We start from the raw sequence: 113,960 nt of genomic DNA, 5'->3' as shown, positions 1-113,960 counted from the left end.
GAGGCGTTCTTGCGCAGGAAGGGCTTGTAGAGATCTTCCGTGATGGCGCTGGAACAGACCAGCAGCTGGCAACTGAGGGTACTCATCACGGCCGCCAGTATGGCGGAGAGCAGCACGCCGGCAATCCAGGGATTGAACAGTATCTTGGACAGCTCGATGAAGACCCGCTCCGGGTTGCCGGTGACGCCGGCGGCCTGCTCGGTGAAGGTGGAGAAGTAGGCCAGACCGAAGAAGCCGATGGCCACGGCGCCGCCGAGGCAGAGCACCATCCAGGTCATGCTGATGCGGCGGGCATTGGCCATGGAGTGGTGGGAATCCGCCGCCATGAAGCGCGCCAGTATGTGGGGCTGACCGAAGTAGCCCAGGCCCCAGGCCATCAGCGAGATGATGGCGATGAAGTCCAGGTTCTTGAACATGTCGAGGTTGCTGGCGTTCTGCGCCGCCACCTGCACCATGGCGGTGTCGATGCCGCCCACCGCTATGATGACGAACACAGGGGTGAGGATCAGGGCGAAGATCATCAGGGTGGCCTGCACCGTATCGGTCCAGCTCACCGCGAGGAAGCCGCCGAAGAAGGTGTAGGTGATGGTGGCCGCGGCACCGACCCAGAGGGCGGTGTCATAGCTCATGCCGAAGGTGCTCTCGAACAGGCGGGCACCGGCCACCACGCCGGAGGCGCAGTAGATGGTGAAGAACAGCAGGATCACCAGGGCGGAGAGGATGCGCAGCACCCGGCTCTTGTCCTCGAAGCGGTAGGTGAAGTAGTCCGGCAGGGTCAGGGCGTTGCGGTTCTTCTCGGTGTGAACCCGCAGCCGACCGGCGACCCAGCGCCAGTTGAGATAGGCCCCCAGGGTGAGGCCGATGGCGATCCAGCTCTCCGAGATGCCGCCGATGAAGACGGCGCCCGGCAGGCCCATCAAGAGCCAGCCGCTCATGTCGGAGGCCCCGGCGGAGAGGGCGGTCACCCAGCTCCCCATGCGGCGGCCGCCGAGTATGTAGTCATCAAAGTTGCGGGTGGCGCGATAGGCGATAAAGCCGATCAGCACCATCCCGAGGATATACACCAGAAAGGTGATAAGCATGGGTGTACTGGCTGTCATTCAAAACTCCGTTATGTGACGTGTGTACCCGTTCTGACGACGGGCTCTTCCTTAAAAAACCGCCCTAGCTTAATCAGCAGATCCCATGACCTCAACCACTTTTAACAAATAAAAAACACAATATAAACGTTTCATCTTTAACTAACGAACCACTCAAGGAGCAATCAGCCGGATTTTATCCTGACGCAGCAACCGCTTATCGGGTCGCCTTCCCCCCTGACCCGGCCCGGCATGGCGGTAAAAAAAAGCCCCGGCCAGTGGCCGGGGCTAGAGACGATTGGCGCCAGGATCAGCGATTGATCGCGATCGGCATGCCGCTGCGCTGTTCCAGCGCCTGCTTGACCAGCTGGGAATCGCTGTCGGCATGGGCGATGAAACGGGTCACGGCCGGGGTCATCGGCAGCGGCGCCGGCAGGCTGGAGTTGAACTCCTCCTGGCTGCGGGACAGCGGCTGATGCACTTCCAGATAACGGCGACCATCCGGCTCGACCGAGGCCTTGATCGGCTGGTTCACGAACTGCACTCGGGTGCCGACCGGTATCTTCTTGAACAGGTATTCGATGTCTTCGTTGCGCAGACGCACGCAACCGTGGCTCACCCGCAGACCTATGCCGAACTGGGCATTGGTGCCGTGGATGGCGTACATCTTGCCGATGTAGAGCGCAAACAGCCCCATGGGGTTGTCCGGGCCGGCCGGCCAGACTGCCGGCAGGCTCTCGCCACGGGCGGCATATTCGGCATGCATCTTGGCGGTCGGGGTCCAGGTCGGGCCCGCCTTCTTGCGCTGCACGCTGGTCACCCAGTTTTCCGGGGTGTCGGTGCCGAGCTGGCCGATGCCGATGGGCAGCACTTCCACCACCTTCTTGCCTTTCGGGTAGTAGTAGAGGCGCATCTCGGCCACGTTCAGCACTAGCCCCTCGCGCGGGGCATCCGGCAGGATCAGCTGATGCGGCACGATCAGCTTCTCGCCAGCCTGCAGCAGCAGGGGATCCGCCTTGGGGTTGGCCTCGAGCATGTTGGTCAGACCCAGCTGGAATTTGGCGGCCGCGGCTTCCAGCGGCTGGCCATTTTCCTCTGCCGGCACCACGTATTCCAGATTTTCACCAACCAGACGGCTGTTGGCCGCAGGCAGGGCATATTCAACAGCAAGCACTGGCGCGGCGGCCAAGACGAGGCTGCAGCACAGAGCGGCCGCAGTATTGTGAAGGAGCTTCATAACTTTCCTGTAATGGATGACGTGGTTCAAGACTCTGGGCTGACCCGGGATCGGCTGGGCGGTCCGGGGGCGGAGAGAAGGCCGCCATTTTTCTCCTCTCTTGGCCAAAATTCAACAAGCAAATGGGGCGGCGACGCAGGATTTTATGCCCCCGCGCGCCGCCGGGTGGTTTTAGCCGTTGCTGGCGGATCCCCGTTGCCAGGTGCGCATATCGTAACCTGTGGGAGATTGGTGCAACCGCAGATGAAATTGCTCAATGATGGCAAAGATATGGTCGAAAATATCGGCCTGGATCCCTTCGTAATCGGCCCAGGCAGTGGTCGCGGTGAAGCAGTAAATCTCCAGCGGCAAACCGTCAGTAGTCGGCGCCAGCTGGCGCACCATCAGCGTCATGTCCTTGCGAATGCCGGGATGGGCCCGCAGGTAGGCGTCCAGATAGGCGCGCAGAGTACCCAGATTGGTGAGGTGACGGCCGTTGATAGGGCAGCTCAAGGCATCGCTGAGCTGCTGGTTGTAGACGCTCAGCTCCTGCTCCTTGCGGCTCAGATAGGGCGCCAGCAGCTGGGCCTGCTTGAGCTGCAACTGCTCCTCCGCGCTCAGGAAGCGCACGCTGGTCATGTCGATGCTGACGCTGCGCTTGATGCGGCGACCGCCGGATTCCGTCATCCCCTGCCAGTTCTTGAAGGAGTCGGAGATGAGGGCATAGGTGGGGATGGTGGTGATGGTCTTGTCCCAGTTCGACACCTTGACGGTGGTGAGGCCTATGTCGGTCACCTCGCCGTCGGCGCCGTACTTGTCCATCTGCAGCCAGTCGCCGACGCTCAGCATGCGGTTGGCGGAGAGCTGGATCCCCGCCACCAGGCCGAGGATGGGATCCTTGAACACCAACATCAGCACGGCTGTCATGGCCCCCAGGCCGCTGAACAGGAACAGCGGCGACTTGCCGAGCAGCAGGGAGATCATCAGGATGCCGACCAGTATGCTGCCCACCAGCTTCACCCCCTGGAAGATGCCGCGCAGGGGCAGATCCCGCCCGAGCCGGGTGTAGCGGCTCACCGACAGCATGCAGTCGAGCAGGGCGAACAGCGCCAGCAGCAGGAACAGCAGGATCCAGAACTGGGCCAGCATCTCGATCCACTGCAGGCTCTCGGATTTGCGCGGCAGCCAGATCTCGGCCTGGCCGAGCAGCACGGCCCCCTGCAACACGAAGGCGAGCCGGTAGAACAGGCGCTGTTGCAGCTGGGGCGGCAGCCACACCTGCTTGGTCTTGCCGAGGATGCCAACCAGCCGCACCAGCAGCACCCGGTGCAACAGCATGTGCAGCACCAGCGAAGTAAGGACGATAAAGCCCAGGGCGATCACCAGTGCCATCAGGCCGCTGACTTCGATCCCCATGCCGGTCAGCCAGTGAAAAAACATCTCCTTCATCCCTACCTCCAATGCGTGAAACAGTCGTCAGGGTACGTATCTGCCACCCCATGTCAAATGACAAGCCGCTCAACCAGGGGCCGGAAACGACAACGCCCGGCACAGGCCGGGCGTTGATTCAGGGCGAGGTGGTGTTAGCCGACCAGGCTCAGGGCATCGCGGGCGATGACCAGCTCTTCGTTGGTGGGCATCACCAGCGCCAGGCGGCTGCCTTCGGCCGTGATGGGACCCTCGCCACCGAGCACGGCGGCATTGTTCGCTTCTTTATCTACCTTGAAGCCGAACAGGGCCAGACGATCCAGCACCATCTCGCGCACCATGGCGGCGTTTTCACCGATACCGCCGGTGAACACCAGAGCGTCCAGACGACCCTCCATGGCGGCGGCATAGGCACCGACATACTTGGCCACCCGGTAGGTGAACACATCCAGCGCACGCTTGGCGCCGGCGTCGGTCGCATAGTTGGTGGTGACATAGCGGCAGTCACTGCTCACCTCGGTCAGGCCCAGCAGACCGGACTCACGGGTGAGGGTGTGGTTGATCTCGTCCACGCTGTAACCGAGCTGGTCGTGCATGAAGAAGACCACCGCAGGGTCTATGTCGCCGCAACGGGTGCCCATCGCCAGCCCTTCCAGCGGGGTCAGGCCCATGGAGGTGTCGACGGACTCGCCGTTCTTGATGGCGCAGACGGAGGCACCGTTGCCCAAGTGGCAGTTGATGATGTTGAGCTCGGCCAGCGGTTTGCCCAGCGCCTTGGCGGCTTCTTCCGCGATGAAGCGGTGGGAGGTGCCGTGGGCGCCGTAACGACGGATGCCGTTCTCTTTGTAGAGCTTGTAGGGCAGCGCGTAGAGATAGGCTTCCTGCGGCAGGGTCTGGTGGAAGGCGGTGTCGAACACGGCCACGTTCTTCTCGACCAGGGCCGGGAAGACCTTGAGCGCGGCACGAATGCCGATGAGGTGCGCCGGGTTGTGCAGGGGAGCGAACGGAATGGCGGCTTCGATGCCGGCGATCACGCCATCATCGATGCGAACGGAGCGGGAGAACTGCTCGCCACCGTGCACGATGCGATGGCCGATGGCCACCAGCTGCTCGGCCAGAGAGGGATCCTGAGGCAGGATGTGACCCACTATATGGTCGAGGGCAGCCTGGTGTGCGGCGCCCGCTCCCAGCATGGCTTCGCCCTTGACCCCGTGGAGTTTCCATTTGATACGTGCATCATCCAGATTGAAGCATTCGGCCAGGCCGGACAGCATGTCCTCACCTGTTTCGGCGTCCATTACGGCAAATTTCAGGGAAGAGCTACCGCAGTTAAGGATCAATACCAACTTGCTCATGTTCTACATCTTCCTGTGCTTCGGCTTTATGCCGACAGTGTCGTGTCATCCAGAAGTGGATGGGATTCCCCTGCCGGGGGCTTATGGTCGCAGGAAAGTGCGCCCAATTTTTCAATACGTTAAGTGCAAATCCGGATGATTCCGTGCACTCATCTTGGCCACACGTCGAGTGCAAATCCAGATGATTCCGTGCACTCATCTTGGCCAGGCTGCACCGGCGGTTACAGGCCGGCCAGCAGATCCCTGTGCACCTTGACCACCAGCTTCTTCACCTGAGCCGGCTGGTTGGGGGTACAGAGAGGGCGATGCAGTTCTCCCGGCCAGAAGATGGCGAAGTCGCCGGGCTGCAACGCCAGATAACTGGTCTGTTCGTCGTCGACGAACCAGAGATCGGGATGGGGATGATCGGCACCCTCATTGCCATAAGCATGAGGCCCGACCCCTATCCACTCTTCACCACGCAACAGCAGCTGGATATCCAGATACTGCTGATGGAACTCGCCACGGCGATCCGCGGCCGGCTCGGTCAGCTCTTCGCTCACCAGACAGAACAGCGTGAGGCCGTCGATCTCGCGCTTGCCGAGCGGCGCATTCAGCCACGGTTCCACGCTCTTCACCACCTCGGCCATGATGCTATCCAGCGGGGCGGGCAGCGGCGTGCGCTGCAGGGTATTCAGACTGCCGGTGATCATGGCGAGCGGATCCTTAGGTGTATTCAGGCGACATCTTTGCCGCAAAATGAAAAAGGACCCTGTTCAGGTCCTTGTGTCACACCGTCTGCAATCCGTGCAGACAGGAGTAGAGCATGTGCTCGTGCCGAGCGTGATGAGGCCACTGTTACACACTCATCCGCAGCTTGCCAAGAGGCGCAAGCGTATTCGCCCAGTGATCGTACCAGCTGAAACAATATTATTCACTACTCCATCGCCACCGACTTTGACCAGACGCAAAAACGGGAGCATCTGCTCCCGTTTTTTTCACACAACCGGTGTCATTCAAGCCTTGCGGGCGTTTTCCACCGGCTTGGCATACATGGCGCGCCAGATGGCCTTGTGCTCTTGTGGCACCTCTGACTGACGAGTCAGGAAGGCCGCCTGCTCTATGGTATTGGCCTTGCCGGACACATCTGCGGCCAGGTAGTTGCCCGGGAAGAGGCGATAGTTGCCCCAGATCGCCTTGTCGATCAGCGCCGCCAGTTCGTCCGGATCGCTGAACCCCTCGGTGATGGGGGCGCCGAAGGAGACGTGTACCCGCCCCTTCTGGCCGACGATGCCGGCGACTATGCTCTCGATGTCCTCGAACTCGCCCTTCTCGTAGCTGCCGTTGACCGACTTCTCGTACAGCTCGCGCGCCTTGGCCTTGTCGGTGGGATCCAGCTCGTAGCTGATGCTGACCGGCACTATGTTGAGGCTGCGCATGTAGTCGACGAAGTCGATTTTCTGCTTCTTGCCGTCCACGTAGAACATCTTGAGGATGGCCGGATCCGTCTTGTCATCGCCATTCTTGGCGCGCCCTTCCTTCTGGGCGATCCAGATGGAGTGCCCCTCGTGCACCGACTGGCCTATGTAGGCCGACAGCTCGCCGAGCATTTTCATCATCTCCCGCGGCCCCTTGGCGGAGCGCTTGACGATGAAGCTCTTGTTGAGCTTCATCAGCTCGGTGGCGCAGGGTTTGCGCAGCAGGTTGTCACCGATGGCGATGCGTACCGTGTCGAAGCCGTGGGTATGCAGTCCCCAGTTGACGAACGCCGGATCCATGGCGATGTCCCTGTGGTTGGAGACAAACAGGTAGCCCTGCTCCTTCTTCAGATGCTCGATCCCCGAGAAGGTCACCCCCTTGGTGGAGGTGGCGATCATGCGGGACATGTAACGGGTCACGCCCATCTGCACCTGATGGATGGTGGTCACCTTGGACCACTTGTAGCGCAGGAACTGGCGGATCAGCGGGCGTATGGCCCAGCCCAGCCAGCTCATCAGGGAGCCGAAACGATACTTGGCGATGGCGCCGACGAATTCATCATCCCGGATCAGCCGTTCTATGGCTGCCGGCACTTCTTCATCGCGGTAGGGGCGAATGTCCGCGAATCTATCTACTTCTGTCACAGTGTCTGCCTTGCATGTAAGGAGTCGCGGCCAGCGCGCGCTGGCCGGGAAATTCAGGGCGCAATTTTACACGCTTTTATGCCAAGGGGTATGCGATGTGCGTAGATAGTGAGATCTGACCAGTGAAATGAACAAATGGCCCCGTTCGGGCCATCTTTTTACTCTTCCACCGTGAACAATATCATCATGCCGGTGTCCTTGTGCTCCAGCAGGTGGCAGTGGGCCATGTAGGCCCGCTCCTTCGGCGCCGAGTGATCGAAACGCACCAGCACCTCGCTGCGCCCGCCCTCCACTTTCACTATGTCCTTCCAGCCGGCACGGTGCTGTGCCACCGGCTGGCCGTTGATCCGCAGGCCTGAGGGCGCCATGCCATCAGGCCAACGCCAGGGTGACCGCCGCCTCGGCATGGATGGCGGTGGTGTCGTAGAGCGGCACTGCGGCCTCGGCATCCCCCACCAGCAGCGCAATCTCGGTGCAGCCCAGGATCACCGCCTGGGCGCCCGCCTCGGCCAGCCCGGCTATGATGGCCAGATACTCGGCCCGCGATGCGTCGCGAATGTCGCCAAGGCAGAGCTCGTCATAGATGATGCGGTGCACCCGCTCCCGCTGCGCCTCACCGGGCACCAGCACCTCCAGCCCGAACTTGTCCTGCAGCCGCCCCTTGTAGAAATCCTGCTCCATGGTGAAGCGGGTACCGAGCAGCCCGACCCTTTGTATCCCGTCAACTTGCAGGCGACGGGCGGTAGCATCGGCGATATGGAGCAGCGGAATATCGATGGCGGCCTCAATCTCGGGCGCCACCTTGTGCATGGTGTTGGTGCCGATCAGCAAGAAATCGGCGCCGCCGGCCTGGATGGCCCGCGCTTCTGCCGCCAGCAGGCGGGCGGTGGCGGGCCAGTCGCCGACGTGCTGCAACCGCTCTATCTCGGCAAAGTCGACGCTGCTCAGCAGCACCCGCGCCGAGTGCAGGCCGCCGAGCCGCGCCCGCACGCCCCGGTTGAGCGCCTGATAGTAGCTGACGGTGGACTCCCAGCTCATGCCACCCAGCAGACCGATACATTTCATGGGACCTCCTTGTACAAACCAAACAGAGGGCGGCGCGCGTCACGTCGCACCGCCAAAGGAATAAAAAAGGCCCCGCAGGGCCAACAAGACAGCCGGTAAAGGCCCGGGCTCAAGGTCTGGCCCGGACTAAATCCAGATCATCAGCACGCAGGCCGCCGTGGCGATCCCCATGCCCAGATTGAAACGACGCCAGCCACGGGCGGTGCGGATGATGCGGCGCACCTGGGCACCGAACAGCACCCAGAAGGCACCGGTATAGAGGCCGGTCACGAAGAAGATGCCGAGCACCCAGATGGCGGAGGGCCAGTAGGCCTCTCCCGCCAGGGTGAAACCGCTGATGGCGGAGAGCGCCATCATCCAGGCCTTGGGGTTGAGCAGTTGCAGCATGGCGCCCTGATGGGCCGGGATGAGCGGCCGGTTGCCCTCGGCCGGACCGCTGGCGGTCGCCACCTTCCAGGCCAGCCAGAGCAGGTAGGCAGAGCCAATCAGCTTGAGGCCATCGTGCAGCAGCGGCACCTTTTCAAACATGACGCCAAGTCCCAGCGCCGTGGCCAGGATCATCAGATTGATCCCCCCGACTACCCCCACCAGCAGGGGAAGGGTGCGGCGAAAGCCCTGCGCCGCCCCGGCACTGGTGAGCAGCATGTTGTTGGGGCCCGGCGTGCCGCAGGTGATGAGGGCAAAGCCCGCCAGGGGAAACAACCAGTTCAGATCCATCTCAACCTCTTGGTGATACAAACGCCGGCTCGGCGGCAAGCCTTCTAATATGCAGAGCCAGCCCCGCGGCGACAAGTCAGAAATGGCTCTTTCTTGCTTGCCCGCCAGCGCGACGCGGCTCAATACCAGAGCATGACCACACAGAGCGCCGTCAGCACACCGAGGGAGCCGTTGAGGCGCCGCCAGCCCCGATCCGTGCTGATCCAGTTGCTCAGCTGATGGCCGAACAAGACCCAGACAAAGCAGACCGGCAGGGCCACCAGCACAAACATGGTCATCACGGCGAGCTGGCTCGGCCAGTAGCTGGCCCCGGTCAGGCTGAACAGACTGATGGCGGAGATGCCCATCATCCAGGCCTTGGGATTGAGAAACTGGAAGCCCAGCCCTTCCAGCAGGGTCAGCGGACGGGCGCGTCTGGCCGGATCACCGGGGGCACCGGCCACGGCGATGCGCCATGCCAGCAGCAACAGATAGAGGCTGCCGAAGATCTGCAGCCCCAGCCGCAGCAGGGGCCAGCGCTCGAACAGAGGATAGAGCCCCAGCGCCAGCACAAGTTGCAGCACGGGTTGACCCACAGCCACGCCCATCAGGTGCGGCAGGGTACGGCGCACCCCGAAGTTGGCGCCGGAGGCGGTCAGCATGAGGTTGTTGGGGCCCGGCGTGCCACAGGTGAGCACGGCGAAGCCAAACAGGGTGGCATACCATTCTATCGTCATCATTGACTCCTGAACTGCACACATTGTATCGATACAATGTGCCATTCTTGATTGTTATTGGGTGTAAATTCACGCTATATTGCGAACAAATTTGGATCAATGGATTTATTGTCACCATGACAATCTGGACCCCAGACCTGACCCCCTTCGACGGCCCCCTCTATCTCAAGCTGGTGAAGGCCATAGAGCAGGCCATTCACGATGGCTCCCTGCCACCTCAGACCCGGCTGCCTACCCACAGGGCGCTGGCGGATCGGCTGGGGGTCACGGTCGGCACAGTCACCCGCGCCTATGGGGAGGCGGAGCGACGCGGCCTGCTGGCCGCCAAGGTGGGGCACGGTACCTGGGTCAAGGGCGCGGGCATGGATCCGGCCAACGAGTGGGTGATCCGCAAGGAGGAGGGGCACCGCATCGAGTTGTGGCAGAACCTGCCGGTGCAGCTGGACAGGGCCGCCATCATACGTCCCATGCTGGGGGAGCTGGCCGACGGGGATCTCAATGCCCTGCTCGGCTACGACAAGGAGGCGGGCCAGCCCGGCCAGCGTCAGCTCTTCGTCGACTGGCTGGCCGAGCAGGGGGTGCACGGCAGCGAGGAGCGCCTGCTGTTCAGCCACGGCGCCCAGCACGGCATCATGCTCTCCCTGCTGGCTACCGGTTGCGTGGGAGAGACCATTTTGTGCGAAGGGCTCAGCTACCCCGGCATGCTGGGCAATGCCCGCCAGCTGAAGAATCAGGTGGTGGGACTGGCGATGGATGAGGAGGGGTTGCTGCCCGCCGCGCTGGAGGCCGCCTGCCGCACGCGGCGAGCCAAGCTGCTCTACCTCACCCCCACGCTGCAAAATCCCACCACCGCCATCATGAGCCAGGCGCGGCGCGAGGCCGTCGTCGCCATCGCCCGCCGCCACGATCTGCTGATCATCGAGGATGACGTCAACGGTCTGCTGCCCAGTATCCCGGTGGCGCCCCTGATCAACCTAGCGCCGGAGCGGGTCATCTATCTCGGCAGCCTGGCCAAGATCGCCTGCGGCGGCCTGCGGGTCGGCTTCGTGCTGGCGCCGCCCGCCCTGCGCAACGCCTTCGCCCAGGCGATGCGACTGTCGAGCTGGATGGTGAGCCCGCTTTTGATCGAGCTGGCCTGCAAGCTGGTGAGCCAACGCCAGATCATGCCATTGGTCGAGCAGCAGCGGCAGATCCTGGCACGTCGCGGCGAGCTGCTGCGCCACCTGCTGCCGGGAGCCCGCTGGCAGGCGGGATCCATGCACGCCTGGCTGCCGCTGCCGGAGCCCTGGCGCAGCCAGGCGTTCGCCGAGGCGGCCAACGCCCTTGACGTCGGGGTGGCGAGCGGGGAACACTTCGCCGCCGGCCAGTTCGCCGCGCCGCAAGGGGTACGACTGAGCCTGAGCCAACCGGCCACGGATGCCCGCGTCGCCGAGGGGCTGGAGCGGCTGGCGCAGCTGCTGCGGGGCTCACCGCCCCCCAATCCCCTGCTATAGTCAGCCACTGTTTGGCCCAATACGCCCAGATCCGCGCGCTCGAAGGAGAGCCCATGCACCCGACCCGCGTCTCACTCCTGCTCCTCACCCTGATGCTGGGGGGCTGTGCCTCGCCCGGTCATCAACAGCTGGGGGCCGCGCTGACCGGGCTGGAAGGGGAGCTGCAGCGGCTGGAGGAGGAGCTGGCGGCCATGAACGGCCTCCATTACCAGAAGGCGATAGACGCACCGCTCAGCCTGCGCCGCGCGCTGGCCACCCCAGCCCAGACGCAAGAGGGCCTGCAGCCTGTGCAGCGCCAGCTGCAGGATGGGCCGCTGCTCAATTACCACTACCGGCTGCCGGATGGCATGACGACCCTGCCCATCGACAACCCCTGCCTGCGTTACGAATTCGAGCTGCGCCACCTGGGTCGCCTCGGCCAGCTTGCCCTCAGCTGGCAGGGCCGCGACGGCCAGGGTTCCCGCCTGATCCGCCAGAACGACTGCCCCTTCTCCGCCAAAGGCCCGGGTCTGCAGTAGGCCAGGCACCTGCCCCTATGGTCAGTTGAAAGGCCTGGCCACATCTTGTAGCTTGCCCCCATCCCGTTCCCCCTGCCCCTGGCCGGAGATCTCCCCCATGAAACTGACCCCCCTGTGGCTGGCGCTGTGCAGCCTGCCCGTGCTGGCCTGCGGCCCGGATGGCTGCGAAACGCCGCTCACCCTGCAACTGACCGCCGCCCAGTGCCATCTGAACGGGCTGCCGTTTCTCTCCCCCGATAACGACACCCGCACCAATCTGGCCCTGCTGCTGGCCGATGAGCAGGCCTTCTCACTGCCCGACGGGGCCCTGCCCCTGCCCTTCACGGTCGATGCGCTGATAAGCCCGGCCGTCGGCGACACTGGGCCCGCCGGGCCGGACCCCCTGCTGGCACTGGCCGCCGGTCTCGGCATCGAGGAGAGCACCACCCAGGCAGCTCTGGAGCGTGCCGCCGGCTGGAGCGAGGGGCGCTGCATCAGCAACAATCCCGTCTCGGCCGAAGCCTTCCTGCTGGCACTGGCGCAGACGCAGGCACTCACCGCCAGCGATCGCAGCCAGCTGGCAAGTCAGCGGCTGGCCATGCTGGGTCAGTGCGGTCAGCCGCAGGATGCGGATCAGGGCACGGCTCAAGACCAAAGCAAGCCAGCGTCGCTGTCGCCCGCCGCCCAGGGTTTCGCCGACTACCTGACCGCCAGCCGGCACTTCTATCAGGGGGAGTTTGCTCAGGCCGACGCCCTGTTTGCCGCCCTCGCCGGGCAGGACCAGCCCTGGCTGAAGGAGACGGCCGATTACATGCGGATCCGGGTCGCCCTCAACCTGTCCCAGCAAAGCGCCTTCGACGACTGGGGCACTCTGGATCGCAACCAGATTGACAAGGCCGCCGTGCAGCGCAGCGAGCAGCTCATCGGCGACTACCGCGCCCGCTATCCAAAGGGGCGCTATCTGGATTCCGCCACCGGGCTGCTGCGTCGGCTGGCCTGGTTCAAGGGAGACAAGGAGCTGCTGGCGAGTCACTATCTGCAGGCGAGCCAACGGCAAAGCGCGCCGGATCTGGTCAACGAGATCGATCTCAAGCTGCTGATGCAGCCCGGCTTCACCGGCTCGGTGGCCATGCCCATGCTGACCCTGGTGCAGGATCTGCGCCGGCTGCGGATCCATGACAGCTGGGATGAGTGGCAGCCGCTGCAAGCCGCCGAGCTGACGCAGCAGACCTCCCAGTTTGCCAGCAACCCGGCCTGGCTTGCCTATCTGCAGCAGGCCGAGCGTTACTACCTCGCCAAGGACTATGACGCCGTGGTGGCGGCCGCCCCCGAGCTCGGCGCAGGCCATCTGGATAACCTGGCCTTCAGTCAGCAGGTGTTGAAGGGGATGGCGCTGGCAGCCCGGCAAGCGTGGCCCGCCGCCGAACAACAGTGGCGCGCCCTGCTCGCCAACCAGCCGACCCCCTTGCAGGATCAGCTGTTGCAGCTGGCCCTGGCCATGACACTGGAACGGGCCGGTCAGCTGGAGCAGATCTTCGCCAAGGAGAGCCCCATCAGGAGCGATCACTACCGCATTCCGCTGCTGGAATATGTGGCACCGGCGCCTCTGCTGCGCCGTATGGCCCGGGATGAACAGGCCTCCGACACCCTGCGCCAGCGCGCCAGCCATACCCTGAGCTACAAGCAGCTGACCCATGGCGACTACCGGGGCTTCCTGCAGGATCTGGCGGGCAGCCCCGCCACGGCGCCGTTCGACTGGCAAGGCAGCCAGGGTTACCAGTGCCCGGCACTGACCTCGGTGGTCACCACCCTGGCCGACAATCCCAGGTCGCCCAAGGCGCTCAACTGCCTGGGCGAGTTCTTCCTGGCACAGGGGCTGGACTGGGATCCCCTGCTGTCACGCCCCGGGGCCGATACCCTGGCGGGCAGTCCGGATCTGTTTGCCGGCAAGCAGAGCAGCCGCCTCGACTGGTATCAGAGGGTCATTGCCAATCCCAAGGCCGCCAGGGAAGAGAAGGCCTACGCCCTCTATCGCGCCATCAACTGCTACGCCCCGAGCGGCAGCAACGGCTGTGGCAGTCAGCAGGTGTCAGTCAACCAGCGCAAGGCCTGGTTCAACACCCTCAAGCAGCAACACGGGACCAGCCAGTGGGCAAAGCAGCTCAAATATTACTGGTGATGCTGGCCCTGCTCGGCACGGATGCCGGGGCCGCCGTCGAGGCGAGTCAGTATCGGCAGTTCTGGCTGTGGGCCGGGGTCAGACCCCAGCCAGTGCTGCAACAGGCCGAGCGGCTCTATCTGCATCAGGGCGAGATAGGCCCCCTGGACTCGGCCCTGCCCCTGCATTTTCAGGGGCAGGGCATAGCGCCGAGCAAGCTGCCCGTCGGCGAGCTGTGGCTCGCCTATCGGGTGGAGCGGCTCGACTGGGATGCCAGGCTGCTGCAGAACCTCGAAAACCAGCTGGCAGCCTGGCAGCGAAAGGGCAATGAGGTACGCGGCATCCAGATAGATTTCGATGCCCGCACCCATCGGCTGGCCGACTATGGCCAGTTCCTGCGCCAGCTGCGACGCCAACTGCCCGCCCGCTACGCCATCAGCATCACTGGCCTGCTGGACTGGACCCGTACCGGCGACATAGGGGAGCTGAACGCGCTGGCCGGGGTGATCGACGAGATGGTGGTACAGACTTATCGGGGTCGCAGGACGGAACCCGGCTACGCCCGCTATCTGCAGGCACTGCACCGGCTGACCCTGCCGTTCAAGCTGGGACTGGCCCAGGGTGGAGAGTGGGATCCCGCCTGGGAAACGAGATTGGCGCAGACCCCCGCCTATGGGGGGGTTGTGGTCTTTCTCATCAATCCTCCACTATCTTGACCGGAGGAGGGATTGACCCGGGCTCGTGGCTGGGCGATAACATTAGCTCTTTTTGAATCCGGTTGCGTGCCATACTTCCTCGTACTGTGATCCCGCAAAGGAGTGCCAAGGATGCAGATCCTGTTGATCGAAGACGATGCCATGCTCAGCTCGGCCCTCTCCAAGGGGTTGAATGAGCACGGTATTGCGCCATCCCAACTGATCCACTGCAAAGAGCTCACCACCCTGCCCACCCTGCTGCGTCAGCAGTCGTTCGATGCCGTCATCTGCCGCCAGTATCGCCATCAGGCTCGCGAAGGGATCCGCCTGCTGCAGGAGGCGCACTATCTGGGCTTGCTCGAACCGGGCTGCGTGCTGTTGTTGCTGGATGAGGATCATGATCTGCTCCAGTATCCCCCCTCGGATCTCTACTTCCCGCTGCACCTGCCCATGCCGTTCACCGCAGAGCAGCTGACGCTCTGCCTGCGCGATCTGGTGCTGCTGACCGGGCTGACCCGCCCCCTGCCCGCCCCGATGAAGCTGAGGGAGTGGCATATCGGCTGCGCCCTGTGTGAAGACCTGCTCTATCAGCAACAGAAACACAGGGAGCTGGGCCCGCTGCTGGACAGGGTCAAGGGCTACATGTTGCTGCAGCAGCAGGATCACTTCCACGCCACCCAGCACTATGCCATGTGCACCACGGAACACGACGCCTGGTGGCCGCGCAAGGGCCTGATCCACTCACTGCTGGGATTGAACAAGCTGGACAGCGCGCGCAAGGATCTGGCCCGCAATCAGGAACGGCTGCCACCCAGCATACAGCTGGAGCTGATGCTGGCCTGCCTGCTGCACGAGTCACAGTGGGAATCTGCCTGGGAGGTGCTCAACCAGTTGCTGCACAAGCAACCCTGGCAGCCCGAGTGGCGCCAGGCCGCCATCCTCTTGGCCCTGCTGCTCAAAGACGAAGGGAAGGCGCTCGAACAGGCCAACGCCCTCAGCCTGCGCTTCTTTTCCGAACACAAGTTCCGGATATCCATCGAGAATTTCATTCTGAACGCCAGTCTGGCGGTGATCTGGCACTACCCCACGGCAGCCCGGATCAGCGCGTTGCAGCAGGAGTATCAGTACCTCAGTCAGGCCGTGACCCTGCGCGCCCATGAGGATGCCTTGCTGCAGGCCCTGATGCTGAGCCTGGATTACCGCTTCGACGAGGCCCTGGTGCTGCTGGCAAGACACCCGCCGGAGGCGGCGCGGGACACACACCTCAACCAGCTGCTCGGTTTTGCCGTCAGCCAGTTCTGCGGCCTGCCCCACCATGCCCAGCGCTACCTGACGCAGCTCAGCCAGTATCAGGCCAGGGTGGCACCGTCCCCCCTGCTCCAGCAGCTGTTCAAGCAGGTGGTCACAGATCAGATGCAACAGCTGGAGCGCCGTGAACAGCGGCTGACCTATCTGCGCCAGGAGCGGCAGAGAGCGACAGTGGCCGCCCAGCATCAGCTCGCCGTACAGTACGCCCTGACCCTGCAGGAGGAGTTTCCTGCGCTGCCCGGCGATGCCTGGCAACTGCTGGAGTTGCTGCAACTGTGCTGGCCCGCCGGCATGCCGGCCCCCAAGGTGGCGCTGCTGGTTGACCGGCTGGAGCGGCGTCTGACCCACAGCGCCTCCTTCATGGAACACCATGCCGCGGCGTACCAGAAGACGCTGCTGCACATCAGGTCACACCTGAACCCCAGATTGCCCACCACGCCGCCCAACTGAGCCCGGCACGGGTCGGGCTTTGCTATCAGATACCCAGGCAGAGCCCGGCACGGCCGGCCCCTGCTAGCAGGCACCCATGCAGAGCCCGGCTTACAGCAGGCCCCGCACCAGGATACCGGCGATCAGCAGCGGCGCCACCAGACGCCAGCACCAGAGCAGGCCGAAGCGCAGCAGCGGAGAGAGGCCGGCGGGCAATATGCTGTCTCCCAGTCGCCAGCCCAGCAGCAGGGTCAGCACCAGGCCGAACAGCGGCATCATCAGGTTGGAGGTGAGGTAGTCGAGCAGATCGAAAATGGTCTTGCCAAACAGGGTCAGCTCGCTCCAGGGACCGAACGACAGGCTGACCGGGATGCCGGAGGCCATGATCAGCAGGGTCAGCACCCGGCAGGCGCCACGGCGGGACCAGCCCCACTCCTCCGTGGTGAAGCGCACCAGATGCTCCAGCATGGAGATGGAGGAGGAGAGCGCCGCCACCAGCAGCAACAGGAAGAACACCACTCCCAGCCCCTGACCAAACGGCAGATGGCTGAACACGGCGGGCATGGTCATGAAGGTGAGCCCTGGCCCGGCAGTCGGGTCAATACCCGTGGAGGCCAGCGCCGGGAAGATCATCAGCCCCGCCAGCACAGAGATGAGGCTCGCCAGCGTCACCACCCAGACCCCGGAGCGCAGCACACCCTCGCTGCTCGGCAGGTAGGCGCCATAGGTGGTGTGCACCCCAAGGCCGATGGAGAGGGAGAAGAAGGCCAGCCCCAGTGCATCCAGCACGCTCTGGCCGGTCAGCATGGAGAAGTCCGGCAGCAGCAATTGACGCACCCCGGCCATGGAGCCGGGCATGGAGAGCCCCACCGCCACCAGCAGCAACATCATGATGAACAGGGCCGGCATCATCCAGCGCAGCGCCCGCTCCACTCCCTTCTGAATGCCGCCCTGCACGAACCACCAGGTCAGTCCGGCGAACACCAGATGGGTCAGCACGGGCCACCAGGGGTCACTGACATAGCCGTTGAACAGGGCGGTCAGCGCCGAACCCTCGCTCAGGTTGAGCTTGCCCGCCACAGCCAGCGCCGCATAGCCCACGGTCCAGCCGCCGACCACGCTGTAGAAGCTGTAGATGAAGAAGCCGCACAGTATTCCCATGTAGCCCATCCAGCGCCAGTTAGGCCCCACCAGCTTGTTGAAGGCGCCGAGTACCCCGCGCTGGCTGCGGCTGCCGAGCAGGGTCTCCCCCACCAGCACGGCCACCCCCAGGGTGAAGCTGAACAGCAGGAACACCAGCAGGAAGGCGCCGCCGCCATTGGTGGCCGTCACATAGGGAAACTTCCAGATGGCGCCGAGGCCGATGGCCGTGCCGGCCGCCGCCAACACATGACCGAGACGGGAAGACCACTGAACCTGGCTCATACAACCTCCGGGGAAGACAACATCGAATCGATACTCCATGGCTGACAACACAATACGTAACAACAAAAAAGGCCGCCTGGTGGCGACCTTTGCAATGAACATTCAGACAAACTGCGCGTGCAAGGTCACCTCTCTTGCGAGCTAAAAAATCGGCCGGACAGCGCGAAAATCGGTGACATGGATAGGGTGACCTGAACGCCAAAAAGGAGCCACAGCCTAAACCATGGAAAGAAAAATTGACACATAGTTGATAAAAATTTTTCAATCTGGCTGAAAAATCGGCGCAGCCCGCTCTCCATGCAGGAAAAATGCGCACCGCGCCTCGCTCGGCCAATCCGTTGAACGATAATAGTCTTAGCCTTTGTGGGCACATTAGCCGCCGAAACAGGGGGCAACACGCCCCTCCCCCGCGTTGCGGGCAGGCCAGTGTCCCTGATCAGCATGGATGCACAGACGTGACGCACCGGACCGGATACCGCATGAAATGGACGCTTCTCCCCTGGCTACTGCTGGGCAGCCTGACCCTGTCGGCGCAACCCGCCCTGACCCTGCTCAGCCATGAGCTGCCCCCCTTCACCCAGTCCCGTGATGGCCAGCTCGGCGGGCTGGCCGTTCGGCTGGTGCGGGAAGCCCAGCAGGAGATGGGGGTCAACTACCCCATCAAGCTCTATCCCTTGAAGCGGGCGCTGGCCCTGACCCGGGTCGAGCCGGGTTTTGCCATGTTCGTGGTGCTGCGCACGCCCCAGCGGGAAGCCCAGTTCAAGTGGGTGGGGCCGCTGTTTCTGAACCGGGTGCTGATCTACCAGGCCAGGGGCAGCCAGCCGCTGACCGACCTGGCCCAGCTGCGCCAGCTGGAGCGGGTCGGCGTCCTGCTCGGCAGTGCCGATGACGAGCGACTGACCCATGAGGGCTATGCCAATCTGGTGCGCTACAAGACGGTCGAGGAGGCCGTCGAGCGGCTGGTGCTCGGCAAGATAGATGCCTTTCCGATGGGCGATCTGATCATGAGCGCCACCCTGGACCAGATGGGCTTCTCCCCGCGCAGCGTGGTGAGCTCAGAAGTGCTGCTGCACGAGTCCTGGCTCTACATCGCCTTCTCCAAAAGCGAGGATGACGCCGTGATCGCCCGCTGGCAGGCCGCCATCGACAAGGTCAGAGCCAGACATGGACAGGCGCAGCCGTCCGCCCAACCCTGAATCCTTTACACCAGCCTCCGCACCAGGCCCCCACGGATCTGCCGTGGTGCCAGCGATCGCCAACCCTAGTTACACCAATCCCCGCACCAGGCTCCCACTGATCCGCAGCGGTGCCAGCCAGCGATCGCCAACCCTAGTTACACCAATCCCCGCACCAGGATGCCGCCGATCAGCAAGGGGGCCAGCCAGCGCCAGCAGCCCATCACCAGGGTGCGCCAGTGTTGTGCCAATCCACGGGGCAGCGCCTGCTGACCCAGTTTCCAGCCCAGCAACAGGGTGAGCGCCAGCCCGAACATGGGCATCATCAGGTTGGAGGTGACAAAGTCGAGCAGCTCGAAGATGTTCTTGCCAAACAGGGTCACCTCCGCCCAGGGGCCGAACGACAGGCTGACCGGAATGCCGTTCACCATCACCAGCAGAGTAATGAGGCCGCAGGCCGCGCGACGCGACCAGCCAAAGCTCTCGCAGATAAAGCACTGAAGGTGCTCCAGCAGCGAGATGGCCGAGGAGAGCGCAGCCACCACCAGCAGGGAGAAGAAGATCACCGCCAGCCCCTGGCCGAACGGCAACAGCTGGAACACGGCCGGCATGGTCATGAAGGTGAGCCCCGGTCCAGCGGCGGGATCTATGCCGGTCGCCGCCAGCACGGGGAATATCATCAAGCCCGCCAGCACGGCGATCAGGCTTGCCAGCAGCACCACCCAGAGGCTGGAGCGGCCGACCCCTTCACTGGAGGGCAGGTAGGCGCCATAGGTGGTGTGAATGCCGAGGCCAATGGAGAGGGAGAAGAAGGCCAGCCCCATGGCATCGAGCACCCCGGACATGCCGAGCTTGCTGAAGTCCGGCATCAGGAAGTGGCGCACCCCGGCCATGGCGTTGGGCAGGGTAAGGCCGAAGGCCACCAGCAGCACTATCATGATGAACAGGGCCGGCATCATCCAGCGCAGGGTGCGCTCCACCCCCTGCTGCACGCCGCCCTGCACGAACCACCAGGTGAGAGCGGCAAACAGCAGGTGGGTCAGCACGGGCCAGAGCGGATCGCCGACATAGTCATTGAAACGGGCGGTCAGCGCGGCGCCATCCCCATGTTGCAGGCTACCCGCCAGCGCCATGCCGGTGTAACCCAGGGTCCAGCCCCCCACCACGCTGTAGAAGCTGAAGATGAGCAGGCTGCAGAGCAGCCCCATGGCCCCGACCCAGCGCCAGCGTTTGCCCATCAGGGCGCTAAACGCCCCCACCACACCACGGCGGCTCAGGCTGCCGAGCAGCGTCTCCCCCATCAGCACGGCCACCCCCAGGGTGAAGCTGAACAGCAAGAACACCAGCAGGAAGGCACCGCCACCGTTGGCGGCCGTCACATAGGGAAACTTCCAGATAGCGCCGAGACCGACGGCGGAGCCTGCGGCGGCCAGGATATAACCGAGCCGGGATGACCATTGGGACTGCTTCATAAGAACTCCAATACAGGTGCCCACCACCTGGGCCCGAAATGACGCTCAGAGTACGGTCAGGGCCACGCAATCACAACGCCACTTATCTGGCTAAAAAACGATTTATTGGCATCATTGCCTAATTAAATTCAATTTAACGCGCTATCGTGCCAACAAATAAAAACCGGAGCATTTTTGCTCCGGTTCTGGCAGTCATGAGTGTGCGTTTTGGGACTAGATGACCCCCAGCTCCCGCAGCCGCTCCATCAGGTAGCTGTGGGCGGTGTGACGCTCGGAGAGCACCACGTCCGGCCGCGGGTGAAGGAACAGCGGCAAGGAGATGCGCGACTTGCTGGCGCTGCCGCCGGTCGGGTTGATGACGCGGTGGGTGGTGGAGGGGTAGTAGCCGCGAGAGGCCTCCTGCAGCATGTCACCTATGTTGATGATCAGGGTGCCAAAATCGCACGGCACGTCCATCCACTCCCCGTCGGATCCCTTCACCTGCAGGCCCGGCTCGTTGGCGGCGGGCAGTATGGTCAGCAGGTTGATGTCTTCATGGGCGGCGGCGCGGATGGCACCCGGCGCCTCTGTGCCGTCGAACGGCGGATAGTGCAGCACCCGCAGCAGGGTCTTCTGGCTCTCTTCGATCATGGAGGAGAGCGGGCAGCTGTAGTGGGCGGCGATGTCGGCCGGGGTGTATTGCTCCACCCAGCCCAGCAGCTCGGCGGCGAGATCGTTGGCGAGGCGATAGTACTCCATCGCCTGTGCCTTCAACTCTTCCGGCATCTGGCCCCAGGGGTAAATATGGAAGTACTCCTTGATGTCCTTCTGGCTGTGACCCTTGGCCACCTCGGACACGGAGGGCGGGAAGTAGCCATCCTGGGTCTCGCGGTTGAACAGGAAATCCTGCTTCTGTTCGCTCATGAAGAAGCGATACCAGTTGTCATATATGGACTGCACCAGCTCTTTCGGGATGGGGTGGTGGGTCAGCACGCCAAAGCCGGTGGTACGCAGGGATTCGGTGAAGCGCTGCGCCGCATCGGGCGAGCGGTAATCGACGGTCAGGACTTTCATTATTTTTGTTACGCGCCAGTTAAAAGATGGCGCAGTTTACCTCGCCCATGACCACAAGGAAAGTGAGCCGCCCCTCCCGCCCCGGCCCGTCACCAATAGTGACAAAAACGTCAGAAAACGGCGCCAGCCAAGACCCGCGCTCATCCCTTGTCCTGACCCGGCATCCTCACTAGAATGCCCCCATCATCCATGCCGGAGCCCGTTTATGTCCCCCAAGATCCTGTTGCTGACCCTGCCCTTCCTGCTCGCCGGTTGCAGCTCGCTGTCGGAAGAGGAGTGCCGCGCCATGAGCTGGTACAACCTGGGCTATCAGGATGGAGAACAGGGCAAGACCCGTCAGGCGACCCGTGACTATGTGTCGACCTGTGGCGAATACGGCCTCAAGGTGGATGAAGCCGAGTGGAAGCGGGGCTATGCCAAGGGGCTGGAGCTCTACTGCATTCCCGAACTCGCCTACAGCAAGGGCAAGTCAGGCGCCGAGTATCTGGGGGTCTGCCCCAACGATGCCAGCTTCCTCACCCAGTACGATCGCGGCCGCCAGGAATATCTGGTGGAGAAACAGCTCAGCGACCTCAAGAGCGACATGGAGCGGACAGAGCGCGACATCGAGACACTGGAGCGGCAGATCCGCAATGAGAACGACAGCAAGCAGCGCGACTACTACCGGGCCCAGCGCGAGCGCGCCATCCGCCATTACGAGGGGCTGCGCCGCGACTATAACCGGATCCGTTTCCCGGACCGGGTGATCCAGTTCTCCTTCGGCAATTAAGACTCAGGGCGGCCTCTTCCACCGAATACAACCGGAACTGCCTCCCGGGCCGGCTGACCCTCTTGTCTTCCTGACATTGATGCAAAGGGGCCACCCTGGCTATTTTACAGCCAGGGTGGCCCCTTTCCTCTGGTCGCGGATCCTTACGACGGCAGCACCCAGCGCTGCAACGCCAGCGCTATGCCGTCTTCGTTGTGATCGGCGGTCACCAGGTCGGCATGAGCCTGGACATGGGTGGCGGCATTGCCCATGGCGACCGCCAGCCCTACCTGTTCGAACATGCTGATATCGTTGTTGTTGTCACCAAACGCCACCACGTTTTCCATCGCTATCCCCTCGCTCTGGGCCCAGCGGGCCAGCCGGTTGCCCTTGCTGCAACCGGGTTGCACCAGCTCCACCGCATAGGGCGCCGCCCAGTCACGGGTAAAGGGCATGGCCTCGACCACCTCCCCCATGAACTGATGCAGGCGGGCGGGATCCTGGTTGAACAGCTCCAGCTTCCAGATCGGATTCTTCAGCCAGCTCGCCAGATCGTCCGCAGGCAGCAGGGAGATCTTGAGATGATCCGGCTGATTGGCCGACCAGTGGCGCATCCGGGTGATGTGATCCTCACAGCCGATATAGCCGATCCCTTCGCTCAGGTGGAACAGGGCGCCCATCTGCTGCGCCTCGACCTGGGCCAACAGCTCGGTGAGCGGGGCCACCGCCAGCGGATCTCCCGCCAGGATCTTCTCCTGCACCGGATCATAGAGGTAGGCACCGTTGCTGCAGATGATGGGGGTGTCGAGGGCCAGCTCGTGATGGAAGGGACGGGCCGTCATGAAGTGGCGCCCCGTCACCAGCAATACCTTGATGCCGTGGGCCCGCGCCTGGGCCAGCGCGGCCCGGGTGGCGGACGAGATCTTGTGATCCCGGGTCAGCAGGGTACCGTCCATATCTAACGCAATAGCCTGGTAACTACTCATATCACCTCCAACATCGGACACGAATACAAAGAGCCATACCGTCCCAAACCCGCCGGCAGGATGCAAGCCCTGCGACAGGAGATGCGGCCAATCTGTGATCTGTCCACGGCCCAGGGCAAGCCTTTTCCCTGCTCTGGTCGCCACTCAAGCAGGCTCGGCACAACTCGCCAGGCGCCGATCGGCCCGCTTGCGCAGACCGTAGAAACCGAGGGTACAGAGCAGGCCAGAGATCGCGGCCAGGTAGAAGGGCCACTCTGTGCCCGCCAGCAGCACCAGACTGCCCACCAGCACGGCCAGGATCTCGCTGCCTACCGCCAGGCCTCGGTAGATCCCCATCGCCTGCCCCTGCTGCTCAGCATGGCTGCGGTTGGAGACCGCCACCGAGGTCGCCAGCTCCCCCAGGCTCATGCCGATACCGGCGGGGATGAAGGTGAGTGCCAGCCCCCACCAGTGGCCCGGCAGCACGAACATCAGCATGCCCGCCGCCATCACCAGATGACCGACTATCCCGAGGGAGCTGCCGCGCCAATGGCGGGCGAGACGGGATCCCAGCCAGGATCCCAGCATCATGGGCACGCTCACCAGCACGGCCGCCTGCGCCAGCTGGACCGGACCCCAGGCCAGCCGCTCCACCAGCCAGACGTTGAAGTAGGTGAAGTAGAGCTGCACGGCGCCGTAGCTGAGCAGGGTCAGCACGAAGTAGGGCAGCAGGGCCGGTTGCAGCAACAGCTGACGGGAGGAGAACGAAGGCGCCTGCTGCTGGCGGGCAACCGGCGCCTGATTGGGCAACAGCCAGAGCACCAGCAGCAGGTTGACCAGGGTCATGGCCACAGCCAGCCAGGCGGCCAGGCTGTAATCCCCCGATACCACGGCGGCATAACCGCCGATCATGGGGCCCAGCACCCAACCCAGATTCATGCCTATGTTGATCCAGGCGAAACTGCGCGCCTTGGTCTTGGTGGTGCTCATGTCCGCCGCCATGGCCTGCACTATGGCGATGTCGCCATTGAAGAAACCCTCCACCACCCGGCTCAGCAACAGCAGTGGCAGGGATCGCCAGGCGATCCCCAGCGCCATCAGGGCATAACCGGCCAGCACGCCGACCAGACAGACCGTCAGTATCGGCTTGCGGCCGTGGCGGTCCGAGAGTCGCCCCAGCCAGGGGGCGCCCACCAGTTGAAACAGCGGATAGAGCCCCATAATGACACCCAGCCACACCTTGCGACTCCAGTCCGACGCTTGTGGCGTCAACATGCCCTGCGCCGGATCCAGCATCAGCGGCGCCAGCACGGGCGAGGGCAGGCTGAACCCCGCCACCGCCAGTGTCACCGTCATCACCAATACCCAGAGGGTCGCCCGTCCCTTGATCCCATCCATGTCAGCCTCATTAAATAAAGTCATTGGTTTATTTATACTGAGCAAGGTGCATTATTAAGTAAAGTGAATTATTGATTTAAAGGAGACCGCTATCCATAATGACCCCATGAACGCCAGTCGTGACAAGCTCCCGCGCCTGCTCGAGATGCGATGGATCCCCGGATCCAACGCCTGTCGATAGCGAGAGCCACCGAATGAACGCCAGCACCGACAAGATACCGCTTCTGCTCGAGATGCTATGGATCCCCCGGATCCACCGCCTGCCGATAACGAGAGCCGCCAAATGAACGCCAGCACCGACAAGATACTGTTTCTGCTCAAGAGCCACGGGCCCCAGAGCGCAGCCGCGCTGGGAGAGCAGTTGCAGATGACCTCCATGGGCGCCCGCCAGCATCTGATTGCGCTGGAGGCCGACGGCTGGGTGGGTTTTAGCGATGAAGCCCGTGGCCGGGGCCGCCCGGTGCGGCTCTGGCACCTGACAGATCAGGCCTGGCAGCGCTTCCCCGATACCCACAGCGAGCTGACGCTGCAGCTTATCGACAATATCCAGCAGTTGTTTGGCGAGGTCGGCATGGAGCGGTTGATCCAGCAACGGGAGCAGCAACAGCTGGGTCGCTATCAGGCACAGCTGACCCAGCCGGCGCTGGCTGACAGGCTGACCGCCCTGAAAGAGCAGCGCACGCGAGAGGGCTATATGGCGGACATGCGCCAGGAGGAGGACGGCAGCTGGCTGTTGTGGGAGAGTCACTGCCCCATCTGCGCCGCGGCGCGGGCCTGCCGGGGATTTTGTCGCAGCGAGCTGGAGATGTTTCGCCAGTTGCTGGCGCCGGCCGGGGTAGAGCGGGAGCAATACCTGCTGGACGGGGATCACCGCTGTCTCTACCGCATCACGCCGCCGAATCCTTGATTGCCAAATGCCAGAAACAACAAAGCAGGCGCCGGGATGCCTGCTTTGTTGCCTTCGGGGAGGGGATGCTCTCGTTCCAGCCCGTCGTTTCCCGATAAGGTCGGACGGCTGATGGGGTTCTTGACCCGGTAAGGTCCTTCACCACAGAGACCTGGTTGGGTTTCTGTCTTGCCACCGGAAGATGCAACCATAGTATCCCTGCCGGCGCGGTGAGTGGTTGCGAAGTAGCATGTCTTTTCAGTTGTTTTTGCAATAGTTCACCCTTAATCTAGGAAAAGTGAATTAGTAATTGCAACGAGGAACGGAGAATGCTGAAACTTGATCGCATAGACAGGCATATTCTGGAGTTGATGCAGGAAAATGGCCGCATCAGCAACCTGGAGCTGGCCGAGCTGGTCGGGCTCTCCCCTTCCCCCTGCTCCCGCCGGGTCAAGGCGCTGGAGGATGCCGGTCTCATCGATACCCACGTCACCCTGCTCAATGCCCGCCAGCTGGGGCTCACCCTCACCGCCTACATTCATATCTCCATGGACAGACACACCCCCGAGCGGTTCGAGAATTTCGACAAGGCCATCAAGGAGCTGCCAGAGGTGCTCGAATGCGACCTCATCACCGGCAACGACGCCGACTACCAGCTCAAGGTGGTGGTGCGGGACATGGAACACTACCAGCACTTCCTGCTGGACAAGCTGACCCACATTCCGGGGGTGACCGGGGTGCGTTCCAGCTTCGTGCTGCGTCGCATCAAGCACAAGACGGCGCTGCCGCTCACTCATCTGGGGTAGGGTCTGATGGCAGAGCGGCACGCCCTCTCTGCCATCACGACAAAACCGATAACAAAAAGAGGAGGCCTGGGCCTCCTCTTTTTCATTTTTGCTTGCTCGATGGCGCGTCTGTCAGACCGCAACCTGGCTGACATCCTGCACCTGCAAGAGCCAGCCGGCCTGCTCCTGCTGGGGCTCACCGCTGACCCGCAGCCGCTCGCCGGTTGGCACCCACTGCCCCTGGGGCAGGGCGACCAGCAGGCTCTCGCTGCCGTTGTCGAACAGCCAGCGATCTTCACCCAGCGACTCGATCAGATAACCTTCCATCTCCACTCTGGACTCGGCTTGCCAGGATGGCGCAACGGAATCACGGCTCTCGATGAAATCCCCCTGAACACCAAAACTGGCCAGCCCCCACAGAATGGAGAGCCCGACCAAGGATGTTTGCATCTTGTCTCTCCTCTTTTGGAACTGTGGGGCCAGTATGGGAAGAGAAAACTGAGTGCACCATGAACAAGGTGACAAAGTGCAGGCGAGATCGCGAAAAAAACCGGCCAACTGGCCGGTTATGTCATTTTATGGCGTCTGGATCACACTATTTGGCGGCTTCCTCTGCCATCCGCTCGGCTCTTGGCTTATTCGTCCACATGGCAACACCGCGATGATCCGCGCAGATCCCCTCTTCGACCACGGCCCTGACCCGGGTACCGTCCTTGCAGATAGCCTGCCAGGCATCGGCATCGTCGATGGCCATCGAAGGGGCATGGGAACCGGAACTGCAGGCGGTCAGCAACAGGGCAAACAGGGGCAACAGGATTTTCATGGGGTGGATCCTCAGGCTGTATGGGTCGGCTGCACTCAGCGCCCCAGTTGCGCCGAGATGCGATCGCAGAGCTGCTTGAGCTGGGCCAGTTCAGCATCGGCCAGATCCACCTGATTGCGCAAGTTGTCCGCCAGGCAGCACTCCTTGACCTCCAGTTGCAGCTGGCGCCCCGCCTCGGTCAGGCCGATGCATTTTTGCCGCTCATCCTCGCTGGAGACGGTGCGGGTCAGCCAGCCCTTGCTCTCCAGTCGCTTGACGATGGGGGTCAGGGTCCCCGCATCCAGCCCTGTCTCCTGCCCTATCTCCTTGAGACTGACCTCGTCCCGCGCCCACAGCGACAGCATCACCAGATACTGGGTGTAGGTGAGATCCAGCTTGTCCAGCAGCGGCCGGTAGGCCCGCATCACGGCATTGGAGGCGCTGTAGAGGGCAAAACAGACCTGCTTTTTCAATTCACTCATGGGGGCACCTCGCTGACAACTGGGGCCAGTATACCTCAGGAAAATTGGGGGTCGAATAATTTGCACACAAAACAGTTGTCAGCCTCAGCTTTCGGGATTAGTCTGAATTTAACTTGCACACAAAACAAATCAGAGACCCCGACATGAAGACACTCTATCGCACTCAAGCCATCGCCCAGGCTGGCCGCAACGGTGAGGTTCACACCCTGGACAACAGCCTGCAGCTGGCACTGGCCCTGCCGACCACCCTCGGCGGCAACGGCAAGGGCAACAACCCGGAGCAGCTGCTGGCCGCCGGTTATGCTGCCTGCTTCTCCAACGCGCTGATCCACGTGGCCCAAAAACTCGGCACGCCCCTCTCCAGCGCCCCCGTCACGGCCGGCGTCGAATTGCTGGCGCAGGCCGATGGCCGCTTCAACTTCGCCATCACGCTGGACGTGGCGCTCGCCGCAGCGCAGCCTGAACAGACGGCGCAGGCCGAGCAGATAGTGCGGCTGGCCCATCAGACCTGCCCCTTCTCCAACGCCATGCGGGGCAATGTCGTCACCCGGTTGCTGCTCAACGGCGCCCCGCTGGATGAGACGGCGTGAACGAGTTCAGCCTCAACCCATTGGAAATAGCCATGCTGGCGACTCGCAGGTTGCCAACCCCCCTCAAACTGGAGAAAAAACCATGAATCAGCTCAGCCATCAGATCCAGCTGCTGCGTCGCCCGGTCGGCCTGCCCAGTCTGGCCGATTTCACCCTGGCCGAGGTCGCCCTGCCCGAGTTGCAGGAAGGGGAGGTGCGGGTCACCAACCAGTGGCTGTCGGTGGATCCCTATATGCGCGGTCGCATGAGCGACGCCAAGAGCTATGTGCCCCCCTTCGCCCTGAACGGCCCGCTCGATGGTGGCGCCATCGGCATAGTGCAGGCCTCGCGCCACCCGGACTTCGCGGTGGGCGACCGGGTGAGCAGCATGCTGGGCTGGCGCGACAGCTTTGTCGCCAATGGCGCCCAGCTGACCCGCCTGCCCGACACTCGCTTGCCACCCCAACTCTTTCTCGGCGCCCTCGGCATGCCGGGCATGACCGCCTGGACCGGGCTCAACCGCATCGCCAAGCTGCAGGCCGGTGAAACCGTGCTGGTATCGGCCGCCTCCGGCGCCGTCGGCTCCATGGTGGTGCAGCTCGCCAAACGGGCGGGGGCCCGCGTCATCGGCTCCAGCGGCTCGGCCGACAAGGTCGCCTATCTCAAGACGCTCGGTGCCGACGAGGTGATCAACTATCGCGACATTCAGGATCTCGATGCCGAGCTGGCGCGGCTCGCCCCGGAAGGGATCCATGTCTACTTCGAGAACGTGGGGGGCGCCATGCTGGACGCAGCCCTCAACAACATGGCGGTGCACGGTCGCATCGTGATGTGCGGCCTCATCGAGCAGTACAACAGCAAGGGCGAGGCGAGCGGCCCGCGCAACCTATCCCAGGTGATCCGCAAGCGCCTCACCATGCAGGGGCTGATCGTGTTCGATCACTGGCAGCACTACGGCGAGTTTCTGGCCGAGGTGACCCCGGCCTTCGATGCCGGTGCACTGCATGCCGAGGAGACCGTCTATCAGGGGCTGGCCAGCATGCCGCAGGCCTTCATCGGTCTGTTCGAGGGGCGCAATACAGGCAAGATGCTGGTCAAGCTGGACTGATCCGCAGGACTGGCGCCTCACGCCGCAGACTGCTTGCATGACGGGCCCATCCGCCCTAAGGTGGGCCCGTTTTTTATGGTCTGTCTCGTCTTTGCAAGGAGCTCATATGTCTACTCCCTATCCCCGCGTCGGTGTCGGCGTCATCTTGACCAACCGTCAGGGCCAGGTGCTGCTTGGCAAGCGCAAGGGCAGCCACGCCCCCTACTGGTCCATCGCCGGCGGCCATCTGGAACTGGGTGAGAGCTTCGAGTCGGCGGCGATCCGCGAAGTGGCCGAGGAGACGGGTTTTCGGATCAGCAATCCCAGCGTCATCGCCGTCACCAACAACCTGGAGACCTGGCGCGAGAGCGGACTGCATTACATCTCCGTCACCCTGCTGGCCCAGGTGGAAGGAGAGCCGCAACTGCTGGAGCCGGAGAAGTGTGAAGGCTGGATCTGGTGTGACCCGCACAATCTGCCAGAACCTCACTTCGATGCCAGTCGCCAATCGATAGCCTGCTGGCTGGCCGGTCGTTGCTATCTGCCACAACCAGGCAAGCCGATGGAGTGATCATTGCCTGCCGGCGGACAAGCCGCGGCTACCTGCCAGCAGCCCCCTGATTTGTCATAAAAAAGTCACCGCTTTGTCATATCATCGGGGTCGATGATGACAACAAGGGAGTGATTCAGGTGGGGCAGGTATTCATTCAGTTTTTGTGGTTGGGCTGCGTCAGCTTCGGCGGACCCGCCGCCCATATCGGCTATTTCCAACGCACCTTCGTCGAACGGTTAGGCTGGCTGACCCAGGCCGAATTCGCCCAGTTGCTGGCGCTGTGCCAGTTGCTGCCGGGCCCGGCCTCCAGCCAGCTCGGCTTCGCCATCGGCCGCCAGCGGGCAGGCCTGGGCGGGGCACTGGCTGCCTTCGCCGGCTTCACCCTCCCCTCCTTCCTGCTGTTGCTGGCCGCCGCCATCGGGGTAGGGCAACTCACGGCCAACGTCTGGCTCGATGCCGCCCTGCACGGCCTCAAGCTGCTGGCCCTGGTGGTGGTCGCGGATGCGGTACTCACCATGAGCCGCCAGTTCTGCAAGACGGCGCTGGCCCAGGGGATCATGGTGGCGACCGCCGCTGCGCTCTGGTGGCAACCCGGCCTGCTGACCCAGCTCGTCATGCTGGCGGGGGCCGCCCTGCTCTGTGCTCGCATGGGGGAGCCGCAAGTACCAGGCCCACAACCCTCACCCGCTCAACCAATGCCTCTGCGCCAGCCCCACTGGCCCACCCTGCTGCTGTTTGCCCTGTTGTTTGTCGGCCTGCCGCTGCTGGCCACCGACACCGCCAGCCAGCTGGTTGCCGACTTCTACCGGGCGGGCAGTCTGGTGTTTGGCGGCGGCCACGTGGTGCTGCCTCTGCTGGCCGAAAGCGCCGGGCAGGCGCTCAGCCAGCAGCAATTGCTGACCGGCTACAGCCTGGCCCAGCTGGTGCCCGGCCCCATGTTCACCCTGGCCAGCTATCTCGGCGCTCAACTGCTACCGGCCACACCGCTGGCGGGTGCCCTGCTGGCAACCCTGGCACTGTTCCTGCCCGGCTTTCTGCTGTTGTGGGCTCTGGGGCCCTGCTGGCAGAGTTGGCTGGCTCGCCCCCGGCTGGCAGGGGCCGTGACCGGCATCAACGCCGCCGTGGTGGGTCTGCTGCTGGCCGCGCTCTATCAGCCGGTGTGGCAGAGCGCGGTACAGGTGCCGACCGATCTGGCGCTAGCCGCCGTCGGCTTCTATCTGTTGCGCGTCATCAGGCTGCCCATACTGGCGCTCGCCGCACTGCTGGTAGGGGCTGCCATGCTGCTGGCCTGACGGGCCAGGCGCCATAAAAAACGGCGCCCCTGTTGGCAGGGGCGCCGTTTTTTCATGTTCAGGCTGGTTGCTCAGGCCTCGGGATCGAAATCCAGACTCAGGCTGTTGACGCAGTAACGCTGACCCGTCTCGGTCGGCCCGTCGGGAAAGACGTGACCCAGGTGAGAGCCGCACTGGCTGCAGGTGATCTCCACCCGTTTCATGCCGTGGCTACTGTCCTCTGTGTAGGTCACTGTCCCCTCGATGGCACGATCGAACGAAGGCCAGCCACAGCCGGAGTCAAACTTGGCCTCTGAGTGAAACAGCACGCTCTTGCAGCAGACGCAGAGATAGTCGCCACTCTTGCGGTTGTGCAGCAGGGCGCCGCTGTAGGGCTGCTCGGTGCCCTTCTCCCAGCAGACGCGAAACTGTTCCGCACTCAGCTTGTTGCGCCACTGCTCAGGATTCTTGTTGCTCATACCGACTCCTTGCCATTTATCACGGCGCCCAGCATACCCAGTCAAACCGCTTTGCTCTACCCCGCCAGCGGGAACTGTGATCCGGTTGGCAACACGGCAGCAACATCCGGCATGGCGACCACCCCCTCTTCGGCCAGCGCCACCGCCGTCAGGGCGACCCGCTCCAGCAACTTGAGGGAGTGGGCCCGGCCAACCGCCACCTGACGCTTGATGTCATCGGGCAGGAACGGCAGGCCGTCGTTGGTGGCCGTGTCTATGGTCTGGATCCACTCCAGCCCCTCCCCCGGCGGTGGCAGGCGGAACTGGATGTCGTAGTCGCTGGCGTTGAACAGCACGTACCAGCGCTCCCCCTCGCACAGCTGCATGCCGATATCCATGGCAAACGCCTGCCCCATGGGCGCGTGCCAATCCTGATCGGTGAGCTGATGACCATCCGGGTGATACCAGTTGACCTGATGGCAGCTGGTGGGCGCCCCGTTCCAGCTGTCATCGCTCAGCTGCAGATTGGCGAAGACGGTCGATTCCGCCCGCAGCGCCATCATCTGCTGGGTGAAGGCGAGCAGCCGCTCGTCTTCCGGCCGCCACTGCCAGTTGACCCAGCTTATCTGGTTGTCCTGACAGTAGGCGTTGTTGTTGCCGAGCTGGCTGCGGCCCATCTCATCCCCTGCCAGGAAGTGCGGCGTGCCCTGGGAGAGCAGCAGGGTGGCGATCAGGTTGCGCTTCTGCTGCTGGCGCAGGTTGTTCACTCTGGGATCGAGCGTCGGCCCCTCCACACCGTGGTTGTTGGAGAGGTTGTTGCCGTGGCCGTCCCGGTTGTCCTCACCATTGGCCTGATTGTGGCGCTGGTTGTAGGAGACCAGGTCCTCCAGGGTGAAGCCATCGTGATAGCAGAGGTAGTTGACGCTGGTGTGGGGCGCACGCCAGTTCTTGGGGAAGAGATCCCGCGATCCCACCAGCCGGGTGGCGAAATCCCCCATCTTGCCGGCATCACCGCGCCAGAAGGCGCGTACCGTGTCGCGATAGCGGTCGTTGATCTCCAGCCACTGGCTCGGGAACTGGCCGAGCCGATAGCCGAACGGCCCTATGTCCCAGGGCTCGGCGATGAGCTTGACCCGTGCCAGCACGGGATCCGCCATCATGGCCTTGAAGAAGGCCCCCATGGGATCGAACTCGCCCGCCTCCCGCGCCAGGGTCACCGCCAGATCGAAGCGGAAACCATCCACCTGCATCTCGGTCACCCAGTAGCGCAGCGCATCCAGCACCAGCCGCAGGCTGTTGGGGTGATCCAGGTTGACGCTGTTGCCACAGCCGGTGACGTTGGCGTGACGGCCGTAGTCGGGACCGTGGGCACCCGCCTCGAAGGCGTAGTAACCCGCGTTGTCGAACCCCTTGAACGACAGCATGGGGCCGTCAAAACCGGATTCGGCTGTGTGGTTGTAGACCACGTCCAGTATCACCTCGAGCCCGGCCCTGTGCAGCTCGCGCACCATGGTCTTGAACTCGGTCACCGCCTCCCCCGCACCGTAGCGCGGCTCGGGGGCGAAGAAGGCGATGGGGTTGTAGCCCCAGTAGTTGGTGAGTCCCAGCTGCTCCAGCCTGGGCTCGGACATGAAGGCCGCCACCGGCATCAGCTGCACCGAGGTGATGCCGAGGGACTTCAGATGCTCGAGGATGAGCGGGTGACAGATGCCGAGGTAGGTGCCGCGCAGCTCGCTCGGCACCCCCTGATGCTGGCGGGTGAAGCCCTTGACGTGGGTTTCATAGATGACGGTGCGCTCTGACGGGATGTCGGGCTTGCCTATCCCCTGCCAGTCGAAGGCATCATCCACCACCACAGACTTGGCCACCATGGCAGCACTGTCCCCCTCATACAGCTTGTCGTCCCAATGGGTCGCCCGGCTGAGCGCCCTGGCATAGGGGTCGATCAGCAGCTTCTGCGGATCGAACAGCATCCCCTCCTGAGGCGTGCCATGCACCCGATAGCCATAACGCTGACCGACCTTGACGCCGCGCACATGGCCGAAGCGATACTGGCCACGGCGGCCCGGCAGCACCAGCCGGGCCAGCTCCTGCTCCTGCTCGTCGAACAGGCAGAGCTCCACCTTGTCCGATTGCGGGGCCCAGACGCAGAAGTGACAACCCGTCTCATCGAGCAGGGCACCCAGCGGGTGGTCCTGCCCCTTTTCCATTGCAAACATCAAGACTCCTGTTTGATGAACAAGGTCGCGAGCGGCGGCAGATCCAGCACTATGCTGTGCCCCATCCCCTGCCAGGGAGTCGGCTCGGCGACGAAGACCAGACCCACATCATAGTTGCTGCCCCAGTAATGCTCGCTGTCGGTATTGAGCACCACGCGATAGCGGCCGGCGGCCGGCACGCCGAGTCGATAGGCGAGGCGCGGCACCGGGGTGAAGTTGCAGGCCACCATGACAGGGTGGGCCCCCTGCTTGTCGGCCCGCAGCCAGGCAAAGACGCTGTTGTCGGCATCGTTGTGATCCAGCCAGCGGAAGCCGGTCTGATCATAATCGGCCTGATACAAGGCAGGCTCATGACGGTAGAGGTGGTTGAGATCGCGGATCAGCCGCTGCTGGCCACCGTGCTTGGGGTACTGCAGCAGATGCCAGGGCAGCTGGGCGTCGTGATTCCACTCGTTGCTCTGGGCTATCTCTGTGCCCATGAAGTTGAGCTTCTTGCCCGGATGGGCATACATGAAGCCCATGTAGGCGCGCAGGTTGGCCGATTGCTGCCACTCGTCGCCGGGCATCTTGTAGAGCATGGAGTGCTTGCCGTGCACCACCTCGTCGTGGGAGAGCGACAAAATGAAGTTCTCGTCATAGTGGTACACCATGGAGAAGGTCATGTCGTTGTGGTGATAGCGACGGTGAATCGGCTCTTTCTGCATGTAGGTGAGGGTGTCGTGCATCCAGCCCATATTCCACTTGAAGCCAAAGCCGAGGCCACCGAGGAAGGTGGGGCGAGAGACACCGGCAAAGGCGGTGGACTCTTCGGCTATGGTCATGGCATGGGGGTACTTGCCGTACACCTCTTCGTTGGTCCACTTCAGCAGGCTTATCGCCTCATAGTTGTGGTTGCCACCGTCGACGTTCGGCACCCACTCGCCGGCGTTGCGCGAGTAATCCAGATAGAGCATGGAGGCGACCGCATCCACCCGCAGGCCGTCGATATGGAACTTGTCGAGCCAGAACAGGGCGCTCGCCACCAGGAACTGGCGCACCGTATTGCGGCCGAAGTCATAGATGTAGGAGTTCCAGTCCGGGTGCCAGCCACGGCGCGGATCCTCGTACTCATAGAGCGGCGTGCCGTCGAAGCGGGCCAGGCCGTGGGCATCGGACGGGAAGTGAGCCGGCACCCAGTCCAGGATGACGCCTATGCCGGCCTGGTGGCACTGGTCGACGAAATATTTGAAGTCGTCGGCGCTGCCGTAACGACTGGTGGGAGAGAACATGCCTACCGGCTGATAACCCCAGGAGCCGCTGAACGGGTGCTCCGAGACCGGCAGCAGCTCTATGTGGGTGTACTCCATCTCCTTGATGTAAGCCACCAGATCCACCGCCAGCTCGCGCCAGCTCAGGCTGTCGCCGTTGGGGTGGCGCTTCCAGGAGCCGACGTGCAGCTCGTAGATGGAGAGCGGCTGATCCCGCTTGTCATTCTGCTGGCTCTCGCGCCAGGCGGCATCCTGCCACTGGTACTGCTCGTGGTCATAGACCACGGAGGCGAACGACGGATACTGCTCGCAATAGAAACCGACCGGGTCGCTCTTGTGGGGCAACCGATGTCCGGCCGGATCTTTCAGTTCAAACTTGTAGCGATCCCCGGCCTTGAGGCCCGGCACAAACAGCACCCAGTGACCACACTGGCTGCGCTGCATGGGGTGACGACGGCCATCCCAGAAGTTGAAATCGCCGATCAGGCTCACCGCTGTGGCGCTCGGCGCATAGACGGCAAAGCGCACCCCTTCCACCCGCACGCCAAGGTGCTCCACGCTGCGCAGTTGCGCGCCCAGGGTGTGGTAGATGTTTTCCGGCTGGGAGGTCAGTTCTGCCAGACCGGCCCAACCCGCATCCTGAAACTGGTAGGGGTCGACAAACTCGGCGTTGGCATCGGGATAGTCGGCAAGCAACTGGTAGGGAAAGGGATTCTTGCGGCGGGTGAAAACAGTTTCAAAAAGGCCCGATTCATCGGAGGGCGCCAGGGTGGCAACGATTTTGCCCGACTTGAGATCCCTGACGCGCACCTCGAGGGCATCCGGCAACCAGGCGGTCAGTTTGAGGCCAGGCCCATCCGGGTTGGCCTGCAGGCCTAAATAAGAGAAGGGATCGGCACAGCGGGCAGCAACCAAACGTTCAACGAGCATCGAGATTTCCTTTCATAGCTGAGCATCCGCTCCGGCCAGGGCCGAAGCGGATGTAAGTGAGTCACGTTTTGTCGGCAGTGGCTCAACGACTGGCCTCATCACGGGCCTGGCTCATCTTGCCTGCCAGCGCCTTGAGCGCTTCATTGGCAAAAATATCCTCCAGATCGGTGGACAGCTTGCGACGCCAGTTGGGGTATTCATAACTGGTGCCCGGCACGTTGACCGGCTTGTCCATCTCCAGCCAGTCTTCCAGCTGGGTGCTGAACAGGGCACAACTGCCGCGGGACATATGCAGTTGCAGCCCATGGTTGAGCTCGGTGTTCATGCCGACCCAGTTCACGTCATGACTGACACTGTCAGAGATAACCCCATGAGCGTGCAGGCTGTCGAGGATCCGCTGTTTTGCCTGGTGGCGATCAGCATACAGGGTCTTGAGCACGTCTTCATCCGGATACAATCCCAGCTCGCGGCCCAGCGCCAGATCGTCACAATGCCAGAAGCCCTTGAGGGTCGGCATGTCGTGGGTGGTCAGGGCCGACATCGCCTGCTCGGTGTAGTGAGCCGGAGAGATGAAGCCGCCGTCGGCCTTGGAGCGCTCGAAGAAGAACACCTTGTAGGAGTGGACGCCGTTCTCTTTCAGGGTCACGTCTATCCCTTCCGGCACAGTCCCCAGATCTTCACCGATCAGCAGGCACTGATTGCGGTGAGATTCGAGCGCCAGGATCCCCAGCAGATCGTTGACCGGATAATAGATGTAGGCCCCCTTGGCGGCAGACTCTCCGGGCGGCACCCACCACAGACGCAGCAAGGCCATCACGTGGTCGATGCGCAGCGCGCCGCAGGAGCGCATGTTGGCGCGGAACAGATCCACCATGGGCTGGTAAGCCGCTTCAAACAGCTGATTCGGGTTCATGGGGGGCAGACCCCAGTTCTGGCCGAGCGGGCCCAGAATATCGGGCGGCGCACCGACCGAGGCTTTCGGGCAGTAGAGATCCCGGTTGGCCCAGATCTCGGTGGAGCCTTCGGAGACGCCGACCGCCAGATCCCGGTAGATCCCCATCACCATGCCGGCGGCCTTGGCGCGGGCATCGGCTTGCGCCAGCTGCTCATCGGCCAGGAACTGCAGGTAGAGATAGAAGTTCACGTCATGCTGGTGCGCGGCGACCCAGGTGGCCACCTCGGGGTTGTGGTAATCACGGTACGCATCGGGCCATACCGGCCAGCCCCAGGCGTTTTCGCCCTTGCCATAGAAATGGGCCTGCAGGGCATCGAAGGCCGCCTGCTGTTGCAGACTGTCGCCACCGGCGGCCACGAAGGCATCGAAGCCGGCCTGGCGCTCGGCACTGAAACTGGCCTGGTCGAATACCTGACGCAGCATGCCGATCTTGGTCTCGATGACGCCGGTGTAATCCACGTTGCTCTTGGCACGCAGCTCGCTCAGGTGCTGCTGGAACGCCGGATTGGCGACCTCAGCCTTGAGCCGAGCGTTGGCCAGAAACTCGGGCACGACCTCCACGTTGATATAGGCCACATTGAGCCAGCGACGGGAAGAGGGGCTGTAAGGGCTGGCACTCTCGGGGTTGGCCGGATAGAGGGCATGAATGGGGTTCAGGCCAACGAAGTGGGCTCCCCAGGCGGCCGCTTTCTCGACCAGCTGGCCAAGATCGCTGAAATCCCCCATGCCCCAATTGTGGCGGCTGCGCAGGCAGTAGAGCTGCACGCTCGGGCCCCACACTTTGCGGCCTTCGGCAATCGGCGCCTGCTTGTAACAGGATTTGGGCGCGACTATGAGACGCATGCTGGCGAGCGGCTCGTCGTTGCCCTCCTCCAGCAGGGTCAGCTGGTGATAACCCAGTTCAGGCTGCGCAGCCAGCGCCACGCGATAGGCCTGGCACTCCATCTCTTCGAACTCGGCGACGCCGACCAGCTCACCCTCGATGGGGGTGAGCTGGCCGGACAACACAGTCCCCTGTTCCAGCACGAGCTGCCAGGTGAGGGCGTCGTTGACGAAATCGATGGGCAGACGGACTTCGAGGGTGATGGGCTCACCGCTGCGGACCACCATCACGGGATCCAGCGCGCGCAACCAGTGCTGGCGATGCTCCTGCTCCAGCTGCTGCGTCAGGGCGACCTCGTCATCGACGCGGTAACCCATGGCGCCCAGCATGGCGGCCTTGCTCTCTTCGGATACCTGGGCCGGGTGGCCCCAGGCATCAACATACTCGCTGGCGATGCCTTTGGCGGCAGCCAGCTGTTCAATCAGGGTGGTCATAGTTTGAGAATTCCCGCTGTGGATTCTATCTATACTATTTTGATTAATTTTTATGGGTGGTACTTGAACAGTGGCTTTTCGGCCATGCTAAACCGCGCACATTTTTACACATCTGTCTGGCTGGTTGTGTGACAGAACAGGCACTATTGTTGATCTCCATGACGCGAACCAGCCGATGACATTTTCGACAAAAGTTGGTAGTCAGTTACATAAACCGAAAATAAATTTCACAGTTTTTCATGATATAGCGCAATTTCAGACAGATTGTTGGTTGACTCACGGGGGAGTTCTAGTAAATTTACAAACGGAATTTTCTTTGACTACTGAACAGTTAGGTAACCAAATATGACTATCAAAGTAGGTATTAACGGTTTTGGCCGCATCGGCCGTTTCGTCTTCCGTCTGGCCGCAGAGCGTGCTGACATCGAAGTGGTTGGTATCAACGACCTGATCGACGTTGACTACATGGCTTACATGCTGAAGTACGACTCCACTCACGGCCGCTTCAAGGGCACCGTTGAAGTCAAAGACGGCAACCTGGTTGTCAACGGCAAAACCGTACGTGTTACCGCTGAGCGTGACCCGGCAAACCTGAAGTGGGATGCCATCGGTGTTGACGTTGTTGCCGAAGCCACCGGTCTGTTCCTGGACGACGCCACTGCTCGCAAGCACATCGCTGCCGGCGCCAAGAAAGTGGTTCTGACTGGCCCGTCCAAAGACGCTACCCCTATGTTCGTCATGGGTGTTAACGACGCTACCTATGCTGGCCAGGACATCGTTTCCAACGCTTCCTGCACCACCAACTGCCTGGCCCCGATCGCCAAGGTTCTGAACGATACCTTCGGTATCGAATCCGGCCTGATGACCACTGTCCACGCTACCACTGCTACCCAGAAGACCGTTGATGGTCCGTCTGCCAAAGACTGGCGCGGTGGCCGCGGTGCGGCTCAGAACATCATCCCGTCCTCTACCGGTGCTGCCAAGGCTGTTGGCGTTGTTATCCCGGAACTGAACGGCAAACTGACCGGCATGGCTTTCCGCGTACCGACTCCGGACGTGTCTGTTGTTGACCTGACCGTCAACCTGAAGAAAGCCGCTACCTACGCTGAAATCTGTGCAGCCATGAAAGCAGCCTCCGAAGGCTCCATGAAGGGCGTGCTGGGCTACACCGAAGATCAAGTGGTTTCCACTGACTTCCTGGGCGAGCGTCAGACTTCCGTGTTCGATGCCAAAGCCGGTATCGCACTGAACGACAAATTCGTTAAAGTTGTATCCTGGTACGACAACGAAATGGGCTACTCCAGCAAAGTTCTGGACCTGATCGCTCACATCTCCAAGTAATTTGGGATGCGCAATCAAGTAGCTTGAAAAAGGCGGCCATTGGCCGCCTTTTTGTATTCTGGATCGTGGATTTTCCGACCCTCTCTTCTGAATGTGCGCGAGCACAGGAGTCCTCATGCAACCGACACGCTCTCTGACTGCCCACTGTACCCTCAGCCACAATGCGGCTGGCCAGCCCCTGCTCTCCATCGACAATGGCGATGCCAAGGCGGAGATCAGCCTGTTTGGCGCCCACGTGCTGCGCTACCAGCGCCACGGCGAACCCGCCTCGATCTGGCTCAGCGACAAGGCCGTGCTGGATGGCAGCAAGCCCATCCGCGGCGGCATTCCCATCTGCTGGCCCTGGTTCGGCCCGGCCCCCGCCCGTGTCGGCAGCGGCAAACCGGCCCACGGCTTCGCCCGCACCAGCCTCTGGACTCTGGACGGCGTCTCCGATCACGGCGATGGCACGCTCGTCCATCTGTCTCTGCGTGACAACGAGGCGACCCGCACCCTCTGGCCTCACCCCTTCGAGCTGGAACTGGACGTGCTGGTCGGCAAGGAGCTCTCGCTGGTGCTGACCACCCGCAACACGGGCAAGGCCCCCATCGCCTATAGCGCCGCCCTGCACACCTATCTGCAGATTAGCGCCCCGGAAGCCGTCAGCGTGACCGGACTGGGTGAGCCTTATGCCGACAAGCTGACCGGCCAGGATGCGCAGCAACAGGGCGTTCTGACGCTCACAGCGGCCATTGATCGGGTCTACCACCAACCCGAGGCCATGATCCGGGTTCAGGATGGCGATCGCACCACTCAGGTGGTCAGCGGCAACCACGACAGTATCGTGGTCTGGACCCCCTGGCTGGAAGGCGCCACCGCCATGGCCGACATGAGCAACGACGGCTACCGCACCATGCTCTGCGTCGAAGCGGCCATCACGGCCGAGGCTGGTATCGTCATAGCGCCGGATGAAGAGCACAGCCTATCTACCGTGATCCTCTGATCTGCACGGCACCCATAACGAAAGAGGGCACCCAACGGGTGCCCTCTTCACATCTCATGCCCCGATAGTTCAGGCATTGCCCTGAGTCTTGAGCCTGAGCTCGGCGGCAAAGTCCAGCATGCGATCCAGCGGGATCAGCGCCTTCACCCGCAGGGCTTCATCCACCAGGATCTCGTGACGCTCGGCGCCATCGGTCAACGCCTCCTTGATCGCCACCAGGCCGTTCATCGCCATCCAGGGACAGTGGGCGCAGCTGCGGCAGGTGGCGCCATCACCACCGGTTGGTGCCTCGACCATCTCCTTGTCCGGACAAGCCTGCTGCATCTTGTAGAAGATGCCGCGATCGGTCGCCACTATCAGCTTCTGCTGAGGCAGCTCTTTGGCCGCCTTGATCAGCTGACTGGTGGAACCCACCGCATCGGCCAGTTCGATGACGGAAGCCGGGGATTCCGGGTGCACCAGCACGGCCGCATCCGGATTCTGCTCCTTGAGTTCGCGCAGGGCACGGGCCTTGAACTCGTCATGGACGATGCAGTGACCCTGCCAGCGCAGCATCTGGGCCCCCGTCTTCTTCTCGATATAGGCGCCCAGGTGCCTGTCCGGGCCCCAGATGATCTTGTGACCCTGGCTGTCGAGGTGCTCGACTATCTCAAGCGCGATGCTGGAGGTCACCACCCAGTCGGCCCGCGCCTTCACCGCCGCCGAGGTATTGGCGTAGACCACCACTATGTGGTCGGGGTGGGCATCGCAGAAGGCCGAGAATTTATCGATGGGGCAGCCCAGATCGAGGGAACACTCGGCCTCCAGGGTTGGCATCAGCACCCGTTTGTGGGGGCTCAGGATCTTGGAGGTCTCCCCCATGAAGCGCACCCCCGCCACTATCAGGGTCTGGGCGGCATGATCCCGACCGAAACGGGCCATCTCGAGGGAGTCACCGACGAAACCACCTGTGGCCTCGGCCAGCGCCTGGATCTCGGGATCCGTGTAGTAGTGCGCAACCAGCACGGCCTGACGCGCTTCAAGCAGTGCCTTGATGTCTGCGATCAGGGTCGTTTTCTGCTCGGCGGTCAGCGGGGCCGGTTTGACCGGGAACGGGTAGTCCATCTCGACCACCGGAGGGATATTGCTCAGTGCATTGCTCATTGCGACTGTTCCATCAAGGCTCGGAAAGGCAAAAATTATAACCAGAAGCTGGCCACAAACCCATCAACAAATCGGGTGGTACGCAAGTGTCCGAATATACTCAAGTAATTCGTTGTCATTCTTGCCAAAAGGAGTTGTCGAATGAAACAACGCTCGCTCAAAACCAAGCTGCTGCTGCTCACCATGGGACTCTTCCTGCTCAGCGGCATCGCCATGACGCTGATACAATCCTCCTCCCTGCAATCCCTGCGCAGCAACATAATGAGCCAGACCCGCCAGGCGCTGGAACAGGAGGTCTCCCGCACCCTGCAGTTCCAGGCCGAGCGCTACGCGGTGCAGATAGCCGCCTTGCTGCAGCAGTCCTATCAGGTGCCGCTGGGGATAGCCGCCCAGCTTGAGGGCAGCATGGCCCAGCCGGATCGTATCCTCTCCCGCCCCCAGGTCGAGACCCTGCTGGGCAGTCGTTTGCAGCAGGCGAGCGGCATCAGCTCCATCTATGCCCAGTTTGAGCCCAATGGCTACGATGGCCAGGATGCAGCCTGGCCGTCCGGCGCATCCCACTCAGTCCCCAGCAAGGGCAGCCTGGAGATCTACTTCGTTCGCGATCAGGGCGGGAAAGTGTCGCAACAGCAGGTGGATGCCGCGGCCAGTGACGCCAAATACGATACCTCGGTCAATGAATTCGGCATTCGCAACAGCGAGTGGTACCTGTGTGGTCGCGATACCCGCCGCCCCTGCCTGATGGAACCCTACCTCTACGAAATCAGCCCGGGCAACAAGGTGTTGATGACCAGCCTGACGGTTCCCATCCTCAAGGAGGATAAGTTCGTCGGGATCACGGGTGTCGATATGAATCTGCCCATCTTCCAGCAGCTGGCAGAAAGCTTGGGTAAAAGCCTGTATGACAACCAGGCCGACGTGACCCTGGTCAGCAAGCTGGGGCTCATCGTCGGCAGCAACCGTTACGCCGACAAGCTGGGTCGCCCGTTGACGGAGGCAGGGCTGACCGCGCCAACCGGACAAGCGCAGGATACCGACACCGATTTCATCTTGCAGCAACCGGTGCGGATCGAGGCGGCCGATACCCAGTGGTGGCTGATGATCAAGGTGCCCAAGGCGCTGGCACTGAGCCAGGCCAACACCATCAGCAACCAGCTGGGCGACCTGCTGCAAGCCGCCCAGCAGCAACAACTGATTGCCGTCACCATCATCACCCTGCTGGCGCTAGGGCTGCTCATCTGGTTTATCCAGACCATCACGGCCCCGCTCTCGCTCATCAGCCGCCACGTCGCCCACCTTTCCAGCAACGAGGGGGATCTGACCCAGCAGATGCAGGTAGACACTCATCAGGAGCTGATCGAACTGGCCGGCCAGCTCAACGCCTTTCTTGGCAAGCTGCGCGGCATGGTGCAAGGCAGCAAGCAGATTGGACAGCAAGTGCGCCAGCAGGCACAGGGGATGAAGCAGACGGCCGATACCATGCGCACCAGCCTGGATGAACAGAGCATAGAGCTGGAGAGCGTGGTCAGTGCCATGCATCAGATGAGCACCACTGCGGTCAGTGTGGCGGGTTATGCGGAGCAGGCCGCCCAGGAGTCGGAGGCCGCCACCCATCACATCAACACGGCCCAGCAGACCCTGAGCCGCGCTCGCACTGAGATCCATACCCTGGTCGAGGACATGCACCAGGCCGACAAGGCGGTGGCCCAAGTGGCCCAGCGCAGCACCAATATCAGCCGCATCCTGGATGTGATCAGGGCCATCGCCGAGCAGACCAACCTGCTGGCACTCAATGCCGCCATAGAGGCGGCGCGGGCGGGAGACATGGGACGAGGCTTTGCGGTGGTAGCAGACGAAGTAAGGGCGCTCGCCACCAAGACCCGCGAGTCCACCGACGAGATAGGCCAGCTCATCGGCAGCCTGCAAACCGAGGTGAGCAGCAGCCAGCAGCTGATGAGCACAGGCATCACCCGCTCGGCCAGTACGGTCGAGGGTACGGAGCAGGCCTTCGAGGCGCTCAACCGGGTGGTCGCCCAGATCCAGCAGATCCACGATCATATCAGCCAGGTCGCCACGGCGGCCGAGCAGCAGAGTGCCGTCAGCGATACCATCAACCAGAACCTGATGCGCATCGGTGATGCCGCCACCACCCTGGGACAGGAGGCCAGTGCCAGCCATCGCCTGAGCGAGGAGCTGGAGCAGGCCTCGGGCGCCCTGGCAACCCAGCTGGATCGGTTGAGAACCTGATGAGAAACAGCCATAAAAAAAGCCCGCATCGTTGCGGGCTTTTCGATCTGGTGGTCGTTACTGGGATCGAACCAGTGACCCCCTCCTTGTAAGGGAGGTGCTCTCCCAGCTGAGCTAAACGACCTGGGATTCTGAAATGATGGTGGGTCGTGCTGGATTCGAACCAGCGACCAATTGATTAAAAGTCAACTGCTCTACCGACTGAGCTAACGACCCATCTAAATCATTTTTTACAAACTGGTGGTCGTTACTGGGATCGAACCAGTGACCCCCTCCTTGTAAGGGAGGTGCTCTCCCAGCTGAGCTAAACGACCTGGGAAATCTTGTGGCCAGATTGGTGGGTCGTGCTGGGTTCGAACCAGCGACCAATTGATTAAGAGTCAACTGCTCTACCAACTGAGCTAACGACCCCCACCTTCTGCCTGGCACTGTTCGCCTTCGGCAAACAGTTTCAACTCTACTCACAAAACTGGTGGTCGTTACTGGGATCGAACCAGTGACCCCCTCCTTGTAAGGGAGGTGCTCTCCCAGCTGAGCTAAACGACCTGGGAATTCTGTCTCCACCTGGTGGAGAAATGGTGGGTCGTGCTGGATTCGAACCAGCGACCAATTGATTAAAAGTCAACTGCTCTACCGACTGAGCTAACGACCCTCACCACGACCAGGACCGGATGCAATACTGCACCGGCTCTGACGGCGGCCTATATTACGGATTTATCATCCTGGCGCAATAGAAAATTCTTAAATTCAATCTGATTGTTCACTGCGCATACAAAGCAGGGCCGTATTTACAAGACTGTTACGAAAACAGTGACATACGGCAATGCTACAACTTGCTCAGACTCTGCTTGGCCAACTGGGCCGGCGAGGTGTTGGGATAGCCCTTGATCACCTGCTCATAGAAGGTCTTGGCTTCCGCTTTCTTGCCATCGAGCTGTGCCAGCATGCCCAGCTTCAGCAGGGCATCGGCCCGCTTGGGAGACTTGCTGAACTTGTTCGCCACGGTAGAGAACTGGGCCGCGGCACCGGTTCTGTCACCCTTGTTGAACAGCAGCTGGCCGAGCCAGTAGTGGGCATTCGGCACATAGCCCGAGCTTGGGTACTGCTTGATGAACCCTTCGAAGGCGGGAATGGCCTTGTCGTAGTTCTTGTCCTTGAGCACCATGTTCACGGCAGCGTCGTAGGCCTGATTCTCATCCAGATTGGCGGAGTAGTTGGCCGCAGCAGCCGGGGCTGCACTCGCACCGGCCGCCGGTGTGGCGGGGGCTGCGGCAGGCTGGCTGTTGGCCACCTTGTCGAGCTCCTGGTAGAGCTGGCGCTGACGCTCTTGCGACTGCTCCATCTGGTAGGTTTGCTGTTCCAGCTGGCCGCGCAGTTCGGAGACCTCCCCTTGCAGGGAATCCACCTGTTGCTGCAACTCGGCCTGCAGGCGCAGACGGGCATTCAGGGTACGCTCCAGCAAGGCGACCCTGTCTTCCAGGCTGCCTGTGGGCATGATGGCGCCATTGTTGCCGCTGAGGGCCACGCCACCACCGCCACTGAGATCGCTCACGGGCGCAGCCGCCTGAGCGCTCAGTGCAACTAACACTGACATCACAAGAGTTGCTTGCTTGTACACAGATTTCATTCGGATCAAACCTTAGCGTTTAGTGCAAATAAAACGGCCATCGCAATAGTCGCTTGCTTATACACAAATTTCATTCGGATCAAATCGGTAGCCTCTGTGTATATAAAACGGCCATCGCAATAGTCGCTTGTTTATACACACATTTCATTCAGATCAAACCGGTAGCTTCAGTGTAAATAAAACGGCCATCGAAATGGCCGTTTGCATATACACGAACTTCATTCGGATCAAACCTTAGTAAACCAGAACCGCACGGCGGTTTTTGGCAAAGGCATCCTCGGTATGAGACATGTCCAGCGGCTTCTCTTCGCCATAGCTGACGATGGAAAGCTGCTCGGCCTGCACACCCAGGGTTTGCAGATACTTGGCTACAGCCTTGGCACGACGCTCGCCCAGCGCGATGTTGTATTCCGGAGTACCGCGCTCATCGGCGTGGCCTTCGATCAACACCTTGACGGACGGACGCTCACGCAGGTAGCTGGCGTGTGCATCCAGCAGATCAGCGTACTGACCCTGAATGTCATAACCATCAAACGGGAAGTAGATCACGTTGTCGCGTTGCAGTGCTTCGAACTTCTGACGCATCTGCTCTTCCGGGGACAACATGCCGTTTGCGCCACCAGTTTGTACACCGCCCATGCCGTCGGTCATGCCTGACTCGGCGCCAGCGGCATCGGAATCAGAAGAGGAGCTACAAGCGGCCAGGGTGAACAGTGGCAGTGCGATGGCCAAACCCTTGAGCAGTTTATTGAGTTGCATGCTATTTCCTTAAACCTTTATAACAAAACAAAAAACAATCGAATTTTTATCAATTCAAGAAGGGCGACCAAGCTGGTGCACGAATTTCACCGCTACTGGTCGGAAGCACAGCCTTGAAGCGACCATCGGTCGATACCAACGCCAGACTCTTGCGACCTTGATAGATGGTGGCATAAATGATCATGCTGCCATTGGGAGCCACACTTGGCGACTCATCCAGAGCACTCTGGGTAAGGACCAACAGGGCATTGTTTTCCATGTCCTGACGGGCAATACGGTATTGTCCCTGGACACGGGTCACCATCACCATGATTTTGCCATCAGGAGTAATGGATGCACCCTGGTTGGATTCACCTTCCCACGTCATCCGGTGAGTCATACCAGTCGCCAAATTTACGCTATAAATCTGGGGTTTGCCACCACGTTCAGAGGTGAACAACAAACTTTGCCCGTCCGGCATCCAGGAGGGTTCGGTGTCGATCACACGGCTGGTGGTGACGCGGGTCAGCTGCTTGCTTGCAACATCAATCACATAGAGGTTCGGTGAACCATCTTTGGAGAGCACGATAGCCAAGCGACGACCATCCGGAGACCACTCAGGCGCCCCGTTGATGCCACGGAAACTGGAGATCAGACTGCGCTGCTGGGTGTAGATGTCCTGCACATAGATTTCAGACTTCTGGTTCTCGAAGCTCACGTAGGCCAGCTTGCTGCCATCCGGCGACCAGGCCGGAGACATCAGCGGCTCGCGGGAGCGCAGCAGGGTCTTCTCGTTGTAACCGTCGTAGTCGGCGATCCGCAGCTGGTACGGGAACTGGGTCCCCTGTTGCACTGAGACGTAGGCCAGACGGGTCAGGAAGGCGCCACGCTCGCCAGTCAGACGCTCATAGACGATGTCGGAGATGCGGTGGGCAAACTGGCGCATCTGGGCACCCGGAATGGTCGCCATGCGGCTATCCAGGATGTAACCATTGCTCTCGCCGCCCTGGGTCTTGGCCAACTGGCCCTTCAGCACGTCGACCAGCTCGAAGTTGATCTTGTAAGTGCCGTCGCCAACAGCCGAAATGGAACCCACCACCACGGCTTCAACCCCTTGGGACGCCCAGGGCGCGAAGTTGATCTCGCCACTGGAGCTCGGGGTCTGCGGCATCTGGCCACGGGCCAGCGGTTTAAACTTGCCACTGCGCATCAGATCGTTGGAGACCACTTCCGCGATGTCCTGCGGCAGTTGCCCGTTCCCTTCCCACTTGAAGGGGGCGACGGCGATGGGACGTGCGCTATCAATACCGCCGGTGATGACGATGTCCAAGGCCGCCTGGGCACTCTGGCCCAGCAACAAACAGCCAACCAAAGCAAAAAATACTTTTCTGATCATGGCTTAAATACTCGGTTCCAATAAAAATGAGAGGTTAAATTCCTTTCTCAGCAAGACGCTGCCTGACCCCGTTTTATCATGCTTAGATGCTAGGTTCTAACTTGAGGTTGAACTCCTTCAACATCTCGAATGCCGCAGGATCCTTCGGCACCGGCAGTTGATTGGCCTTCAATACCGCCGCTTTGCCGGAACGGCATACCGCCGGGTCACCCTGGCCGTTATCTACCGATATGACAAAGCCTGTGCTGGCAAGACGTACGCCGATAGTACATGTTTTGCCCCGCATGGTGGGATCCAAAATCATGTAGCGCTCGACCGTGGCCTTGATCAAGGCGGCATATTTATCGACCTCGCCCTGCGCCTGCGCCGATGCGGCCTGACTGCGGGCATTGGCCTCAGCCGACAGCTGCTGCTGCATCATGTCTTCCATCTCTTTTTGCAGCTTGGCCTCCTCGGCCGCCTTGCGCTTGCGCTCCGCCGCTATCTTGGCTTTCTTGTCAGCCTCGGCCTTGGCCTTCTTCTCTGCGTCAGCTTTTGCCTTCTTGGCAGCCTCTTCCTTGGCCTCCTTGGCTTTCTTGTCCGCTTCAGCCTTGGCCTGTTTCTCGGCCTCTGCCTTGGCTTTCTTGTCCGCCTCGGCCTTGGCTTTCTTCTCAGCCTCCTGCTTGGCCTTCTTGTCGGCTTCCGCTTTCTTGGCCGCCTCCGCCTTGGCCTGCTTCTGTTCGGCCTCTTTCTTCTCTTCCTGTTCTTTTTTCTTCTTCAGCGCCAGCGCCTTGCTCTCGGCCTCTGCCGCTTTGCGCTCAGATTCCGCCTGCTTGGTTTTCTGCTCTTCCAGCTTGCGGGCTTGCTCGGCTTTCTGGGTCTTCTCTTCCGCCTGCTTCTGCTCGGCTACCTTCTTCTGCTTCTCGGCCTCTGCCTTGCGGGTCGCCTCTTCGGCTTCCTTGCGCTTGGTTTCGGCGATGCGCAGCCGCTCCTGCTGCTGGGCCAGCTCACGCTTGGCGATATCCGTGTCTTCCTTGTCCTTCTCTTTCTCTACCTTCTGAGGCTTGGGCTGAGATTTCTGCTGCTGGATCTGCTTGGCCTGCTCGTTGAGGAAGTTCTCGTCGAGCATGACGGCATTGACGATCTGCCCCTTCGACTCGGGCCGCTTGGGTTTGCTGAAGTCGACCCCGACCAGCAAAATGATGCCGATGATCAGGTGCAGCAGCAGCGACGCGATGAGATAACCGGAAATACCACGCTTCACGTCCATCTCCGTCAGTTCACCGGATCTGTCATCAGGCCAACCTGAGGCACGCCCGCATTCTTGAGGGCCACCATCAGCAGGATCACCTCTTCGTAGCGCACGGACTTGTCACCGGCCACCACCACGGGGGCATTCTGGTTGATGGCCAGATAGCCCATGGCTTTCTCGGTGATGTATTGCTGCATCGCCTCGGGCGTGCCGCTCGGCACAGGCTCATCATCGGCCTCACCGGCCTTGATGACGTACTCGCCTTCGGTGTTGACGCTGACGATGAAGGGGGGCTTGGCATCTTCCGGCAACTGCTCGGATTCCGCCTGTGGTAGGTCAACCTTGACCCCTTGCGTGATCACGGGCGTCACCGCCATGAAGATGATAAGCAGCACCAGCATGACGTCGATATAGGGAACCACGTTGATCTCGCACACCTTCTTGCGCCGGATCCGCTGATAGGTTTGCATTACTGATCACCCTGCTGCTGTGCAATCTGACGGTTCAGTATGGTGGTGAACTCGTCCATGAAGTTGGCGTAGGCGTTCTCCAGCTTCTCTACCTTGTTGGTAAACCGGTTGTAGAAAATAACCGCGGGAATGGCCGCAAACAGGCCCATGGCGGTGGCGATCAGCGCCTCCGCGATACCCGGTGCCACCATCTGCAGGGTGGCCTGCTGCACCTGACCCAGGGCGATAAAGGCGTTCATGATGCCCCATACGGTACCAAACAGACCGATATAGGGGCTGATGGAGCCGACGGTCGCCAGTACTGGCAGGTTGGATTCCAGCTCGTCCACCGCGCGGGAAAGCGATACCCGCATGGCACGATAGGTACCGTCCATCACCGCATCCTGGCCACGAGCGCCGGCCTTGAGCAGGCGGGCATACTCCTTGAAGCCGGAATAGAAGATGTCTTCCATGCCTTCGATGTCATCGCGGCGGGAAGAGGACTCCTGGTAGAGACGGTTCAGATCGACCCCGGACCAGAATCTGTCCTCAAACTGCTCCGATGCGATATTGGCCGCCTTGATGACCTTGGAGCGCTGTATGATCAGCGCCCAGGAGACGACCGACATACCCATCAGGGTCATCATGACCAGTTTTACCAACAGGCTGGCTTGCCAAAACAGGCCAATAAACGAAATTTCAGCGTGCACTTAACAGCACTCCCTTCACATTTTCAGGTATTGCAACAGGTTTCATATGCGGATGACTGACACAGGCTATCTGTACCATGGCCTGGGTGATCAGTCGTCCATCAGCCGCCAGTATCCGTTGTGAGAAGCGCATGGAGGCGCGTTTCACTTCAGTCACTTGCGTTAACACAGTCAAAAGCTCATTAAAACGGGCCGCCGAGCGGAAATCGATCTCTGTTCGACTCACCACAAACGCGTGTCCGTCACGCAGCAGGACATCCTGTTCGATGCCACCAGCGCGCAGAAACTCGGTGCGAGCACGTTCCATAAACTTGAGATAATTGGCGTTGTAGACGATGCCCCCGGCGTCCGTGTCTTCGTAGTAGACACGCACCGGAAACTCAGAGACTTCCCCCATAACAATCTGTGATCCATTCGACAGTCAGATGGGGGGCTATCATAGCGCAGGGCTGAATAGGAAAGAAGCAGGGGGAGGCAGGGAAATCCTGCCTCCCCCCGTTTTTTATGAAAGGAAATAGCCTTGAGTCAACCAGAGCCCATATAACAAACTGGGCCAGGCGAGCCAGGGGCAAAACAGTACGCGACCGATGAGGCTGCGGGGATGGAATCCCAGCCCGTGCATCACGCCGCAACAGACCGCCCACATCAGCCAGGGCGCGAGCCAGAGGCCGTGCTCACTGGTGTTGGCGGCCACCAGGTTGGGGGCCTGCAAAATAGCGACGGCCAACAGGGCCGCCGCTACCAGTATCAACCCCTGCCAGGGTTGGCGCTCCAGAGGAGCCGCCAACCGGGCGAGTCGATCACTTGTTTTCATCGATCTTGCGATCCATGTTCTCGGTGTGTTCCAGCCAGAGCGCATTGATGATGCCAAACGCACAAGCCAGCAGCAGACCCAGGATCCAGGTGAAATACCACATATCAGGGCACCTTCTTAGTAGAGCGATTGTTGGTTGTCTTCGATGTGCTTGTTGCTCACCCGGCCAAACATCTTGATGTAGGTCCAGATGGTGTAACCCAGCACAGTCGGGACAAAGATGGCCGCGACCACTGTCATCACCTTGAGGGTGTTGAAGGAGGCGGTGGCATCCCACATGGTCAGACTCTGCGATGGCTCCAGGCTGGACGGCATGATGAAGGGGAACATGGAGAAGCCCGCCGTCAAGATGATGCCCGCAATGGCCAGGGAGGAGCAGAGGAATGCCAGCCAGCCCTTGCCAATCTTGGCCGCCGCCGCCGTCAGCACGCACATCGCCAGACCCAGCGCGGGAGCGATCATCATCCAGCTATAGAGGCTGTAGTTCTGCATCCAGGCACCGGCCTGCACCACGACTTCCTTGTGCAGGGGGTTGGTCACGGCATCGGTCGCGGCACCGCTGACCACCACATAACCGTCCATGCCACTGACCCAGACACCGGCCAACGCGAAGGTGACCAGCGTCAGCAGGGAGAAGATCATTGCGGCGGTACGGGAACGAGCCAGCACCTCGCCCTCGGTCTTCATCATCAGCCAGGTAGCGCCCTGGGTCACAATCATGAACAGGCTCACCAGACCGGCCAGCAGACCGAACGGATTGAGCAGGCCGAAGAAGTTGCCGTGATAGGTCAGCATCAGGAACTGGTTGAAGCTGAACGGTACACCCTGCAGCAGGTTGCCAAAGGCGACCCCGAAGATGACGGGGGGAACGGCGCTGCCGATGAACAGGGCCCAATCCCAGTTGGTACGCCACTTGGCGTCTTCACGCAGGGAACGGTACTTGAAGCCGACCGGACGGAAGAAGAGCGCCATCAGGGTCAGGATCATGGCGATGTAGAAGCCGGAGAAGGCTGCCGCATACACTATGGGCCAGGCCGCGAACAGGGCTCCGCCCGCCGTGACCAGCCATACCTGGTTGCCTTCCCAGTGCGGGCCCATGGTGTTGAGCATCACCCGACGCTCCACATCCTTCTTTCCGACGAAGGGGAGCAGTGCGCCCACCCCCATATCGAAACCGTCGGTGATGGCGAAACCGATCAGCAAGACACCGACCAGCACCCACCAGACCAGACGCAACATTTCGTAATCAAACATGGGTTACTCTCCTTATGCCTTGCTCTGTTCGAAGTGGTACTTGCCCGTCTTCAGGCTGCTTGGGCCCAGACGCGCATACTTGAACATCAGGTACATCTCTATGATGAGCAGCACCGTGTAGAACAGGCAGATCCCGATCAGGGAGAACCAGATCTCGGACGCAGGCACGTTGGATGCAGAGACCGAGGTCGGCAGCACTTCGGCTATGGTCCAGGGCTGACGGCCATATTCCGCGACGAACCAGCCACACTCGATGGCGATCCAGGGCAGCGGGATACCCCACAGCAGCGCCTTGAGCAGCCATTTGCGCTCACCGATCTTGTGGCGAGTGCTGTCATAGAAGGCCAGGCCGATCAGCAGCAGCATCAGCATGCCGCAGGCAACCATGATGCGGAAGGCGAAGAACAGCGGTGCAACCTGCGGGATGGAGTCATCCACGGCGGCCTTGATCTGTTCATCGGTCGCGTCGGTCACGTTGTTGGTGTAGCGCTTGAGCAGCAGACCGTAGCCCAGATCCTGCTTCACTTCATCGAAGCGGGCACGGGTATCATCGGACTTGTCGCCGGATTGCAGCTTGGTCAGCAGGTCATAGGCGGTCATGCCGTTGCGCACGCGCAGCTCATGCTCGCTCTTCAGATCCTTGAGGCCGGTCACCTGGCCATCCAGGGAACGGGTGGCGATGATGCCGAGCGCGTACGGGATCTTGATGGCGTAATCGGTGCGCATCTCTTCCTGGTTCGGGATACCGAACAGGGTAAAGGATGCCGGAGCCGGTTCTGTGTTCCACTCGGCCTCGATGGCCGCCAGTTTCACCTTCTGCACTTCACCCGTCTCGTAGCCGGACTCGTCACCGAGGATCAGCACGGAGAGGATGGAGGCCATACCGAAGGCCGCTGCGATGGCGAAGGAGCGACGGGCGAAGGCCACATCACGATTCTTCAGCAGGTAATAGGAGGAGATGCCCAGCACGAACATGGCGCCCGTGGTATAGCCGGCCGCGACCGTGTGGACGAACTTGACCTGAGCAACCGGGTTGAACACCAGTTCGGCGAAGCTCACCATCTCCATCCGCATGGACTCGAAGTTGAACTCGGCACCGACCGGGTTCTGCATCCAGCCGTTGGCCACCAGGATCCAGAGGGCGGAGAGGTTGGTCCCCAGCGCCATCAACCAGGTCGAAGCCAGATGTTGACGCTTGGTCAGGCGATCCCAACCAAAGAAGAACATGCCGACGAAGGTGGATTCCAGGAAGAAGGCCATCAAGCCTTCGATGGCCAGCGGGGCCCCGAAGATATCGCCTACATAGTGGGAGTAATAGGCCCAGTTGGTACCGAACTGAAACTCCATGGTCAGCCCTGTGGTAACCCCGAGGGCGAAGTTGATACCAAACAACTTGCCCCAGAACTTGGTCATGTCCCGGTAGACAGGGTTGTTGGTCATCACATAGACAGATTCCATGATCGCCAGAATGAAGGCCATTCCGAGCGTCAGGGGTACAAACAGGAAGTGATAAAGGGCCGTCGCAGCGAATTGGAACCGCGATAGGTCTACCACATGCTCAGCAATCATGATGTTTCCTCACCGATTATTGGCACGGCTATTTTAAGTTTTAAGGACAAAGCTTCCGTTGGAAGTCCCCGAATTATCGGTCACGCTCCAGTTTGCACTGGCGACCGGATTCGACTGCTACCAGCATTAACAACAAGGCAATACACAGGAACAAAAAAAGCTAATGTTTAACAATTACAAAACAATCAGACTTGCTTTATTCCCGCCCATAATGACCGATGTTTTATATCACCTTTATTTGATTGAAATCAATGTAAAACCATCATCAATACATGCCTTTCAAAGGCATTTTCACGTCGCGTTCCATTTAATTTGGAGAGCTGCGTCACAAAAAACACTAAATCGCAAATCATTGATTTAAATCAAATTTAATATCATCACCAATAAGTGACGCTTCTGTTAAAAAACAATGTTCAAGCGGATTTTCATAATGTTTTCCCACCCCTGGCTGCCCGCCGGCAACTCCAATTAAAAACCAGTAAAAACGCATGTTCATGCTAATTCGACAACCCAGGCAAATGATTAGTTAATCTAATCTGATATAGGTAATTTTTCTTGTTTGTCCGAGTCCGACAGAGCTCCTACAATGCGCCTCGCAGTGAGGGCATACCCTTGGATACAGGCCGGTCAATCTGGGTTCCCGGTACGTATTCGATGAACATTTCGAACCTGTCTATTGGAATTTAAGATGAAAAAGTTTGTTGCTAAAACCATCCGTTACTACAAGCTTTCGTTCGTTCAGCTCTATCAAATGAACCGACTCTGAGGCCTCGCGACGGCTCCTCTGTTTTTTTCCGGTCTGTGTCCAGACGCACTCACTGTCTGTGAACATCCATCCTGAATTGTCTTTGCCCACCGCATCCGCCGTGGGCTTTTTTTTGCCCGGATAACAAAAAACCGCCCTTGATGGCGGTTTTTTGTTCAAACAGCTGTTTTCACCTTTCATCTGGCCGTTGCAAGCCAAAATGCGCATACGCTCTCGGTGTCGCCATCCGCCCTCTGGGTGTACGTTGCAGATAGCCCTGCTGGATCAGATAGGGCTCCAGCACATCCTCGATAGTGTCTTTCTCTTCACCTATGGCAGCCGCCAGGTTATCGAGACCCACAGGGCCCCCCAGAAACTTGTCTATCACAGCCAACAATAGCTTGCGGTCCATGAAGTCGAAACCTTCATTGTCCACGTCCAGCATGTCCATGGCTCGGGCCGCTATGGGTCCGTCTATCCGGCCATCAGACTTGACCTGGGCAAAGTCGCGCACGCGACGCAACAGACGGTTGGCAATCCGCGGGGTACCGCGGGAACGACGGGCCAATTCCAGGGCGCCGTCACTGGTCATCTCCAGCCCCAGGCAACGGGCGCTGCGGGAGACGATATCGGTCAGATCCTTGACGTTGTAGAACTCCAGCCGCTGCACTATGCCGAAACGATCCCGCAGCGGGCTGGTCAGGGAGCCGGCCCGGGTAGTGGCGCCGATCAGGGTAAAGGGAGGCAAGTCGAGCTTGATGGATCGGGCGGCGGGGCCCTCCCCTATCATGATGTCGAGCTGGTAATCCTCCATCGCCGGATAGAGCACCTCTTCCACCACAGGGCTCAGTCGGTGGATCTCGTCGATAAACAGCACGTCATTGGGTTCGAGGTTGGTGAGCAGCGCCGCCAGATCGCCGGCCTTTTCCAGCACAGGACCCGAGGTGGTCTTGATGTTGACCCCCATCTCGTTGGCCACTATGTTCGCGAGCGTGGTCTTGCCCAGACCCGGCGGGCCGAAGATCAGCAGGTGATCGAGTGCCTCGCCACGCTGGCGTGCCGCCTCGATGAAGATCTCCATCTGCTCGCAGACGGGATCCTGGCCTGTGTAATCGGCCAGCATCTTTGGCCGTATGGCCCGATCGATGATCTCATCCTCACGCACGCCGGTGGCGGAGATGAGACGGTCCGCTTCAATCATTGCCTACCTCACACCAGACTACGCAGGGATTCACGGATGATATCTTCCACCGACATCCCATCGATGGCTATCTTGCTGACGATCTGGCTGGCCTGCTGCGGCTTGTAGCCCAGAGCCACCAGCGCGCTGGCCGCCTCTTCGCTCGCATCGGGCGCCCGCAGCCGGCTCTCCTTGGCCGGCAGGCTGATCTCGGCCGGCGAGAAGAGATCGTGGCTGACCCAGCCCTTGAGCCTGTCCTTCATCTCCACCACCAGCCGCTCGGCTGTCTTCTTGCCCACGCCAGGCAATTTGACCAGGGAGCTTATCTCCTCGCGCTCGACACTCAGCACGAACTGGGTGGCCGTCATGCCGGAGAGGATCGCCAGCGCCAGCTTGGGGCCGACGCCGTTGGTCTTGATCAGCTCGCGAAACAGCGCCCGCTCCTGCTTGTGGTTGAATCCATACAGCAGCTGGGCATCCTCACGCACCACGAAGTGGATATGAATGGTCGCTTCCTTGCCGATCTCGGGCAGATCATAGAAGCAGCTCATGGGCATCTGTACCTCATAGCCCACGCCCCCGACTTCCAGCAGCACCTCGGGGGGTTGTTTCTCAATGACTACGCCTCTCAAGCGACCAATCACGGCTCTCTCCTCGCCAAACCATCTATCTGTAAATTGGGTCATAGCATAAAGAATAACTGGATAAGTATCCAGCATAGGGCGGCGGAGTACGGCAGAGGATTCTCGGCACTCTGGCGCTTTCGGAGCCATGCTTGGATCGGATCTGAGCAGTAACTTTATTTTCCACCGGGAATGGCGAATGTTTGCCATTGAGAGAACACTGAATTGGGTTTGTTCGGAACCAAGGAAGGTCCTGCATCATGAAAATTGTCACTACATCGAATCTGGGACTGACGATCCTGCTCGGCTGCACGCTGGGCATGGGGGCCATCGGCTGGTATGGCAGCCAGCGGCTGGCCGATCTGCTCTCCTATGTATTGGGGGCCGCCTGGCAGACCGCCGATGGCGCCATGGAGGGATCCATAGAGCTGGGCAACCAGTCCCTGTATATCCAGAAAATGCTCAGAGGCATGCCCCTCGACGAGCCCGAGCTGCAACGGGCCAGAGCGGCCACCACAGATGCCCTGCGCCGGGTGGGTGAAGGCAGGCTCATCGACGAGACGGCGATCAGCACCATGAACCAGCGCCAGCAGGATTATCAGCAACAGCAGGACAAGCTGCTGGCGCTCTATCGCACCTATACCGGCGTCGATCAGGCGCTGCGCGCCAGTTCGGAACGCATGTCCCGCCTCTCCATCCAGCTGGAAGTGGTCGGCGATGGCGCTGTCGAGAGCCTCACCCAGTCGCCGGATCAGGCCATCAGCTGGAATGGCGGCCTCGCCACCCGCTGGCAAGCGGCCGACGGCGGCATGGAAGCCAACATCGGCTTCCTGCGCCAACTCTATGCGCTGGAGAAGATGCAGAGTGAGGGCCCGACCCCCGCCATCCAGGCCGAGTTGAAGGAGGCGACCCGCTTCTATCAGGAGGCGGTCGACGGCATGCTGGCCACGGGGCTGTTCGATATCCCGGGTGAGGGGGAGTTCGCCGGCCAGTCGCTGGCGACGCAATACCGGGCCCTGCAGGCCGACGATCAGCGGCTGATAAGCCAGTGGATTGCAGCCCTGAGCGATTACCAGAGCCAGCTGGCGCGATACGAGAGCAGTGCCGAACAGCTCAAGCAGGTGCTGGTCGAAGTCGAGGCCAAGGGAGATGCCACTGTCGAGGATCAGGTAAACCAGCTCAATACCATCATCGGTCATACCAAAAACCTGATCCTGGGGGGTCTGGTACTGAGCCTGCTGATCGTCGCGCTCTGCGGTTTCTGGCTGGTTCGCACCATAGTCAGGCCCCTGCTGCAGGTCAATCAGCGCATGCAGGACATAGCCGCCGGTGAGGGCGATCTCAACGCGCGGATCAATCTCAAGCGGGACGATGAGATAGGCTCGCTGGCGGGCAGTGTGGATCGCTTCATCGAGAAGCTGCAGAAGATGATCAGCTCCACCATGGACAACAACCAGCACATCAGCGACCACGTCCACACCTCGGTCAACCGGGTCGAGGCCATCAGCCAGAGCAGCCGCCAGACCGCCGAGCATGCCCAGGCGCTGCACCACGACAGCGAGCAGATGGTGCAGGTCGCCACCTCCATCTCGGACAATTGCAGCCTGGCGGCGCAAAACGCCAACGAGGTACGCCAGCTCACCGCAGAAAGCAGTCAGTACGTGACCTCCGCCAGCAACGGCATGCAGCGGGTCGTGGTGGAGGTGGGCGAGTGCGCCAACGCCATCAACGCCCTCAAGGAGCAGGCGAGCCAGATTGGCCAGATCATCTCCACCATCAGCAGCATCTCGGAGCAGACCAACCTGCTGGCGCTCAACGCCGCCATCGAGGCGGCCCGGGCCGGCGAGATGGGCCGGGGCTTTGCCGTGGTGGCCGACGAGGTGCGCACCTTGGCCAACCGTACCGCCTCCTCCAGCGCCGAGATCACCGAGGTGATCAACAACATTCAGCAGCAGACCGAGAAGGCCTATCTGATGATGCAGCGCAACCTGAAAACCGTGGAGTCGGGCATGCAGGATTCCGACAACACCAAGCAGATCCTGTTCAAGGTGGAAGAAGCCATCGACCATCTGGCCGACATGGTGCAACAGGTGGCGGATGCCACCGGCCAGCTCTCCCACACCCTGAGCCACACCTCGGACAAGGTCTCCGGCATCAGCCTGCAGGCCCAGACAGGTGAGCAGGAGGCGCAGGAGTGCCTGCAACTCGCCTCCTCCCTCCATCAAGCCAGCCTGCTGCAACAACGACTGCTGTCGCAATTTCGGGTCTGACACGGGCGGGGGCCCGGCCCCCGCTTTCTCCCGCTGCGCTAAATTTAGCCCTTGGGCCGCAGGGCCCTCCCTGTTAAAATTCCGCTCTTGAATTTATCCAGGGCCCCGCGGCCCGTCTTATCTAAGGTCACGAGCGATGCGTACCAGCCAATATCTGCTTTCCACTCTCAAGGAAACCCCGTCCGACGCCGAAGTCGTCAGCCATCAGCTGATGCTGCGCGCCGGCATGATCCGCAAACTGGCCTCAGGCATGTATGCCTGGCTGCCGTCCGGCCTGCGGGTACTGAAAAAGATCGAGAACATTGTTCGCGAAGAGATGAACAACGCTGGTGCCATCGAAGTCTCCATGCCGGTGGTGCAGCCCGCCGAGCTGTGGCAGGAGTCCGGCCGCTGGGATGACTACGGTCCCGAGCTGTGCCGCCTGACCGACCGTCACAACCGTCCCTTCGTGCTGGGCCCGACCCACGAAGAGGTGATCACCTCGCTGATCCGTTACGAAGTGAACAGCTACAAGCAGCTGCCGCTCAACCTCTACCAGATCCAGACCAAGTTCCGCGATGAAGTGCGCCCCCGTTTCGGTGTGATGCGCGGTCGCGAGTTCCTGATGAAGGACGCCTACTCCTTCCACATCGACAAGGCCTCGCTGATCGAGACCTACGAGCGGATGCACGCCGCCTACTGTGCCGCCTTCACCCGCATGGGGCTGAACTTCCGTCCAGTGCAGGCCGATACCGGCTCCATCGGCGGTACCGGCTCCCATGAATTCCAGGTGCTGGCCGAGAGCGGTGAAGACCTGATCGCCTTCTCCGACACCTCCGACTACGCCGCCAACATAGAGATGGCCGAAGCGCTGGCACCGGCCGGTGAGCGCGCTGCCGCGACCAAGGCCCTGACCAAGGTGGCGACCCCGGCCGTCCACACCATAGACGAAGTGGCCACCTTCCTGAACGTGGCGCCGACCGCCATCGCCAAGACCCTGCTGGTACTGGCCGAAGCTGACGAGCACGGCAACCAGGCCATCATCGCCCTGGTGCTGCGCGGTGATCACGAGCTGAACGAGATCAAGGCCGAGAAGCTGGCCGGTGTCGCCAACCCGCTGACCTTCGCCAACGAGGAGCAGATCAAGGCTGCCGCCGGTTGTGATGCCGGCTCCATCGGCCCGGTCGGCTTTGCCGGTCGCATCATCGCCGATCGCAGCGCCGCTCATCTGGCAGACTTCGTCTGTGGCGCCAACGAGACCGGCTTCCACCTGACCGGTGCGAACTGGGATCGCGACATCGCCACTTACGAAGTGGCCGATCTGCGCAACGTGGTGGAAGGCGACCCCAGCCCCTGCGGCCAGGGCAAACTGCTGCTCAAGCGCGGCATCGAGGTGGGCCACATCTTCCAGCTCGGCACCAAGTACTCCGAAGCCATGAAGGCGAGCGTGCTGAACGAGGGCGGCAAGTCCGTCACCATGGAGATGGGTTGCTACGGCATCGGGGTCTCCCGTCTGGTGGCCGCCGCCATCGAGCAGAACAACGACCAGTACGGCATCATCTGGCCGGACGCCATAGCCCCGTTCGAAGTGGCCATAGTGCCGATGAACATGCACAAATCCGAGCGCGTGGCCGAGCAGGCACAGCAGTTCTACACCGAGCTGAAGGCCGCCGGTGTGGACGTGCTGTTCGATGACCGCAAAGAGCGCCCGGGCGTGATGTTTGCCGACATGGAGCTGCTGGGTGTGCCACACGCCATCGTCATCGGCGATCGCGGTCTGGACAACGGCGTGGTGGAGTACAAGTGCCGCCGCTCCGGCGAGAAGCAGGAAGTGGCGATCGGCGAGATCGTTGCCATGCTCAAGGCCAAGCTGGGTCGTTAATTCAGCCCCCTTGCCAACATAAAAAAGCGCGCCCGATGGCGCGCTTTTTGTTTCTGCTTTCTCTGACGAGAGGAAGCGGATGGCAGGGCTCTGCCTCAGCCATTGCGACCGATAAAGAGATCGGTCACATGGCAGCTGCTTCTGGCCTCCAGCGCATCCAGCATGTAGGCCGCCGCATCTTCCGGGGTCATGAAGCCGCTCGGGTCCACGTGATCCGAGTTGTCCCAGAATTCGCTGCGGATCCCGCTCGGATAGAGGTTGACCAGCCGCAGGGGCGAGCTCTTGAGCTCGGCGCGCAAGGACTCCAGAAAGCCCCGCATGCCCCACTTGGAGGCGCAGTAGAGGCTCTCGTTGGCCTTGCCCACCTGAGCGGCGGAGGAGAGCACGTTGGCCAGCACCCCGCCCTTGTCGCCGATGAGTCGCACCGTCTGCTGGGCCACCAGAATGGTGGAGATGAGGTTGCTCTCTACCACCCGGCGGATCTGCTCGGCGGTGTAGACACCGACCGGGCCGAACTCACCCACCCCGGCGCAGTGCAGCACCAGCTCGGGCAAGCCGCCCCACTCCACCGCGGCGGCAAACGCCACGTCCACTTCCTCGTGGTGCGCCAGATCGGCGGCTATGCCGATCACCGCCTTGCCGAGCAGATCTTCCTGCTCCTGCAACTTCTGATAACGACGCCCCATCATGGATACCCGATGGCCGCGTTCAACCAGACCTATGGTCAGGGCGCGACCCAGACCGGATCCCGCCCCCGTCACTATGATGTGGCCCATTACCGCTCCTCGTCGTCAGCTGACGGTCAGATTAGAAAGTGAATTCGCCGCCGATGAACCAGCCATCAACCCGCTGATCAACGCGATCGAAGTCCATGCTCGCATCACGCCAGCCGGCACGCACCTTGAGGGGGACGGAAGCGAACTTGTAGGAGCCACCCAGACGGTAGTCATAGTTGTCGGCATCCTGTACGCGGGCATCGCCGAAGGCGGCAAAGCCGGTACCCGGGATGCGCACTTCGGCGCCGGTGTAAGCCATCAGCACATCCTTGTCATAGGAGTAGTGCTGGGTGTTGAAATCGCCATCATAACGACGACCGGTCAGACCCAGGTCGATCTGGAACAGGTCGTTGTTGAACAGGCGATAGTAGAGGCTCAGGTCGTAGGCCATCAGATCGTTGTTGAGGGCGCCGCCGCTGGTACCGAAATCGGACATCTCGAACTTGGCGTTGGGCAGCAGAATGATGCCGTGCTCCAGTTGCAGGTAGCCGCTCCAGTTGTAGTTCTCGTCATAGCTGCCGTTGGCCCCGACACCGTTGATCTGGCCGCTGCCCTGCGCGTTCCATACATCGGTACCGGCAGCGATACGCCAGTCATCAGCAGCCATGGCAGCCTGGCTGAACAGGGCCAGCACACAACCGGCAATCAAGGTCTTCTTCATCATGTCACTCTCTTATGGACTGGAAAGGCCATCATTTTACCCAGTGCGACGGGAATACACAGTGTAAAAAACTGAACAAGCGTCCATTAATGTCAGTGCTGCATGCCTGCCATGGGTTCAATTGGCTTCACTGGCAGGCTCAATTCCAGCGTCTGACCGTCATCCATGGTCAGGGTCAGCGGGAAGGGCGTGCCCTGGGACAGCTCGCGCACCTCGAACAGCATGATGTGGAAGCTGCCGGGTTTGAGCGCAACTTCCCCTTTTGCCGGCACTTCTATGCTCTCGACCTGGCGCATCTTCATGACCCCGTTCTCGTGCAGATGGGTGTGCAGCTCGGCCCGGCCCACCTCGGGCGAGGCGGCAGCGACCAGCTTCACCGGCGTGTCTGCGTCATTTTTGAGCACCAGAAAGGCGGCTGTGTTGGGAGAGCCAGGTGGCAGCAGACGCACATAGCCATCGACGGCCTCGATCTTGGCCAGAGCAGGCGCCGCCAGACCCAGGGCCAGCAGGGAATAAAACGCACGTTTAAACATGGTTGAAATCCTTTTATGATGTTGTTAAACGCCGTGAAGATTACCGCAGCGGTAAGCTTTTGACAGCCTGTGATAACAAGGATTTAGACATGGACCCCATTATCGTTGCCGAGCAGCAGTACGGTTTGCTCACCCTGACTCTCAATCGCCCCGACAAGCGCAACGCCCTCAATACCGAGATGTATCTCGCCCTCACCGCAGCACTACGCCAAGCGACACAAGATGACGCCGTGCATGTGTTGCTGATACAGGGTCAAAGCGATTGCTTCACCGCCGGCAATGATCTGGCCGACTTTATGGGCAAGAACACGCTGGAGGCGGACGACCCCATTTTGCAGTTCCTGCACACCCTGGCGGATTTTCCCAAACCCGTCATAGCCGCGGTCGCGGGCCCCGCTGTCGGCATAGGCACCACACTGCTGCTGCACTGCGATCTTGTCTATCTGGCGGACAACGCCCGGCTGCAACTGCCGTTCGTCGAGCTGGGACTGGTGCCGGAGTTTGCCTCCAGTCTGCTCTTGCCCCGCGCAGTGGGCCATCTGAAGGCGGCAGAGCTGTTGCTGCTGGCCGAGGCCATCGATGCCGGCGAGGCGCTGCGTCTAGGCCTCGCCAACCGGGTGGTGGCCGCCGATGCGCTGCTGGCACTGGCCCGTGAGCAGGGTTTGAAACTGGCAGCCAAACTGCCAAAGGCGCTACAGAAGAGCAAGGCCCTGCTCAAGCAGGAGCTCAAACAGGCGGTGCACTTCGTCATCGATCTGGAGGCGCGCGCCTTCTCCCTCGCCCTGCAGGGGGAAGAGGCGCAGCAGCGGATCGCGCAAAAGCTCAAGCCCAGAGGCTGATCCTCAGTTGAGGCGAAAACGGCCGATCAGCTCACAGCCCTGCACCTTGTCCTGCAGCTGGATCAATTTGGCGATCTCGGGATTGGGGTGACGCTTGAGAAAGGAGATGAGCGCCGCCCGGCAGCAACCCAGCTCACTGATGAGGGCTTCACATCCCAGGTTCGGGCACTGGGGCACCAGCGCAGTCACCAGCTCGGAGGCGAGCTTGAGGTAGCGCAGCTCATAAGCGGGCTCCTCCATGGCGCGCCAGAAGTCGGCAAGCCGATGGCAGGTGGCTACCCGCATGCTGGCCAGTTCGTCCAGATCTTCATCGGCCAGTTCGTACACTTCGGCAAGGGCCTGCTGATAGAGACAGATGGCGGTGCCGAGCGCCCCGGCCCCCAATGCGTTTTCGGCCTCCAGCATGTAGCGCTGCCAGACATGATTCGTCATGACGATCTCCCGAGTCTATGGGTGGGATACTTATCATGCCCAGTCGAGAATGAATATCAACCCGATGTTTTGTGCAGGTTTTAACCAAAAAAGCCTCGCCGGGTTGGCATAGCCCTCCTCATGCCTTACCATCCGGGTCCATCATCTGGCCCTACACCGTCAGGACACCGCCTTCATGTTGCGACCCCGCTTACCCCAGGATCTGGGCTGCTCGACCCTGTGCGTGCCCCGCCTGCTGGTCTGGATCTATTAGCTGTGCTCCTCGTGCCATTCATCCTGTCCATTCAACGAGGAACACAGCCATGACACCCTGCCAACACTGGTCGCAGGTCGAATACCTGCATCTGACGGTGACCAATCCCAACATCTGCCTCAAGGGGCGGCACAGCTACTACTCGGGGGCCTGGGACGGCCTGTTCGAGCAAGAGGCCGTGCGCTACCTCTATGGCGACAGCGTTAGCCGCAGCCCGGAGACCGGCTGGGAGCCGCTCTGGCACATAGACAGGCTCCACATAGGTGATTACGTGCAAATCGCCGCCGGCGTGAAGATCATCATGGGGGGCAACCACACCCACAACCCGGCCTTCATCAGCACCTATCCATTTGCCGATCTGGCTGCCCTCAAGCGCAGCTACCGCCCCGCCGGCGATACCCGTATCGGCAACGATGTCTGGATAGGAATGGACGCCATGATAATGCCGGGCGTGACTATCGGGGATGGCGCCATTATCGCCGCCCGCAGCCTGGTGACGCGGGACGTGCCGGCCTACTGCATGGTGGCAGGCACGCCAGCCAGGGTGATCCGCCAGCGCTTTGGCTCGGACGAGATTGCCCGGCTACAGGCGCTCGCCTGGTGGGACTGGCCCGATGAACAGGTACAAGCCCTGCTGCCGCTGATCCAGCAAGGCGAGGTGGCCCTGCTGGAACAAGCCGCCGCCCGCTGGCAACCGGCCGAGCAGGCGTGACGACACCGGAGCGGGGGGCCTGGCACCCCGCTCCGGTAACTGGTTTGGCGCTTGCTCAGCTGCCACTGCGCGACTGATTGACCCGGCACTGCTTGCCGGGATAGCCGGGCAGCCCCCCCGCCTTGCTGCTGCACGCCAGCCGCTTGGCCTGATAGAGACGATCCGCCAGATTGGCGCCGTCGACCGGCAACCAGTCCATCTGCTGGCCAAGCCAGCTGGCCCAGGCGAACTCGACGAAATAGACCTGATCCCGCTTGTCGACATAGCCCGCATCCTGCAGCAAGCCCGCCACGGTCCGGTAGGGGTAATCCGGCAGCTCGCCGATATGGGCGGGCAACTGCTCAGGGGTCAGCGGCAGCCCCTTCTCGTCCTTGAGCCAGGCCCAGTGATTGCCCTGCATCTGGCTCCAGAAGCTGGACTTGTCCTGCAGGCGGCCGATCACCTTGACCCTGGCCTGCTTCACCCCCGCCTGCCACAACGCCTTGGTGAGGTGATGCCTGTCCACCAGCCAGTAGCCGCCATCGGGGGCGATGACGATAGGGATCTCTTTCTTTTTCATCAACTTGTCGAGTTGCTTCGCACTTTTTCCTGCAAGCTCCGCCTGGGTATTGTCGACCTGGATCTGGCCGACTCCTCCCTGGGTCGGGTGCAGCTGATCTATGTTCACCTCGCACCAGCTGCCGACCGGACTCCCACGCTCACAAGGCGCCAGCGCCCAGGCGCCCTGACTGATGGCCAGGGCCAACAGGATCCATATTCTCATCGTTCACTCCTCTCCCCCTGACAACGGATCAGCGGGTCAACTAAGGTTCCATCGCGTCCCTGAAATCACGGGACTCATACTGGCGGTCTGACCAGCAAACGGGATATCATGATTTCCCGTCTGCCGGCGATCATTTCTCGCCGAGTTTTCTCCCCGCTTCACACTATTTGAAGGATCAACCATGAAAGGATGGAGTCCCTTGCTGGCCCTGCTGGGCTGTGCCTGTGTCCAGGCCGCCGATGTTCCGCCCGGCACTCAACTCGCTGCCGAACAGGCCGTCGTACGTCATCTGAAAGATGAACCGGCGAGCCTGAGCCCGCTCAAACTGGTCGGTCTGCCCGAACTGCAGGTATTGCGGGATCTCTACGAGGGGTTGCTGACCCAGGGGCCGGACGGCAAGGTGCTGCCTGGCGTCGCCGCCAGCTGGGACAACAAGGACAATCAGCAGTTTACCTTCCATCTGCGACCGGATGCGCGCTGGTCCAACGGTGACAAGGTCAAGGCCGCCGACTTCGTCTACGGCTGGCGCAAACTGGTTGATCCGAAAGAGGCCGCGACCTTCGCCTGGTTTGCCCAGCTGGCCCGCTTCGACAAGGTGGACGAGATAGTGGCCGGCAAGCTGGCCCCCAGCGAGCTTGGGGTCAATGCGCTCGACGAGCACACGCTGCAGGTGACCCTCTCCCAGCCTGTGCCCTATTTCCTGAGCCTGCTGACCCACCCCAGCCTGTCACCGCTGCATCAGGCCAGCATGGAGCAATATGGCAACCAGTGGACCCAGCCCGGCAAGCTGGTCGGCAACGGCGCCTTCGTGCTGAGCCACCGGGTGGTGAACGAGAAGCTGGAGCTGACTCCCAACCCCTATTACTGGGATCGCGCCCATACGGTGCTGACCAAGGTCACCTTCGTGCCCATCAACCAGGAAACTGCCGCCACCAACCGCTACCTGGCAGGGGATCTGCACATCACAGAGTCTTTCCCCAAGGAGCAGTATCACAAGCTGATGCAGCAGATCCCGGGTGAGGTCCATACTCCGGATCAACTCGGCACCTATTACTACGCCTTCAACACCCAACAGCCGCCGCTGAACGATGTGCGGGTGCGCAAGGCGCTCTCCTACACCATCGACCGCGGCCTCATCGCCGCCAAGGTGCTGGGCACGGGCGAGAAACCGGCCTATCACTTCACCCCGGACGTGGTGGCCGGTTTCGAGCCCAAGGCCAACCTGCTCTCCAGCAGCAGCCAGCAGGCGCTGGATGAGAAGGCCAAGGCGCTGCTCAAGGAGGCCGGTTACGGCCCGGGCAAGCCACTCAAGCTGACCCTGCTTTACAACACGGCGGAAATTCACAAGAAGATGGCGCTGGCCATCGCCAACCTCTGGAAGCAGAAACTGGGCGCCCAGGTCGAACTCACCAATCAGGAGTGGAAAACCTATCTCGACAGCCGCCAGAGCGGCCAGTTCGAGGTGATCCGCTCCTCCTGGGTGGCCGATTACAACGACCCCTCCGCCTTCCTCGGTCTGTGGGGCTCCCACCACAGCGGCAACATGGCCCGCTTCGCCAACGCCGGCTACGATGCCCTGCTGACCAAGGCGGCCAGCAGCCAGGATCCCCGCGAGCGGGCCCGGCTGTTCGATGAGGCCGAAACCATATTGCAGGATGAGGCGCCGATCGCTCCCATCTATCAGTACACCAACGCCCGGCTGATCAAGCCCTGGCTCAAGGGCTACCCCATCAACAACCCGGAAGACGTGGCCTACAGCCGCCAGCTCTACCTCATCAAGCACTGATCCTGCCCGGGGCTGGCCATGCCGGCCCCGCTTTCCCTCTGTTCATGCTCAGGTTTTCGGCCTAAAATGCCGCCCTTTCACTCTGTCCCCACCCTATCGTCGTCGGTTTGTTATGCGCTATGTATTGATGATCGCCCTGTTGATGACACTGCCCGCCCAGGCGGCCAGCGAGGCGCAGTGCCGTCAGGCATTCACGGACTGGATGCTGGCCCAGCAAAAACAGTTCAGCGATCGCAAGGCGAGCAAGATGGAACGGCGCAGCGCCGAGCGGGCCATCGATAAGGTGCGCGACGAGTTTGCCAGGCAGGAGAGCTTCTGCCAGACCATGGAGTGGGTGGAGCACAACCAGGATCAGGATCCGCGCTTCACCCCGCGTTCGGGCGAGATCCACGACTTCGCCCCGGCCAGCTGACGCCACCCCATGAAAAAAGCCCCGAACCTGAGTTCGGGGCTTCTTCATTCGGCAAGCAGGGCAACAACCTCAGTCGACGTAGAAGGTCTGCTGGAAGGTCAGCGTCTGTTGCTGCCCCTCCCCCATGATCTTCAGGGTGAACTGGTAGGTATCCTCGTTGCGATAGGGCAGCACCGCCAGATAGTAGATGGCGTCCCCCTCCCTGACCTCCTGGAAGGTCAGGGTACGCAGGGTGCCAGTGAGGTTCTTGGCCTCACCCGTGATACCCACCGCCTGCGCCACGCCCTGCTTGTTCTGTACGGCGATATTGATGATGCCGTTGTAGCGACTGCGCTCCAGACCGTAGGCCTTGGCCACGTCCGGGGTGAGGAAGCTGGAGTTGAAGGCGCTGTAGTGCACCTGCCAGGGGCCCAGCTCCTTCATCTGTTCCGCCCGCAGCGGCAAGGTCATCAGCAGTGCCAGCAGGCAGCTTATCCAGGCTGTTTTCATGGTGTCATCCTTCTCGTGTTAACCCTGAGTCTCCAGCAGGGCACTGATCTCGGCAGGGATCTGTCTGGGCGCCTCGATGGCAACCGTCTTGTGCCGCCCCAGCTCCCCGCGCACTATGCGAACCTGCCCCTTGGCCACCTTGAACTGCTTGGCCAGATACTTGATCAAGTGGCTGTTGGCCTGGCCATCCACCGGCGGCGCCGTGATGGCCACTTTCACTTCCTCACCGTGCAGTCCGACGATCTGATCCCGGCTCGCCTTGGGCTGGATCATCAGGTGCAATATCAGCTCATCCCCTTCCCGCAGGACGGCTGGCATCAAATCATCCACCACAGCTGGCCGAACAGATCACCCAACAGATAGTTTATGGCCTGCAGCCCGATAAAGGCGACCAGCACGGAGAGATCCAGCCCGCCCAGCGCCGGCAAAATGCGACGAATGGGGGCAAGGAAGGGCTCGGTCAGCTGGTGCATCACGTATTCGATGGGATTGCGACCCTGGCTGACCCAGCTCAGGATGGCGCGAACCAGCAGCACCCAGAAGATCATGGAGCCCGCTTTCTTCAGCACGGTCAGGGCGGCAAACAGGCTGAGGGTGAGCCAGTCGGCCAGCAGCACGTTCATGCTCTTGAGCAGCGCCAGCTTGGCGAAGGCGATGATCAACGCCAGCAGCACCGAGGCCATGTCCAGCCCGCCGAAGCCGGGAATGACCCGACGCAGCGGTATCACCAGCGGATTGGTCACCTTGACCACCATCTGGCTCATGGGGTTGTAGAAGTCGGCGCGGGCCCACTGCAGCCAGACGCGCAGCAGCACCACCATGAGGTAGATATCAAAAATCGTGTTAATCAGAAAATAAGCTGTGTTCATCTGAGCTCCAGCGGTAAGAGAAGAGTGTTCAGAAAAGAGTTTCCATCTCGGCGGCCCGTGCGACGGCCGCCTGCATGGCGTGAGCGGTCAGCGGCATCAGCCCCTGCGCCTGGAATGTCTTGATGGCCTCGGCGGTCGTGCCTCCCTTGCTGGTCACCTGCTCGCGCAGGGTTTGCAGCGACAAATCGGGATTTTGCTCCACCATGGCTGCGGCGCCAAGGGCGGTCTGCTGCACCAGCAGGCGCGCCTGCTCGGCCGAGAAGCCCATGGCCTGCGCCTCCTCGGCTATCGCCTGCATGAACAGGAAGAAGTAAGCCGGGGCACTGCCCGCCGCGGCTATGACCCCGTTGATGCCAGACTCCTGCGCCACCCAGAGGGTCTTGCCCACGGCCTGCATCATCTGCTCGGCGAAGTCGCGATCGGCCTGCTCAACCCCGGGGGGGGCATAGAGGCCTGTCATGCCCAATCCCAGCAAGGAGGGGGTGTTGGGCATGGTGCGGATGATGCGAGCGTGACCGCCCGCCATCTCGCCAAGGCGTGCCACCTTGATGCCGGCGGCGATGGAGATGAGCAGCTTGCCCGCCAGCGACCCCAGCTCATCGACCAGTGCGCTCAGCATGTCGGCCATCAACTGGGGCTTGACCGCCAGCACTATGACGTCAGCCTCGCGGGCCGCCTCGGCATTATGCTGGGTGATGCGGATGCCGTAGTCGCTCGCCAGCGCGTCCAGTTTGGGACGGCTGGGATTGGCGGCTATGATACGCTCGGCCGGATAACCCGCCTGGATCAGGCCGGCAATGATACTGCGGCTCATGTTGCCTGCGCCGATAAAGGCGAGGATTCTCTGCTGCATCAAACACTCCTGTTGCTGAAATAGCTGCTGATACCGGCACGGCCTGCGCCGATGAAGGCGAGGGTTCCATATTGCATCAGGTGGTCTTGCTTATGAATAGTCACGGGCACCGAAGATGGCGGTACCGACCCGCACCATGGTGCTGCCATGGGTGATCGCCAGCTCAAGATCCTCTGTCATGCCCATCGAGAGGGTATCGACACTCGGGTATTGTCGCGCAAGCTCGGTGAACAGAGTCTGCATGCGCACCATCTGGGCGGCCAATACCGCCTCGTCACTGGTATGTTCCGGGATGGCCATCAGCCCCCGCAATACCAGCCGTTCGCTGCGGGAGACCAGCTCGGCCAGCCGGAAAATCTCTTGCTCCGACGTTCCGGATTTGCTGCTCTCTCCGCTAATATTGATTTGCAGACAGACATTTAGCGGCGCCAACCCGGCAGGACGCTGGTTGTTGAGGCGCTCGATCAGCTTGTCTCTGTCCACGCTCTGTACCCAGTCGAACCGTTCGGCCACCAGCCTGGACTTGTTCGATTGCAGCGGGCCGATAAAGTGCCACTCTATGTCTGCACAGAGGGCCCGCTCGCGCAGTGTATCTATCTTGGTGGCCGCTTCCTGGGCATAGGACTCACCGAAGCGGCGCTGGCCAGCGGCATAGGCCTCGCAAATGGCCTCAAGTGGCTTGGTTTTACTGACCGCAAGCAGGTGGATGTGATCGACACAACGACCCGACTGGCTCGCGGCTTGTACAATACGCTCCTTTACCTGAAGCAGGTGCTGGGCAATCTGGCTCATATTTCGTTAGTGATCTTGTGATGGGAGAATGACAAATCTATGGATATCACAGAGTTATTGGCTTTCAGTGTAAAGCATAAAGCCTCGGATCTACACCTCTCGGCCGGGGTTCCCCCGATGATCCGGGTTGATGGCGAGGTTCGCAAGATCAATTTGCCCGCCCTGGAACACAGGGAAGTGCATGCCCTCATTTACGACATCATGAACGACCACCAGCGCAAGGAGCTGGAGGAAAACTTCGAGGTCGATTTCTCGTTCGAGGTGCCCAACCTGGCCCGCTTCCGGGTCAACGCCTTCCAACAATCGCGCGGTTCGGGCGCCGTGTTCCGTACCATCCCCAGCACTGTGCTGAGTCTGGAGGATCTCGATGCCCCCGAGATCTTTCGCAAGATCTCCGAATACCCCCGCGGCCTGGTGCTGGTGACAGGGCCGACCGGCTCGGGCAAATCGACCACCTTGGCGGCCATGGTCAACTACATCAACGAGAACTTCCACCACCACATACTCACCATCGAAGATCCCATCGAATTCGTGCACGAGAACAAGCGCTGTCTGGTGAACCAGCGGGAAGTACACAGGGATACCAAGAGCTTCAGCAACGCCCTGCGCTCGGCACTGCGGGAAGACCCGGACATCATACTGGTGGGGGAGATGCGCGATCTCGAGACCATACGCCTGGCCATGACGGCGGCCGAGACGGGTCACCTGGTGTTTGGTACCCTGCACACCTCGTCGGCGGCCAAGACCATAGACCGTATCATCGACGTCTTCCCCGGCGCGGAAAAAGACATGGTGCGATCCATGCTCTCCGAATCCCTGCGCGCCGTCATCTCTCAGACTCTGCTCAAGCGGATCGGCGGTGGCCGGGTGGCGGCGCACGAGATCATGATGGGCATACCCGCGGTGCGCAACCTCATCCGGGAAGACAAGATCGCCCAGCTCTACTCGGTGATCCAGACCGGGATGACCCACGGCATGCAGACCATGGATCAGAGCCTCAAGCAGCTGGTCAGCCGTGGCGTGGTGGCCTCCCTGGATGCCAAGGCCAAGGCGGTCGACCCCAATAGCGTTTAAGCACAACGAATCTAAGGAAGGAGTCGTTATGAGTCTGGATGCCCTGTTGACCGAACTGGTCGCACGCAAAGGTTCGGATCTGTTCATCACGGTCGGCACGCCCCCCACCCTCAAGGTGAACGGCCATCTGCAGTCCCTGGGGGGAGAGCCGCTCGACAAGAAGAGTGCCCTGACCCTGGTCAAGGAGACATTAAGCCAGGATCACTTCGAGCGTTACATCCGCACCAAGGAAGCCAACTACGCCATCCACCGCGAGGAGCTTGGCCGGTTTCGGGTCAGCGCCTTCTGGCAGCAGGATCTGCCGGGCATGGTGCTGCGCCGTATCGAGACCCGGATCCCGACCTTCGACGAGCTGACCCTGCCCCCCATCTTGCAGGAGGTGGCCATGGCCAAGCGCGGGCTTGTGCTGTTCGTCGGCGCCACAGGTGCGGGCAAGTCCACCACCCAGGCCGCCATGATAGGGTTTCGCAACCAGCACGCCGATGGCCATATCCTGACGGTGGAAGATCCTGTGGAGTTCGTGCACCAGCACGGCCGCAGCCTGATCACCCAGCGGGAGGTGGGGATAGACACGGAGTCGTTCGACGTGGCGCTGAAGAGCTCGTTGCGCCAGGCGCCGGACGTGATCCTCATCGGCGAAATCCGCAGCCAGGAGACCATGGAGTTTGCGCTGCAATTTGCCGAGACGGGTCACCTCTGTCTCGCCACCCTGCACGCCAACAATGCCAACCAGGCGCTGGATCGCATCCTCCACCTGGTACCGCAGGAGAAACACCGCCAGTTCCTGTTCGATCTCTCATTCAACCTGCGCGCCATCGTGGCCCAGCAATTGCTGCCGAGCGTGGACGGTCGCCGCCGTTTTGCGGCCTTCGAAGTGCTGCTCAACACCCCGCTCATCACCGACATCATCCGCAAGGGGGAGATGCACCGGCTCAAGGAGGTGATGACCAAGTCCACCGAGCTCGGCATGCAGACCTTCGATCAGGCGCTGTTCACCCTGTTCTGTGCCGGCCAAATTGGCTACAGTGAGGCCCTTGCCCATGCCGACTCGGCCAACGACCTGCGACTGCTGATCAAGCTGTCTGGCCGTGAACAGCTGGGTGCAGGCACACTCGACAACGTCACCCTGGATGAATGAGGGGCGTGTGTCACCGCTATAAAGGATCGTTATGCTGATTGTGGTTTCCCCGGCCAAGACGCTGGATTACGAGTCGCCTCTGGTGAGCTCCCGTTTCACCCAACCCGAATTGCTGGATCATTCGGCCGAGCTGATCACCCGGGCCCGCCAGCTGACGCCGGATCAGATCGCCAGCCTGATGAAGATCAGCGACAAGCTGGCCGGTCTCAACGCCGCCCGCTTCGCCCAGTGGCAACCCGACCTCCATCCAGGCAACGCCCGTCAGGCACTGCTGGCCTTCAAGGGGGATGTCTACACGGGTCTGGCGGTGGAGGATTTCAGCGAAGCGGACCTCGACTTCGCCCAAGGGCACCTGCGCATGCTATCCGGCCTCTACGGCGTGCTGCGCCCGCTCGATCTCATGATGCCGTATCGGCTGGAGATGGGGATCCGGCTCGATAACGCGCGTGGCAAGGATCTCTATCAGTTCTGGGGGGACATCATCACGGAGCGGCTCAACCAGGCGCTGGCGGCGCAGGGGGATGAGGTGCTGATCAACCTGGCCTCCGACGAGTATTTCAAGTCGGTACGACCCAAGCGCCTGCAAGGGCGGATCGTCACCCCAGTGTTCAAGGACGAGAAGAACGGCCAGTTCAAGATCATCAGCTTCTACGCCAAGAAGGCGCGCGGCATGATGGCCCGTCACATCATCAAGCACCGGCTGACCGAGGTGGAACAATTGACCGGCTTCAACGTCGATGGTTACTACTTCGTGCCAGAAGAGTCTGATACTCAGACCCTGATGTTTAAACGCGCCGAAAATTAATTACAGAAAGAGGGAACCAAATTCAGGATCCCCGGGTCTGAATACGTGAATCCTCTGTTGTAAGCACTTTTTATCAGCCGACGTCTATGCGTCGGCTTTTTTCTGCGCGCGATCCGCGAACACAGCCACATTCACCGCAGGCAGCAAGCAAAACGGCCATCCGAGGATGGCCGTTGCAGCAGGCATGAGCTTATTTCTTTTTCTTCTTGGCGCTCTTCTTCTTGCCATCCTTCGGCTTTTTCTTCTTCACCGGTACCCGCGCCTCTTTGTGCTTGGGACGCAGTTCGTCGATCACCCGACGCTTGAGACGCTCCTCGGTGTAACGCTCTATCTTGGCGACCATGCCCATGTCGTGGGCCTCCACCAGGCTTATGGCGCAGCCACGGTTGCCGGCGCGGCCGGTCCGACCGATACGGTGCACATAGACGTCTGTGCCATAAGGCATGTCGTAGTTGATGACATGGCTGACGTTGGGCAGATCGATGCCACGGGCGGCGACGTCGGTGGCGATGAGGAAGGGCACTTCTCCCGCATGGAACTTGCGGATCGATTCGATGCGCTTGCTCTGCTCCATCTCGCCCCGGATCCAGGCGCAGGAGACGCCGGCCGCCTGCAACTGGCCGGAAAGCTCAGCCAGCCGTTCACGGGTTCTGACGAAGACGATGGCCTTCTGGGTTTCCGGATCCTTGAGGATATGCACCAGCAGGGCCAGCTTGTGGGCGGCGTCATCGGCCAGATGCACCCACTGGGTGATGGGGCGACGCTCGCTGCGGGGCGGTTCGGCATGCAGCTCCACCGGCTCGTTGAGGATCTCGTTGGCAAACTTCTCGAGACCGGCCCCTTCCAGGGTGGCGGAGAACAGCATGGTGTGCTTGCGATAGCGCGCCTCGGCCACGATACGGTTCACGTCCTTGATAAAGCCCATGTCCAGCATGCGATCCGCTTCATCCAGCACCAGCACCTCGATGTCGTGGCTCTCGAACTCCTCTTTCTCTATGTACTCGAGCAGACGACCCGGGGTCGCCACCACTATGTCGGTGGTCTTGGTCAGGGCTGGCAGCTGCTCGTCGTGGCTGACGCCGCCGATGATGGTCTCGATGCTGAGGTTGGTGTGCACCGCCAGCGCCTTGGCGTGGGCGGTGACCTGCAGGGCCAGTTCGCGGGTCGGGGTCAGGATCAGCATGCGGCACGGGCCCGGCTTGCGGCGCGGGAAGTCCAGCAGATGTTGCAGGGCGGGCAGCAGGAAGGCAGCCGTCTTGCCGGTGCCGGTCGGAGCGGATGCCAGAATATCGCGGCCGTCCAGGGCTGGCTCCAGCACCATCTGCTGGATGGTGGTGGGGCGGGTGAATCCCATCTCGGCCAAGGCCCGGTTGAGGGCTGGATTCAGGTCGAAATCATCAAAGGACTGGCTCATGGCAATACTCGGTCATTAAGGAAACGGCAGATTATAGGCGATTATGTCGTCGGCTCCTATGGTGACTGTGGCTTAGTCGCTATAATCGCCGACCATTTTCTGTGTAGCCGGCATATGGTGGGGGTCAGATGGGACGAAATAGTGGTTTTACCTTCAAGCAGTTTCATGTCGAGCACGACCGCTGCGCCATGAAGGTGGGCACCGACGGCATACTGCTGGGCGCCTGGGCTCCGGTTGTCGACGCCCGCCGGGTGCTGGACATTGGCACAGGTAGCGGCCTGATCGCCCTGATGCTGGCCCAGCGCAGCCATGCCGACTGCCTCATCGACGGGGTGGAACTGGATATGGGGGCAGCGACGCAGGCGCGCGAGAACGCAGCGGCCTCCCCCTGGGCCTCACGGGTCAACATAGTGGAAAACGCCATCCAGGATTATCAGGCCCCTCCCTATGATCTCATCGTCTCCAACCCGCCCTATTTCGTGGCAGGCCAGTCATTCAGCGATCCGGCCAGGGCGCTGGCCCGCCATACGGGAGCACTCGGCAGCCGGGATCTGCTGGCTGCGTGCCACCGTTTGCTGAGCGCCACCGGACAGGTAGCCCTGGTGCTGCCAACCGCCATGGCCGATGAAATTTTAGGCATCTCGGCGGATTATGATCTGCATGGCGTTTGTTATACAGCTGTTATCACCAGGGCAGGTAAAGAGGCAAATCGTGTTTTATTGCTACTTGGCAGAGGATTAAGCAGGTGTGAGCAGGATGAGATTGTGATCCATTCTGCTGATGGAGACTATTCCAACAGATACATCCAACTGACCCACCCCTTCTATTTGAAGATGTAAATTTCGTCTTGAACTATTTTTTCACGCCATTATGCTGACTATCAAACGAGCGCCCGCTCCAGACCAGCTCAAACCACTGGTTATGATGAAAAAACAAGCGGGGCTCCTTTTTTTTACCCCTGAGAAATATTACTCAGAGATGAATAAAAACGATAACAAGCAATAGTTTACAAGACAGACGAGGTTGAACTTGACGAAATCACTCACATTATCCGATGTACTCGGATTGGGCTTCATGACCTTTGCCTTCTATCTGGGCGCCGGCAACATCATTTTCCCGCCGCTGGCCGGCTACATGGCTGGCGAGCACCTCTCCCTGGCCATGCTGGGCTTCCTGGTGACCGCCGTGGGTCTGCCCCTCATCACCATCCTCGCCGTCGCCAAGGCGGGCAATGGCTGGGCCGGCATGACCAAACTGCTGCCTGCCGGACTGGCAACCGCACTGGCGGTCGCCATCTACATCATCATAGGCCCGGCCTTCGCGGCTCCCCGAACCGGTCTGGTGGCCTACGAGATGGGCCTCAAGCCCTTCATTGGCGACATGGGTCAGGCCGGTCTGGCTGCCTACACAGTGATCTTCTTCGGGGTTGCCGTACTGGTCTCCATGAACCAGGGCAAGCTGATGGATGCCATCGGCAAGTACCTGACCCCGGTGTTGATGCTGCTGTTGCTGACCCTGGCCATCGGCGTCTTCGTCGCGCCGCAAGGTACAATGCCGGCCGCGTCCGGTGACTATCAGAACGGCCCCTTCGTGAAAGGGATCCTGGAAGGCTACAACACCATGGACACCCTGGCGTCCCTGATGTTTGGCGCCCTGATCGTCGATCTGCTGCGTCAGAAAGGCATTCACGACTATAAGAGCCAGTTCAAGTATCTGGCCATCGCCGGCGTCATCTCCGCCATCGGCCTGTCCGTGGTCTATGTCTCCCTGTTCCAGCTGGGCAACACGGCTGCCGGCATCGCCACCGACGTCAGCAATGGCGGTGCCATCGTCAACGCCTACGTGCTGAGCCTGTTCGGCCAGCCGGGTCAGTTCATTCTGGCGGCCATCATCACCCTGGCCTGCTTCACCACCGCCGTGGGCCTGATCTCCGCCTGCTCCGACTTCTTCCACAACCTCACGGGTGTGGCTTACAAGAAGCTGGTGCTGCTGCTGGGTGCCATCTGCGCCGTGGTCGCCAACGTGGGTCTGAGCCAGCTGATCAGCCTCTCCATTCCGGTGCTGGTCGCCATCTATCCGGTCGCCGTGGCCCTGGTGCTGGTTACCTTCCTAAAGGGTTACTTCGGTCGCCCGCGCCTGGTGTTCCGCTCCGTGTTGATGGTCGCCTTCCTGTTCGGTTGCCTGGACGGCCTGGGCGCCGCCGGCATGAAGATGGATGCCTTCGCCTTCCTGCCGCTGTTTGACAAGGGCCTCGCCTGGTTGCTGCCGACCCTGCTGGCCTGTGGCCTTGGCGTTGTGATGCGTTCCAGCGAGAAGCTGGCTGCCGAAGCCGCCTGATCCCGCTTCGCTATGCCTTCTGAAGAGCCTGCCTTGTGCAGGCTCTTTGTTTTTATGACGTTTGTCGCGACAAGCGGGGTTGTGTTGATCCTCTCCATCTGGCGATACAGCCAGAGTCACGAGCTTGCCTAAGAGTGCAGCCGGACAGGGTTCTGACCTTCCATATCACCATTGCCGCCAGCCGACTGGTATCAAACACCAAAATAAAGAATTGTTTCAAAATATTAATCTGAGATTGGCCAATCAAATTAGTTTGTTATGCTATTGATGGGTCATTCACTGCTGCATTTGAGGAAACGGTTCCGTTGGATCATTCCCATGGCAGCAAGCAGGCCCGGAATCTGCCCAGTCGCAGGTGAAAACAAGAGACAAAAAAATAGACATGGCAGATGAGGTTAGGTTTGACGAAATCACTTAAGTTGTCCGACATATTCGGACTGGGTTTTATGACGTTTGCCTTCTATCTGGGGGCAGGCAATATCATTTTTCCACCGCTGGCCGGCTTTATGGCCGGTGAGCATCTGATGGCTGCCATGGCAGGTTTCCTGCTGACGGCGGTGGGCCTGCCCCTGCTCACCCTGATTGCAGTGGCGAAGAGCTGTGCCGGGCAAGGTAGCGGTGGCTGGACGGCGATGACCCGCTATCTGCCTGCCGGAACGGCCACGGCGCTGGCCATCGCCATCTACATCATCATGGGGCCGGCCTTCGCCATTCCCCGCACCGGCCTGGTCGCCTACGAGATGGGACTCAAACCCTGGCTGGGTGCAGCCGGTCAGAGCGGCTTGCTGCTTTACACCTTGCCCTTCTTTGCCTTGGTGAGCCTGATAGCGCTGGATCGGGGCAAGCTGCTCGATGCCATCGGCAAATATCTGACACCGGCACTGATGGTGATGCTGCTGATCCTCGCACTCGGCGTATTCATTGCACCACAGGGCGGCATGCCGGAAGCCAGCGGCGAATATGTCGACACCCCCCTCATCAGAGGCATGCTGGAGGGGTACAACACCATGGATACCCTGGCGTCCCTGATGTTCGGCACCCTCATCATCGGCCTGTTGCGCCAGAAAGGAATCGAGGATTATCCGAGCCAGTTCAAGTACCTGACTATCGCCGGTCTCATCTCGGCGGTGGGCCTGTCGGCGGTCTACATCTCGCTCTTTCACCTCGGCAACAGTGCTGCCGGCGTGGCCGGCGATATCAGCAATGGCGGTGCCATCGTCAACGCCTATGTGTTGAGCCTGTTTGGCCTGCCGGGCCAGTTCATCCTGGCAGCCATCATTACCCTGGCCTGCTTTACCAGCGCAGTCGGCTTGCTGTGCGCCGGGGCCGACTATTTCCACGGGCTGACCGGCTGGGCATACCGCAAGTGGGTGCTGCTGCTGGGCAGCTTGTGTGCGCTGGTGGCCAACGTGGGTCTGAGCCAGCTCATCAGCCTCTCCATTCCGGTGCTGGTTGCCATCTATCCGGTCGCTGTAGCCCTGGTGCTGGTCACCTTCCTGAAGGGTTGCTTCGGTCGCCCGCGCCTGGTGTTCCGCGCCGTGCTGCTGGTCGCCTTCCTGTTCGGTTGCCTGGATGGCCTGGGCGCCGCCGGCATGAAGATGGATGCCTTTGCCTTCCTGCCGCTGTTTGACAAGGGCCTCGCCTGGTTGCTGCCGACCCTGCTGGCCTGTGGCCTTGGCATGGTGACGCGTTCCAGCGAGAAGCTGGCGGCCGAAGCCGCCTGACCCCTCTCAGACCAATAAAAAAGAGGCCAGCATATGCTGGCCTCTTTCATTGCCTGATTTGTCGTCGACTTCACAGCAGGGGCTCTACCGGTTTGGGCCTGCCTTCCAGACCATACCAGTGGGTCTCGACCCGACCGGCGTGCCACTGGAAGGTGCCCCAGGGCCTGTCTGTCTGCCAGCGTGGAAAACTCACCACCACCTTGTTGTCGTTGTACTTGTAGAGCGAGGTGTTGATCTGGATATCAGACAGTATGAGCAGCAGAGTCCAACCGATGAAGAACCATTTCAGCGCTTTCCACATAGGGTTACTCGAAGCAGATTTCGATGGTGGCCCGGCCATAATCTGACTCGAACGGCATCATGATCTTGGTGCCATCGGCCCTGTGGGTGATGGTGTGGTTGGGGCCCGAGACTATGATGGGGGTCGCCATGTCGAACTCGTAACCTTTCTCCCCCAGCATACGCTTGGCGCCACCGGTGACCATGTTGGTGATCTCGCCCACCATGTCGGTCACTTCTTCATTGATGGTGGCGGGGGCTTCCCCCAGCATGCGGCGCATGATCTCGAGCGCCAACCCCTTCTCGAAGCTGATGGAAAGCGAGCCACGGGTCTGTGGACCCACCATGCCGATGAGGCCTGAGACATCCCCTCGCGCCAGTTCATCCATCTTGCGCTTGGGTTTACCCGGTTTAAGCTCCAACTGTGCCATGGTGGAGAGCACATTGAGCAGGGAAAGCAGGAACGGGTTTACAAAATCAGCCTTCATGTTGATTTCCTACGGTGGGCGTACAGCGAGCACATTGGCCATGTGCCTCTATTGTCTTATTGGTAATAGTAAAACCATGCTGATGGGCCTGCTCGGAAAACGCGCTGTCGATCGCCGTGTCATGGAGTTCGACCACCTCGCCACACCGATCGCAGATCAGCAGTTGCATCGGGTGAGCATGGTCAAAGTGACAACAGAATATGAAAGCGTTGAGCGACTCCACCTTGTGGGCAAAGCCCTGTTCGAGCAGAAAATCGAGTGCCCGATAGACAGTAGGCGGCTTGGCATGAGCCTCGGTTTGCTGCAGCTGGGCTAACAAATCATAGGCGCTGATGGCGTTGCCGTGAGCAGCCAGCAGAGTGAAAACCTGGCGCCGGGTAGGGGTGAAGCGGATCCCGCGTTGTTCGCAGAGTCGTTCGGCTCGTTGTAAAAGTTGGTCTTGATTCATGATCACGCAAATACCCTTTTTATTAGCCGGATACTATCACAGGGCCCCCAGTGGCGCGGCGACAAAATTCATTTTCTGGGGCTGCCTCACGTTGTGATAAAATCCGGCCCCTTTGTTTAGCCAACCCGGATGATTTTTATGCAGGCGCAGCGTTTTTCCATCGCCCCCATGCTGGACTGGACCGATCGGCATTGCCGTTATTTCCACCGTCTGATGACCCGCCAGACCTTGCTCTATACCGAGATGGTGACCACGGGCGCCATCATCCATGGCAAAGGGGATTATCTGGGCTACAGCGAGCAGGAGCATCCAATCTCGCTGCAACTGGGCGGCAGCAACCCGGCGGATCTGGCCCACTGCGCCAGACTGGCACAGGCGCGCGGTTATGACGAGATCAACCTCAACGTGGGTTGCCCGTCGGATCGGGTCCAGAATGGTCGCTTCGGTGCCTGCCTGATGGGTGAACCCGCGCTGGTGGCCGACTGCGTCAAGGCGATGCGCGATGTGGTGGACATCCCGGTCACCGTCAAGACCCGGATCGGCATCGACGAGCAGGACTCCTACGAATTCTTGCAGGCCTTCATCGAGCAGGTGCGCGACGCCGGTTGCGATACCTTCATCGTCCACGCCCGCAAGGCCTGGCTCAGCGGCCTGAGCCCCAAGGAAAACCGCGAGATCCCGCCGCTCGACTACCCGCGGGTCTATCGGGTCAAACAGGATTATCCCGAACTGACCATAGCCCTCAACGGCGGCGTCACCTCCATCGAGCAGACCCTGGAGCACCTGCAGCAGGTGGACGGGGTCATGATGGGGCGCGAAGCCTATCAGAATCCCTATCTCCTGGCGCAAGTGGACAATCTGGTGTTCGGCCAGAACAACGCTGTGCCGAGCCGTCACGAGGTGGTGCGGATGATGCTGCCCTACATGGAGCAGGAGCTGGCCAAGGACAACTACCTATCCCACATGACCCGCCACATGCTGGGCCTGTTCCAGAACATGCAGGGTGCCCGCGCCTGGCGTCGTCACCTGAGCGAGAACGCCTGCAAGCCGGGCGCCGGCATTCAGGTCGTGCTGGATGCCATGGCCAAGGTGCCGGAATTCGCCAGCGCCGAGTCGGTGGAGTAATCATGTATCGCTTCACTGGTTCATGGCTGCACAAGGCGCTGGTCCGGCTCTGCGCCGGCCTGCTCGCCATCCTCGGCCTCAAGCTCAGCGCCTTCTACTTTCTCGGGTTGCTGATCGTCCTGGGCCTGCACAAGGAACAGTTGCTGGGCTGATCCTCATCGCCTTCAGCACCAATGAAAAAGCCGGTAACACCAGGTGTTACCGGCTTTTCTATGCGTGGCCATCGCGCTGACGCTACTCCCCCTTGTCCACAAACTGCAGTTCGGGCGCAAATGACGTCAGCACGTCGGCACAGTAGTCCCAGGTCGAGATGCGATAATGCTGCAGATCCTCGTCCAGATGAAGCCCCTCCGATTCCTGATGGAACCAGCTGGCAAAACGGGACGGGGTGATAAGCTGGATCTGCTCCTCAATGGCATGGCTCTCCTTGCCTTCCGACAGATCGCAGTCCTCCATGACCCGCACGGCGAAGATATGGCGAAAGTAGACCCGGCACAGGATCTGGGGCGGCAGATCTATGCTGCGCGCCCGACCCAGCATGACGGTCAGGGAGTCACTCCAGATATCCTGATGAAGTTCGGCCACAACCAGGCCTGGGGGGAGTTGACGGGACGGAGCCCAAGGTACGGCAACCTGCCGAATGGCATTTTTCTGTTCCATCATCCACCTCACTACGGCGCACGCCATATCTTGAGTGTATCTGAAACAAATTCCGCTGACGATGGCAATAAAAAACCCGGCTGGCGCCGGGTTTTACACGATTACTTGACGGCGTCTTTGAGCGCCTTGCCTGCCACAAAGGACGGCACATTCGCGGCTGCAATCTGGATTTCTTTACCAGTTTGCGGGTTACGGCCGGTACGGCCCGCGCGATGGTTCACCTTGAAGGTACCAAAACCCACCAACTGCACAGCATCGCCTTCTTTCAGGCTCTGGGTAATACCATTGATGATCTCTTCCAGAGCAACTTTGGCCTGAGCTTTGCTCAGATCGGCTTTGGCGGCAATTGCATCGACAAGTTGAGCTTTGTTCATAACATTTCCTTTATGATCGGGCATTTAGCACCGGGCCACTCTATTCAAAAAAAAACACTCAGGCAAAGGCTTTATCAGCCAGATTGGCTTGAATGCTGGGGTTTTCATCAAGATCTGCGGAAATAGTCACATATCTCGCCCCTTCGTTATCGCGATGGATTGGAAGAGGAGAGCAAATGATGGGGTCTTGTAGCCAAAACACCATCTGATGTAACAATATCCCCATGCACCTATTGACGGTCAACAGGATTTTCCCTAGTTATAGGGAGTGTCGTCAGTCAATAAGAAAGGCCGGAGGCCTGTAGCGATAGCACTCCATGCCTATGCCCCACGGAGGGATTATGTTAACTGAACTGGAACAAACCAAGCGCGCATTGGCAGGAAAGCACAGAGCTATCGACGACTGGCTGGATGCCAGGCAGGCTCTGCTGGTCGAATACATGCGGCTCGCCGGGCTGACGCCCGCCCGCACCAAACAACGCTCACTCCCTGGCCATGTCGAGCTGCAGCGTTTCTGTGAACAGCTGGTCGATTACGTCAGCGCCGGTCACTTCGAGATCTACAACCATGTGGTCACCGCCTTCGAAAAAGCCAGCGGCGACAAACTGGAGCTCGCCAAGCGCATCTACCCCAATATTCGGGCATGCACCGAATTCGCACTGGAATTCAACGACAAGTACAGCAACGCAGATGAGGCTCAGTTGCTGCTGCTAGACGAAGACCTGAATCAACTCGGCCCTGTGCTGGAGGATCGCTTCAAACAGGAGGATCGGCTGGTCAAGGCGTTGCAAGTGGTAGAGTCACTCAGCACCCAACAGGTTTGATATCCAATTTCGGAGCCAGTTCAAGATCCTGATGCGCAAGGTGCATTACACTTTATGTCATGACCTTTAGCACCAAACCCTATTGCTGACAGGAGATGAGAATGTCCGAGCGTCGCCGTTTTTCACGGATCCTTTACTTGACCATGGCCGACCTCGTCCAGGGCGATAAGAAATGGCGGACCCAGCTGGTGGATATCTCCCTGCAGGGCGCGCTCTTGATCCGGCCCGATGACTGGGAAAGCCACGACAACAAAGAGTATTCACTCAGCTTCGTGCTGAGCGGCAGCGACATCGAGATCAAGATGCAGGTCGAGCTGAACCATGAGGCCAGCAAGAAGCTGGGATTCTACTGCCACCATATCGATATCGACAGTGCGACCCACCTCAAGCGGATGGTAGAGCTCAACGTCGGAGATGAAGAGCTGCTCCATCGTGAACTGGAGCAACTGCTGAACGAGCATCTGGAACACCCCCACCCCTGAGGAGCCCTCCAGAGGCCATAAAAAGGAGCGCCGATGGCGCTCTTTTTTATTGCCTAGATTTATTGCCTAGACCAGTTAAATCCATGTTTTGGAACGCCGCTGCGTCAATGACTACAAGGCTTCCAGCGCGTCGGCCAGTTTTTTCACCGGCACAACTTCCATTCCCTCTATGGGGTGCTTGGGCGCATTGGCGTGAGGCACTATGGCGCGGCGGAAACCGTGCTTGGCCGCCTCCTGCAATCGTTCCTGACCGGACGGCACGGGCCGGATCTCGCCGGAGAGGCCCACTTCACCAAACACCACCAGATCTTTGGGCAGGGCCTGATCTCTGAAGCTGGAAACCATGGCCAGCAACAGGGCCAGATCCGCACTGGTCTCCTCAACCTTGACGCCCCCCACCACGTTGATGAAGACATCCTGATCCGCCATCTGCAGCCCGCCGTGGCGATGCAATACCGCCAGCAGCATGGCGAGGCGGTTGTGGTCCATCCCCACGGCCACCCGGCGCGGGTTGGAGAGCTGGGAATAGTCCACCAGCGCCTGCAGCTCCACCAGCAGCGGCCGGGTGCCCTCCCAGATCACCATGACGATGGAGCCGGGAGCCTGTTCCTCACCCCGACTGAGGAAGATGGCGGAGGGGTTGCTCACCTCTCGCATGCCTTGCCCCGTCATGGCGAACACGCCGAGTTCGTTGACGGCACCGAAGCGGTTCTTGTGGGAGCGCAGGGTGCGAAAACGCGAATCGTTGGCGCCATCCAGCAATACCGAACAGTCGACACAGTGCTCCAGCACCTTGGGACCCGCCAGGGTGCCATCCTTGGTCACATGGCCCACCATGAAGATGGCGACGTGATTCTGCTTGGCGTAACGGGTCAACAGGGCCGCGGCCTCCCGCACCTGGGAGACGGAACCGGGAGATGACTGCACATCCGCCACGTGCATCACCTGGATGGAGTCGATGACCATGATCTGCGGCTGCTCCTGCTGCGCTATGATGCAGATCTGCTCGACACTGGTCTCCGACAGCATGCGCAGCTTGTCGGTAGGCAGCCCCAGCCGGCCGGCACGCATCGCCACCTGCTGCAGCGACTCCTCCCCCGTGACATAGAGGGTCTTCATCCGCTCGGCCAGACCACACATGGTCTGCAGCAGCAGGGTAGACTTGCCCGCCCCCGGATTGCCGCCAATCAGAATGGCCGAACCGGGCACAACACCGCCGCCGAGCACCCGATCCAGCTCCTTGAAGCCGGAGGAAAAGCGCGGGATCTCTGTGGTGGCGATCTCCGCCAGCGTCTGGACCTGACTGCCGATGGCGCCGGCGTAACCGGTGTAGCGGGCATTTTTGCCCGGCGTCACCGAGCCAAGACGCACCTCGGTGATGGTGTTCCACTCCTTGCATTCGCCGCACTGGCCTTGCCAGCGTGTGAAGTCGGCACCACATTCGGTACAAACATAGGCAGTTTTATTTTTGGCCATGGATAACTCGGGGACAGGATGAATTCCTGCTTGATATACTTGTTTGCGACCGACAGATCAAACCCAGAATCGGAAAAGTGACTTTCCGTGGCAGGAACACATGGATTCAGAACAACAACAGCATCTGATTGAACAGCTCATTCCTCTGCTCAGAGAAAAAGATTTTGATGACATCTTCAATCGCCTGACGCAGGACGAGAACAGCAACAGCCGTTTCCTGATCAAGATGGAGATAAAGCGCAAATGCACCCCCTGCCGGCGGGTCATCGACATGCGCGACGAGCTGGGCGAGGAGTGCCTGGTCCATGAGTTTGAAGGAGTCACCCACTTCATGCCGGCCGAGGCCATAGGCCTGTTCCAGTCCCAGTGCTATCTCTACCGGGATGCCTACACCCTGGGTGTCAATGAGGCGCTGCAATATTGGCAGAAACACCACCAGAGCAAGGGTGACGGTCCCCTGCTGCCCCCTGCCAGCCCGTTTCGCCAATACGATGTCAATCCCATTCCCTTCGCCAGCTACTACGGCCGGCGTCAGGAGCGGATGCACTTCAGCTCTCCCGTGCTCATCAAGTTTGCCGACGGCGACAAGCTGTTTGCCAAGAGCTCGGATCTCTCCCTCGGCGGGATCCGGGTCTCGGTGCCCTATCTGCCCAACTATCAGACCGGAGCCCAGGTCGAAGTCTTCTTCACCGGGCTGGAGCGGGATCACCCCAATCCCATATTGCACCACTCGGTCAGCTATCAGATCCTGGGCGAAGAGAGCAAGGAGGGGAAGTACTGGCTGCGACTGATCAAAACCGGCGAGCACACCGGCTTTGACCGCTTCCTGAGCGATTTCATCGAGAGCAACAAGAGCCGCTATCGGGTCAGCGTCGACTATCTGCTGTCTGCCGCCATCATCAAGGGGTACGAGCAGTTCTACCTGCCACGCATGACCGGCATGCCGCTGTTCTTCGGCTCGGGAGACAGCCCCAGCCTGGAGATAGCCCTGCGTACCGAGAACAATCAGCACATCCTCGAATACTGGCGCGATGCCAAGAACCGAGACATGCTCGCCAGCCTGTTCTCGGCGGCCCGCATGCAATCCCTGCTGCCGGCCCCGGGCACCCTGCGGGAGACCCTGATCTACTGCTTCACCCATTCGGTGCGCAGCCACCTCTACTTTTTCTCCGCCACCCGGGAGGAGTTGCAACAGAGCGGTCTGATGTCCCTCTTCTTCCAGGTCGGTGCCCGCCGCCCCAGCTGGCGCGTGTACAAGTTCAGCCTGGAGCGCTGCGATCTGCACGAGGCCGATCTCGCCAGCCAGCAGAGCCAGGACAGCCCCCAGTTGCAGGACATGCTGCTGCAGGAACGGCTCAGGCAGATAAACTACGTCGGCCTGCTGCAAGATATCGGCCTCGACAGCCAGCGGGAAGAGTTTCACTACGACGCCAGCGTGCAGCACAACGCCAACGAGCTGCAGCGCTTCGGCCATGATCTCGGGGCCGCGCCCTTCGAGATAGAGACGCTGCATTATGTGCAGTTGCGCAAAGAGGCACGCTACATCCACAAAACGGCCGTCGCTATCAAGCACAACGGGCAGGCCTGGCTTGGCTGGACCCGCGACATCTCGGCCCACGGCATGCAAATAGAGCTGGAAGAGGCGTTCGAAGGCGAGAAGGATGACATAGTCACCCTGGCCCTGCCCCGCCTGCAGGAGCTCTCCAAGAGCATGGATCTGCAACGCCTCCCCTACCGGCTGGTCAGCATCAACCTGACCCGGACAGTGCTGCATCTGTGTATCGAGGGGGACCCTGAGCGCCACACCGGCCGCCAGTTCTTCAGCCTGCTGATCGAGAGCAACCAGAACAAGCTCAAGGCGGCGCACGAGCAGCGTCGTTATCGCGGCATGGCCAGGGCGCTGCGCAACATCTACACCCACCATATCTTCAGCACGCCCGTCTACATCAACAAGCTGAAGGGCGCGCCCAAGCCGGCCTCGGTCGGCCATGCCCCGCAGGATCGCAGCCTGTCACGCCTGTTGCGGACCTGCGCCGAGCAGGGGGATCAGGACAACCTCTATCCCCTGTTCCAGGGGGATCTGCTCAAACAGCTGATCATGAACCCGCTGCGCGCCATCGAACGGGAAGACAAACCGCAGGAAGAGGAGGTCTACATCGCCAGCCTGCACACGCCGGCCGGCCTGCCCGTCTTCTCCAGCCGGCTGGCCAGCAGTTTTCAGGACATGGCGGAAAAGCGCAGCTTCATCGAGCTGGCACTGCGTCAGGGGGAATTCTATTCGGTGCTGGTCGGCATCTCTCGCACCGGCCGACCCGATACCAACTTCATCGCCAACGAGCTGGATTACATCGCCAAGTTCGCCATCCACAAGGCCAAGAAGCTGGAGGAGGAGCTGTGGAGCGTGGTGGGGGTAGGCGAGCTGACCGATACCAGTCAGGCCACCCTGTTCCGGCTCGGCATCACCCCGCCCATCAACTGAGCGGCGACTCATGCCAGCAAGCCTGCTCAAGCGCGGATATCGGCCTGGCAAACCAGCAAGAAAATAATGGCGGGCCACGGGCCCGCCATTATTTTTATCCCTATATCAGCACATCAGGATAACGACCAGCTCCCGCCAGCCTTGTCTCCATCACGCCGCCTGCGGGTCGAGCAGCCACGCGAGGATCTGCGGGAAGTGATCCTCCTGTGCCTGTGGCGCCGTCAGCATGTTGATGTGATCGTAATCGAGCCGGTTGCCGTTATCCTTGCCAAGCCGGGTGTGACGCGTGGCAGACCCCATCTCGGCGCTGAAGCGGCGCACATCGGTCGGGTGCCCCAATACCTTGTCAGCCTTGGCTGAAATCATCCAGAGCGGCGGCCAGTTGACCCTGGCCGCCGCTTCGTCATAGGCAAAGCCGTCGTACGGATCTTGCCAGGGGCCGCACTTGACCCAGGGAATCGTCTCCTGCAAGTAGCGCAGCGGCTCGTCATCCGCCCCCATCTTCAGGCTGCGGGCCGCCAGAAAACCGCTGCGCCGTGCCAGCCAGGGCGCCAGCCGATTCCAGATGAGATCCACCTTCAACCAGCGCTCCGGGTTCTGCACCGAGACGCCACGCTTGGTACCAAAGAACACCAGGCTGGCGATCTGCCCGGCCAATTCCGGAAAACGCACCAGGGTCGAGGCCATGATGACACCGCCCCAGGAGTGAGCCATCCAGTGCAGCTTGAAGCTGGCATGGCGCGCCGCAATCCAGCGGTGCAAGGCCGGCAGATCCTCGGTGATCAGCTCATGCTGGCCATGCTCGGCTTGCACTGCGATGGCCGGGGTGCTCAGACCCCGGCCGCGCAGGTCGGCCACATAGACCTGATAGCCGTGGCGCGCCAGGAAACAGGCAAGCCCCTTGCCCGATTCGGTATAGAAGATGCGGCCATTCTCGATGGCGCCGTGCACCATCAGGATCGGCTCTGCATGCACGGCGACCCGTGGCTGGATGTGGCGCACGTGCAACTGGTGCTCACCACAGGGAATAAACAGGGATTGCTGTAACAGTTCCATTGCTATGCAAGGTCCTCCATGACGTGGGGTGGGTAACTCAGGATCCGTGACGATCCCAACGACGATCGCGACAGGCAAGGGCGCCGAGCAGGCAGATCACCCCTTCCAGATCATGATGATTGAGGGTGGCGGCCGCCTGGGCCCGCACCAGCGGCTTGGCGTGGATGGCTATGCCAAGAGCGGCCCCCGCCATCATCTTGAGATCATTGGCACCATCGCCGATGGCCACTGTCTGGCCAGCGGCGATACCAAAGTCACTCGCCAGCCGTTGCAGCACCTCGGCCTTGACGCTGGCGTCCACTATGCGGCCACTCACCATGCCGGTCAGCCGTCCCCCCTCGACCGCCAGCTCGTTGGCGAAGATGGCATCCAGCCCCAGCGCCTGCTGCAGTTCGCCGGCGAAACGGGTGAAGCCCCCCGAGGCGATCGCCACCTTCCAGCCCGCCTGCTTGAGGGTATCGACCATCAATTGCAGGCCCGGCATCCAGGGCATCTGGGCCGCCACCTCGTCGAGAATGGTGACCTGTGCCCCCGCCAGCAGGGCGACCCGATTGCGCAGGCTGTCGGAAAACTCCAGCTTGCCCTGCATGGCCGCGGCCGTCACGGCGGCCACCTGCTCGCCCACTCCCGCCAGACGGGCGATCTCGTCGATGCACTCGATCTGGATGGCGGTGGAGTCCATGTCCATCACCAGCAAGCCGGGCTCGCTCAGGGTCGGCAGCGCGGGCAGATGGCAGATGTCGATGTCCCACTCCTCGGCCTTGAGCCACTGCACCAGCTCGGGGGAGAACCTGTCCGTTCCCAACAACAGCAAGGGCACCCCGGCCGGGCTGCTCGGCGGATAGAGCTGGGCCTGCATATCCTGCGCAGCCAGCGACTCGGCCAGGCGCGCCAGATGGCGGGCGGCAAGGGGCTTGCCAAACAGCACCAGCCAGGCGCCATCCAGCGGTTTGGCGACGGGCAGCAGCGCCTGCGGCGTCAATTGCCACCAGGGGGCACTGGGCAGGCACTCTGGCCACTCGGACAAGACAGCGGGTAATTGGGACAACAGCATAGAGATAGAGCCTTCCTTGGTGATCATGGGGTTAACAAAGCTGGCCCAGAGTAGCGTATTGCTTTTTGTACAGGCAAGCGCCAAGATCCCGCCACCGCTCGTCGTCAGGAGGTTCAACGCTTGCGTCATCTTCCCATCAAACGTGTTCTCAGTCTGGGTGCCGGCATCTTGCTCGGCCTCTGGGTGCTCGGTGTGCTCATCCATATGCAGGGCGAGAGCCAGGCCTCTCTGCACAGCGAGGCACGCAACCGTGCCCAGGCGCTGGTCGCCTATGCCGCCCGCGACATGAAGCGCTGGATCAAGGAGGACAAGAACAGCGAGCTGGAACGGCTGGCCCAGGATCTGGCCGCCGAGCCCGAGATCCTCGATGCCACCCTCTATGATGCCCGTGGCATCCCCCTCGCCCAGTCGGACGCCGCCGTGCCGCTGGACAGCCTGCTGCCCATCGGCGACAACAACAAATCGCTGCCGGAGCAGGGCAAGGGCCGCATCCAGTTTGTGCAGGAGATCCTGGATGGGGAGCAAACCATTGGCTACCTGCGCATCACACTGGAAGAGCAGCAACTGCTGGCGGACAAGGACACCCGGCTCAAGGTGATACAGGAGAAACAGCGGCTGATGCTGCTGGTGGCGCTACTGGCCGGCCTGCTCATCTCCTACGGCGTGCGCCGCAACTACATGCGGGTGCGCAAGCACAAGAAGAAGAGCCCACCCTCATCGGGTGCACCGAGCGCCTGATCCCATAGGCTTCAAGGCCCGGTACGGAGCTACGGCCACGAACCATAAAAAAACGGCGACCCTGGGGTCGCCGTTTTGCATGGAGTCTAGGCTGCGGATCAGTCGCCCAGCAGCACTGAATCCAGTGCGATTTCGATCATGTCGTTGAAGGTCAGCTGACGCTCTTCGGAGGTGGTCTGCTCACCGGTACGGATATGGTCGGAGACGGTGCAGATGGTCAGTGCCTTGGCACCGTACTCTGCGGCCACGCCGTAGATACCGGCGGCTTCCATCTCGACACCCAGGATGCCGTACTTTTCCATGACGTCGAACATGGAAGGATCCGGGGTGTAGAACAGGTCGGCGGAGAAGATGTTACCGACGCGCACGGCAACGCCCTTGTTCTTGGCGGCTTGCACGGCATTGGCAACCAGGCCGAAGTCGGCGATGGCGGCGAAGTCGTGATCCTTGAAGCGCAGACGGTTGACCTTGGAATCGGTGCAGGCACCCATGCCGATCACCACGTCGCGCAGTTTCACGTCTTCACGCACGGCGCCACAGGAGCCCACGCGGATCAGGGTCTTCACACCGTAATCGGTGATCAGCTCTTTGGCATAGATGGAGCAGGACGGGATGCCCATGCCGTGACCCATGACGGAGATGCGACGGCCCTTGTAGGTACCGGTGAAGCCGAGCATGCTGCGCACGTCGCACACCTGCTCGACGTTCTCCAGGAAGGTTTCGGCGATGTACTTGGCGCGCAGGGGGTCGCCCGGCATCAGCACTGTATCAGCAAAGGCGCCATCTTTCGCATTGATATGAGGAGTTGCCATTCTCTTGATTCCTTCACACTAGGTTGAGTTTTATTGTCTTTATTGGTTGCCCGCCACCGAGGTGACGGGCGGGTAAATTACAGGAGGCGAGTGCCGCACTGCAACCTGGGCAGGCCCTGCAGAATAGACCGCAAGGCGCCACCCAAAATCGGCCTTACAGGAAGCTGGTACCGTATTGCAGCTTGGGCAGACCGTGGTACGCCGCTATGCTCTGGCCTATGTCGGCAAAGGTCTCGCGACGACCGACGGAACCGGCCTTGACCGGCTTGCCGAAGAACAGCACCGGAATATATTCACGGGTGTGATCGGTACCGTTCCAGGTCGGATCGCAGCCGTGGTCGGCGGTCAGCGCCACCACATCGCCATCTTGCAGTATCTCGAACAGCTCCGGCAGACGGGAGTCGAAATACTCCAGTGCATCGGCGTAGCCTTTCACGTCACGACGGTGACCGTAGGAGGAGTCGAAGTCCACGAAGTTGGTGAAGACGATGGTGTTGTCACCGGCTGCTTTCACCTCTTCCAGGGTGCGATCCCACAGCTCGGTCAGGCCGGTGCCCTTCACCTGCTTGGTGATGCCCTGGTTGGCATAGATGTCGGCGATCTTGCCGATGGAGACCACCTGGCCACCCGCTTCTTTCATGTAATCCAGCACGGTCGGCGCCGGCGGCAGCACAGAGTAGTCGTGACGGTTGCCGGTACGCTTGAAGTTGCCCTTGCCGCTGCCCACGAACGGACGCGCGATGACCCGGCCTATGTTGTAGGGCTCCAGCAGCTCGCGCACTATGTGGCACAGCTCATAGAGCTTCTCGAGGCCGTAGGTCTCTTCGTGGCAGGCGATCTGGAACACTGAGTCGGCAGAGGTGTAGAGGATCGGCTTGCCGGTACGCATGTGCTCTTCGCCCAGATCATCCAGCACCTGGGTGCCGGAGGCGTGGCAGTTGCCGAGGTAACCGGACAGACCCGCCTTCTCGACGATGGCGTCCAGCAGCTCTTGCGGGAAGCTGTTGTGGTGATCGGTGAAGTAACCCCACTCGAACAGCACGGGCACGCCTGCGATCTCCCAGTGGCCGGACGGAGTGTCCTTGCCGGAGGAGAGCTCCTGGGCGAAACCGTAGGCACCGACCACCTCGATATCCTTCTTCAAGCCTGCCGGGAAGTAGCCGGAGGCCAGCTCACCGGCATGGCCCAGACCCAGCTTGTTCAGGTTCGGCAGATTGAGGGCGCCACGGCCTTCAATCTCACCGGCGGCACAGGCCTTGGCGATATGGCCAAGGGTGTTGGCGCCCACATCTCCGAACTTGTCGGCATCGGCGGCGGCGCCAATACCGAAAGAGTCCATCATCAGAATAAAGGTACGTTTCATGGGACTTCCCCTTGTTACAAATCAGCCAGACCGATGCGACGGTAGACCTCAGGCAGAGCCTGGGGTTGAGTGTCACCGATCTTGACAGCCGCCTGCACCATGCTGGCAGCCTGAGCAAATTGCTCTTCGGTTTGAGCGTGGATCAGGGCAATCGGCTTGTCAGCATCGACGCTCTGGCCCAGGCGGATAAAGTCGGTCAGACCGACGGCGTAATCGAGTTTGTCACCGGCGGCGCGACGACCGCCACCCATGGCGACCACGGCCAGACCCAGCTCCCGGGTATCCATGGCCGTCACGAAGCCGGCATTGGCCGCATACACGGGGCGCACAATAGCAGCCTTGGGCAGATGACTATCATAACGTTCCATGAAGTCGGACGGACCGCCGAGGCCGGTCACCATGCGACCGAAGATCTCGGCCGCCTTGCCGTTGTCGAGCACAGCCTGCAGCTTGCGACGGGCATCGGCATCGTCGCTGGCCAGATGGGCGGAGATCAGCATCTCGGCGCACAGGCTCATGGTGACTTCGTGGATGCGCGGGTTGCGGTATTCACCTGTCAGGTAGCGCACCGCTTCGCGCACTTCCACGGCGTTGCCAGCGCTGGAGGCCAGCACCTGGTTCATGTCGGTCAGCAGGGCCGAGGTGCGGCAACCGGCACCGTTGGCCACGGCGACTATGCTCTTGGCCAGCTCCTCAGATGCCTCAAACGTCGGCATGAAGGCACCAGAGCCCACCTTGACGTCCATCACCAGGGCTTCCAGCCCGGAGGCGAGTTTCTTGGAGAGGATGGAGCCGGTGATCATGGCGATGGATTCGACGGTGGCCGTGATGTCACGCACCGCATAGATGCGCTTGTCGGCCGGGGCGAGATCGCCGGTCTGGCCTATGATGGCGACACCCGCCTCTTTCACCACTTTCAGGAAAAGATCGTTGTCGACCGAGGTCTGGTAGCCGGGGATGGCATCCAGCTTGTCCAGGGTGCCGCCGGTATGACCCAGGCCACGACCGGAGATCATGGGCACGAAGCCACCGCAGGCGGCGACCATGGGGCCCAGCATCAGGGAGACGACATCACCCACGCCACCGGTGGAGTGCTTGTCGACGATAGGGCCACCCAGATTGAGGTGATCCCAGTTCAATACCATGCCGGAGTCGCGCATGGCGCAGGTCAGGGCAACCCGCTCATCCATGGTCATGTCTTTGAAGTAGACCGCCATCGCCAGTGCCGCAATCTGGCCCTCGCCTATGGTGTTGTTGGTAATGCCCTGAACGAAGAATTGAATCTCTTGGGTACTGAGCGCTTCACCGTTGCGCTTCTTTCGAATAATTTCTTGAGGCAAAAACATCTTTCATTCCCTCCGCCATTGCTGGCGTCACATAAGCCGTTATCCCTGCCCGCGCGCCATCTGGCGGGGGCATAACAGGGCGAGCCACGCTCGCCCTCTCATCAACTTAGTAACCGCTGGTGTTGGCAGGCTTGTCGCCATGCCCCAGCGTGGCCAGCAGGCTGGCCAACAGGCTGGATGCACCAAAGCGGAAGGTGCGGGCGGATACCCAGTCCTTGCCCAGAATATCTTCTGCCATGGCCAGGTACTGACCCGCCACGGCGGCATCTTTCACGCCACCGGCCGGCTTGAAGCCGACTTTCGGGTTCTTGGCCTTGATCACTTCCATCATGATGCGGGCCGCTTCCGGGGTCGCATTGACCGGCACCTTGCCGGTGGAGGTCTTGATGAAGTCGGCACCGGCGTCGATGGAGATCTCGGAGGCACGACGGATCAGCGCCTCTTCTTTCAGTTCACCTGTCTCGATGATCACTTTCAGCAGCGCCTTGTCGCCACAGGCTTCCTTACAAGCTTTGACCAGATCGAAGCCAACCTGTTCATTGCCGGCCATGAAGGCACGGTACGGGAACACCACGTCCACTTCATCGGCACCGTAAGCCACGGCGGCGCGGGTCTCGGCCACGGCGATCTCGATGTCGTCGTTGCCATGGGGGAAGTTGGTCACGGTGGCGATGCGCACGTCAGCGGCGCCGATCTCGCGCAGTGTCTTGCGCGCTATGGGGATGAAGCGGGGATAGATGCAGACGGCGGCGGTCAGGCCGGCCGGAGACTTGGCCTTGCGGCACAGGTCGATGACCTTCTGATCGGTGTCATCATCGTTCAAGGTGGTCAGGTCCATCAGGTTCAGGGCGCGTTGGGCGGCCAGTTTCAGATCAGTCATTCTATTCTCCAAAGTCTCGATTTAATCCTGCTTCCAGGGGCGAGCGCCTGCTTGTCGCAACGCAACCAGCAAGACACGACTCCCAAGGATACGGGAATGGAATTACAGCGCGCATGCACAGGCAATATGGCTGTAAATAAGGCAAGAGCCCTGTCACTTTCTTACAAAAGTGCGGACTTGGTTCCATGAAGACTTGAGAAAGGCCGACAACTGCTGACCCGACTTCCCAATCAATTCCATTTGACCGCCAACACCCGATTTGATCGGGCATTAGTCAATGCCAGCACCCTGCTGGCAATGCCTATTTCAGCCGAGATACCCCGTGTTTGCAAGCCGGATTTGCCAATTTCAGAGGTACCTCACATCTGGCAAATCCGGTACTGAAAAGTGCGTTAAGAGAAGAAGCGTGTGAGTATCCAGGAGTACGCCAGCCCCCCCAGATAGACCCCGACTATCCCCATTACCCCGGACAGTACGGGTGGGGCCGGGATCGGCAATTTGAGGAAAGAAAACAACAAGCCAACGATAAAGCCGGCCGCCATCGCCAGTAGCACTTCATTCATATAACCTCCGATTTGACTCATTTTATTATTAGTTTAGAAAGGAAAACGGTTGTCACCGCTCCAAACGCGAACGCCACAGCTTTTCGCTGTGGCGTTCGTCTTTACCTGAGTATCAGGCAAATATTACATGGCTGTCAGTGCCAGGAAGAAGCCTGCGATGGTGGCAGACATCAGGTTGGACAGAGAGCCGGCCAGTACGGCCTTCAAACCAAATTTGGCAATGGTGCCGCGACGGTTCGGTGCCATGGAGCCCAGACCACCCAGCAGGATGGCAACGGAGGACAGGTTGGCAAAGCCGCACAGGGCGAAGGAGATGATGGCCTTGGTGTGCTCGGACATGGCCACGCCGTTGATCAGCACTTCATCCTTCAGATAAGGGGCAAAGTTCAGGTAAGCCACGAACTCGTTCACCACCAGCTTCTGGCCGATGAAGGAACCGGCCACCACGGCCTCGCTCCAGGGTACACCGATCAGGAAGGCCAGCGGGGAGAACAACCAGCCCAGCAGCAGTTCCAGGGAGAGCTGCGGATAACCGAACCAGCCACCCACACCGGCGAAGATGCCGTTGATCATGGCGATCAGGCCGATGAAGGCCAGCAGCATGGCACCCACGTTCAGGGCCAGTTGCAGACCGGCGGAGGCACCGGCGGCGGCGGCATCGATCACGTTGGCAGGCTTGTCTTCCAGATCGCCATCGGCATTGTTTTCGTCATAGTTGGGGGTCTCGGTTTCCGGTACCAGCAACTTGGCGAACAGCAGACCACCCGGGGCAGCCATGAAGGAGGCGGCGATCAGGTATTCCATCTTGACGCCCATGGAGGCATAACCAGCCAGCACGGAACCGGCAACGGAGGCCAGGCCACCACACATGACGGCAAACAGCTCGGAGTCAGTCATCTTGGAGATGAAGGGACGCACCACCAGCGGGGCTTCGGTCTGACCGACGAAGATGTTGGCCGTGGCAGAGAGGGATTCGGTACGGGACGTGCCCAGTACTTTTTGCAGGCCACCACCCAGCAGCTTGATTACCCACTGCATGATGCCCAGATAATAGAGAACCGCGATCAGGGAGGAGAAGAAGATGATGACGGGCAGCACGCGGAAGGCAAAAATAAAGCCGCCGCCGCCAAACACTTCAAACATCTTGTTGCTGACCAGACCACCGAACAGGAATTCGATACCGTTTTGACCATAACCGATGACGCTGGAAACGGCATCGGATACACCCACCAGAATATCTCGGCCAACCGGGACGTACAGCACGAATGTACCCAGTCCAGCTTGAATTGCAAAGGCACCGGCTACGGTGCGAATTTTTATTGCTTTGCGATTACTGGAGAACAGCACCGCGATAAGGATGAGTGTTGCCATCCCTACCAGACCCATAATCAAATTCATTATTAACACTTCCTCTTTAGTAGCACCTTCCAGCTTGTTAACAACTTGTATCTCAAAGCCATCAATCAAGGGTGCGCATTATACTAATTACGGTGCGACAAAGTAGAATGCTGGTCACATTTTATAAGCATGAAATGCGCTAGAGGTCGTCAAATTAGACCGCAAACGATTTTTACTCGCCCCGTTTTTTATCATGATGCTATCAAGAGTTAATCAGGTGTTAATTTCAGAGTGTCCGAGCGGGAAAGTGTGAAAAGTGGATTCATGTAACACCGCGACAACATGACTCAAGGGCTGTTGCCGCAATTCGGCCAAGAGTTGCGCAATCTTCGGCAAGTTGGCGGGGGTATTCGGAATGCCCTGCTGACCCTGCAACGGCATGTCGGGCGCATCGGTTTCCAGCAGCAGGGCCTCCAGCGGCATGTCGCGGATCGCCTCCCGGGTCTTGTTGGCCCGCTCGTAGCTGATGACGCCGCCGATCCCCAGTCTGAATCCAAGCTGCCAGAACACCTCGGCCTGATGCAGAGAGCCGCTGAAGGCGTGGATCACGCCGCCAGAGGCCGGCTTGAAGCGGCGCAAAATTTTGGCAACCGTGTCGTTGGCCCGCACCGAATGGACTATCAGTGGCAGCTCATGCTCCATGGCCAGCCTGATCTGCGCCTCGAACCAGGCCAGCTGCCCCTCCTGCGGCACCTGGCTGCGCAGATCCAGCCCGCACTCCCCGACCGCCACCAGGCCAGGGGGCCGGGCAGCCAACAACGCCTGCAATCGCGTCAGCGCACCCTGGGTCTGGGTGCCCACATACCAGGGGTGAATGCCCAGCCCGTAGGTGATCCCCGGGTACTGCTCCGCCAGCGCCATCACGCGAGTCCAGTTTTCCTCTCCCACGGCGGGGATGATATACTCGCCCACCCCCAACTGCCGGCATTCGGCCAGCAACGCCGCCCTGTCTGGATCGAAGACGGGAAAATCGAGATGGCAATGGGTGTCGATCAGTTGCATGTCGCTTTCACCTGTTTGTCGTACTTGATGGGTCTACTCAATAATGAAACGCTCGAACCATGGCTTTACCCTGATAGAACTGGTGATGGTCATCATAGTGCTTGGGGTCCTGGCCGTAACGGCAATGCCCCGCTTTATCAATATCAAGGATGATGCCCTCAAGAGCACGGTTGCCGCCACCGCCGGCAGCTTCGCCAGCGCGGTGCAGCTTGCCCATGCAGGCTGGGCGGTCAAGGCGCAGGGCCAGGCACTCTACAATCTGGGCAGCATGGGTCAACGCAACCTCGACATCAACCGTTATGGCTGGCCCGCCGGCACGGATGAGGATCAGGGCCACAAGGGGATCAATGAGCCTTACGTTCCCGGTCAGGGAGACTACATCTCGGTCAGCAACCAGTCAGACTGCCGCCTGCTGTTTCAGGGGCTGCTGGACAGCAGCTATATTGTCGCCTCGGTCGATCAGGATCCCGAGATCCAGGTCAAAGCCGACTATCTGTCCAGCGAGCAACCCGGCAACCATATAGATGAAGATGGCGAGCCTCACAGCAACTGCCGCTATACCCTGCGCGACTCCATTGCCCGCTTCCCGGCTTACCCGGATGGATTGAGCTTTGACTACAACAGCGTTACCGGGGCCGTGACGCGCAATTTTGATTGAGTGACGAGGCGTCGCCCTCCGACGCCGGTTCCTCCTGCTCATCTTCGTCATAACGCACCGGCGCGCAGCAGCGCCGGTTTTCCGGGGTGAGTCCCCACTCCTGACACCAGCCATCGTAGCGAGCCAACCAGCGTAGCAAGATACCTTTCATGGTCTGCACCTCATACTGTCACCCCTTCTATTTCCCGCCCCTCTGCCCAAATCCAAGTCCGATACCATGGCTCGGCACCTGAATGACAGACATAAAAAAACGACTCCATTTGGAGTCGTTTTTAACAGAGCCATCTGGCTAATTCAATCGCTGTGGCGCGAGTGCCTGTCAGCCCTTGGCAGGCAGGCTCAGGCGGGCAACCGCTTCCACATGCATGGAATGCGGGAACATGTCGACCGGCTGCACTTCATCCAGTACGAAGCCCTGCTTGACCAGCCAGGCGAGATCGCGGGCCAGGGTCTGCGGGTTACAGGAGACATAGACCAGACGGCGCGGTGCCATGGCAACCAGGGTCTGCAATACCGCCTTGTCACAACCCTTGCGAGGCGGATCCAGCACCACCACGTCGGCGGTCACGCCCTGGGCGTGCAGCTCGGGCATCAGCTGCTCGGCCTTGCCCACGTGGAATTCGGTGTGCTCTATGCCGTTGAGGGCCGCGTTGCGACGGGCGTCGCTGATGGCGCTCTCCACCGATTCTATCCCCACCACCTTGGCGGCCTTGCCAGCCAGGAACAGGGAGATGGTGCCGATACCGCAATAGATGTCGAACACAGTCTCGTTGCCGGTCAGCTCGGCATACTCGAGGGCGCTGGAGTAGAGCACATCGGTCTGGGTCGGGTTGTTCTGGAAGAAGGAGAGCGGCGAGATCTCGAACTCGAGCTCATGGATCTTGTCGCGGATCACCCCTTCACCCAGCAGCACCCGGTTGCTCGCACCCAGAATGCGGTTGGTGCGCTCATCGTTGATGTTCTGCACCAGGGTGGTGATGGGCAGATCGCTCAAGCTCGCCAGCAGCTCGGCTTCGAACGGCAGTGTTTCACCCAGGGTCACCAGCACCACCATCAGCTCGCCGCTCTTGAAGCCCTTGCGGGTCATCAGGTTGCGCACGCAGCCGGTGTGATTCACTTCGTCATAGGCGGCGATGTCATGCTCGCGCATCCAGCCACGTACCCGGGCGTTGAGCTCCACGTGCAGCGAGTCCTGCACGGCGCAATCGTCCGCTGTGATGAGATCGTGGGAGTGCTTGCGATAAAAACCAATCTCGGCGCCGGCCTCACAGCCACGCACCGCATATTGCGCCTTGTTGCGATAGGCGAACGGGCTCTCCATGCCGAGGATGGGGTTGACTGTGGTGTCACCCAGCCCGACCTGTTCCAGTGCGCTCTGCACCAGTGCCTGCTTGAGCTTGAGCTGGGCCGGGTAGGCCAGCGGGCGCACCTGGCAGCCACCGCACTCTGTGTTGGGGCAGAAATCGGCGACCCGATCGGCAGACGGCTGGAGCAGCTCGGTCAGCTTGCCATGCAGATAGTTCGGCTTGACCTCGGTCAGCTCAACCAGCGCCTGCTCACCGGGCAGCAGACCCTCGACAAACAGGGGGCGATCGAACAGGCGTCCCTTGCCATCCCCTTTGTCGGTCAGTTCCAGGATCTCGATCTGGTGTTGATGTCCCACTAACGGCATGAGCGGCTCCAAAGGCGTAGAAAATGATGGGGAAAATGGGGCAAGCCCATTCAAGGGTGGCAGAGTTTAGCGGAGATCCTGTCAAATTGCAGGCATAAAAGCTGGGGCAAGGCGCACTCCACTTTTGCAGACATAAAAAAGCCGCCGGCATAACCGGCGGCGATCCTGTCAGCAAGTGACCCAGCGCGGTTACAGGCTATAGGCTTTCTCACCGTGGGTGGTGACATCCAGCCCTTCCCGCTCCGCATCTTCCTTCACTCGCAGGCCGATCAGCAGATCCACCAGCTTGTAGGCCACGACCGAGATGGCCCCGGACCAGAGGATGGTGACCCCGACTCCGATGGCCTGGATCTTGACCTGGGCCAGGATGGAGTAGCCTTCCGCAACCTGGTTGGTGACATAGTCCCACACCCCGGTGCCGCCCAGCTCCGGGCTGGCAAAGACGCCGGTCAGCAGGGCTCCGAGAATGCCGCACACCCCATGCACGCCAAACACATCCAGGCTGTCATCGGCTCCCAGCAGACGCTTGAGGCCGTGAACCCCCCACAAACCGGCCACGCCGCTGATGAGGCCCATCACCAGGCCACCGCCAACCCCGACGAAACCGGCCGCCGGAGTGATCACCACCAGACCGGAGACGGCGCCGGAGGCCGCACCCAGCAGGGAGGGACGCCCCTTCATTACCCACTCGGCCAAGGTCCAGGAGAGCGCCGCCGCCGCCGGTGCCACCCAGGTGTTGATGAAGGCCAGTGCGGCTATGCCGTTGGCTTCCAGCGCGGAGCCGGCGTTGAAACCGAACCAGCCGAACCAGAGCAGGGAGGCCCCTATCATTGTCATGGTGAGGCTGTGCGGTGTCATGGGATCACGTCCGTAGCCCAGACGCTTGCCCACCAGATAGGCCCCCACCAGACCCGCCACGGCGGCATTGATGTGCACCACTGTGCCGCCCGCAAAATCCAGTGCACCATGCTGGAACAGATAACCGGCCGTCGCCGTCGCGGTCGCCGCCGCCTCGGCCGTGGTATAGGCATCCGGGCCTGCCCAGTACCACACCATGTGGGCCAGCGGTATGTAGGCGAAGGTGAACCAGATCACCGAGAACAGCAGCACGGCGGCGAACTTGATGCGCTCGGCGAAGGCGCCCACTATCAGGCCGCAGGTGATGGCCGCAAAGGCCCCCTGGAACACCACGTAGATAAACTCGCTGATGCCGACTCCCTTGCTGAAGGTCGCCGCAATGGAGTCAGGCGTGACCCCCTTGAGCAGCGCCTTGCTGAAGGAGCCGTAGACACTGTTGCCCTCGGTGAAGGCCAGCGAATAACCGTAGAGGATCCACAGCACGCAGATGAGCGAGAACAGGGTGAACACCTGCATCAACACGCTCAGCATGTTCTTGCTGCGCACCAGGCCGCCATAGAACAGGGCCAGTCCCGGAATGGACATCAGGATCACCAGTGCCGCCGACAGCAACATCCAGCTGTTGTCCCCCTTGTTGATGGTCACAGCGGCTGCGACTGGCGCCGCGGCCTGCACGACCTCGGCCGATGCGGCCACCACCTCTTCAGCCCAACTGGGGGCGGCCAGCAAGGCGGCAAGCGCCAACAGGCCAGTCATCACGAGTCTCTTGAGCATACAGCCATCTCCTTCCCTGTCGTCCCGGCACCTGTCCGGGTCCATTTCCTGATATGAACATCGAATCCGACAATCCACACAAACTCACACTCAGCACACACTTGCCACTGCCCTGGTCATGCTTCCTTCATCGGGCAGCGTCATGGCGACATGATTGCTTTAAAGCATAAAGCAGGCCAACTCACTAAGTTGATTATAATCAACACCTTAATATCAAGCAGGTTGACCAATGCACCAGATTGGATCACAAGCTGCGCCAACCTGAGCAAGCGCGCACTTCTGCTGTGCAGCGCAACCAGCACGCACCGAAATAGAGCAGATCATAAGCCGGAACAGATTGCAGAGCGGTGACGGACACACAGCCGAATGTGGCAGAAACAAGCCACCCAGCATACGAACGATGAGAGTGCTCATGGACAAAGGGATAAAGGGATAAAGGGATAAAGGGATAAAGAAGGGAACACCAGGAGGCAGAAAAACAAAAGGCCATCATTGCTGATGGCCTTTTGTCACTTAATCTGATGGTGCCCGGGGTCGGACTCGAACCGACACGATTATTCATCGGCGGATTTTGAATCCGCTGCGTCTACCGATTTCGCCACCCGGGCAACTGCGAGGGATTATACGAATGGCGCGATGCCATGCAAGGTGTTTTTCGCGTGCGCACTCTCGTTTGCTCATTTATTCAACGCCTTGCCGATGCGGGGTCAGTTACATAGAATGCCCGCATCATATTAATGGAATAAGAACGATGGCCAAGCGTAAACCAGTCCAACCCACATCCACCTCCCACACAGTCCCCCACTACCCTTCGGCTGGCCTGTTGCGCCGACTCGGCGCCCTGCTCTATGACTATCTGGTAGTCATCTCCTTGCTGATCATCGCCGGCTTCATCGGGATGGGGGGGGCACACTTGCTGCTGGCAACCGGCGCGGCCACCATCCCAGAAGGCAAAGATGCCTCCTGGCTGCTGACCAGCCCGATTTACAGTGCCTGGCTCGCCTTCATCATCTGTGGCTTTTACACCTGGTTCTGGACCCGTGCCGGTCAGACCATAGGCATGCGCGCCTGGCGCCTGCGCATCCAGAATGCGGATGGCAGCAACATCCGCATCACTCAGGCCCTGATCCGGCTGGCAACGGCGGCCTTCGGCCTCGGCAACCTGATGTGCCTGTTCAACCGCAAGGCACCGCGCGCCTTTCAGGACATCTGGTCCGAATGTGAAGTGGTGGTGCTCGGCAAACAGGAAAATCTGGAGATGCTGAACAAGTAATTGCAGGTCAATGCAGCAACGAAAAAGGGCACCAACAGGTGCCCTTTTTGCATTACCGCACAGCGTATTACTGCTTGCGACTGAGGATATAGAAGGAGATACCGCCAAACAGCAGGCTGGGGGCGATGGCGGCAAGGATGGGTGGCACCGCGTACACCAGGCTGATGGGGCCGAACACCCGATCGCTCACGTAGACGGCAAAGCCGGTCATGATCCCCATCAGCATCCGCGCGCCCATGCTCACCGAACGCAGCGGGCCGAAGATGAAGGAGGAGGCCAGCAGTATCATGGCCACCACGGAGAGCGGCGACAGCAGCTTGCGCCACATCTCCAGCTTGTACCGCCCGGCATCCTGCTTGTTGGCATCCAGATAGCCTATGTAGTCGAGCAGCCCGGCCACCGGCAGGTTTTCAGGATCGATACTCACCACTCCCAGCTGCTTGGGGGTGAGCTCAGAGGTCCACTCCATCTGGGCCTGCGTCTCGCTCTGGATCTGCTTGGGATCGTCGAAGCGGGTGACCAGGATCTGCTTGAGCAACCAGTGGTGTTGTTCAAACACCCCCTCCTGCGCCTGGAGGATATCGATCAACTTGCGCTCCGGGGTGAAGCGATAGAGGGTAATGCCGGTCAAGGCGCCGTCGTTGCGCACCCCGTTGATGTTGACGAAGTTGTTGCCATCGCGCGCCCAGACCCCGTAAGCCGAGACCGTCAGCCGCCCTTCCGACAGGGCCCCCGCCTTGACGTCATCCGCCATCCGCTTGGCGATGGGCGCCACATACTCACCCATCAGGCCCACCAGTATCATCAAGGGGATGGCCGTCTTGAGCGCAGCCATCACTATGCTGATCTTGGAGCGACCCGCCGCCTGCATCACCACCAGCTCCGAGCTGGTCGCCAGCTGGCCCAGCCCTATGAGCCCGCCCAGCAGGGCAGCCAGCGGGAAGAACTGAACCGCCTCCTTGGGCATGGAGAGCAGGACGTAATAGAGCGCATTGATCATGTCGTAGTTGCCTTCCCCCACGGATCTGAGCTGCTCAACATACTTGATGAGCGCAGCCAGCCCGACCAGGGTCAGTTCGCACAACAGGACCGACATGAAAATAACCCGGCCGATATATCTATCGAGAATGCCAAACATCAGCAGAAACTCCCCGGTTGCAGCATCATGCTGATTTTTTCCTCAAATACAGACGTATAGAGAGGAAGCGACATCAAAATGATCCGGTCGCCATGTCTATCGAGAATGCCAAACATCAGTAGAGACTCCCAGATGGCAACATCATGCCGATTTTCTCTTGAAATAGAGGGTCTTGATCCCGTTCCACCAGCTGGTGCCCTGCAGGTTGAGCGGCAGACCGATCAACAGCAGATAGGCCAGCGGCACCAGGAACATCCCCGGCCAGTGGGGCAGGCGTCCGCTGTCGATGGCCGAGCGCGCCGCGCTGAGCAACAGGAAGTAGGAAAGATAGAGCAAGATGGCCGGCAGCAGCTTGGCGTAACGTCCCTGGCGGGGGTTGACCCTGGCCAGTGGCACCACCAGGAAAGTGAGCACCAGGATGGAGAGCGGCAACGACAGGCGCCACTGCAACTCGGCCATCATGCCGTTGTCCTGCGTTCCCAGCAGCTCCAGAGTCGGCTTGGCGGCCGCCTTGCGGCTGGAGCGCTCCATCTCCTGCTGGCGGATCACCAGGCTGTACTCGTCAAATTCGGAGATCTGGAACTGCTTGCTGCTGAAGTGGCCCTCGTAACGGGAGCCATCCTTCAGGGTCAGCCACTGCAGGCCGTTCTCATCGACCGTCACCACCCCCTCCGTCGCCACCACCACTGAGGGTGGCTTGCCCTCCTGGGAGCGTTGCAGCACGAAGATCTTCTGCAGCCGGGAGCCCTTGTCGTTCAGCTCCTGGATGTAGGCAACGAGGCGCCCCTTGTCGAGCTCCATGAAACGGCCGGCCTGCAGAAAGGAGATACCCGGATCGGCCTTGAACTCGTCGATCACCTGATACTCGCGCTCCTTGGCCTGCGGGGCGATCCAGCCGGTATTGAAGGCGGCGACGGCCGCGGTCAGCAAGGCCAGCACCATGGCGCTGCGCATCACGAAGCGGTGGCTGAAGCCCACCGCATGCATCACTGTCATCTCACTTTCGGCATACAGGCGACCGTGAGCAAACAAGATGGCTAAAAACAGGCTGATAGGCAGCATCAACAGCGCCATATTGGGCAGGTTGAGCAGCAACAGGGTGGAGACCAGGCGCGTCGGCACCTCGCCATCGGCGGCATCACCGATGATCTGGATAAATTGTTGGCTGACAAAGATAAGCAGCAGCACGAACAACACTGCCAGCTGGGTTTTCAGGGTTTCCCTGAACAAATATCGGAAAACGATCACAGTCATTCCCAAGTAAACTTGTGTTTTTAGTCGAATGCCTGAAAAATAGGGCCGTATATTGGATTTTTACCAGTTTGAACTGCGGAGCCTATGGCTGTTCGCTCCGCCTCTGATACCCCAACAAGCACCGCATTATTCAATAAAAGGTGCCTTTTGTCTTTAGGATGTAGGAGATTCCATGGAGTTCAGTGTAAAGAGTGGCAGTCCTGAGAAGCAACGCAGTGCCTGCGTCGTGGTCGGCGTATTCGAGCCGCGTCGCCTCTCTCCGGTTGCCGAACAACTGGACAAGATCAGCGATGGCTATATCAGTTCGCTGCTGCGCCGTGGCGACCTGGAAGGGAAACCAGGCCAGATGCTGTTGCTGCATCAAGTACCGGGCGTGCTCAGCGAGCGCGTATTGCTGGTCGGTTGCGGCAAGGAGCGGGAACTCGACGAACGCCAGTACAAGCAGATCATCAACAAGACCATCACCACCCTCAACGAGACGGGTTCCATGGAAGCGGTCTGCTTCCTGACCGAACTGCACGTCAAGGGTCGGGATACCTATTGGAAGGTGCGCCAGGCGGTGGAAACCACCAAGGCGGGCCTCTACAGCTTCGATCAGTTCAAGACCAACAAGGCCGAGCCGCGCCGTCCGCTGCGCAAGCTGGTGTTCAACGTGCCGACGCGTCGGGAACTGACCATTGGTGAGAAAGCCATCTCCCACGGTCTGGCCGTGGCGAAAGGGGTGCGGGTATGTCGCGACGTGGCCAACATGCCGCCCAACGTCTGCAATCCGGCCTATCTGGCCTCCCAGGCTCGTCGTCTGGCCGATGCCTTCGACAACATTACCACCAAGGTGATCGGTGAGCAGGAGATGGCCGAGCTCGGCATGAACTCCTATCTGGCGGTGGCCCGCGGCTCCGAGAATGAAGCCATGATGGCCATCATCGAATACAAGGGCAACGCCGATGCCAAGCCCATAGTGCTGGTCGGCAAGGGTCTGACTTTCGATTCCGGCGGCATCTCCATCAAGCCGGCCGAAGGCATGGACGAGATGAAGTACGACATGGGTGGCGCCGCCTCCGTGCTCGGCACCATGCACGCCCTGGCCCAGTTGCAGCTGCCCATCAACGTCATAGGCGTGCTGGCCGGTTGCGAGAACATGCCGGGTGGCAACGCCTATCGCCCGGGTGACATCCTCACCTCCATGTCCGGCCAGACCATAGAAGTGCTGAACACGGATGCGGAAGGCCGTCTGGTGCTGTGCGATGCGCTCACCTACGTGGATCGTTACGATCCCGAGACCGTCATCGACGTGGCGACCCTGACCGGCGCCTGCATCATAGCGCTGGGCCACCACACCACGGGTCTGCTGGCCAACCACAACCCGCTGGCCCATGAGCTGCTCAACGCCTCCGAACAGGCCGGCGATCGCGCCTGGCGCCTGCCGCTGTTCGACGAGTATCAGGAACAGCTGGAGAGCCCGTTCGCCGACATGACCAACTTGGGGGGCCGTCCGGCCGGCACCATTACCGCTGCCGCCTTCCTGTCGCGCTTCACCAAGAAGTACAACTGGGCTCACCTGGATATCGCCGGCACCGCCTGGAAGAGTGGCAAGGATAAAGGCTCCACCGGTCGTCCGGTACCCCTGCTGACCCAGTTCCTGCTCAACCGGGCCGGCGTGGATATCGAAGAGAAGGAGTAACTCTCCTGCCCCTTCCGGTGAATACATCGGAAGCGCGGGAGTTGCCCAGTACCACAAGGAAGAGGCCCGCCTCTTCCTTGTTTCATTGAGTGCTGGCAGGAAAACACCCCTGCCAACCCTCACTGGCGGCCAATAGTCCGTCACCGCAAACGGGATCAACCTGATGAGCCAAGTGACCTTTTACCTGATGAGCGAGCCGGATGACGCGCAGGCCACCGCCGTCGAGCGGCTCGCCTGCCAGCTCGCAGCCGATGGCTGGAGTGCGGGCCATCTCTACCTGCTGTGCGACGACGAAGCCCAGGCCATGCGCCTGGACGAGCTGTTGTGGCAATTGCCACCTGAGCGTTTCGTGCCGCACCAGCTGCAGGGCGAGAGCGGTCAGGCACCGGTGGAGATCGGCCATCAGCCGCCGAAGCGGCGCTATGCCCGCCTCATCAATCTGGCCAGACAGACACCTTTGTTTGCAGGACACTTCGCTCAAGTGGTAGATTTTGTCCCCACTGACGAAACGCAAAAGCAGCAAGCCCGCGAGCGCTACAAGCACTATCGCCAGGCAGGCCATGCCCTCGAGATGAGGGATCAGCCCGTCCTTGCCGCACCGGATCCGGCGCAGCCCTGACTGCACCACCCTCGATCCACGACGAATCAACACCAGACTCCATCCATCCAGAATACGGCGAGACCATGGAAAAGACTTTTAATCACAACGCCATCGAACAGGCGCTCTATCAGCACTGGGAAGCCCAGGGTTACTTCAAGCCCCACGGCGACACCAGCAAAGACTCCTTCTGCATCATGATCCCGCCGCCGAACGTCACCGGCAGCCTGCACATGGGTCACGCCTTCCAGCAAACCCTGATGGACACCCTGATCCGCTACAACCGCATGCAGGGCAAGAACACCCTGTGGCAGGCGGGCACAGACCACGCCGGTATCGCCACCCAGATGGTGGTGGAGCGCAAGATTGCCGCCGAAGAGGGCAAGACCCGTCACGACTACGGCCGTGATGCCTTCATCGACAAGATCTGGCAATGGAAGGAAGAGTCCGGTGGCACCATCACCCGCCAGATGCGCCGCCTCGGCGACTCTGTGGACTGGGAGCGCGAGCGCTTCACCATGGATGAGGGTCTCTCGAGCGCCGTGCAGGAAGTGTTCGTCCGTCTCTACGAAGATGGCCTGATGTACCGCGGCAAGCGTCTGGTGAACTGGGATCCCAAGCTCAACACCGCCATCTCCGATCTGGAAGTGGAAAACCGCGAGATCAAGGGCCACATGTGGCACCTGCGCTACCCGCTGGCCAACGGCGCCAAGACAGCCGAGGGTCAGGATCACCTGATCGTCGCCACCACTCGTCCGGAAACCATGCTGGGCGATACCGCCGTCGCAGTGAACCCGGAAGATCCCCGTTACAAGGCGCTGATCGGCCAGCATATCCTGCTGCCGCTGGTGAATCGTCTGATCCCCATAGTCGCCGACGAACACGCCGACATGGAGAAGGGCACCGGCTGCGTGAAGATCACCCCGGCCCACGACTTCAACGATAACGAAGTGGGCAAGCGCCACAACCTGCCGATGATCAACATCTTCACCCTGGACGCCCACGTGCGCGCCGAGGCCGAAGTGGTCGACACCAACGGCAACCCCAGCACAGCCTACGACGCCGCCCTGCCGACCGAGTTCGCCGGTATGGAGCGCTTCGCCGCCCGCAAGGCCATCGTGGCCAAGCTGGACGAGCTGGGCCTCTTGGCCGAAATCAAGGATCACGTGCTGCAGCAGCCCTACGGCGATCGCGGTGGCGTGCCCATCGAGCCCATGCTGACCGACCAGTGGTACGTGCGCGTGGCGCCCATGGCCAAGACCGCCATCGAGGCGGTGGAAGATGGCCGCATCCAGTTCGTGCCCAAACAGTACGAGAACATGTACTTCTCCTGGATGCGCGACATTCAGGACTGGTGCGTCTCCCGTCAGCTGTGGTGGGGTCACCGCATCCCGGCCTGGTATGACGATGCCGGCAACGTCTACGTGGGTCGTGACGAGGCGGAAGTGCGTGCCAAGCACAGCATACCGTCCGTGACCACACTGCGTCAGGACGAAGACGTGCTCGACACCTGGTTCAGCTCCGCCCTGTGGACCTTCTCCACCCTCGGCTGGCCGAACAACACAGAGGCGCTCAAGACCTTCCACCCGACCGACGTGCTGATGAGCGGCTTCGACATCATCTTCTTCTGGATCGCCCGGATGATCATGATGACCATGCACTTCATCAAGGACGAAAACGGCCAGCCGCAAGTCCCGTTCAAGACCGTCTACATCACGGGTCTCATCCGTGACGAAGAAGGCCAGAAGATGTCCAAGTCCAAGGGCAACGTGCTGGATCCGCTCGACATGATCGACGGCATCTCGCTGGAAGACCTGATGGAGAAACGCACCGGCAACATGATGCAGCCGCAGATGGCCGAGAAGATCGGCAAGCGTACCGCCAAGCAGTTCCCGGAAGGGATCGAGGCCCACGGCACCGACGCCCTGCGCTTCACCCTGGCGGCGCTGGCCAGTACAGGTCGTGACATCAACTGGGACATGAAGCGCCTGGATGGCTACAACAACTTCTGCAACAAGCTGTGGAACGCCTCCCGCTACGTGCTGATGAACACCGAAGATCAGGATTGTGGCTTTGGCGGTGGTGAGATGGCGTTCAGTCTGGCGGATCGCTGGATCCAGTCCCAGCTGCAAGTTGCCATCCGCGACTTCCGCACCGCGCTCGATACCTACCGCTTCGACATCGCGGCCGGCGTGCTGTACGAGTTTATCTGGAACCAGTTCTGCGACTGGTATCTGGAGCTGACCAAGCCGGTGCTGGGCAAGGGTTCCGAAGCCGAGCAGCGTGCCACCCGTCACACGCTCGTCAGCGTCCTTGAAACCCTGCTGCGTCTGGCGCACCCCATCATCCCCTTCATCACCGAAACCATCTGGAAATCGGTGGCGCCGCTGACCGGTGTGCACGCCGACACCATCATGCTGCAAGCCTTCCCTGAGTTCGATGCCGCCAAGGTAGACGAGGCCGCCATGGCGGATCAGGAGTGGGTGAAGGAGTTCATCGTCGGCATTCGCAACATCCGCGCCGAGATGAACGTGGCGCCGAGCGTGGGCCTGAACGTACTGCTGAAATGCGATGCCAAGGACGCCCGCCGCGCCGGTGACAACGAGGCCTTCCTCAAGTCGCTTGCCCGTCTGGAATCCATCCGCGTGCTGGCGGACGGCGAAGTGGCTCCCCTGTCGGTGAAGAAGCTGATCGGTGCCACCGAGCTGATGATCCCGATGGCCGGTCTCATCGACAAGGATGCCGAACTGGCCCGTCTGGCCAAGGAAGTAGCCAAGCTGGTCGGCGAGTGTGGCCGCATCGAAGGCAAGCTCGGCAACGAGGCCTTCGTGGCCAAGGCGCCGGAAGCCGTCATCGCCAAGGAGCGCGAGAAGCTGGAAGAGTATCGCGCCCAGCTGGTGACCCTCGAGACCCAGCAGGCCGAAATCGCCGCCCTGTAAGGCAGTTTCACGCCTGAAAAAGCCCCCTCCCGCAGGGGGCTTTTTGTTGCCATAAATCCCTTCTCACGGCCTTTCTTCGCCCCTCTGTACAAAATTAGCGAGCCAAATCACCTGCTTTCACAAGCGCATCGCCCCCAAATTCATTACACTGCCAGCGATCTTTTCTACTCGGAGTGCTGTTGCAGTATGGAAATATTGATCCTGTTTGGATTGATTTTGCTTAATGGCGTCTTTGCCATGTCGGAAATCGCCATCGTTACCGCACGCAAGGCTCGCCTCAGCAAGATGGCGAGCGAAGGCAGTCGCTCAGCCGCCATTGCCCTCAAACTGAGCGAAGATCCGACCCATTTCCTCTCCGCCGTCCAGATCGGCATCACCAGCATCGGTCTGCTCAACGGTATCTACGGCGAATCCCTGCTGGCCCAGCCACTGGCGCTCTGGCTGCAGGAGTGGGGTATGGCCGTCAAGAGCAGCAGCCTACTCGCCACCGTGCTGGTCATAGTCGTGGTCACCTACCTCTCCATCGTCGTCGGCGAACTGGTGCCCAAGCGCCTCGGCCAGCTCAGCGCCGAGCGCATCGCCTGTCTGGTGGCCCGCCCCATGCTGTGGCTGGCGGCCATCACCCGCCCCTTCGTCTGGCTGTTGTCCGCCTCCACCAAGGCCAGCCTGCGCATCCTGCGCGTCAGGCAGGATGGCGGGGCCAACGTGACCCAGGAGGAGATCCACGCCATGCTGGTGGAGGGCTCCGAAGCCGGGATCATCGAAGACCACGAACACACTATGTTACGGAATGTGTTCCGGCTCGACGAGCGCAGCCTCTCTTCGCTGATGGTGCCACGCAGCGACATCCGCTATCTGGATCTAGCCCTGCCGCTGGAGGTGAACCTGCAACGGCTGGTGGAGTATCGCCATAGCTTCTTCCCGGTTTGCGATGGCAGCCTCTCGGATCTGGTGGGCATACTCAACGTCAACAAGGTGCTGCACGCCTATATCAAGGGGGAACCCATAGATCTGGCGGCCCTGACCCAGGATGGCAGCCTGTTGCCGGAGACCCTCAATGGCCTGGAGCTGCTCAATCACTTCCGCGCCCACTCCGAGCACATGGTGCTGGTGGTGGACGAATACGGCGAGCTGCAGGGACTGGTCACCCAGCAGGATCTGCTGGAGACGCTGGCGGGTGACTTCCAGCAGGATAACAGCGATGACAACTGGGCCTTCCAGCGCACCGACGGCAGCTGGCTGCTCGACGGCCTCATTCCCCTGCCGGAGTTGAAGGACTGCCTGGGACTGGTTCGGCTACCGGAAGAAGAAAAACATCACTATCACACCCTCGGAGGGCTTATCATGCTGCTCCTTGGCCGTGTTCCTCAGACCGGAGATCTGGTGACTCTGGAGCAGTGGCAACTGGAAATTGTCGACATGGATGGTCTGCGCATCGACAAGGTGCTTGCCATGCCCTTGATCGATCAACCCAGCTAATTTAAGCGGAGCTTGTGAGTATGGAGCAGTTTTACCAACTGGCTCACGCCTTTATGCATCAGGATCTGGCAATGCTGTCGGATCCCAAGATGGCCTTCATGGTCTGCGGCGTGTTGCTAACTTTTCTTGTGCTGGAGAACGGGTTCATCCCCACCGCCTTCCTGCCCGGCGATAGCCTGCTCATCCTGACGGGTGTGCTCATCTATCAGGACGTGCTCCCCCTTGGCATAGTGCCACTGCTGATCCTGGCCACCTTCGTCGGTACCTGGTTCGGCTATATGCAGGGGCGCTTCCTGGGTCATACCCGCATGTACCATCGCCTGATGTCCCACATGGACGACAAGCACAAGGAGAAGGTGTTCTACCTGCTCAACAAGTACGGCATCCTGACCCTGATCACCGCCCGCTACATCGCCTTCGTGCGCACCGTCTATCCCTACATAGTCGGGGCGACCGAGATCCCGCAGGGGCGCTTCCTCATCGTCAATCTGGTCAGCTCCATCATGTGGGTCACCCCGCTGGTGAGCCTGGGTTACTACCTGAGCCACACCAAGCTGGCGGCCCAGTACGAATCACAGTTCCTCAGCATCATTCTCTACCTGCCGCTGGTGCTGCTGGTCGGTGGTGTTGTCGCCCTCATCTGGCGCTGGCTGAGCAAACGCAAAGCCGTCACCCCACGGGATTGAGACAAATGGAAAGGGCCATCGCAAGATGGCCCTTTTTTTATCGAAATAATGGCGAATTACTCTCTGGTGCTCTTGTAAAGCAGGGGTAAAAATGAGTGAATCTAGCGCCTTTTTTTCGACGTGAACGGAGTCGGTAGTATGCGGTGTCGGGTTAGCGCAATGGCGCTGGTATATGCATTGGTTGGACTGCTGGGCTTGCCAGCAGCATTGGCTGCCCCCAACCCGGCCAAACTGCAGTTGCAATCGAGCAGCGCCCTGGTGATGGACGTCAATACGGGCAAGACCCTGTATCAAAAGAATGCCACCCGGGTACGGCCGATCGCCTCGATCACCAAGCTGATGACGGCACTGGTGGTGCTGGATGCTCGCCAGGATCTCAAGCAGACCCTGACCATAGATCAGAATGACAGGGATGCCATCAAGCACACCTATTCCCGGGTGCGCATGGGCACGAAAGTTACACGCCGCGATGCGCTGCACCTGGCACTGATGTCCTCCGAGAACCGGATGGCCTCAGCCCTGGCGCGCCACTATCCCGGTGGACGTCCCGCCTTCGTGCGCGCCATGAACAACAAGGCCAAGCAACTTGGCATGCGCAACAGCCGTTTCTACGACTCCACCGGCCTGTCGACACGCAACGTCTCCACCGCCCAGGATCTGGCCAGGCTCATCTCTGCCGCCTATCGCCAGCCGCTGATCCGTGAGTTCACCCAGGACACCAACAAGGAGATGCGTTTCAGCACCCCCGCCTACAGCCTGATGTTCAACAACACCAACCCGCTGGTGAAGAACCCGGACTGGGATGTGCGCCTCTCCAAGACGGGTTTCACCGACGAGGCGGGCCGTTGCCTGCTGATGCGCGCAAAGCCGGACAGCCGCGAGCTGGCCATAGTACTGCTCAACTCGGTGGGCAAGCGCACCCCGATCGGCGATGCCAACCGCATTCGCAAGTGGCTGAAAAGCTGAGTCTCCAACCCGGAATTGAAAAAGGATGCTGCGGCATCCTTTTTTATTGCCCGCAGATCCGCACCTCGTCTCCACCCGCCTCAGCATGTGCCCTCAACGCGCCTCAGGACGCAGCAGGGAGCCGGAACTTACCGGGATTGCTGCCGGGCAAAGGAACGCCGCATGGTGCGATAGAGCAAGGAATTCAGAGGGATAGCGGGAGAAGAACAAAGGGATAAGGGAAGTAATACCTGACGGTGC

At 60.8% G+C, this 113,960-nt stretch carries 108 protein-coding genes, 7 tRNA genes and 1 pseudogene (1 of these 116 only partly in view); 42 read left to right on the top strand and 74 right to left on the bottom strand.

Features of this window, described 5'->3' with window-relative positions:
- The 10 genes and pseudogenes from putP to IU367_RS03530 all read right to left on the bottom strand — a co-directional run.
- Positions 1-1,100 carry the 5' portion of a sodium/proline symporter PutP gene (gene putP / locus IU367_RS03575; RefSeq protein ID WP_274453459.1) on the bottom strand. Its footprint begins 418 nt before the window's first position, so the window shows 1,100 of its 1,518 coding nt (coding positions 1-1,100); the start codon lies at positions 1,098-1,100; the stop codon falls past the left edge of the window.
- Positions 1,101-1,389: 289 nt separating this feature from the next.
- Positions 1,390-2,316, bottom strand: a complete 927-nt coding sequence (locus IU367_RS03570) for a L,D-transpeptidase family protein (RefSeq protein WP_146047139.1) — start codon at positions 2,314-2,316, stop codon at positions 1,390-1,392.
- A 171-nt stretch (positions 2,317-2,487) separates the two neighbouring features.
- Positions 2,488-3,744 carry a mechanosensitive ion channel family protein gene (locus IU367_RS03565; protein ID WP_274453457.1) on the bottom strand — a complete coding sequence of 419 codons (1,257 nt, stop codon included), beginning with the start codon at positions 3,742-3,744 and terminating at the stop codon, positions 2,488-2,490.
- A gap of 134 nt (positions 3,745-3,878) precedes the next feature.
- Positions 3,879-5,078: an acetate kinase gene (locus tag IU367_RS03560; RefSeq protein WP_043138665.1), complete on the bottom strand. Its 1,200-nt coding sequence runs from the start codon at positions 5,076-5,078 to the stop codon at positions 3,879-3,881.
- Between the two features lie 221 nt (positions 5,079-5,299).
- Complete coding sequence (locus IU367_RS03555) at positions 5,300-5,770, bottom strand: NanQ anomerase/TabA/YiaL family protein (RefSeq protein ID WP_274453456.1); 471 nt, start codon at positions 5,768-5,770, stop codon at positions 5,300-5,302.
- A gap of 303 nt (positions 5,771-6,073) precedes the next feature.
- Entirely contained in the window at positions 6,074-7,180 is a 1,107-nt protein-coding gene (locus IU367_RS03550; protein ID WP_043138660.1) for a 1-acyl-sn-glycerol-3-phosphate acyltransferase, read from the bottom strand.
- A gap of 158 nt (positions 7,181-7,338) precedes the next feature.
- Positions 7,339-7,524 (bottom strand): annotated as a pseudogene (locus IU367_RS03545) (multicopper oxidase domain-containing protein); the annotation flags it as partial.
- A 28-nt stretch (positions 7,525-7,552) separates the two neighbouring features.
- Entirely contained in the window at positions 7,553-8,245 is a 693-nt protein-coding gene (locus IU367_RS03540) for an aspartate/glutamate racemase family protein (protein ID WP_103472508.1), read from the bottom strand.
- Between the two features lie 126 nt (positions 8,246-8,371).
- On the bottom strand, positions 8,372-8,962 hold the full coding sequence (locus IU367_RS03535) for a LysE family translocator (protein ID WP_043138651.1): 591 nt from the start codon (positions 8,960-8,962) through the stop codon (positions 8,372-8,374).
- Positions 8,963-9,081: 119 nt separating this feature from the next.
- Positions 9,082-9,678, bottom strand: coding sequence for a LysE family translocator (locus tag IU367_RS03530; RefSeq protein ID WP_042865565.1), 597 nt, complete (start codon positions 9,676-9,678; stop codon positions 9,082-9,084).
- A 116-nt stretch (positions 9,679-9,794) separates the two neighbouring features.
- Here IU367_RS03530 and IU367_RS03525 point away from each other — a divergent pair, with 116 nt between their 5' ends.
- From IU367_RS03525 to IU367_RS03505, 5 genes are all read left to right on the top strand, one after another.
- Positions 9,795-11,171: an aminotransferase-like domain-containing protein gene (locus IU367_RS03525; protein WP_274453454.1), complete on the top strand. Its 1,377-nt coding sequence runs from the start codon at positions 9,795-9,797 to the stop codon at positions 11,169-11,171.
- Positions 11,172-11,224: 53 nt separating this feature from the next.
- Positions 11,225-11,689: a hypothetical protein gene (locus IU367_RS03520; protein WP_274453453.1), complete on the top strand. Its 465-nt coding sequence runs from the start codon at positions 11,225-11,227 to the stop codon at positions 11,687-11,689.
- Positions 11,690-11,786: 97 nt separating this feature from the next.
- Positions 11,787-13,847: a PA5441 family protein gene (locus IU367_RS03515; RefSeq protein ID WP_274453452.1), complete on the top strand. Its 2,061-nt coding sequence runs from the start codon at positions 11,787-11,789 to the stop codon at positions 13,845-13,847.
- The gene (locus tag IU367_RS03510) at positions 13,817-14,542 is read left to right on the top strand and encodes a DUF3142 domain-containing protein (protein ID WP_274453451.1); all 726 of its coding nucleotides are present in this window, start codon (positions 13,817-13,819) and stop codon (positions 14,540-14,542) included. The genes IU367_RS03515 and IU367_RS03510 overlap by 31 nt, the downstream gene beginning before the upstream one ends.
- Positions 14,543-14,653: 111 nt before the next feature.
- Positions 14,654-16,279: a response regulator gene (locus IU367_RS03505; RefSeq protein WP_241326534.1), complete on the top strand. Its 1,626-nt coding sequence runs from the start codon at positions 14,654-14,656 to the stop codon at positions 16,277-16,279.
- A gap of 90 nt (positions 16,280-16,369) precedes the next feature.
- Here the strand turns inward: IU367_RS03505 and IU367_RS03500 are convergent, their stop codons facing one another.
- Entirely contained in the window at positions 16,370-17,683 is a 1,314-nt protein-coding gene (locus tag IU367_RS03500; RefSeq protein WP_043557400.1) for a sodium-dependent transporter, read from the bottom strand.
- Positions 17,684-18,162: 479 nt separating this feature from the next.
- Between IU367_RS03500 and IU367_RS03495 the strand changes: the two genes are divergently transcribed.
- Positions 18,163-18,879 carry a substrate-binding periplasmic protein gene (locus IU367_RS03495; protein WP_274453449.1) on the top strand — a complete coding sequence of 239 codons (717 nt, stop codon included), beginning with the start codon at positions 18,163-18,165 and terminating at the stop codon, positions 18,877-18,879.
- A 137-nt stretch (positions 18,880-19,016) separates the two neighbouring features.
- On the opposite strand, the gene IU367_RS03490 is transcribed toward IU367_RS03495, so the two are convergent.
- Entirely contained in the window at positions 19,017-20,330 is a 1,314-nt protein-coding gene (locus IU367_RS03490) for a sodium-dependent transporter (RefSeq protein WP_274453448.1), read from the bottom strand.
- Positions 20,331-20,543: 213 nt separating this feature from the next.
- Positions 20,544-21,383, bottom strand: coding sequence for an isopenicillin N synthase family dioxygenase (locus IU367_RS03485; protein ID WP_241326537.1), 840 nt, complete (start codon positions 21,381-21,383; stop codon positions 20,544-20,546).
- 205 nt (positions 21,384-21,588) lie between these two features.
- Here IU367_RS03485 and IU367_RS03480 point away from each other — a divergent pair, with 205 nt between their 5' ends.
- Positions 21,589-22,152, top strand: coding sequence for a DUF2799 domain-containing protein (locus IU367_RS03480; protein WP_241280747.1), 564 nt, complete (start codon positions 21,589-21,591; stop codon positions 22,150-22,152).
- Between the two features lie 143 nt (positions 22,153-22,295).
- On the opposite strand, the gene IU367_RS03475 is transcribed toward IU367_RS03480, so the two are convergent.
- The gene (locus tag IU367_RS03475) at positions 22,296-23,117 is read right to left on the bottom strand and encodes a Cof-type HAD-IIB family hydrolase (protein WP_274453447.1); all 822 of its coding nucleotides are present in this window, start codon (positions 23,115-23,117) and stop codon (positions 22,296-22,298) included.
- Between the two features lie 144 nt (positions 23,118-23,261).
- Positions 23,262-24,494, bottom strand: coding sequence for an MFS transporter (locus IU367_RS03470; protein ID WP_274453446.1), 1,233 nt, complete (start codon positions 24,492-24,494; stop codon positions 23,262-23,264).
- 283 nt (positions 24,495-24,777) lie between these two features.
- Between IU367_RS03470 and IU367_RS03465 the strand changes: the two genes are divergently transcribed.
- Entirely contained in the window at positions 24,778-25,401 is a 624-nt protein-coding gene (locus IU367_RS03465; RefSeq protein WP_274453445.1) for a helix-turn-helix transcriptional regulator, read from the top strand.
- A gap of 308 nt (positions 25,402-25,709) precedes the next feature.
- Complete coding sequence (locus IU367_RS03460) at positions 25,710-26,186, top strand: Lrp/AsnC family transcriptional regulator (protein ID WP_274453444.1); 477 nt, start codon at positions 25,710-25,712, stop codon at positions 26,184-26,186.
- A 111-nt stretch (positions 26,187-26,297) separates the two neighbouring features.
- On the opposite strand, the gene IU367_RS03455 is transcribed toward IU367_RS03460, so the two are convergent.
- The 3 genes from IU367_RS03455 to IU367_RS03445 form a co-directional block, all read right to left on the bottom strand.
- The gene (locus tag IU367_RS03455) at positions 26,298-26,615 is read right to left on the bottom strand and encodes a hypothetical protein (protein ID WP_042865582.1); all 318 of its coding nucleotides are present in this window, start codon (positions 26,613-26,615) and stop codon (positions 26,298-26,300) included.
- A 145-nt stretch (positions 26,616-26,760) separates the two neighbouring features.
- Positions 26,761-26,988, bottom strand: coding sequence for a hypothetical protein (locus tag IU367_RS03450; RefSeq protein ID WP_098982366.1), 228 nt, complete (start codon positions 26,986-26,988; stop codon positions 26,761-26,763).
- A 35-nt stretch (positions 26,989-27,023) separates the two neighbouring features.
- Positions 27,024-27,449, bottom strand: coding sequence for a MarR family winged helix-turn-helix transcriptional regulator (locus IU367_RS03445; protein ID WP_098982364.1), 426 nt, complete (start codon positions 27,447-27,449; stop codon positions 27,024-27,026).
- Between the two features lie 143 nt (positions 27,450-27,592).
- On the opposite strand from IU367_RS03445, the gene IU367_RS03440 reads away from it, so the two are divergent.
- The 4 genes from IU367_RS03440 (at position 27,593) to chrA (ending at position 30,950) form a co-directional block, all read left to right on the top strand.
- Positions 27,593-28,039, top strand: a complete 447-nt coding sequence (locus IU367_RS03440) for an organic hydroperoxide resistance protein (RefSeq protein WP_274453442.1) — start codon at positions 27,593-27,595, stop codon at positions 28,037-28,039.
- A gap of 82 nt (positions 28,040-28,121) precedes the next feature.
- On the top strand, positions 28,122-29,126 hold the full coding sequence (locus tag IU367_RS03435) for an NADP-dependent oxidoreductase (protein ID WP_274453441.1): 1,005 nt from the start codon (positions 28,122-28,124) through the stop codon (positions 29,124-29,126).
- Positions 29,127-29,232: 106 nt separating this feature from the next.
- Positions 29,233-29,676, top strand: coding sequence for a nucleotide triphosphate diphosphatase NUDT15 (locus tag IU367_RS03430; protein WP_274453440.1), 444 nt, complete (start codon positions 29,233-29,235; stop codon positions 29,674-29,676).
- Between the two features lie 119 nt (positions 29,677-29,795).
- On the top strand, positions 29,796-30,950 hold the full coding sequence (chrA, locus tag IU367_RS03425; RefSeq protein WP_274453439.1) for a chromate efflux transporter: 1,155 nt from the start codon (positions 29,796-29,798) through the stop codon (positions 30,948-30,950).
- Positions 30,951-31,021: 71 nt separating this feature from the next.
- On the opposite strand, the gene msrB is transcribed toward chrA, so the two are convergent.
- The 4 genes from msrB to malQ all read right to left on the bottom strand — a co-directional run bounded on the left by msrB (position 31,022) and on the right by malQ (position 38,055).
- Positions 31,022-31,408, bottom strand: a complete 387-nt coding sequence (gene msrB / locus IU367_RS03420; protein WP_241280738.1) for a peptide-methionine (R)-S-oxide reductase MsrB — start codon at positions 31,406-31,408, stop codon at positions 31,022-31,024.
- 56 nt (positions 31,409-31,464) lie between these two features.
- Positions 31,465-33,606: a glycogen debranching protein GlgX gene (gene glgX / locus IU367_RS03415; RefSeq protein WP_274453438.1), complete on the bottom strand. Its 2,142-nt coding sequence runs from the start codon at positions 33,604-33,606 to the stop codon at positions 31,465-31,467.
- Positions 33,606-35,783, bottom strand: a complete 2,178-nt coding sequence (glgB, locus tag IU367_RS03410) for a 1,4-alpha-glucan branching protein GlgB (protein ID WP_274453437.1) — start codon at positions 35,781-35,783, stop codon at positions 33,606-33,608. Before glgB ends, glgX begins: the two co-directional genes overlap by 1 nt.
- 82 nt (positions 35,784-35,865) lie before the next feature.
- A complete protein-coding gene (gene malQ, locus IU367_RS03405) occupies positions 35,866-38,055 on the bottom strand; it encodes a 4-alpha-glucanotransferase (protein WP_274453436.1) in 2,190 nt (729 codons plus the stop codon).
- Positions 38,056-38,400: 345 nt separating this feature from the next.
- Between malQ and gap the strand changes: the two genes are divergently transcribed.
- On the top strand, positions 38,401-39,396 hold the full coding sequence (gene gap, locus IU367_RS03400; protein ID WP_043138590.1) for a type I glyceraldehyde-3-phosphate dehydrogenase: 996 nt from the start codon (positions 38,401-38,403) through the stop codon (positions 39,394-39,396).
- A 115-nt stretch (positions 39,397-39,511) separates the two neighbouring features.
- The gene (locus IU367_RS03395; RefSeq protein WP_274453435.1) at positions 39,512-40,378 is read left to right on the top strand and encodes a D-hexose-6-phosphate mutarotase; all 867 of its coding nucleotides are present in this window, start codon (positions 39,512-39,514) and stop codon (positions 40,376-40,378) included.
- A gap of 69 nt (positions 40,379-40,447) precedes the next feature.
- Here the strand turns inward: IU367_RS03395 and nadA are convergent, their stop codons facing one another.
- Positions 40,448-41,521 (bottom strand): quinolinate synthase NadA, encoded by a 1,074-nt coding sequence (gene nadA / locus IU367_RS03390; RefSeq protein WP_043138584.1) that lies wholly within the window; start codon positions 41,519-41,521, stop codon positions 40,448-40,450.
- Between the two features lie 141 nt (positions 41,522-41,662).
- Here nadA and IU367_RS03385 point away from each other — a divergent pair, with 141 nt between their 5' ends.
- A complete protein-coding gene (locus tag IU367_RS03385; protein WP_274453434.1) occupies positions 41,663-43,768 on the top strand; it encodes a methyl-accepting chemotaxis protein in 2,106 nt (701 codons plus the stop codon).
- 48 nt (positions 43,769-43,816) lie between these two features.
- Here IU367_RS03385 and IU367_RS03380 read toward each other — a convergent pair.
- The 20 genes from IU367_RS03380 to ruvA all read right to left on the bottom strand — a co-directional run bounded on the left by IU367_RS03380 (position 43,817) and on the right by ruvA (position 56,125).
- Positions 43,817-43,892: transfer RNA gene (locus IU367_RS03380), tRNA-Val, on the bottom strand.
- 16 nt (positions 43,893-43,908) lie between these two features.
- Positions 43,909-43,984, bottom strand: a tRNA-Lys gene (locus tag IU367_RS03375).
- 22 nt (positions 43,985-44,006) lie between these two features.
- Positions 44,007-44,082, bottom strand: a tRNA-Val gene (locus IU367_RS03370).
- A 21-nt stretch (positions 44,083-44,103) separates the two neighbouring features.
- Positions 44,104-44,179 (bottom strand) — tRNA-Lys (locus tag IU367_RS03365).
- A gap of 59 nt (positions 44,180-44,238) precedes the next feature.
- Positions 44,239-44,314 (bottom strand) — tRNA-Val (locus tag IU367_RS03360).
- Between the two features lie 30 nt (positions 44,315-44,344).
- Positions 44,345-44,420: transfer RNA gene (locus IU367_RS03355), tRNA-Lys, on the bottom strand.
- Positions 44,421-44,594: 174 nt separating this feature from the next.
- On the bottom strand, positions 44,595-45,395 hold the full coding sequence (gene ybgF, locus IU367_RS03350; protein ID WP_043142335.1) for a tol-pal system protein YbgF: 801 nt from the start codon (positions 45,393-45,395) through the stop codon (positions 44,595-44,597).
- A gap of 234 nt (positions 45,396-45,629) precedes the next feature.
- Entirely contained in the window at positions 45,630-46,154 is a 525-nt protein-coding gene (gene pal, locus IU367_RS03345; RefSeq protein WP_005304908.1) for a peptidoglycan-associated lipoprotein Pal, read from the bottom strand.
- A gap of 49 nt (positions 46,155-46,203) precedes the next feature.
- Positions 46,204-47,529: a Tol-Pal system beta propeller repeat protein TolB gene (tolB, locus tag IU367_RS03340; protein ID WP_042865600.1), complete on the bottom strand. Its 1,326-nt coding sequence runs from the start codon at positions 47,527-47,529 to the stop codon at positions 46,204-46,206.
- A gap of 82 nt (positions 47,530-47,611) precedes the next feature.
- Positions 47,612-48,778, bottom strand: a complete 1,167-nt coding sequence (gene tolA / locus IU367_RS03335; RefSeq protein ID WP_274453433.1) for a cell envelope integrity protein TolA — start codon at positions 48,776-48,778, stop codon at positions 47,612-47,614.
- A gap of 5 nt (positions 48,779-48,783) precedes the next feature.
- Positions 48,784-49,230 (bottom strand): protein TolR, encoded by a 447-nt coding sequence (gene tolR / locus IU367_RS03330; RefSeq protein ID WP_042036135.1) that lies wholly within the window; start codon positions 49,228-49,230, stop codon positions 48,784-48,786.
- The gene (gene tolQ, locus IU367_RS03325; RefSeq protein WP_043554539.1) at positions 49,230-49,919 is read right to left on the bottom strand and encodes a protein TolQ; all 690 of its coding nucleotides are present in this window, start codon (positions 49,917-49,919) and stop codon (positions 49,230-49,232) included. The genes tolR and tolQ overlap by 1 nt, the downstream gene beginning before the upstream one ends.
- Complete coding sequence (gene ybgC / locus IU367_RS03320; RefSeq protein WP_043554537.1) at positions 49,909-50,316, bottom strand: tol-pal system-associated acyl-CoA thioesterase; 408 nt, start codon at positions 50,314-50,316, stop codon at positions 49,909-49,911. The genes tolQ and ybgC overlap by 11 nt, the downstream gene beginning before the upstream one ends.
- A gap of 105 nt (positions 50,317-50,421) precedes the next feature.
- Positions 50,422-50,733, bottom strand: a complete 312-nt coding sequence (locus tag IU367_RS03315) for a cyd operon YbgE family protein (RefSeq protein ID WP_043554536.1) — start codon at positions 50,731-50,733, stop codon at positions 50,422-50,424.
- The gene (cydX, locus tag IU367_RS03310; protein WP_043142346.1) at positions 50,720-50,836 is read right to left on the bottom strand and encodes a cytochrome bd-I oxidase subunit CydX; all 117 of its coding nucleotides are present in this window, start codon (positions 50,834-50,836) and stop codon (positions 50,720-50,722) included. The genes IU367_RS03315 and cydX overlap by 14 nt, the downstream gene beginning before the upstream one ends.
- A 14-nt stretch (positions 50,837-50,850) precedes the next feature.
- Positions 50,851-51,987 (bottom strand): cytochrome d ubiquinol oxidase subunit II, encoded by a 1,137-nt coding sequence (cydB, locus tag IU367_RS03305; protein WP_098982327.1) that lies wholly within the window; start codon positions 51,985-51,987, stop codon positions 50,851-50,853.
- Between the two features lie 12 nt (positions 51,988-51,999).
- Positions 52,000-53,556, bottom strand: a complete 1,557-nt coding sequence (cydA, locus tag IU367_RS03300) for a cytochrome ubiquinol oxidase subunit I (protein ID WP_042865605.1) — start codon at positions 53,554-53,556, stop codon at positions 52,000-52,002.
- 349 nt (positions 53,557-53,905) lie between these two features.
- Entirely contained in the window at positions 53,906-54,052 is a 147-nt protein-coding gene (locus tag IU367_RS03295; RefSeq protein ID WP_274453430.1) for a hypothetical protein, read from the bottom strand.
- Positions 54,053-54,491: 439 nt separating this feature from the next.
- Positions 54,492-55,502 (bottom strand): Holliday junction branch migration DNA helicase RuvB, encoded by a 1,011-nt coding sequence (gene ruvB, locus IU367_RS03290; RefSeq protein WP_042865606.1) that lies wholly within the window; start codon positions 55,500-55,502, stop codon positions 54,492-54,494.
- Positions 55,503-55,510: 8 nt separating this feature from the next.
- On the bottom strand, positions 55,511-56,125 hold the full coding sequence (gene ruvA / locus IU367_RS03285; RefSeq protein WP_043142349.1) for a Holliday junction branch migration protein RuvA: 615 nt from the start codon (positions 56,123-56,125) through the stop codon (positions 55,511-55,513).
- 239 nt (positions 56,126-56,364) lie between these two features.
- On the opposite strand from ruvA, the gene IU367_RS03280 reads away from it, so the two are divergent.
- A complete protein-coding gene (locus tag IU367_RS03280) occupies positions 56,365-58,374 on the top strand; it encodes a methyl-accepting chemotaxis protein (protein ID WP_043142352.1) in 2,010 nt (669 codons plus the stop codon).
- A gap of 136 nt (positions 58,375-58,510) precedes the next feature.
- Positions 58,511-60,235 carry a proline--tRNA ligase gene (locus tag IU367_RS03275; protein ID WP_274453429.1) on the top strand — a complete coding sequence of 575 codons (1,725 nt, stop codon included), beginning with the start codon at positions 58,511-58,513 and terminating at the stop codon, positions 60,233-60,235.
- Between the two features lie 95 nt (positions 60,236-60,330).
- On the opposite strand, the gene IU367_RS03270 is transcribed toward IU367_RS03275, so the two are convergent.
- The 3 genes from IU367_RS03270 to IU367_RS03260 all read right to left on the bottom strand — a co-directional run bounded on the left by IU367_RS03270 (position 60,331) and on the right by IU367_RS03260 (position 62,205).
- Entirely contained in the window at positions 60,331-61,011 is a 681-nt protein-coding gene (locus tag IU367_RS03270) for an SDR family oxidoreductase (protein ID WP_103472537.1), read from the bottom strand.
- Between the two features lie 31 nt (positions 61,012-61,042).
- Positions 61,043-61,672, bottom strand: a complete 630-nt coding sequence (locus IU367_RS03265) for a TIGR04219 family outer membrane beta-barrel protein (protein ID WP_042865656.1) — start codon at positions 61,670-61,672, stop codon at positions 61,043-61,045.
- 92 nt (positions 61,673-61,764) lie between these two features.
- Entirely contained in the window at positions 61,765-62,205 is a 441-nt protein-coding gene (locus IU367_RS03260; RefSeq protein ID WP_103472538.1) for a copper chaperone PCu(A)C, read from the bottom strand.
- An 89-nt stretch (positions 62,206-62,294) separates the two neighbouring features.
- On the opposite strand from IU367_RS03260, the gene IU367_RS03255 reads away from it, so the two are divergent.
- Positions 62,295-63,044 carry an enoyl-CoA hydratase-related protein gene (locus IU367_RS03255; protein WP_181003696.1) on the top strand — a complete coding sequence of 250 codons (750 nt, stop codon included), beginning with the start codon at positions 62,295-62,297 and terminating at the stop codon, positions 63,042-63,044.
- Positions 63,045-63,047: 3 nt separating this feature from the next.
- Here the strand turns inward: IU367_RS03255 and IU367_RS03250 are convergent, their stop codons facing one another.
- Positions 63,048-63,476 (bottom strand): DUF2753 family protein, encoded by a 429-nt coding sequence (locus tag IU367_RS03250; protein WP_043142368.1) that lies wholly within the window; start codon positions 63,474-63,476, stop codon positions 63,048-63,050.
- A gap of 302 nt (positions 63,477-63,778) precedes the next feature.
- Here IU367_RS03250 and IU367_RS03245 point away from each other — a divergent pair, with 302 nt between their 5' ends.
- Positions 63,779-64,441, top strand: coding sequence for a CatB-related O-acetyltransferase (locus tag IU367_RS03245; RefSeq protein ID WP_274453428.1), 663 nt, complete (start codon positions 63,779-63,781; stop codon positions 64,439-64,441).
- Positions 64,442-64,496: 55 nt separating this feature from the next.
- On the opposite strand, the gene IU367_RS03240 is transcribed toward IU367_RS03245, so the two are convergent.
- Entirely contained in the window at positions 64,497-65,204 is a 708-nt protein-coding gene (locus IU367_RS03240) for a ParB-like protein (RefSeq protein WP_274453427.1), read from the bottom strand.
- A 181-nt stretch (positions 65,205-65,385) separates the two neighbouring features.
- On the opposite strand from IU367_RS03240, the gene IU367_RS03235 reads away from it, so the two are divergent.
- Positions 65,386-66,990, top strand: a complete 1,605-nt coding sequence (locus IU367_RS03235) for a peptide ABC transporter substrate-binding protein (protein WP_274453426.1) — start codon at positions 65,386-65,388, stop codon at positions 66,988-66,990.
- 112 nt (positions 66,991-67,102) lie between these two features.
- Positions 67,103-67,402, top strand: coding sequence for a hypothetical protein (locus tag IU367_RS03230; protein WP_274453425.1), 300 nt, complete (start codon positions 67,103-67,105; stop codon positions 67,400-67,402).
- Positions 67,403-67,471: 69 nt separating this feature from the next.
- Here the strand turns inward: IU367_RS03230 and IU367_RS03225 are convergent, their stop codons facing one another.
- The 5 genes from IU367_RS03225 to IU367_RS03205 form a co-directional block, all read right to left on the bottom strand.
- On the bottom strand, positions 67,472-67,891 hold the full coding sequence (locus IU367_RS03225) for a DUF4426 domain-containing protein (RefSeq protein ID WP_043142382.1): 420 nt from the start codon (positions 67,889-67,891) through the stop codon (positions 67,472-67,474).
- Between the two features lie 18 nt (positions 67,892-67,909).
- Positions 67,910-68,209, bottom strand: a complete 300-nt coding sequence (yggU, locus tag IU367_RS03220) for a DUF167 family protein YggU (RefSeq protein ID WP_043554521.1) — start codon at positions 68,207-68,209, stop codon at positions 67,910-67,912.
- Positions 68,209-68,760, bottom strand: coding sequence for a YggT family protein (locus IU367_RS03215; protein WP_043142388.1), 552 nt, complete (start codon positions 68,758-68,760; stop codon positions 68,209-68,211). Before IU367_RS03215 ends, yggU begins: the two co-directional genes overlap by 1 nt.
- Positions 68,761-68,788: 28 nt before the next feature.
- Positions 68,789-69,613 (bottom strand): pyrroline-5-carboxylate reductase, encoded by an 825-nt coding sequence (gene proC / locus IU367_RS03210; protein WP_274453424.1) that lies wholly within the window; start codon positions 69,611-69,613, stop codon positions 68,789-68,791.
- Between the two features lie 90 nt (positions 69,614-69,703).
- Positions 69,704-70,405, bottom strand: coding sequence for a YggS family pyridoxal phosphate-dependent enzyme (locus IU367_RS03205; protein WP_043142394.1), 702 nt, complete (start codon positions 70,403-70,405; stop codon positions 69,704-69,706).
- A 39-nt stretch (positions 70,406-70,444) separates the two neighbouring features.
- On the opposite strand from IU367_RS03205, the gene tapT reads away from it, so the two are divergent.
- The 3 genes from tapT to yaaA are packed head-to-tail and all read left to right on the top strand — an operon-like array spanning position 70,445 to position 73,422.
- Positions 70,445-71,479, top strand: coding sequence for a type IVa pilus ATPase TapT (gene tapT / locus IU367_RS03200; protein ID WP_005320466.1), 1,035 nt, complete (start codon positions 70,445-70,447; stop codon positions 71,477-71,479).
- 28 nt (positions 71,480-71,507) lie between these two features.
- The gene (gene tapU / locus IU367_RS03195) at positions 71,508-72,617 is read left to right on the top strand and encodes a type IVa pilus ATPase TapU (RefSeq protein ID WP_103472547.1); all 1,110 of its coding nucleotides are present in this window, start codon (positions 71,508-71,510) and stop codon (positions 72,615-72,617) included.
- Between the two features lie 31 nt (positions 72,618-72,648).
- Positions 72,649-73,422, top strand: coding sequence for a peroxide stress protein YaaA (gene yaaA, locus IU367_RS03190; RefSeq protein ID WP_241280716.1), 774 nt, complete (start codon positions 72,649-72,651; stop codon positions 73,420-73,422).
- Between the two features lie 190 nt (positions 73,423-73,612).
- On the opposite strand, the gene srmB is transcribed toward yaaA, so the two are convergent.
- Positions 73,613-74,836 (bottom strand): ATP-dependent RNA helicase SrmB, encoded by a 1,224-nt coding sequence (srmB, locus tag IU367_RS03185; protein ID WP_098982293.1) that lies wholly within the window; start codon positions 74,834-74,836, stop codon positions 73,613-73,615.
- Positions 74,837-74,964: 128 nt separating this feature from the next.
- Here srmB and IU367_RS03180 point away from each other — a divergent pair, with 128 nt between their 5' ends.
- From IU367_RS03180 to brnQ (IU367_RS03170), 3 genes are all read left to right on the top strand, one after another.
- Positions 74,965-75,675 carry a tRNA1(Val) (adenine(37)-N6)-methyltransferase gene (locus IU367_RS03180; protein WP_241280715.1) on the top strand — a complete coding sequence of 237 codons (711 nt, stop codon included), beginning with the start codon at positions 74,965-74,967 and terminating at the stop codon, positions 75,673-75,675.
- 190 nt (positions 75,676-75,865) lie between these two features.
- Positions 75,866-77,173 (top strand): branched-chain amino acid transport system II carrier protein, encoded by a 1,308-nt coding sequence (brnQ, locus tag IU367_RS03175; RefSeq protein WP_274453423.1) that lies wholly within the window; start codon positions 75,866-75,868, stop codon positions 77,171-77,173.
- A 446-nt stretch (positions 77,174-77,619) separates the two neighbouring features.
- Positions 77,620-78,897: a branched-chain amino acid transport system II carrier protein gene (brnQ, locus tag IU367_RS03170; RefSeq protein ID WP_241326625.1), complete on the top strand. Its 1,278-nt coding sequence runs from the start codon at positions 77,620-77,622 to the stop codon at positions 78,895-78,897.
- 70 nt (positions 78,898-78,967) lie between these two features.
- Here brnQ (IU367_RS03170) and IU367_RS03165 read toward each other — a convergent pair whose 3' ends face one another.
- The 3 genes from IU367_RS03165 to zur are packed head-to-tail and all read right to left on the bottom strand — an operon-like array spanning position 78,968 to position 80,112.
- Positions 78,968-79,198, bottom strand: coding sequence for a hypothetical protein (locus IU367_RS03165; protein WP_241326610.1), 231 nt, complete (start codon positions 79,196-79,198; stop codon positions 78,968-78,970).
- 4 nt (positions 79,199-79,202) lie between these two features.
- On the bottom strand, positions 79,203-79,664 hold the full coding sequence (locus IU367_RS03160; protein ID WP_016351979.1) for a chemotaxis protein CheX: 462 nt from the start codon (positions 79,662-79,664) through the stop codon (positions 79,203-79,205).
- Positions 79,654-80,112, bottom strand: a complete 459-nt coding sequence (gene zur, locus IU367_RS03155) for a zinc uptake transcriptional repressor Zur (RefSeq protein ID WP_080741192.1) — start codon at positions 80,110-80,112, stop codon at positions 79,654-79,656. Before zur ends, IU367_RS03160 begins: the two co-directional genes overlap by 11 nt.
- 138 nt (positions 80,113-80,250) lie before the next feature.
- Between zur and dusA the strand changes: the two genes are divergently transcribed.
- Complete coding sequence (gene dusA, locus IU367_RS03150; RefSeq protein WP_274453422.1) at positions 80,251-81,237, top strand: tRNA dihydrouridine(20/20a) synthase DusA; 987 nt, start codon at positions 80,251-80,253, stop codon at positions 81,235-81,237.
- A 2-nt stretch (positions 81,238-81,239) separates the two neighbouring features.
- Positions 81,240-81,389 carry a hypothetical protein gene (locus IU367_RS03145; protein WP_274453421.1) on the top strand — a complete coding sequence of 50 codons (150 nt, stop codon included), beginning with the start codon at positions 81,240-81,242 and terminating at the stop codon, positions 81,387-81,389.
- 82 nt (positions 81,390-81,471) lie between these two features.
- On the opposite strand, the gene IU367_RS03140 is transcribed toward IU367_RS03145, so the two are convergent.
- Together IU367_RS03140 and hupA are read right to left on the bottom strand one after the other, a co-directional pair.
- On the bottom strand, positions 81,472-81,897 hold the full coding sequence (locus tag IU367_RS03140) for a hypothetical protein (RefSeq protein WP_005320448.1): 426 nt from the start codon (positions 81,895-81,897) through the stop codon (positions 81,472-81,474).
- Between the two features lie 101 nt (positions 81,898-81,998).
- Positions 81,999-82,271, bottom strand: coding sequence for a nucleoid-associated protein HU-alpha (hupA, locus tag IU367_RS03135; RefSeq protein ID WP_005305063.1), 273 nt, complete (start codon positions 82,269-82,271; stop codon positions 81,999-82,001).
- Between the two features lie 341 nt (positions 82,272-82,612).
- Between hupA and rsd the strand changes: the two genes are divergently transcribed.
- The gene (rsd, locus tag IU367_RS03130; protein WP_098982284.1) at positions 82,613-83,095 is read left to right on the top strand and encodes a sigma D regulator; all 483 of its coding nucleotides are present in this window, start codon (positions 82,613-82,615) and stop codon (positions 83,093-83,095) included.
- A 101-nt stretch (positions 83,096-83,196) separates the two neighbouring features.
- Positions 83,197-83,577, top strand: coding sequence for a PilZ domain-containing protein (locus IU367_RS03125; RefSeq protein WP_043554505.1), 381 nt, complete (start codon positions 83,197-83,199; stop codon positions 83,575-83,577).
- A gap of 111 nt (positions 83,578-83,688) precedes the next feature.
- On the opposite strand, the gene radA is transcribed toward IU367_RS03125, so the two are convergent.
- Positions 83,689-85,053: a DNA repair protein RadA gene (gene radA / locus IU367_RS03120; protein WP_043142423.1), complete on the bottom strand. Its 1,365-nt coding sequence runs from the start codon at positions 85,051-85,053 to the stop codon at positions 83,689-83,691.
- 100 nt (positions 85,054-85,153) lie between these two features.
- Here radA and IU367_RS03115 point away from each other — a divergent pair, with 100 nt between their 5' ends.
- Positions 85,154-87,532 (top strand): PilZ domain-containing protein, encoded by a 2,379-nt coding sequence (locus IU367_RS03115; protein WP_274453420.1) that lies wholly within the window; start codon positions 85,154-85,156, stop codon positions 87,530-87,532.
- 150 nt (positions 87,533-87,682) lie between these two features.
- On the opposite strand, the gene IU367_RS03110 is transcribed toward IU367_RS03115, so the two are convergent.
- On the bottom strand, positions 87,683-88,588 hold the full coding sequence (locus IU367_RS03110; RefSeq protein ID WP_274453419.1) for an alpha/beta fold hydrolase: 906 nt from the start codon (positions 88,586-88,588) through the stop codon (positions 87,683-87,685).
- 37 nt (positions 88,589-88,625) lie between these two features.
- Positions 88,626-89,642 (bottom strand): phosphoserine phosphatase SerB, encoded by a 1,017-nt coding sequence (gene serB, locus IU367_RS03105; protein WP_274453418.1) that lies wholly within the window; start codon positions 89,640-89,642, stop codon positions 88,626-88,628.
- Between the two features lie 120 nt (positions 89,643-89,762).
- On the opposite strand from serB, the gene IU367_RS03100 reads away from it, so the two are divergent.
- Positions 89,763-90,380: an AhpA/YtjB family protein gene (locus tag IU367_RS03100; protein WP_043139787.1), complete on the top strand. Its 618-nt coding sequence runs from the start codon at positions 89,763-89,765 to the stop codon at positions 90,378-90,380.
- A 98-nt stretch (positions 90,381-90,478) separates the two neighbouring features.
- On the opposite strand, the gene deoD is transcribed toward IU367_RS03100, so the two are convergent.
- The 7 genes from deoD to IU367_RS03065 form a co-directional block, all read right to left on the bottom strand.
- Positions 90,479-91,192: a purine-nucleoside phosphorylase gene (gene deoD, locus IU367_RS03095; RefSeq protein WP_043139789.1), complete on the bottom strand. Its 714-nt coding sequence runs from the start codon at positions 91,190-91,192 to the stop codon at positions 90,479-90,481.
- Between the two features lie 154 nt (positions 91,193-91,346).
- Positions 91,347-92,555, bottom strand: a complete 1,209-nt coding sequence (locus IU367_RS03090; RefSeq protein WP_274453416.1) for a phosphopentomutase — start codon at positions 92,553-92,555, stop codon at positions 91,347-91,349.
- Positions 92,556-92,569: 14 nt separating this feature from the next.
- Positions 92,570-93,901: a thymidine phosphorylase gene (gene deoA / locus IU367_RS03085; RefSeq protein WP_103472552.1), complete on the bottom strand. Its 1,332-nt coding sequence runs from the start codon at positions 93,899-93,901 to the stop codon at positions 92,570-92,572.
- Between the two features lie 106 nt (positions 93,902-94,007).
- Positions 94,008-94,781 (bottom strand): deoxyribose-phosphate aldolase, encoded by a 774-nt coding sequence (gene deoC, locus IU367_RS03080; protein WP_274453415.1) that lies wholly within the window; start codon positions 94,779-94,781, stop codon positions 94,008-94,010.
- A 392-nt stretch (positions 94,782-95,173) separates the two neighbouring features.
- Positions 95,174-95,344, bottom strand: a complete 171-nt coding sequence (locus IU367_RS03075; RefSeq protein ID WP_005305103.1) for a XapX domain-containing protein — start codon at positions 95,342-95,344, stop codon at positions 95,174-95,176.
- 123 nt (positions 95,345-95,467) lie between these two features.
- Positions 95,468-96,742, bottom strand: coding sequence for a NupC/NupG family nucleoside CNT transporter (locus tag IU367_RS03070; protein WP_274453414.1), 1,275 nt, complete (start codon positions 96,740-96,742; stop codon positions 95,468-95,470).
- Positions 96,743-96,955: 213 nt separating this feature from the next.
- Entirely contained in the window at positions 96,956-97,744 is a 789-nt protein-coding gene (locus tag IU367_RS03065) for a TatD family hydrolase (protein WP_274453413.1), read from the bottom strand.
- A 40-nt stretch (positions 97,745-97,784) separates the two neighbouring features.
- Here IU367_RS03065 and tppF point away from each other — a divergent pair, with 40 nt between their 5' ends.
- Positions 97,785-98,402 carry a type IVa pilus pseudopilin TppF gene (gene tppF / locus IU367_RS03060; RefSeq protein ID WP_241280725.1) on the top strand — a complete coding sequence of 206 codons (618 nt, stop codon included), beginning with the start codon at positions 97,785-97,787 and terminating at the stop codon, positions 98,400-98,402.
- Positions 98,403-98,721: 319 nt separating this feature from the next.
- On the opposite strand, the gene rlmD is transcribed toward tppF, so the two are convergent.
- From rlmD to IU367_RS03045, 3 genes are all read right to left on the bottom strand, one after another.
- Positions 98,722-100,074, bottom strand: coding sequence for a 23S rRNA (uracil(1939)-C(5))-methyltransferase RlmD (rlmD, locus tag IU367_RS03055; protein WP_043554495.1), 1,353 nt, complete (start codon positions 100,072-100,074; stop codon positions 98,722-98,724).
- A 189-nt stretch (positions 100,075-100,263) separates the two neighbouring features.
- Complete coding sequence (gene amt, locus IU367_RS03050; RefSeq protein WP_274453412.1) at positions 100,264-101,706, bottom strand: ammonium transporter; 1,443 nt, start codon at positions 101,704-101,706, stop codon at positions 100,264-100,266.
- A gap of 522 nt (positions 101,707-102,228) precedes the next feature.
- A tRNA-Leu gene (locus IU367_RS03045) sits at positions 102,229-102,314 on the bottom strand.
- A gap of 143 nt (positions 102,315-102,457) precedes the next feature.
- On the opposite strand from IU367_RS03045, the gene IU367_RS03040 reads away from it, so the two are divergent.
- On the top strand, positions 102,458-102,979 hold the full coding sequence (locus tag IU367_RS03040) for an RDD family protein (RefSeq protein WP_274453411.1): 522 nt from the start codon (positions 102,458-102,460) through the stop codon (positions 102,977-102,979).
- Between the two features lie 67 nt (positions 102,980-103,046).
- On the opposite strand, the gene lptG is transcribed toward IU367_RS03040, so the two are convergent.
- Both lptG and lptF read right to left on the bottom strand, forming a co-directional pair.
- Positions 103,047-104,117, bottom strand: a complete 1,071-nt coding sequence (lptG, locus tag IU367_RS03035) for an LPS export ABC transporter permease LptG (protein ID WP_103473041.1) — start codon at positions 104,115-104,117, stop codon at positions 103,047-103,049.
- A gap of 141 nt (positions 104,118-104,258) precedes the next feature.
- Entirely contained in the window at positions 104,259-105,371 is a 1,113-nt protein-coding gene (gene lptF, locus IU367_RS03030; RefSeq protein ID WP_043139858.1) for an LPS export ABC transporter permease LptF, read from the bottom strand.
- A 172-nt stretch (positions 105,372-105,543) separates the two neighbouring features.
- Here lptF and pepA point away from each other — a divergent pair, with 172 nt between their 5' ends.
- The 6 genes from pepA to pbpG all read left to right on the top strand — a co-directional run bounded on the left by pepA (position 105,544) and on the right by pbpG (position 113,720).
- Entirely contained in the window at positions 105,544-107,052 is a 1,509-nt protein-coding gene (gene pepA, locus IU367_RS03025; RefSeq protein WP_043139860.1) for a leucyl aminopeptidase, read from the top strand.
- 163 nt (positions 107,053-107,215) lie between these two features.
- Entirely contained in the window at positions 107,216-107,671 is a 456-nt protein-coding gene (locus IU367_RS03020; protein ID WP_274453410.1) for a DNA polymerase III subunit chi, read from the top strand.
- Between the two features lie 65 nt (positions 107,672-107,736).
- Positions 107,737-110,589, top strand: a complete 2,853-nt coding sequence (locus IU367_RS03015; protein ID WP_274453409.1) for a valine--tRNA ligase — start codon at positions 107,737-107,739, stop codon at positions 110,587-110,589.
- Between the two features lie 186 nt (positions 110,590-110,775).
- A complete protein-coding gene (locus IU367_RS03010; protein ID WP_274453408.1) occupies positions 110,776-112,068 on the top strand; it encodes a hemolysin family protein in 1,293 nt (430 codons plus the stop codon).
- 20 nt (positions 112,069-112,088) lie between these two features.
- Entirely contained in the window at positions 112,089-112,754 is a 666-nt protein-coding gene (locus tag IU367_RS03005) for a DedA family protein (protein WP_043139871.1), read from the top strand.
- Positions 112,755-112,892: 138 nt separating this feature from the next.
- Complete coding sequence (gene pbpG / locus IU367_RS03000) at positions 112,893-113,720, top strand: D-alanyl-D-alanine endopeptidase (protein ID WP_098982142.1); 828 nt, start codon at positions 112,893-112,895, stop codon at positions 113,718-113,720.
- Positions 113,721-113,960: the final 240 nt, after the last annotated feature.

It is taken from the genome of Aeromonas bestiarum (assembly GCF_028751155.1).
Lineage (GTDB): Bacteria > Pseudomonadota > Gammaproteobacteria > Enterobacterales > Aeromonadaceae > Aeromonas > Aeromonas bestiarum.
The sequence above is the reverse complement of the archived record's forward strand: the minus strand, read 5'-3'. Positions and strand labels throughout refer to the sequence as shown.

Coding starts and splice junctions, on each gene's coding strand:
- IU367_RS03570 (WP_146047139.1), bottom strand. CDS start 2,316: ATGAAGCTCCTTCACAATACTGCGGCCGCTCTGTGCTGCAGCCTCGTC.
- IU367_RS03565 (WP_274453457.1), bottom strand. CDS start 3,744: ATGAAGGAGATGTTTTTTCACTGGCTGACCGGCATGGGGATCGAAGTC.
- IU367_RS03560 (WP_043138665.1), bottom strand. CDS start 5,078: ATGAGCAAGTTGGTATTGATCCTTAACTGCGGTAGCTCTTCCCTGAAA.
- IU367_RS03555 (WP_274453456.1), bottom strand. CDS start 5,770: ATGATCACCGGCAGTCTGAATACCCTGCAGCGCACGCCGCTGCCCGCC.
- IU367_RS03540 (WP_103472508.1), bottom strand. CDS start 8,245: ATGAAATGTATCGGTCTGCTGGGTGGCATGAGCTGGGAGTCCACCGTC.
- IU367_RS03535 (WP_043138651.1), bottom strand. CDS start 8,962: ATGGATCTGAACTGGTTGTTTCCCCTGGCGGGCTTTGCCCTCATCACC.
- IU367_RS03530 (WP_042865565.1), bottom strand. CDS start 9,678: ATGACGATAGAATGGTATGCCACCCTGTTTGGCTTCGCCGTGCTCACC.
- IU367_RS03525 (WP_274453454.1), top strand. CDS start 9,795: ATGACAATCTGGACCCCAGACCTGACCCCCTTCGACGGCCCCCTCTAT.
- IU367_RS03520 (WP_274453453.1), top strand. CDS start 11,225: ATGCACCCGACCCGCGTCTCACTCCTGCTCCTCACCCTGATGCTGGGG.
- IU367_RS03515 (WP_274453452.1), top strand. CDS start 11,787: ATGAAACTGACCCCCCTGTGGCTGGCGCTGTGCAGCCTGCCCGTGCTG.
- IU367_RS03505 (WP_241326534.1), top strand. CDS start 14,654: ATGCAGATCCTGTTGATCGAAGACGATGCCATGCTCAGCTCGGCCCTC.
- IU367_RS03500 (WP_043557400.1), bottom strand. CDS start 17,683: ATGAGCCAGGTTCAGTGGTCTTCCCGTCTCGGTCATGTGTTGGCGGCG.
- IU367_RS03495 (WP_274453449.1), top strand. CDS start 18,163: ATGAAATGGACGCTTCTCCCCTGGCTACTGCTGGGCAGCCTGACCCTG.
- IU367_RS03490 (WP_274453448.1), bottom strand. CDS start 20,330: ATGAAGCAGTCCCAATGGTCATCCCGGCTCGGTTATATCCTGGCCGCC.
- IU367_RS03485 (WP_241326537.1), bottom strand. CDS start 21,383: ATGAAAGTCCTGACCGTCGATTACCGCTCGCCCGATGCGGCGCAGCGC.
- IU367_RS03480 (WP_241280747.1), top strand. CDS start 21,589: ATGTCCCCCAAGATCCTGTTGCTGACCCTGCCCTTCCTGCTCGCCGGT.
- IU367_RS03475 (WP_274453447.1), bottom strand. CDS start 23,117: ATGAGTAGTTACCAGGCTATTGCGTTAGATATGGACGGTACCCTGCTG.
- IU367_RS03470 (WP_274453446.1), bottom strand. CDS start 24,494: ATGGATGGGATCAAGGGACGGGCGACCCTCTGGGTATTGGTGATGACG.
- IU367_RS03465 (WP_274453445.1), top strand. CDS start 24,778: ATGAACGCCAGCACCGACAAGATACTGTTTCTGCTCAAGAGCCACGGG.
- IU367_RS03460 (WP_274453444.1), top strand. CDS start 25,710: ATGCTGAAACTTGATCGCATAGACAGGCATATTCTGGAGTTGATGCAG.
- IU367_RS03455 (WP_042865582.1), bottom strand. CDS start 26,615: ATGCAAACATCCTTGGTCGGGCTCTCCATTCTGTGGGGGCTGGCCAGT.
- IU367_RS03450 (WP_098982366.1), bottom strand. CDS start 26,988: ATGAAAATCCTGTTGCCCCTGTTTGCCCTGTTGCTGACCGCCTGCAGT.
- IU367_RS03445 (WP_098982364.1), bottom strand. CDS start 27,449: ATGAGTGAATTGAAAAAGCAGGTCTGTTTTGCCCTCTACAGCGCCTCC.
- IU367_RS03440 (WP_274453442.1), top strand. CDS start 27,593: ATGAAGACACTCTATCGCACTCAAGCCATCGCCCAGGCTGGCCGCAAC.
- IU367_RS03435 (WP_274453441.1), top strand. CDS start 28,122: ATGAATCAGCTCAGCCATCAGATCCAGCTGCTGCGTCGCCCGGTCGGC.
- IU367_RS03430 (WP_274453440.1), top strand. CDS start 29,233: ATGTCTACTCCCTATCCCCGCGTCGGTGTCGGCGTCATCTTGACCAAC.
- msrB (WP_241280738.1), bottom strand. CDS start 31,408: ATGAGCAACAAGAATCCTGAGCAGTGGCGCAACAAGCTGAGTGCGGAA.
- glgX (WP_274453438.1), bottom strand. CDS start 33,606: ATGTTTGCAATGGAAAAGGGGCAGGACCACCCGCTGGGTGCCCTGCTC.
- glgB (WP_274453437.1), bottom strand. CDS start 35,783: ATGCTCGTTGAACGTTTGGTTGCTGCCCGCTGTGCCGATCCCTTCTCT.
- malQ (WP_274453436.1), bottom strand. CDS start 38,055: ATGACCACCCTGATTGAACAGCTGGCTGCCGCCAAAGGCATCGCCAGC.
- gap (WP_043138590.1), top strand. CDS start 38,401: ATGACTATCAAAGTAGGTATTAACGGTTTTGGCCGCATCGGCCGTTTC.
- IU367_RS03395 (WP_274453435.1), top strand. CDS start 39,512: ATGCAACCGACACGCTCTCTGACTGCCCACTGTACCCTCAGCCACAAT.
- nadA (WP_043138584.1), bottom strand. CDS start 41,521: ATGAGCAATGCACTGAGCAATATCCCTCCGGTGGTCGAGATGGACTAC.
- IU367_RS03385 (WP_274453434.1), top strand. CDS start 41,663: ATGAAACAACGCTCGCTCAAAACCAAGCTGCTGCTGCTCACCATGGGA.
- ybgF (WP_043142335.1), bottom strand. CDS start 45,395: ATGAAATCTGTGTACAAGCAAGCAACTCTTGTGATGTCAGTGTTAGTT.
- pal (WP_005304908.1), bottom strand. CDS start 46,154: ATGCAACTCAATAAACTGCTCAAGGGTTTGGCCATCGCACTGCCACTG.
- tolB (WP_042865600.1), bottom strand. CDS start 47,529: ATGATCAGAAAAGTATTTTTTGCTTTGGTTGGCTGTTTGTTGCTGGGC.
- tolA (WP_274453433.1), bottom strand. CDS start 48,778: ATGGACGTGAAGCGTGGTATTTCCGGTTATCTCATCGCGTCGCTGCTG.
- tolR (WP_042036135.1), bottom strand. CDS start 49,230: ATGCAAACCTATCAGCGGATCCGGCGCAAGAAGGTGTGCGAGATCAAC.
- ybgC (WP_043554537.1), bottom strand. CDS start 50,316: ATGGGGGAAGTCTCTGAGTTTCCGGTGCGTGTCTACTACGAAGACACG.
- IU367_RS03315 (WP_043554536.1), bottom strand. CDS start 50,733: ATGAAAACAAGTGATCGACTCGCCCGGTTGGCGGCTCCTCTGGAGCGC.
- cydX (WP_043142346.1), bottom strand. CDS start 50,836: ATGTGGTATTTCACCTGGATCCTGGGTCTGCTGCTGGCTTGTGCGTTT.
- cydB (WP_098982327.1), bottom strand. CDS start 51,987: ATGTTTGATTACGAAATGTTGCGTCTGGTCTGGTGGGTGCTGGTCGGT.
- cydA (WP_042865605.1), bottom strand. CDS start 53,556: ATGATTGCTGAGCATGTGGTAGACCTATCGCGGTTCCAATTCGCTGCG.
- IU367_RS03295 (WP_274453430.1), bottom strand. CDS start 54,052: ATGAACATGCGTTTTTACTGGTTTTTAATTGGAGTTGCCGGCGGGCAG.
- ruvB (WP_042865606.1), bottom strand. CDS start 55,502: ATGATTGAAGCGGACCGTCTCATCTCCGCCACCGGCGTGCGTGAGGAT.
- IU367_RS03280 (WP_043142352.1), top strand. CDS start 56,365: ATGAAAATTGTCACTACATCGAATCTGGGACTGACGATCCTGCTCGGC.
- IU367_RS03275 (WP_274453429.1), top strand. CDS start 58,511: ATGCGTACCAGCCAATATCTGCTTTCCACTCTCAAGGAAACCCCGTCC.
- IU367_RS03270 (WP_103472537.1), bottom strand. CDS start 61,011: ATGGGCCACATCATAGTGACGGGGGCGGGATCCGGTCTGGGTCGCGCC.
- IU367_RS03265 (WP_042865656.1), bottom strand. CDS start 61,672: ATGAAGAAGACCTTGATTGCCGGTTGTGTGCTGGCCCTGTTCAGCCAG.
- IU367_RS03260 (WP_103472538.1), bottom strand. CDS start 62,205: ATGTTTAAACGTGCGTTTTATTCCCTGCTGGCCCTGGGTCTGGCGGCG.
- IU367_RS03255 (WP_181003696.1), top strand. CDS start 62,295: ATGGACCCCATTATCGTTGCCGAGCAGCAGTACGGTTTGCTCACCCTG.
- IU367_RS03250 (WP_043142368.1), bottom strand. CDS start 63,476: ATGACGAATCATGTCTGGCAGCGCTACATGCTGGAGGCCGAAAACGCA.
- IU367_RS03245 (WP_274453428.1), top strand. CDS start 63,779: ATGACACCCTGCCAACACTGGTCGCAGGTCGAATACCTGCATCTGACG.
- IU367_RS03240 (WP_274453427.1), bottom strand. CDS start 65,204: ATGAGAATATGGATCCTGTTGGCCCTGGCCATCAGTCAGGGCGCCTGG.
- IU367_RS03235 (WP_274453426.1), top strand. CDS start 65,386: ATGAAAGGATGGAGTCCCTTGCTGGCCCTGCTGGGCTGTGCCTGTGTC.
- IU367_RS03230 (WP_274453425.1), top strand. CDS start 67,103: ATGCGCTATGTATTGATGATCGCCCTGTTGATGACACTGCCCGCCCAG.
- IU367_RS03225 (WP_043142382.1), bottom strand. CDS start 67,891: ATGAAAACAGCCTGGATAAGCTGCCTGCTGGCACTGCTGATGACCTTG.
- yggU (WP_043554521.1), bottom strand. CDS start 68,209: ATGCCAGCCGTCCTGCGGGAAGGGGATGAGCTGATATTGCACCTGATG.
- IU367_RS03215 (WP_043142388.1), bottom strand. CDS start 68,760: ATGAACACAGCTTATTTTCTGATTAACACGATTTTTGATATCTACCTC.
- proC (WP_274453424.1), bottom strand. CDS start 69,613: ATGCAGCAGAGAATCCTCGCCTTTATCGGCGCAGGCAACATGAGCCGC.
- IU367_RS03205 (WP_043142394.1), bottom strand. CDS start 70,405: ATGAGCCAGATTGCCCAGCACCTGCTTCAGGTAAAGGAGCGTATTGTA.
- tapT (WP_005320466.1), top strand. CDS start 70,445: ATGGATATCACAGAGTTATTGGCTTTCAGTGTAAAGCATAAAGCCTCG.
- tapU (WP_103472547.1), top strand. CDS start 71,508: ATGAGTCTGGATGCCCTGTTGACCGAACTGGTCGCACGCAAAGGTTCG.
- yaaA (WP_241280716.1), top strand. CDS start 72,649: ATGCTGATTGTGGTTTCCCCGGCCAAGACGCTGGATTACGAGTCGCCT.
- srmB (WP_098982293.1), bottom strand. CDS start 74,836: ATGAGCCAGTCCTTTGATGATTTCGACCTGAATCCAGCCCTCAACCGG.
- IU367_RS03180 (WP_241280715.1), top strand. CDS start 74,965: ATGGGACGAAATAGTGGTTTTACCTTCAAGCAGTTTCATGTCGAGCAC.
- brnQ (WP_241326625.1), top strand. CDS start 77,620: ATGACGTTTGCCTTCTATCTGGGGGCAGGCAATATCATTTTTCCACCG.
- IU367_RS03165 (WP_241326610.1), bottom strand. CDS start 79,198: ATGTGGAAAGCGCTGAAATGGTTCTTCATCGGTTGGACTCTGCTGCTC.
- IU367_RS03160 (WP_016351979.1), bottom strand. CDS start 79,664: ATGAAGGCTGATTTTGTAAACCCGTTCCTGCTTTCCCTGCTCAATGTG.
- zur (WP_080741192.1), bottom strand. CDS start 80,112: ATGAATCAAGACCAACTTTTACAACGAGCCGAACGACTCTGCGAACAA.
- dusA (WP_274453422.1), top strand. CDS start 80,251: ATGCAGGCGCAGCGTTTTTCCATCGCCCCCATGCTGGACTGGACCGAT.
- IU367_RS03145 (WP_274453421.1), top strand. CDS start 81,240: ATGTATCGCTTCACTGGTTCATGGCTGCACAAGGCGCTGGTCCGGCTC.
- IU367_RS03140 (WP_005320448.1), bottom strand. CDS start 81,897: ATGGAACAGAAAAATGCCATTCGGCAGGTTGCCGTACCTTGGGCTCCG.
- hupA (WP_005305063.1), bottom strand. CDS start 82,271: ATGAACAAAGCTCAACTTGTCGATGCAATTGCCGCCAAAGCCGATCTG.
- rsd (WP_098982284.1), top strand. CDS start 82,613: ATGTTAACTGAACTGGAACAAACCAAGCGCGCATTGGCAGGAAAGCAC.
- IU367_RS03125 (WP_043554505.1), top strand. CDS start 83,197: ATGTCCGAGCGTCGCCGTTTTTCACGGATCCTTTACTTGACCATGGCC.
- radA (WP_043142423.1), bottom strand. CDS start 85,053: ATGGCCAAAAATAAAACTGCCTATGTTTGTACCGAATGTGGTGCCGAC.
- IU367_RS03115 (WP_274453420.1), top strand. CDS start 85,154: ATGGATTCAGAACAACAACAGCATCTGATTGAACAGCTCATTCCTCTG.
- IU367_RS03110 (WP_274453419.1), bottom strand. CDS start 88,588: ATGGAACTGTTACAGCAATCCCTGTTTATTCCCTGTGGTGAGCACCAG.
- serB (WP_274453418.1), bottom strand. CDS start 89,642: ATGCTGTTGTCCCAATTACCCGCTGTCTTGTCCGAGTGGCCAGAGTGC.
- deoD (WP_043139789.1), bottom strand. CDS start 91,192: ATGGCAACTCCTCATATCAATGCGAAAGATGGCGCCTTTGCTGATACA.
- IU367_RS03090 (WP_274453416.1), bottom strand. CDS start 92,555: ATGAAACGTACCTTTATTCTGATGATGGACTCTTTCGGTATTGGCGCC.
- deoA (WP_103472552.1), bottom strand. CDS start 93,901: ATGTTTTTGCCTCAAGAAATTATTCGAAAGAAGCGCAACGGTGAAGCG.
- deoC (WP_274453415.1), bottom strand. CDS start 94,781: ATGACTGATCTGAAACTGGCCGCCCAACGCGCCCTGAACCTGATGGAC.
- IU367_RS03075 (WP_005305103.1), bottom strand. CDS start 95,344: ATGAATGAAGTGCTACTGGCGATGGCGGCCGGCTTTATCGTTGGCTTG.
- IU367_RS03070 (WP_274453414.1), bottom strand. CDS start 96,742: ATGAATTTGATTATGGGTCTGGTAGGGATGGCAACACTCATCCTTATC.
- IU367_RS03065 (WP_274453413.1), bottom strand. CDS start 97,744: ATGCAACTGATCGACACCCATTGCCATCTCGATTTTCCCGTCTTCGAT.
- rlmD (WP_043554495.1), bottom strand. CDS start 100,074: ATGCCGTTAGTGGGACATCAACACCAGATCGAGATCCTGGAACTGACC.
- amt (WP_274453412.1), bottom strand. CDS start 101,706: ATGCTCAAGAGACTCGTGATGACTGGCCTGTTGGCGCTTGCCGCCTTG.
- IU367_RS03040 (WP_274453411.1), top strand. CDS start 102,458: ATGGCCAAGCGTAAACCAGTCCAACCCACATCCACCTCCCACACAGTC.
- lptG (WP_103473041.1), bottom strand. CDS start 104,117: ATGTTTGGCATTCTCGATAGATATATCGGCCGGGTTATTTTCATGTCG.
- lptF (WP_043139858.1), bottom strand. CDS start 105,371: ATGACTGTGATCGTTTTCCGATATTTGTTCAGGGAAACCCTGAAAACC.
- pepA (WP_043139860.1), top strand. CDS start 105,544: ATGGAGTTCAGTGTAAAGAGTGGCAGTCCTGAGAAGCAACGCAGTGCC.
- IU367_RS03020 (WP_274453410.1), top strand. CDS start 107,216: ATGAGCCAAGTGACCTTTTACCTGATGAGCGAGCCGGATGACGCGCAG.
- IU367_RS03015 (WP_274453409.1), top strand. CDS start 107,737: ATGGAAAAGACTTTTAATCACAACGCCATCGAACAGGCGCTCTATCAG.
- IU367_RS03010 (WP_274453408.1), top strand. CDS start 110,776: ATGGAAATATTGATCCTGTTTGGATTGATTTTGCTTAATGGCGTCTTT.
- IU367_RS03005 (WP_043139871.1), top strand. CDS start 112,089: ATGGAGCAGTTTTACCAACTGGCTCACGCCTTTATGCATCAGGATCTG.
- pbpG (WP_098982142.1), top strand. CDS start 112,893: ATGCGGTGTCGGGTTAGCGCAATGGCGCTGGTATATGCATTGGTTGGA.